We start from the raw sequence: 109,989 nt of genomic DNA, 5'->3' as shown, positions 1-109,989 counted from the left end.
GCCGCCACTTGCGACACACCTGCTCATGCCGGATTTCGCCGAATTCGCGCGCCTGCATCCGGATATCGAGATGGACATCCTGTCGTTCGGCGAACTGGCAAACCTGACCAACCGGGAGGCCGACGTCGCGATCCGCGTCGTCTACGACCGCAAAACCCTGCCGCTCAATCTCCATGGCCAGAAGGGGCCGGAGCTGTTCGGAGCCGTCTACATCTCGCGCGATCGACTGGCCGCGTGGCGCGCGGGCGCGCCCGATCCCGTCAGGTGGATCGTCATCAGCATTCATGGCATTCCGGATTGGGCCGGCGCGGGCGAGGTTCGCACCACGGATGTTCCGTTCAGGGTCACGGACGCCGGTGCGCAGATCGTTGCTGTCAGGCAAGGGCTCGGGATCACGACACTGCCGTGCTTCGTCGGAGATGCCGACCCCCTGCTGGCGAGGGTGCCGGGCACCGAGCTGCACATGTACGGGACGCTCTGGCTTCTCACCCAGGGCGAGACACGCAAGACCAAGCGCGTGCGGCTCTTCACCGAGTTCGTATCCCGCAGGCTCGCCGCCTACGCGCCGCTTCTCGCGGGGCTGTCCGTATCGCGCGACTGATGCGCGGTGGGCGCCGCGATTTCATGTCGCCCACCCCGGCGCGCAATTGTCGCACCCCCGCTGTGAAATCGTTCACATGCACGCTCGCATCAATCATGCGACAAAATACCTGTTGTGATTGTGCGCGGAAAATCCCCACCACATCAGCTTCAAATGAGCTGCACACGCCAGAGCGACATGTTGAAATAGCCATCGACCGGCCTCGCGCCGGCCGGTGAGAGCTATGGAGACACTATGGCTGACAAACACGGACAGAGCATGGTTGGTGCGTGGACCAAGACCACGGCGGCCGCGTGTGCGGACAAATATCCCGCGACCCTCACTTTCTCGACCGGCACCTACCGCGGCGTGCGCGGAGCAGGGCAGGGCATGGTGTGGTGGGACGCGGGCATCTACCGTCTCGAAGACTCCAACACGCTCGTCGTCGGGACGGCGAACGATGAACTTGTGACCTATCGCATTTCACTCGAGGCCGACCGGTTTGAGTTTACGGATTCAGAGGGCTGCCTTGTGACCTATCGGCGCGCGTAGGATCGCAAGGACACCCTGGCCTGCCAGAATAACGCGGCCGTACCCGCGAATGAGCCCGCTGCTCGCGTCGATCGCCTCGCCATTTCAACGAGGAGACAACGACATGTGCAATTGCTCAGAGCATGAGAGTGGAAGCCTATCGAAGATGACCGCGGCATCGGTCGCGCCGGCGATGCAGCCGCTGGTGCCGCTGTCGCGCCAGATCAGCTTCAGCGACGAGGAGTCCGGCGACCAGCCGGCCTCGACCGATCTGCAGCCGATTCCGCCCATTCCGCCGTTCAGGCTGTGCAAGCTCGATTTCCGCGAAGGCTGCTACCAGATCAACTTCAGGCCGACGGCGAGCCTGGTGTCGTTCGAGGGCACGCTGCGCGTCGATCGCTCGGCGCCCGACGGCGGCGCGGACCATCTGATCGTCAGCGGCGATCTCTACTCGAAGCGGCTGGTGATTGGTCCGATACCCCATCCGTTGCCACCCGTGGGCAACAAGGATGAAGATGAGTCCGCAGCGGACACAAGCCTGACGAGCCTTGCCGCTTCGCTCAGCGCGGTCGACGAGCCCGTCATTCCGCATCCGATCCGCAGGCCGGTCATCCCGATCTTCCCCCGCGCGCGCTATCATTCCTATCTCAGGGTGACGAGCGTGTCCGCGCCGGTCGCGGTGCCGTTCCCGAAGAAGTGCGAGCTGACGATCATTGCCGAGCAGTTCAACTACACGCAACCGCCGGCCGGTCAGTTCAAGGGCACGTTCCCGGCGACGCCGTCGCGCACGGTGACGCTGAAGCTTTCAAAGGTGCCGGCGCCGTTTCCGCTCTCGTTGACCGGCGGGCCGTTCTACGAGGGGCGGCTGTTCGACGGCGGCGTCGACAAGGGCAGCGTCACGCTCGCCTGGGTATCAAAATTCTTCCGCCGCGCGACGCTGGAGATCGACACGCTGGTCGGCGCGGTCAGGCCTGCGCCCGTGCCGGATGGCGCCGGCGGCACGGAGTTCTTCGACACGGTCTTTGCGAAGACCGGCTGGCAGCTGAGGGTGGTTCAGGACCAGCTCAATGTCCCGGTCCCCGCAGGCGTCACGTCGACCAATTGCTGGAGCTCGGCGGATCTGCACGCGCTGATGACGGCCGTGCGCAACCCCGCGACCAATCTCGACACCGAATGGCACGTGCACATGATCGTGGTGCCCGCAAAACTCGGCTGCTCGCGCGGCATCATGTACGACCAGATCGGCGTGCCCCGTGAAGGCTGCGCCAGCTTCTCCGATGACGGCTATCCCGTCGGGGATTCCTCGAACTTTGGCCTCGCCGCCAACAAGAAGCAGCGCGACGTGCCGCGTGCGTTCCTGCGTAGCGCGACCCACGAGCTGACGCACACGCTGAACCAGATCCACCAGGAGCAGGAGACGGCGGCCGACAACTCGATCATGACCACGACGCCGAGCGTCGCGGACGTGCTCGGCGGTCCCGCGACCGGCGCTCCCGGTGTGTTCCCGGATCAGATCGCGCTCGCGCACAACACCAATGTGCGTCATCACCTCAACCACATGCCGGATCCGGTCATCCGTCCGGGCGGATGGCCGTTCGCAAGCTGGTTCCCGACCGGCGCGCCGCAGGCCACCGACCGGCACGATTTTGAGCCTTCCGAACTGGCGCTGACGGTGACGGCTGCAACCGACCGCGTCGCGCTCGGCCAGCCGCTGGATCTGACCTGGACGATGACGAACAATAGCGGCGTGTCGCTGCGCGCGCCGAACGACGTCAGCACCGAGGCCCTGTTCGCCTCGATCACCGTCACCGACGGCGAGGGCCACGAGCGACCGGTGCGGCCCTTCGTGATCCTGTGCGAGCACGCCAAGCTCGCCGAGCTCGAGCCCGGCGAAAGCGTCACGGCGTCGGCAAAAGTGTTCTGGAGCACCGCGGGCTTCGCCTTCGAGAAGCCGGGCCGCTACCGCGTCGACGTCGCGGTGTCGTGGTCGGCGCAGGGCGTGATGGTGGGCGTGCAGTCGGGCCTCGACGTCTTCGTCGACTATCCGACCAGCAACGCCGACAATCATTCGGCCAATCTCGTGCTGCATCCCGAGGTCGGCAAATGGGTGGCGCTCGGCGGCGAGGCCTATCACCTCGGCGAAGCCTGCCGCCGCTTGCAGGCGCTCAGCCAGACCGCATCACCCGCAGCAATGGCCCCCGGCGACGGCGCGCCCGCGCCGCGCGTGCTCGACGGCTTTGCCGACCTGATGCCCGACCGCGCCAAGCTCGCAAGATTGCGCCCCGAACTGACCGCCGACCCCGGCAGCCGCACGCCGGCGCGAACGGCAGCGCCGGGACGGAAGCGCGCGGCGAAGGCGAAGAAGCGGACCGGGCGGAAGGGGTGATCGGGCCGTCGACAGCAAGACCGCGGTGACCCTCGCGCGGCAGTCCAGCATATCGACAAGATGTGCGTCGCGCCGCTCCATGCTACGACACGAGCTCCGTCTCCGGAGCTCGTGTCAATGTCCGTCAATGTCGCCACCCAACCACCCGCCACTGAAACCAACCCTGAAACCCTCGGCTGGATGCGCGGCTTCCCGCCGGCGCCGAACCGTACCATCACCTTCCAGGACGGCTCGTTCCGCAGCTTCCCTGAACTCCGCTGGGCCTGGAGCAACGTCCGCCAGCTGGTGCCGACGGTGAACGTCTGGCGCGGGGCAGGGCCTGCATCGGTGTTGCCGCGCGCGGATCATGACATCGGCGCGGTCGCCTCGACCACGATGGACGGCCGGCCCATGACGTTCGCAAACATGCTGGAGGAGACTTACACCGACGGCATCGCGGTGCTGCATCGGGGCAAGCTGATCTACGAGCGCTATTTTGGCGCGCTGAAGCCGCACAAGCCGCATATCGCGATGTCGGTGACGAAGTCGTTCACCGGCACGCTCGCCGGGATTTTGATCGCGGAAGGCAAGATCGATCCGCAGGCGCCAGTTACGGAGTATGTGCCGGAGCTGAAGGCGAGCGCGTTCGGCGATGTGCGCGTGCACGAAGCCATGGATATGACCACGGGCCTCGCATACACCGAGATCTATACCGACAAGAACTCGGCGGTGTGGAGCTTGCGGCGCGCCAACGGTATGGCGCCGATCCCGCCGGACTATGAGGGCGCCACCAACATCTTCGATTTCCTCATTGCGCAGAAGAAGCAGGGCGAGCACGGCAAGGCGTTTGCCTACAAGACCGTCAATTCCGACGTGCTGGCCTGGATCATCAGGCGCGCCAGCGGCATGACGCTGTCCGATCTTCTCTCTGAGCGCATCTGGCAGCCGATGGGCGCGGAAGAGGACGCGCATTATCACGTCGATCGCATCGGCACCGAGAGCGGCGGTGGCGGCCTGTCCACGACGTTGCGCGATCTCGCCCGCTTCGGCGAGATGATCCGCAATCACGGCCGCTGCAACGGCCGCCAGATCGTGCCGTCGTCCGTCATCGACGATATCGCACGCGGCGGCGATCCCAAGAAATTCAAGCCGGCCGGCTACACAACCTTGCCCGGCGCATCCTACCGCAATCAATGGTGGGTCACGCATAATGCGCACGGCGCCTACATGGCGCGCGGCGTTCACGGCCAGGGCATCTATATCGATCCCAAGGCCGAGATGGTGATAGCGCGCTACGCCTCGCATCCCGTGGCAGGCAATGCCGCCAACGATCCCGTAACGCTGCCGGCGTACATGGCGCTGGCGAAGGAGCTGATGGCGGGCGGGTAGGGCGCGCCTTACACTCGCTGTCATCGCCCGATTTAATCGGGCGATCCAGTATTCCAGAGAAGACCGTGATTGAACCGATAGGCCGCGGCGTACTGGGTCGCCCGGTCGAGCCGGGCGACGACAGGGTGCCAAACCGCAAGATCGGTCGAGCACATTGCCGCCGTCATCGCCTAACACTACGCCGCCACGGAGAAAGAACGATGAAGGCGGCGCTGCAAAACTATCAGGACCGGATGCGGCGGGTGCTCGATCATATCGATCGGCATCTCGACGATGATCTCGACCTCGACACGCTGAGCGGCGTTGCGGCCTTCTCGAAATTCCACTTCCACCGGCAGTTTTCGGCGACCTTCGGGCTGTCCGTGCATCGCTATGTCCAGCTGGCCCGTATGAAGCGTGCATCGCATCAGCTGGCCTATGGTGATGCGCAGAGCGTCACGGAGATCGCAATGGATGCCGGCTACGATGCACCCGATGCCTTCGCCCGCGCCTTTCGGCAACGGTTCGGGCAGTCGCCGTCGTCGTTCCGGACATCGCCGGAATGGGAGCCGTGGCTTGTGGCCTTCGGGCCTCTCGAGACCGCGAGGAGCAAGCTGATGCAGACGACCTATACGACGAACGACGTGACGATCCGCAATGTGCCCAGGACGAAGATCGCGATCATGGAGCATCGCGGGAGCCCTGAGACGCTTCGTGCCACCATCCAGCGGTTCATCGCATGGCGCAAGGCTGCGGGCCTGCACCCCAGCACAAGTCCGACCTTCAATGTCTGGCGGTCCGAGCGTCGTCCTGTATCGCCTGCCGATTACAGCGTGGATCTCTGTGTCGGGACCGACCAGCCGATCGCAGCAAACGGCGAGGGGATCAAGGCCGGCGAGATTCCCGGCGGACGCTGCGCCGTGCTGCGCATCGTCGGCTACACCGACAATCTCGAGCCCGCCGCGCTCTATCTCTATCGCGACTGGCTCCCGGCCAGCGGCGAGGAAGCGCGCGACTTCCCGATCTATTGCCAGCGGCTGAGCTTCTTCCCGGAGGTGCCGGAGCATGAGACGGTCGCGGAGTTGTTCTTGCCACTGAAATAGGGGCTCGACAACGGCGGCCTGTCCTTTCCACAGCGGGAGACCGACAGGCCACTATCCATGACCAAGCCACGCCTCACCCGCGTGCCTCCTGCCAATGCGGATAGGTGACGTAGGCGGTGACCGCGCCTTGCTCGTGCGAGCGGATGGTGACCGTCTCCCCCTTCGGCATGTAGACGATCTCGCCGGGCCCCGCGGTGACGGTGCTTCCGTTGCTCGTCACCGAGAGCTTTCCTTCGAGGACCAGCATGACGTCGTCGACGGTGAGCTTTTCGTCGAGGTTCTGGTTCGGCCCATAGCGGCCGAAGCCGATGGTGACAGGTCCGCCGTGGCGCTGGTCGATGACGTTGCCGGCGAAGATCTCGCCGTCCTGACCGGGCGAGCGTTCGAACGAGGCGTCGGCGATGGCGAATTTCTGGACTTTCATGGCAGCTTTCCGTCTTGCGCCAGAGCCTGGCGGAGGGGGAAGCGATAGACGCGCGAGCAGGTGTTTTGTTCACGCCGGCTGCGAGGCGGTTTGACGCAGGAGTGGTTGCAGCGATTCAGCCGCGCTCCGGCCCACGCATGCCGCTGAAAAACTCCACCAGGCTGAACGGCGCGCGCTCGCCGAGGCAGAGCTCCAGGATCTGGTGCGCGCCGATCGCTGCCGATTGGCTGCGCGGGAACAACGCCGCTTCGTAAGCCGCGAGCGCGGCCTCGACGTCGTCGGGGCGGGCAGCGATGGCTTTGCCGAGCTCGGCGCCGTCGAGCATCGCGAGGTTGGCGCCATCGCCGGCCGGCGGCATCAGATGCGCGGCATCGCCGATGAGCGTCACCCCGGGCGCACGATCCCAGCGATGGTCGTTCGGCAGCGTGTGGAGCATGCGCAGCACCGGTGGCGTATCGGCATCGGTGATCAGCGCGGTGAGATCAGGCGCCCAGCCGCCGAACTCGGCCGCAATGCGCGCGACCGCTGCGGGAGCGTCGCTGAAGTCGATCGCGGCAAACCATTCGGCGGAGCGGTTCAGTGCGATGTAGGCGTGAAGCACGCTCTCGGGTTCGCGGTGCGCAAAAATGCCCTTGCCGGGTGCGAGCGCGAACAATGCACCGCTGCCGACCGCTTCGGCTGTCGCTGGGTGCCTGGAGTCGGCGTCGCGCAGGTAAGCCTCGATGAACGACGTGCCGACATAGCGGGGCACAGCATCCGACAGCAGCGGCCGCACCTTCGACCATGCGCCATCAGCACCCACGAGCAGTTTTGTGCTCACGCTCGATCCGTCGGCGAATGTCAGCTCATGCCGGCCGTCGCCTTGCGCCTCGGCGCTCGCGAGCTTCTTGCCCCATTGGATCGTCGCTGGTGGAAGAGAATCCAGCAGGATGCCCCGCAGGGCGCCCCTGTTCACCTCGGGCCGGCCGCCCGTGCCGTCGTCGGGTTCGTCGAGCAGCACTTTGCCGTTCCGGTCGAGCACGCGCGAGGCCTGGCCACCGGTGTGGATGAGTTTGTAAAATTCCTCGAACAGGCCGGCTGCCTTGAGGGCAAGCTGTCCGCTGTCGTCGTGGATATCGAGCATCCCGCCTTGCGTCCGCTCCATCGCCGAAGCTTCGGCCTCGTAGATGTGCACGGGAATGCCATGCAGGTGGAGCACGCGGGCGAGGGTGAGGCCGCCGAGGCCTGCACCGACAATCGTGACCGGTGTCGTCATCGGAAAGCCCTTCACCAAAGATAATGGAACGCTGTTCCATAGTATTGGAGCAGCGTTCCATTCATGTCAAGATGGCGTCCATGGCGAAGAAGACGCACCGGATTGAACGGCGAAGCGACGCGCTCTCGAGGGAGCGGATCATCGCGGCCGCAATCGAGATCCTCGACCGCGGCGGCGAGGGCGCGTTGACCGTCCGTGCGCTCGCGGCGCATCTCGCAACTGGCAGCGGGGCGATCTACTGGCACGTCGCCGATAAGAACGAGCTTCTCGCGACGGCTACCGACGATATTATTGCCCGTGTCGTGTCGGAGGTGGCCGGTGGCGCCAGGCCGCGCGAGGCGATCCGCGCGGTGGCGCTCGGCGTGTTCGACGCGATCGACGCCCACCCCTGGGTCGGTGCGCAGCTGTTCCGCGAGCCATGGCGGCCCGCAACGCTGGAGATCGTCGAGAGCGTTGGCAGCCGCCTCAAGGCGCTTGGCGTGCCCGAGGCCGCACTCTTCGATTCCGCATCAGCGCTCGTGCACTACATCCTCGGCGTCGCCGGACAGAACGCCGCCAATGCCCGCCTTGTTGCACCCGGGACGGACCGGTCGGTTTTTCTCGCCGGTGTCGCGGGCAAGTGGGCCGCACTCGACCCCGCGAAATATCCGTTCGTACGGCAGATGGCGACGCAACTGCGCGACCACGACGACCGCGCGCAGTTCCTCGCCGGTGTCGACTTGATCCTGGCGGGGATTGCGACTGCTCAAGCGTAGGGTAGATGAGCCGCAGTGCCTAATCCGCCATCTTTCATCAAAGCATACTCAGGACGGCGGATTACGAATCCGCGCTACGGTCGCGATATTTTCTCGAACCTCTTCACCAGCCGATCCCGCTTCAGCCGTGACAGCCGCTGGATCCAGAACATCCCGTCGAGCTGGTCGATCTCGTGCTGGTGGCAGACGGCGCGCAAACCGTCGGACTCCTCGCTTTGCATGTTGCCGTCGAGATCCCAATAGCTGATCCGCACGCGAGCGTAGCGCTGCACTTCGTCGTTGACGCCGGGCATCGAGACGCTGCCTTCCTTGTGCAGGATCATCTCGGGCGAGGCCCATTCGAGCTCAGGATTGACGTAGGTCTGCGCACCCGTCTTGGCATCGAGCTCGAGCACGACGACGCGCAGGGGCACGCCGATATGCGGCGCGGTGATGCCGATGCCGGGCGCGGCGCGCATGGTCTCGAGCAGGTCCGTTGCGAGCTCGCGCAAGCCGTCGTCGAAGACGGTGACGGGGCGGGCGGGCGTTGCGAGACGGCGGTCGGGGTAACGGAGGATCGGGCGAATGGTCATGCGGGGGCTCCTACCACTCACGGATCGTTGAAGCATCACATTCTTGACGGCCTACCAACTGGAAGGTAGTTGAGCTCCATGACCAACGCTTCCTCGACCGCCGACGACATCCTGACCTGCGCGCGCAGCCTGATCATCGCGGGCGGCTATAACGGCTTCAGCTACGCTGACGTCGCCGAGGTCGTCGGCATTCGCAAACCGAGCATTCACCACCATTTCGCCAGCAAGGTCGATCTGGTCCGCACGCTCTTGTCGCGCTACCGCGGGGAAGCGGAGGCGGGGCTGGCGGCCCTCGAGCGCAATATCCCTGATCCGCGCGACCAGCTAAAAAGCTACCTCGGGTACTGGGAGGCGTGCATCACCGATGCAACCGCGCCCTTCTGCGTCTGTGCGCTGCTGGCCAGCGAGCTTCCGATCCTGCCCGAGGAAGTCGCGCTCGAAGTCCGTGCGCATTTCCGCTTCCTGGCGTCGTGGCTGACATCGGTGATGGAGCGGGGAAAACGGAAGGGGCGGCTGCATCTCTCCAGCACGGCGAAGGTCGAGGCTGAAGGATTCATGGCGACCATCCACGGCGCGATGCTGTCGGCGCGCGCCTATGGCGATCCAAAGATGTTCGGTGTGATCACCGCACCCCTGCTGGAGCGGCTGTCCAGCAAGCACTGAAACATTTCGGCGAAACGACACGGCATGCCCCGCAGGCACGCCGGGTGAGAGCATCTTGTTGTGTGCGAAACTACCAACTAGTAGGTAAAGGAGAGAGAGTGCAGTGGCCCATCATCAATTAGATCTCGTTCGTGCCGATCGCGAGCGATGGCTGAAGCAATACTATTTCATCCGGGCGGCGTTCTCGGTCGCCTGGGTCGTTGCCGCGTTTGCCGTTGGGTCCTCGTCTCCGGCGATCGCCGGGGCCTTGCTCGTGCTCTATCCGGCATGGGACGCCGCGGCGAACTTTGTGGACGGCTTGCGCAGCGGCGGGCTCAATCAAAACCGCACGCAGGCGCTGAACGTCGTCGTCAGCCTCGCGACCATGATCGCGGTGCTCGTTGCCTTGCAGACGAGCATGAACTGGGTACTCGGCGTGTTCGGCGCCTGGGCGATCCTGTCGGGCCTGCTCCAGCTCGCGACGGCTATCAGGCGCTGGAAGGGCTTTGGCGCGCAATGGGCGATGGTGCTCAGCGGCGGCCAGTCGGCGCTCGCTGGCGGCTTCTTCGTCTTTCAGGCTACAACCCCGATGTCACCCACGATCACGACTGTCGCGGGCTATGCTGCGGTCGGTGCGCTCTACTTCCTGGTCTCGGCAGTGTGGCTCGCCGTCAGCGAATGGCGCCAGCGCGCTCAGCTTGGGTAATGCAAGAGCGGTTTGGGGATGATGTTCGCTGCCATCCCGAGTCATTGATCCCATTGGAGCCGGCACTGCGTATGGGGTTGTTTTCGATATTGTTGTTGGCAACTATGCCGCCAACAACAAGAGTCGGAGGAAACGTCATGCGCAGGATCGCAATCGCACTGGCGGCAACCATCGTAGCCGCAACGCCGGCTGCGGCCGAATACCTGGTCAAGGAGGTCGGCAGCTTCCATGTCGGTGGCCACACCGAAACGTTGAGCGGGCTGCCGTCGAAGGAGATCGTGTTCTCGCCCGGCGCGCCGCCGATCAAGGTCGATCCGAACGGCGAGTTCGAGGTCGAGCAGATGTATGTCCAGTTCGTCAAGCAGGCCGCGCCGAAATCCAAACTGCCGCTGCTGCTCTGGCATGGCGGCGGCCTGTCGGGCGTGACATGGGAGACCAAGCCCGATGGCAAGCCGGGCTGGCAGCAGTTCTTCCTCAATGCCGGCTTCGACGTCTACGTCTCCGATGCGGTCGAGCGCGGTCGCGCCTCCTGGGCGCGCTATCCCGAAATCTTCAAGAGTGAACCGTTCTTCCGGCCGAAGAAGGAGGCTTGGGAGCTGTTCCGGATCGGGCCGAGTTACGAGGTCGGCGGCAAGCGCGAGGCGTTCGAGGGCGAGCAGTTTCCGATCGAGGCGTTCGACCAGTTCGCCAAGCAGGGCATTCCGCGCTGGGCCACGAATGACGCCGCCACGCAAAAGGCCTATGACGCGCTGGTGCAGAAGGTGTGCCCGTGCATCGTCCTGGTCCACAGCCAGGGCGGCAATTTCGGCTTCACCGCCGCGCTCAATGCGCCCGACAAGGTGAAGGCGCTGATCACCATCGAGCCGTCGGGCGCACCGGATCCGGCCAAGGCCGATGCGGCAAAGCTCAAGGGCGTGCCGCATCTGATCGTGTGGGGAGATTTCCTCGACAAGGTCCCGGTGTGGTCGAAGCTCGCAGTCAACCCGACCAAATGGGGGCAGGCGGTCGCGGCCGCCGGCGGCAAGGTTGACACGTTCGAGCTGCCGAAGATGGGCATCAAGGGCAACACCCACATGATGATGATGGACCGCAACTCGGATGACGTCGCAAGGCTCGTCAACGACTGGATCGGGAAGCAGGGCCTGTCGAACTAGGCGTGGCCCGCGGCAGGGTAACGAGGAGTTCCCGTCGGACAGAAAATGGATAAGGGATTGTCGGCCCCCACGGTTCCCATTCGTCTTCCACCCAGACAGACCTGACGGGAGACCAACATGAATGCTTCCTCCTATCGCTGGGTGATCGTCGCCGCCGGCGGCCTGCTCGGCTGCGTCGCGATCGGCGGCATGTTCTCGCTGCCGGTGTTCCTGCAACCGATCGCCAGGGACACCGGATGGTCGGTGACGGGCATTTCCAGCGCGATGACGATCGGCTTTCTGGCAATGGCCTTCACCAGCATGGCCTGGGGCACGCTGACGGATAAGTTCGGACCACTGCCGGTGGTGCTGACGGGATCGACCGTGCTGTCGCTGAGCCTGTTCGCGGCGAGCCATGCGACCTCGCTGCTCGTCTTCCAGTTCGTGTTCGGCCTCTTGGTCGGCGCCTCCTGCGCGGCGATCTTCGCGCCGATGATGGCGACCGTCACCGGCTGGTTCGACACCCATCGCAGCCTCGCGGTGTCGCTGGTGTCGGCCGGCATGGGCATGGCGCCGATGACGATGGCGCCGCTCGCGGCCTGGCTCGTCTCCGGCCACGACTGGCGCACCTCGATGCAGATCGTGGCGCTGGTGGTCGGCGCCATCATGATCCCGGTCTCGTTCCTGGTGCGCCGCCCGCCCGCGCTCGCGCATGCCGTGGCCGCGCCATCCGGCGAAAGCGCGGGGCAGGCTGAGATGTCGATGGGCGAGGCGCTGCGCTCGCCGCAATTCCTGATCCTGCTCGCGACCAATTTCTTCTGCTGCGCCACCCATTCCGGACCGATCATCCACACGGTCAGTTATGCCGTGAGCTGCGGCATTCCGCTGGTCGCGGCGGTGACGATCTACAGCATCGAGGGCTTTGCCGGCATGGGCGGGCGCATCGCCTTCGGCCTGATGGGTGACCGCTTCGGCGCCAAGCGCGTGCTGGTGACGGGCCTGCTGCTACAGGCGTTCGGCGCACTCGCCTATGCCTTCGCGCACCAGCTCGCGACATTCTACGCAGTCGGCGCCGTGTTCGGCTTCATCTATGCCGGCACCATGCCGCTCTACGCGGTGCTGGTGCGTGAAAACTTTCCGCTGCGCATGATGGGTACGGTGATCGGCGGCACCGCGATGGCCGGCAGCCTTGGCATGGCCACCGGCCCGCTCGCCGGCGGCCTGATCTACGACGCCTTCTCCAGTTACGCCTGGCTTTACATCGCTTCCTGGGCGATGGGCCTGGGTGCGTTCCTGATGGCGATGAATTTCCGGCCGTTTGCGAAGCCGCAGGGCGAGGCGGCAGCGCCGGCGACGGCGTGAGCGTCAACGCCGCTCTTGGTCGCGCGTCCGCTGATAATGCCGGTGCGCCTTGGCGCGGTTTCCGCAATCGCCCATCGCGCACCAGCGCCGGTTCTGCGCGCGGCTCTCGTCGACGAAGAGCCAGCCGCATCCGCGGTCGTCCTGGCATTGTTTCACGCGTCGCGCCCGCGGTCCGGTCATCAGCGCGGCGGCCGAAGTGACGATGGGCTTGAGCAAGTCGGGCCCGTCGCCTTCGGACGTCAAACTCCACCCTACGTCGCCGCTGATCCAGTTGAGCGTCGCCGCCGGCATCGACCGCGCAAGCATCTGGTTAAAGGTCTTCAGTGCTGCCTCGGCAGGCGCGTGTTGCTCGATCCGGGCGATGAGGATGCCGTAGATCGCTTCGCGCAGCATGATCGCGTCGCGATATGCGGCCTCGCCGCGCCCGACGTCAGCCTGCCACGCGGACCGAATGCGTTTCAGCTCGCGCGCACTGCCGATGCCGTTCTCTCCGAGCCACGCAAGGAGCTCATCGGCGTCCGCGAGCCGTTCCTCGGACGGATCGCGCAGTCGCCATGCCGCCGTGTTGACGAACCGGATCGCCAACTCTTCACCGTCCGCATTCTCGCGGGAACTGTCGGTTTTTTGGGAACCCAAAGCGCACCCGCACGGTTGGTCAATCTAACCACATAACAGGTTATGAGATCATCATGCGGCTTTCAAGGGTGCATCTGGCGATCATCGCGGCATTTGCCGCCATCTATATCATCTGGGGCTCGACCTATCTCGCTTTGGCGCTGGCGCTGCAATCCCTGCCGCCATTCACGCTGATGGCCGCACGATGCCTGGTCGGCGGGGCCGTCCTGTACGGGGCCGCACGCGCCACTGGTGCTTCCTCGCCGTCGCCGAGAACCTGCATCGTCGCATCGGTTTGCGGCGTCCTCTTCTTCGTCGGATGCCATGGTGTGCTCGCCTATGCGCAGCAGCGGGTGCATTCGGGCCTTGCCGCAGTCTTCCTTGCAACGATTCCACTCTGGATCGTGCTGTTGCAGCTCGTCTTTTCCGGCAGCGAGCGCCCAACGTGGAAGACCGTGACGTTCCTCATTCCCGGTATCGCCGGCGTCGCCCTGATCGCGTCTCACGAGGCGTCTGCGGGCAGCGGCGGGCTGCGCGCAAGCGACGTCCTTCTACTGCTGGGCGCAGCGCTGTCCTGGGCGGCCGGCACCTTCGTATCCGAGCGCCATTCCGGGGCATTCTCGCCTGTCGGGCTGTCTGGGCTGGAGCTGCTTGTCGGCGGGGTGGTGTTGCTGGCGGTCGGCGCAACACGCGGCGAATTCAGCAGTCTGCATCTGTCGAACGTCTCGGTCGCGTCGATCGCAGGCTGGGCCTATCTGACATTGATGGGCACCGTGGTCGCGTTTGCAGCCTATACTTGGCTGCTCAAGCAGGTGCCGACGACGCTGGTCGCCACCTACACCTTCGTCAATCCGATCATCGCGGTGCTGCTCGGCTGGGCCTTTCTCGGCGAGACGCCATCGCTGTGGATGCTTGGAGGTGCAGCACTGGTCATTGCCTCGGTCGCGGGCTTGCTGCTTATGCGAGGCAAATCGCCGGGAACAGCGCGTAAATCATGGTCGGTCCAGCTCTCCGCGCGCTAGAGCTGGGCCTCGATTGCGATCTTGTCGATCACCGACCACACCTGCCGGATTTTTCCGTCGCGGAGTTCGTAAAATACGTTCTCGCAGAAGGAGACCCGCTTGCCGTTCACATCGAGCCCCAGAAATTTCCCGACCGGCGTGCAATCGAATTTCAGCCGGGCCGCGATGCGGGGCGGATCGGAGATCAGCAGATCGATGCTGAAATGCAGATCCGGAATCTGGCGAAAATCCTGTTCCAGCATCGCGCGATAGCCGGGAAGGCCGAAGGGCCGCGCGTTGTGCGCGACGTCATCATGCACGAACTGCCCGAGCGCTGACCAATCCTGCCGGTTCAGGCAGGCGATGTAGTCGCGGTAGAAGTCGGCGAGATCGGCACTTGTCATATCGAAGCTCCCAAGGCTTCGATGATAACGCGGAGGAGAGGAATTGGGCTCAGCTCATAGCCGCTTTTCGAAGAACAGGTCGGGATAGGGATCGTCGTTAAAGCGCGGAATCTCGGTCCACCCGGTGCTGCGGTAGAGCTGGCCGGCTTCCGGCAGCGCGCTGTTGGTGTCGAGCCGCAGCAGCGCGATGCCGAGCCCCCGCGCGGCATCTTCAGTCGCATCCATCAGGCGCCGGCCCAACCGCAATCCGCGCGCGGCGGGGGCGACCCAGAGGCGCTTGATCTCGGCGTAACCGTGATCGGTTCCCTTCAAGCCGACGCAGCCGATCGGCAGCGTGTCCGACATCGCGACGATGAAGGTGCCGCGCGGGGGACGCATGTCCTTGGCATCCGGGTCTCTCGAAAGAGAAACGTCAAACCCCTGTTTGAAACGGCGGCCGAGCTCGGAATAATACTCGCCGAGGCAATAGCGGGCTTCCTCGCTCTGCGGGTCCATCTCGGCGAGCGCGACGCGGTCGCGCGTCAGCGCCGAGGCGATCAGGTCCATCGCCGCCAGCAGCGCATCGCGCTGCGAATGCTGCGCGAGGAAGCCCTCGGCCTGCGCGTTCGACAGCGCCTCATAGGCCGCGAACTCGCGACGGCCCGCACGCGTCAGCTTGGCCACACGGCGGCGCGCATCGTCCTCATGCGCGGTGGTCTCGACCACCCCTTCGTCCTCGAGGCTGCGCAGCAGCCGGCTCATCAGGCCGGAATCGAGCGCGAGATAGTCGCGGATCTCGGCCACGTCCGAGCGCCCGTGCCCGATCGCATTGAGCACCCGTGCAGCGCCCAGCGGCCGCCCGCGCCCGAGAAACGAGGTGTCGAGCGCACCGACGGCGGAGGTGACGGCGCGGTTGAAGCGGCGGACGCGGGAGACGGGGTCGAGCATGATATCTGACTTTAGTCAGATATCATCCCCAGTCAATCCAGGTTCACTTCACAAGCGTCAGCAGCGGCTTGTTCTTCTCGACGACGTAGGTCGCGAGTTCGCTCGCAGGCAGCGTGCCCACGTTCTTCGCCGCATGCACCGTGCCTGCCGGGATGAACAGCACGTCGCCGGCCTTCAGCGTCACCGGCGGCTTCCCCTCGACGTCGTATTCGATAGCGCCGGCCAGCACGTAGATGATCTCTTCGCCGGGATGGGTGTGCCGGCCGAACGCGACGCCGGGGGCGAGGTCGACGCGCACCTGCACGGCCTCACGGCCGGGTGCGCTGAGATCGTGGCGCTGAAGGTCGGTGCGCGTCACGCCGGCCGGCTGGGCGTGCGCTGCCGCCGGCAGGGTGAGGAGATTTGTGGCGAGGATGGCGGCGCTCGCCAGCATGCGGGCGGCTCGCAAGAGGGAATGGCTCATGGTCAACTCCTTGGTGTTCGCTTGATGGCCCACACCGCGCGCCCGGCCGATGCCGGCCGGGCCGCTTCGCGCAGTTTCAGACCAGCGTGGTCGTTACCTCGATGTTGCCGTGCACCGCTTTGGAGTAGGGGCAGATGCCGTGCGCCGCCTCGATCAACTCCTGCGCGACCGCGCGGTCGACGCCGGGCACGCTGACGTCGAGCCGGGCGCGCAGGAAGAAGGCGCCGCCGGCGTTGTTCAGGTCGATCGCGGTGTCGACAGACGGCTCGCTCGGCAGCTTGACCTTGCGCTGAGCGGCGGCGAGGCCGATGGCGCCGAGGTAGCAGGCCGACCAGGCGGCAGCGAACAGGTTTTCGGCGGCCGGGTGCGGCTGGGCCAGCTTGATGTCGAGCGTGCCGTCGCTGGCATGCGCGGCGCCATTGGGGCCGGAGGTGACGTTGGTCTTGCCGGTGAAAAGAACCTTTGCAGTGGCGGTCATGGTCATAATCCTTTGCTTGGTTATTTAGATCGTGTCCGATCTAATCGGGTGCGTTGTGAAATAAACCCGACACCGCACCTGGTCAAGCTCTTCCGATTTAATCGCATGCGATTTATATGGTGGATACGATCACGAATTGCGGAGGTTCCAATGGCCCGTCCCCCCAAATCTGCCGGCAAAGGCCGAAAATTGTCGAACTTTCTGTGCTTTGCGATTTATTCGGCCAATCTGGCGTTTGGCCGCGCCTACAAGCCGCTGCTGGACAAGGTCGGGCTGACCTACACCCAGTACATCGCCATGGTGGCGCTGTCGGACGAGGACGAACTAACCGTCAGCGCGCTCGGCGAAAAGCTGTTCCTGGAATCCAACACGCTGACGCCCATTCTCAAGAAGCTCGAGCAAATGGGCTACATCGACCGCCAGCGTGATCCCGCCGACGAGCGGCAGGTCCGGGTGAGCCTGACAACGGGTGGCAGAAAGCTGATCGAGCAGGGGCTCGGCGATTCCCTGATCGAGGCGACCGGGCTCGGCGGCGAATTTCCGGTGGTGCAGGCGACGGTAAGCCGGCTGCGTGACAACCTGCTGCAGCACACGCAAGCGGGCAACGCGAAAAAGAAGCACTGATCAAGACGCGTGGGGGCGCGTTCGGAGGCAACAATGCCTCCGAGGCGGATATGAAGGACGAGTGTGCGCCGGTCTAGTTGTAGATCGCGCGCGGAATCATCCACGCCGCAAAGGTCTGCCACAGGCCGTCCTCGCGGCGTCGCTGATAAGTAACGAAGTCGGCCTCTTCACCGTGCACCAGTTCGTAGCGATGGGTCTTGGTGGATGCCGTGCGGGACTTGGTCATGGAAAATCTCCATTGGGAATGAACTTTCCATTGAGCTAGTTGCGGTGCAGCATGGTGCCAGTGGGAGGATGAGGATCATCTCATCACGTTGTGGAGAGGGAACCGGCCCTACGCCAGCTCACGCTCACTCCAGCCCCAGCGCCTTGCGCGATTTGCGCGTGAGCTTTGCGACGATCAGGGCATGGGCCTGCGCGAGATAGCCGATCAGCTCCGCATCGCGCAGCGCGTTGTTGCCGACGAGCTGTACCCATTTGGCGCGTGCCAGATAGGGTGCCGGCCGCGCCAGCCCGTGCTCGATCAGCATTCCATAAGCCATGTCCGAGACCTTGAACATGTAGCCGCCGGAGCTTGCGGCAAATCCGCCGCCGAGCGCGAACATCTTGCCGCCGACCTTGAACACGGAGGTGCCTTCCCACTGTACCACCTTGGTGGCGGCGGGCAGGCGCAGGCAGTGCGCTTCGAATGTCTTGGGTGTCATGCGATCGCGACCGAGACGCAAGGCCCGCCTTTATGGCAGCATACGCGTTCCAACCAGGGATGAATTGCCATGTCGCGCATTTCGATCAAGACCAGGGACGACCTGCCGGACGCAATTAAGCCGCTGTGGGACAAGATGACAACCTACGGTGCGTTCGAGAACCAGGCGGGTGTCATGGCGCACCGCCTGCCGATCTTCAAGCACATGTGGTCGCTGCTGGTCGATCTCGCCCAGGAAGGCAATGTGTCGAAGCGCCATCTCGAATTGGCGCTGGTCACGGTCTCGCTGCTCAACAAATGCGACTATTGTGTCTCGCACCACGCGCCAAAGCTGGCAATCCAGGGCGTATCGGAAGAGGGCGCTGCGCGCCTCGTCGACTACAAGGACCATCCCGAGCTCGATGAGCTCGACAAGCTCGTCGTCGAATATTCCGTTGCCGTCACCAACAACTGGAACAAGACCCGCGACGAGATCTTTGTCCGCCTGCGCGCGCATTTCTCGGAAGCGCAGATTGTGGAGCTGACCTGGCGCATCGCACTGTGCGGCGCCTTCAACCGCTTCAACGACATCCTTCAGCTCGAGGTCGAGCACGGCGTTCCCCACAGCGAGGCCGCCGAATAGCGCTGCGCCGCCGATTCCGCCGGGGAATCGGCGCAAAGGTATCCGATCACGGATTTGTTGGTTGCTGGCGCACGTCATGAACGACAACGCCGAGCCCGACTATCTCGATTTCATCCGCGATCCCCAAAACGGCTTCGTCTCGATGACGCTGCCGCTCAAGGGCGGGACGGAGTTGTCGCTGAAGGTGAGGTGAGCCGTCAGGCCGCGTCCTTGGCGCGATAGGCGTCGGGAACCACGAACACCTCGTCGGCGCGGCCATAGCCGCCATCTGGCACTTCCTCGATCAATACCATCGTGTGCGGCCGTGCCGCTTCGCCAAAATAGTGGACGAACAGCGCGGTGAGGTTATGCACGATCTCCGCCTTCTGGCTGCGCGACAGCGCGGCTTGCGGGATCTTGATGTTGGCGAAAGGCATGATGGGTGTCTCCGTGTGAAGTGTCGTGTGATGCGTCAGACCACGCCGCCATTGGCGCGGATGACCTGGCCGTTGATCCAGCCGCTGTCTTGTCCTGCGAGGAAAGCGACGACACCTGCGATGTCGTCGGGCTGGCCGAGGCGGCCGAACGGATTCATGGCGGCGACGGCGCGCACCTGCTGCTCGCTCTTGCCTTCGAGGAACAGCCGGGTCTCGACCGGCCCGGGCGCGACCGCGTTGACGGTGATGCGCCGGTTGCCGAGTTCCTTGGCGAGGATGTGCGTCATGGCTTCGACCGCAGCCTTGGTCGCGGCGTAGACGCCATAGCCGGGCTGATAGAGGCCGATGACACTTGAGGAGAAGCTGACGATGCGGCCGCCGTCGCGGAGCCGCCGCGCGGCTTCGCGCAGGGACCGGAACACGCTGTCGAGGTTGATCGAGGTCTGGCGTGCAAACGCCTCGTCGGTCACCTCGGCAAGGGGCCCGAGCTCCATCACGCCGGCATTGTTGACGAGGATGTCGACGCCGCCGAAGGCGTGCTCGGCCGCATCGAACAGCCGGGCCGGCGTTGCCGGATCGGCAAGATCAGCCTGCACGGCGACGGCGCGTCCACCGGCGGCTTCGATCTCGCCAACGAGCGCCTCGGCAGCGTCGCGGCCCCTGGCATAATTGATAGCAACCGCAATTCCGTCCTGCGCCAGCCGGCGGGCGATCGCAGCACCAATGCCGCGGGAGCCGCCGGTCACGATGGCCGCGCGCTGGGATTGATTGGTCATGGCGGGATTCATGGCGGGATTCATGACAGGTCTCCTCAGGTGTGGTCTGACCGAGAGATACCTGATCGCTGTGGCCGGATAATCGCCTTAGGCTTGCCATGACTTGTCGGCTGTGGTGAACAATCGCCCATGGACCGATTTGACGCCATGCGCCTGTTCGTCCGCCTCGTCGAACGGCAGAGTTTTACGGCCGCCGCGGCCGACCTCGGCATTCCCCGCTCGACGGCGAGCGAGGTGTTGCGCGGTCTCGAGGCGCGTCTCGGTGCGCGCCTGCTCGAGCGGACGACGCGGCATGTCACGCCGACGCTCGACGGCGAGGACTATTACCGCCGCTGCGTCGCCATTTTGGCGGAGGTCGAGGAAGCCGAAACCGCCATGCGCGATGCGCGGCCGCGCGGCCTCTTGCGCATCGACGCGCATCCCTTGCTGACCCGCACCTTCATCCTGCCGCATCTGCCGGAATTTTTGGCGTGCTATCCGCAGCTCGAATTGCAGATCGGGCAGGGTGACCGCCTGGTCGATCTCGTCCGCGAGGGCATCGACTGCGTGATCCGCTCGGGCGAGCCCGAGGACAGCGGGATGATCTTGCGCCGGCTCGGCACCATCGCGGAGATCACGGTGGCGAGCCCGGCCTACATCGCCAGCCACGGCATGCCCGTGACGCCTGATGCGCTCGACGGCCACCAGATGGTGGCCTTCGTCTCCTCGCGCACCGGCGATGTGTTGCCGCTGGAATTTTCCGTCGCGGGCGGGCTTCGGCAGGTCGTGCTGCCGGGCCGGGTTCGCGTCAACAATTCCGACACCATGGCCGATCTCGCACGGCTCGGCTTCGGCCTCGCACAGGCGCCCCGCTATCGTTTCGCTGACGATCTCGCCAGCGGCGCGCTGGTCGAGGTGCTCGCCGACTATCCGCCGTCGCCGACGCCGCTCTCCGCGCTCTATCCGCAGAACCGCCAGCTCGCGCTGCGCCTGCGTGTGTTCCTGGACTGGATTTCGGGCATTTTTGCCGAGGCGAAGCTGTGAGGGGGCGTTGGTTGGCTGCAAAGCTCCGTCCGGGCTACGAGACTTTGTGGTGCCCGTCGGGCAAAACACACAACCAACGGGTCAATCCACCCGCGTGAAAATATTCCACTTTACCGAAATTCGGCTTTGGCGTAGTCATGCGCCACCTCACCCCGGTCAGAGGGGCGTATCGCGATCGTCACGAACGTGGGGTGAGCTGCGGTGGACGCTAGTCACATCGGCGCGACGGGTTTTGCAGGGCGGGCAACCGTGAGCGAAAGACGTCGCGCACACGACCGGTGTGGTCTGCGTACGGCAAAACCGTGTCGTCCTGGCGCCCGGGGTCTGTGCGCCAAGTCTTGCAGTGATGTGGCGGCCCGACCGGGTGCGCACATCAGCCATCTGCAAGGCGACGGGGGCAATAGTGCATCGCTCCCCGGGGAGAACTCGGCATAAGCCGTCAAACCACTGCGCAGGGAAGGCCGGATGTTTTGGCTTCACCTGTATGCCGCTGTGCAGCTCTTCGTAGCGCAACCTTCGCACAGTGGACCGTGGGTGCCGGCCGGCACCCGGCCTTCCCTGCGCCCTCTGACAAGAGGGTGTCGAGATGAAGCAAAGCTCGGGCGAGAAAAGCCGCGAGGATGCGAAGGTGTGCCTGGATGCGTAGGATGGGTAGAGCACTTGCGAAACCCATCATCTTCTCTCCTCGGAGAAACATGATCGGTTTCGCTTCGCTCTACCCATCCTACGAATGACGATGTTGAAATGCTCACCCGCCTCTTTGTGAGTTGTGCTGTCGTCCCGAGCAGCTACGATGCGCCCGCTTCCGGAACACGGGAGCCAGCAGCGACCGGGAGGCGACATGAGCGAACAGGAACGCAAAGTCAAAGGATCGGATCTGTTTGTTGCGGCACTGGAGAATGAAGGTGTCGATCGCATTTTTGGCGTGCCCGGCGAGGAGAACCTCGATCTCGTCGAATCGCTCCGCACCTCCAAGATCGAGCTGGTCCTGACGCGCCACGAGCAGGCCGCGGCCTTCATGGCCGCTACGCACGGCCGTTTGACCGGCAAGCCCGGCGTATGTCTGTCGACACTCGGGCCTGGCGCACTTAACCTCTCCACCGGTGCTGCCTATGCGCATCTCGGCGCGATGCCGATGATCCTGATCACCGGCCAGAAGCCGATCATGAGCAGCCGGCAGGCGCGCTTCCAGATCGTGGACGTGGTCGCGACCATGAAGCCGCTGACAAAGCTGTCGCGGCAGATCATCAGCGCCTCCAGCATTCCGACCGTGGTGCGCGACGCCTTTCGCGTGGCGATGGAGGAGCGGCCCGGGCCGGTGCATCTCGAGCTGCCCGAGGACATCGCCGGCGACGAGGTGCCTGCCGTCCCCGTGATCCCGATTCACCCGATCGAAATCCCTGTCGCCCATCGCGCTGCACTCGATCGTGCGGCCGAGATGATCCTGGCCGCACAGCGTCCGCTGGTGATGATGGGAGCTGCGACCAGCCGGCCGCGCTCGACCCACGGCATTGCGAGCTTCGTGCGGCGGACCGGCATTCCCTTTTTCACCACGCAGATGGGGAAGGGCACCGTGCCCGGCGGCACCAATCTTTACATGGGCACCGCGGCGCTGTCCGAGCGCGACTATGTCCACGATGCGATCGACGCCGCCGACCTGATCGTGGCGATCGGTCACGACCCGATCGAGAAGCCGCCTTTCATCATGGGACCGTCGGGGCCGAAGGTCATTCACGTCAGCTACACCTCGGCCAGCGTCGAGCAGGTCTATTTCCCGGATGCCGAGGTCCTCGGCGACGTCGGCCCGAGCCTCGAGCTGCTCGCCGATCGGCTCGAAGGCAAGCTGCCGCAGGCGGCGGCGCTGCTGCCGCTGCGTGAGAAGATCCTTGGCCACATCGCCGACCGCGCTACCGAACAGCGCTGGCCGCCGACGCCGCAGCGGATCGTCCACGACATCCGCCAGGTGATCCCCGAGAACGGCATCGTCGCGCTCGACAACGGCATGTACAAGATCTGGTTCGCGCGCAACTACCGCACCCGTGTCGCCAACACGCTGTTACTCGACAATGCGCTGGCGACCATGGGCGCAGGGCTGCCGTCGGCGATGATGGCGGCGATGCTCTATCCCGACCGCCGCGTGCTCGCGGTCGCCGGCGACGGCGGCTTCATGATGAACAGCCAGGAGATGGAGACGGCGGTCCGCCTCAAGCTCAACCTCGTCGTGCTGGTGCTCGAGGATAACGCCTACGGCATGATCCGCTGGAAGCAGGCCGTCGATCATTTTGCCGATTATGGCATGACCTTCGGCAATCCGGATTTTGTCCTCTACGCGCAGTCTTATGGCGCCAAGGGCCATCGCATCGCGAGCATCGATAGTTTCGGCCCGACGCTCGATGCCGCCTTCAAGGAAGGTGGCGTGCATCTGGTCGTGATCCCGATCGATTATTCGGAGAACGTGCGGGTGCTCGTGGATGAGCTGCGGGCGCATGAGAAGGCGAAGGTGTGAAAGCCACGGTCTCGTGCCCCGGACGCAGCGCAGCGCCACTTCGGCGGTGCGCTGCAGAGCCGGGGCCCATCTATCTGCGAGCGTTGCGGCTTTCTGGGTCCCGGCTCTGCGCAGCAACGCCATCGGCGCGTTTACGCGCGTCTTCGACGCACTATGGAGCGTTGCAGCGCGTCCGGGGCACGAGAGGAACGACCGCACTTGTGCTGCGCGCCCCGATCTCCGACATTTCCAATCACCCAACCAACCACAGGAATATGAAATGACTCGCGTTCGTTGTGTCACCGAGATGGGCATGGGCGTCGACGTTCACGGCAGGGACGCCACCAAGGCCGCGAAGCGCGCGGTGTCGGATGCGATCAGGCATTCGAGCCTCGGCTTCTTCCGGATGATCGGCAAGACCGCGAACGACATGTTCGTCGACGTCACGATCGCGGTGCCCAATCCTGAAGCCGTCGACAAGGAGGCGGTGGCCAAGGAGCTTCCTTACGGCACCGTGACCGTCAACGCGGTCAAGGGCGGGCTGGAGATTCCTTCGGCAACGGAACAGGCCAACGACCCCATTCTGATCGCCAATGCGGCGGTGATCGTCAGCTTCGAGAAGGATTAGGTCCGGTGTCCGACAGCGATGAGCGGCTTCTGGATCGCCCGATCTGGAGTGCGCTGACGACGAGCCAGAAGCATCTGGCGGAGCGCGGGCCGCGCGCGATGCGCTATCCCGAGGATATGACGCCGTTTGCCGACATGGTCGACATGTCGGCGGCAAGCTTTGCCGCGCTCGGCGATCTCATGTCGGGATCACAGGTGGCCGCGCTGTTCACGCCGGAGCCGGTTGTCGTTCCCGACGGCTTCAAGGTCGTACTGGCCGAGACCGGCGAGCAGATGATCGGCTCGCCGGCCGAAAGCCCGCTTCGCGAGGCCGAGATCGTCACGCTCGGCAAGGCGGACGTTCCCGCCATGATGGCCCTGACTACGCTGACCAAGCCGGGGCCGTTCGCCGCGCGGACGCACGAGCTCGGCACGTTCCTCGGCATCCGCGCTGGCGGCGAGTTGGTCGCGATGACCGGCGAGCGGATGAAGCCGGGCAAGTTCACCGAGATGACGGCGGTCTGTGTGCATCCGGATCATCGCGGCCGCGGTTACGCGCAGGCGCTGCTGTCGGCCGTCGCGCGCCAGATCGAGGCGCGCGGTGAAATTCCGTTCCTGCACGTGTTTTCCAGCAACGCGTCCGCCATTGCACTCTATCAGCGGCAGGGCATGCGGATCCGTCGTCGCCTTCATGTCACGGCGCTGATGAAGCAGGAATGACGGCCCGGTGGTTCGCGCCGGGCCGCAAGCCTCAGGTCTTGTAATCGACGAGCAGCGAACTCGCCGAAGACGAGTTGGAGTTGCCGCTGGAGCTGTAGGAGGTCGACTGGCTGGTCGCGCTCTGAAGCATCGCGATCAGCTCCTTCATCAGCTCCGCAGTGGTAGTGGAAGACGAACTGGACGAGGAATCGGTCGAGGATGTGGAGTCTGTGCTAGTCGTGCTCGATGAGTCACTGCTTCCATCCGGCGGCGGAGGCGGGCCACCGGCGTCGCCGGAGAACGTGTTGGCGAAGACGTTCTTCAATTCGCTGGCCTGGTCGCTGGTCAGCTTGCCGCTCGACACCTCGTTCTGGAGGAGATCCTCGATCTTGGACTGCATCTCGTCGGACGAGGGCGGCGAGGATGAGCTCGAACTGGAGCCGGAGCTGGATGCGCCGCTCTTGAGCGCGGAATCGATGTCGTCGAGCGCGGAGGAGAGCGCCGATTCGTCGCTCGAGCTGATCGTGCCCGCCGAGATTTCCTTGGTGAGCTCGCTCTTAAGGCGGTCGAGCGGGGAGTAAGAATTGGTAGTCGTTGCAGAGATCGAGGTCATTGCTGGTCACCCCTGGTGAAAATGAAGATACGCGGAACATGGGGTGAGGCTAAAGGTCGCGCGATTAATGAGGTCTTTCCGCGGGGATTGCAGTGCTTTTCGTTGTGTTGCTCGCCCCGGGACGAACACGCGGCGAAACAAAAATGTGGGTTTTTCGGCGCGTCCGGAGCCTAGTGCAAACGGACTTCCCCGCAGCCGATTCGTCGTTATATCCATCTCAACCAATTCAGGGAGGCCGAACTTCATGGACGCCAGGGCAACTGATTTTTCCGCCGTGCGGACAGCGATGCAGCGCTATGTCGATCAGGAGATCATCCCCGGCGCGTCCTGGGCGGTGCTGCGCGGGCGCGAGGTGGTCGACCAGCAATGCGTCGGCTTCGCCGACCGCGAGGCGAAGACGGCGCTGCGGCCCGACCACATTTTTCGCGCGTATTCCAACACCAAGATCTTCGTCACATGCTCGATCATGCTGCTGGTCGAGGAGGGCCGCATCGGGCTCGATGACACGGTCGAGAAATTCCTGCCGCAGCTCGGCGATCGCAAGGTCTTGAAGCAGGGCGCTTTGAGCCTTGCCGATGTCGAGCCGGCGAACAGCCCGATCACAATCCGGCAGCTTCTGACCCACACCTCCGGCCTCAGCTACGGCATCTTCGATCCCGGTTCGGTGCTGTTCAAAGGTTACAACGCGGCGGGCGTGCTCAATCCGCTGACGCCGCTGACCGACATGATCGACAAGCTCGCCGATCTGCCGCTGTCCTATCATCCCGGCACGGCCTGGGAGTATTCGGTGGCGACCGACGTGCTCGGCCGCGTCGTGGAGGTCGTCTCGGGAAAATCCCTCGATGCTTTCCTCAAGGCGTGGATATTCGATCCGCTCGGCATGACAGACACCGGATTTTTCGTGCCCGAGGCGCAGCAGGGCAGGCTGGTTGCGCACTACACCGGCGCCGATGTGCTCGATCCCATGAAGCCGGGCCTGACGCGCGCCGACAATCTGCCTTATCCGCAGGCCTATCGGCGGCCGTTCCCGCGGCTGTCGGGTGGTGGCGGTCTGGTCTCGACCTTGCCTGATATGCTCGCGCTGGTGCGCGCGCTGCTACCTGGATCGGATGCGCTGCTGAAGCCCGAGACGTTGCGGCAGATGATGACGAACCAATTGCCCGCGGGGCAGACCATCCGCTTTGCCAATCTCGGCCCGATCCCCGGCAAGGGCTTTGGCCTCGGCGGCGCCGTCACCTTTGCGCCAATGCCGTTCGATCCCGCAAATTCCACCGGGGAATTCCAGTGGGGCGGGCTTGCCGGCACCCATTGGTGGATTTGTCCCGAGGCCAACACCGCCGGCGTTCTGATGGCCCAGCGCCACATGGGCTTCTGGAATCCGTTCTTCTTCGAATTCAAGCGTCTGGCCTATCAGGCCGTCGGAGGCTGACCGCGAAAAATTGTCTGCTGCCGCGAATCCTTTCCGGCCATCGCGCCCTCTTAGTGATCGAGGCAGTGAGCCTCGGCTCATCTCGGAGGATGCGATGGCGTTTTACAGGAAGAACATCGGCGGTCTCCATCAGGCGGTGCGGGTCCTGCTCGGAATTGCAGTTGCAGTGGCCGCCTTCGTCTATTTCACAGGCGCTGTCGCCTGGTTGATTGCGCTCGGTGGTGCCGGGTTCGCTTTGACGGGGCTCGTCGGCTATTGCCCGATGTGCGCGATGGCCGGGATCGGGCGAGGAAGGGTGTCGTGAGCGCGGCTGCGATCTCGCCAAGCCTGTTCGAGGCGGCGCGGCTCGGCGATCCCCAGGCGATCGCGCGCCTGCTCGAGACGGCGCAGCCGGATATCCGCCGCTACGCGCGCGCAACCTGTCGCAGCTCGGCCGATGCCCAGGACGCGACGCAGGAGGCGCTGTGGATTTTGTTTCGCCATGTCGGGACGATCCGTTCGCTGTTGGCGATCTCGGGCTGGCTGTTCCGCGTGGTCCGCCGCGAATGCCTGCGGCTCGCTCGCAAGGCCGGCCTCGCGTCGGCGATCGACGACAGTGAGGCGGAGGCGCTTCTGCTGTCGCGCCCCGAGGCCGACCTGCGGCTCGACGTGGCTGCGGCCTTCGAGGCGCTGTCGCCGCAATATCGCGATGTCGCGCTGATGCGCGACGTCAAGGAAATGACCATCGACGAAATCGCCGTCGCACTCGGCGCGTCCCGGCAAGCCGTCAAGGCACGGCTGCATCGCGCCCGCGCCCTGATGCGCGAATATCTGACGAGGTGAGCCATGGCCGATTATCAAACGCCTGACGATCTGAAATCCATCCCGGCCTTCGTCGCGCTGGCGCCGGTCGAGGCGAATGCGTTCATTGCGTTCAACCATGCGGTCGAGCGTAAGGACGGCTTGATCCCGCCGAAATATCGCGAGCTTATTTCGCTGGCAGTCGCGCTCACCACGCAGTGCGCCTATTGCCTCGACGTGCATACGTCGCAGGCGGCGAAGGCCGGCGCCACACGCGAGGAGGTCGCGGAAGCCGCATTGATCGCGGCGGCCGTGCGCGCCGGCGGCACGCTCGGCCATGCGCTATTGGCGCAACGGCTGTTTGAGCGACATCGCGGCGAAGGTACCGAATGAGCAAACGCTGATAAGCGGGCAGGATCGCACGCGTGCCAAACTATCTTGGACTCGACGGATTTCGTTTCGGCTGGGTTGCTGCGTGGATCGACGAGCATGGCGATCACGGCTTTGATTATTCGCCGGGCCTGACGCGTTTGCTCGCGATGCCGCATGCGCGGGCGATGATCGACATGCCGATCGGATTGAAGCCGAGCGGCTATCGCATCTGCGACCTGCGAGCGCGGGCATTGGTCGGCGCTGCGGTGTTTCTCGGCGCGCGACGTGATCTCTGGAAATTCCCGGACATGGCGACAGCCAATCGCCACTACTGGGAGCACGAAGGCAAAGGTAAGGGCGTGTCGGCGCAACTCTGGAACATCCGGGACAAGATTCGGGACGTCGACGAGATCATGACGCCGGCGCGGCAGGCGAAGATCGGCGAAGCGCATCCGGAATTGATCTTCTGGAATTTGGCAGGGCGCGCTCGGCTTGCGAAGAAGACATCCTCGGAAGGCCGCGAACAACGCATCGCGCTTCTGGAGAGATGCGGTTTCACACGCTTGCCAAAATGGCTGACGCAGCGACACGGCACCGGTATCGGCCGTGACGATCTCATTGACGCTTGTGCTTGTGCGATTGCGGCGCGCGACAGCAAGCAGCGTGTCGGCGGTGAGGAGACGGATCCGCGCGGGCTGCGGATGGAGATCAATTATTGAGGCCGCCGGCCGACGGGATAGGAATCGGGAAAAAGTGGCAATTTATTTGACATGTGCAGGAACTGTCGACGGTCGGTCCGCGTTCCCCGTGCAATCGATTCAGAGAAGCTCGTGCGATGAATGATACCAGTCAGTTCGCGACCGCGATGCTCGCGCTCGTTTTCATCGGAGCGCTGCTCTTCACCGGGCAGCTCTTCATCGAGCAGCGTGCGCAGCGCGATATGACTTACGCCACCAGTCATTTGCCGCGGCCATTGTGACCCGATCCCGTGCGGGAAATGATCTGACCACTCGACCTTGCGTCGTTCGTCAGCTCGCCTAGATTAGGCGGCATTTCGTGAACGAACCTGGGGTCCAGATGTCCGATCTTTCCTCCTTTGCCATCACCAAGCGCTGGCCGGCCAAGCATCCGGAATTGCTTCAGCTCTATTCGCTGCCGACGCCGAACGGCGTCAAGGTCTCGATCATGCTGGAGGAGATAGGGCTTCCCTACGAAGTCCATCTCGTCGACTTCGGCAAGGACGATCAGAAGACGCCGGAATTCCTCTCGCTCAATCCGAACGGCAAGATCCCGGCGATCCTTGATCCCAACGGTCCCGGCGGCAGGCCGTTGCCGCTGTTTGAGTCCGGTGCGATCCTGCAATATCTCGCGGAGAAAACCGGCAAGCTATTGCCGGAAGATGCCGCGCGTCGCTACCAGACGCTCGCGTGGCTGCATTTCCAGATGGGAGGCATCGGGCCGATGTTCGGCCAGGTCGGCTTCTTCCACAAATTCGCCGGCAAGGATTTTGAGGACAAGCGGCCGCTCGAGCGTTACGTCGGCGAGTCCAAGCGCCTGCTCGGCGTGATGGAAACGCATCTCGCGGGCCGGCAATGGTTCATGGATGACGACTACACCATCGCCGACATCTCCATGCTCGGCTGGGTGCGCAATCTCATCGGTTTCTACGGCGCCGGTGATCTCGTCGGGTTCAGCCAGTTCAAGTCGGTTGCCGCGTGGCTCGAGCGGGGGCTGGCGCGGCCGGCCGTGGAGCGCGGGCTGAATATTCCGAAGCGGCCTTGAACCTAGCTCAGCGCCTTGTGGGTCATGTAGAGCGCCATCAGCGAGACCAGGGCGATCATGGCCCGGCGCAGCGCCGATTTGCTGACGCCATTGGCCATGCGTGCGCCGAGATCGGTCCCGATCCAGAGGCCTGCAACGATGCCGGCGATGGCCGGCCAGCCGACCATGAGGCCCTTGCTCCAGTAGATCCAGGCCGCCGGAATGTTGGTCGGGATCACCGAGAAGATGAGACTGACGAGCTGCGCCTGATGTTGGGGCACGCGAAGCCCGGCGGTGAGGCCGACCGTGATCGCGAGACCGCCGCCGATGCCCATGAAGCCGGAAGAAAAGCCGGCCAGCGTGCCGATGAGGAACAGGGGGAGCCAATGCAGTTCGTCGCTGTTGCGGGTCTCGCTGCTCCCGTTCTTGCTCTCACCGCGCAGGATCAGCAGAACGATCAACGCGACGAGATAGACGACATAGGTCCATTGCAGGACCGGGTCGGACACCGCGGCCGCGGCATAGCCGCCGCCCGCACCACCGGCGAGAAATCCGATGCCGATCCAGACGATCCACAGCAAGGGACTGCGATTGCCGTTCTGCCAGTAGCGGCGCACGCCGGCGAGACCCGTCGGAGGGATTTGCGTGATCAGCGACGTGCCCTGGGCGACGTGTTGCCCCGCCCCGAGCAGCAGTACAGAGAAGATCACGAGGCCGCCGCCGGGGCTCGTGCCCGTGAAACCCGATGCCAGCCCTGCGACCAGACCGACACCGCCACCGGCGATGAGTTCGTGAAGCCAGGACATCATTTACGTCCTGGTTCGTCGTTTGATATCGGGCCTACTGCGGAATCCTTCGATCACGCCGGCCACCGCCGTCATGCAGGCCTCGACCTCAAAATCCTCGCCCCAGCATTTTTGCAGCACAAAGCCCTGGAAGATCGCGATCAGCACGCGCGCGATCGCATTGGCATCGAGATCGCGCTTGATCAGGCCGTCGTGCTGGCCGCGCTCGACCAGCGCGACGATCAGCGCGCGCGGCATGTCGATGCCTTCGACGACGCTGGAGCGGACGCGGCGGTTGCGCAGCGCCTCGGCCCAGCCATGGATGCCGACGCGACGGCGCGCTTCGCCCGTGGGATCGGTGAGCCATTGCGCGTAGACGCGCACCAGCGCGAGCAGGCCTTCGATCGGATCGCCCGATCCCTGCGCAACCGAGTTGAGCACGGCCTCGCGGCGATGCCGGTCGTCGGCGAGCGCTTCGATCAGATCGTCCTTGCTCTGGAAGTAGAGATAGACCGCGCCGTGGCTCAAGCCCGACCGTTTGACGATGTCGGCCATGCCGGTCTGGTGAAAGCCGTCCTCGGCGAAGCAGGCAAGCGCTGCTTCGAGGATCTGCTGCCGCCGGCCTTCGCGCTGCTTGGCGCTGATCTTGGGCATTTTGGCCGTCCATAAATAACTGACAGATCGATCGTTTTAGTAATTTACGAGAGGGGTCTCAAAGGTGTCGATCGAAATAAAAAAACGATCGGTCAGTCATTTTTATTAGCAAACGCGATTTTGGTCAAGTCCGGGCCGTCCGGAGTTGGGAAACAGAGGGTAAACCGCTGTTAGAGCGCCGGCAGACGCGGCGCTGCAGCTCGATCGCGCGCGGCTAAAACAGCCGTCCGCCGTTCGGCACGGGCTTGCTTGGCTGCACCAGCACGACCTTGCCATCGGCATCGGGAAAGCCGAGCGTCAGCACCTCCGACACGACAGGTCCGATCTGGCGCGGCGGGAAATTGACGACCGCCGCGACCTGTTGGCCCACCAGCGTCTCGAGCGGGTGGTTTTCGGTGATCTGCGCCGAGCTCTTGCGCACGCCGATCGCGGGGCCGAAGTCGATCCACAGCCGCCAGGCCGGCTTGCGCGCCTCCGGGAACGGCTTTGCATCGACGATGGTGCCGACCCGGATGTCGACCGCAAGGAAGGTGTTGAAATCGATGGTCGGTGATACGGCCGCGGCGGGATCGTGGGTGACGTGCATCATGTGTCCGTTCGGCAGAGGTCGAGAGCTTCGTTCGCAATATTGTCGCGCGAACCGGAGTTTCGTACAACGCCGCAGCCGAAGCACCACGCATGCACGAGGGACTGGTCTTGCCCAACATCATCTACGGCATCAAGAACTGCGACACCATGAAGAAGGCGCGCACCTGGCTCGATAGCCATGGCGTCGCGTATGAATTCCACGACTACAAGGTGGCGGGCGTCGAGAAGGACAAGCTCAAGCAGTGGAGCGACAAGGTCGGCTGGGAAGCGCTGCTCAATCGCGCCGGCACGACCTTCAAGAAGCTTCCCGATGCCGACAAGGAGGGCCTCACCGAGAGGAAGGCGCTGGCCTTGATGCTAGCGCAACCATCGATGATCAAGCGGCCGGTGCTGGAAGTCGGCGGCAAGCTGCTGGTCGGCTTCAAGCCTGATATCTATGCCAAGGACGTCACGGCCAAGTAGGACCAAATCGCGCTGGCGCTAGTTCAGCTCGACAATCTCGGTGGTAACGCCGGGCTGTTCGGCAAACTCGACGACGTCGGCCGCGGCGATGCGGCCGGGCGCGCGATGAAACAGGTCGCGATCGATCATCGCGCGCAATTTCGGCCGCGGCAGCGCGTCATTTCCGCGCATCAGATTCTTGATCTCGAAGCCGCCGTCCTCGCAGAAGGTCTTGAGCGAGGCGATGATGTGGCAGACCTTGCCTTCGGTCTGGAACGGCAGCAGCAGCCGTTCGTAGGCAACCACACGTCCATAGATGTCATCGACGTCGGCAACGCTATAAACCGGCAGCCCGCGCGCCACGCATTCATGATAGATCGGCATCACGAAGGGCACGAGCCGCGGCCCGATATATTCATCCAGCAGAACGCCCTTGCCGGTATGTCCATAGGCGCGCGAGATGCGCGTGCCTTCGCTCTGGATGGTGAGGTGTGGCGTCGGTGTCGAAAGGTCCACCGTATAATAGATGAGATCGGACAGCTCTTCCTCGAGCCGCGCGGGCTGATACTCCCAGATCGCCGGTGCGGTCTGCTCGCGCGCATAAAGTCGCAGCCACGTGTTCAGGAGATCACGCTGCCTGATCGACTTGACGACGGAGGGAGCGGCGCTCGCAAAATCCAAGACAAAATTCCCGACGTATAAAAACCCGCGCATGATGCACCTTGCGGGAAAATTTTCTATGAAGGCTGGCGCGCGGGACGAAAGACCGTTAACGACGGCTTGATGACCGGCGCCTTGTGAACCGGGAGGCCGGGCAGGCGACATCGAAAACACGTCCGACTAAGGGAGCATAAGTCTCTCGGCCGGAGACCTGATCTGCTCAGCTTTCCGCCTTGCCTAACCCCCGTCACCTCCGGCATATTCCGCGCCCGGAGGCGGCGTTCCGGGATAGGCTCCAAGGCCCCCGGTAAGCCGAAGCAACTAAGGACAGCCACGCGTATTACGCGGGCAGGGGGAAATCTGTTTGGCCGATGAGTTCATTCTCGAAACGGAAGGCTTGACCAAGGAGTTCGCGGGCTTCTTCGCCGTCCGCGACGTTGCGCTCAAGGTCCGCCGTGGGAGCATTCACGCGTTGATCGGCCCGAACGGCGCCGGCAAGACGACATGCTTCAATCTTCTGACCAAGTTCCTCAAACCGTCCGCCGGAAAAATCCTGTACAAGGGGCAGGACATTACCGCGATGGCGCCGGCCGACGTGGCTCGCCTGGGACTGGTTCGTTCGTTCCAGATCTCGGCGGTATTTCCGCATCTCACCGCGCTGGAAAACGTCCGTGTCGCGCTTCAGCGCCAGCACGGCTCTTCGTTCGATTTCTGGCGTTCCAAGTCCGTGCTGAACCAGTTCAACGATCGCGCGCGCGAACTGTTGAACGATGTCGGCCTCAGCGAGTTTGCCAACACGCCCGCGGTCGAGATGGCCTATGGCCGCAAGCGCGCACTCGAGATCGCAACCACGCTCGCGCTCGACCCCGAGATGATGCTGCTGGACGAGCCGATGGCCGGCATGGGCCACGAGGACATCGACAAGATCGCAGCGCTGATCAAGCGCATCTCCGCGAAATACACCATCCTGATGGTCGAGCATAACTTAAGCGTCGTCGCCAATCTCTCCGACATCATCACCGTGCTGACGCGCGGGCAGGTGCTTGCGCAGGGCCATTACAGCGAGCTCACCAAGGACGAGCGCGTCAAGGAAGCGTATCTGGGAGCTGGTCATGCCTGAGACTGCAACCGCGGACGCTCCCGCAAAGACTGCTGCCGGCGGCAACATCCTTCAGGTGCGCAACCTGGAAGCCTGGTACGGCGAGTCGCACATCCTGCACGGGATCAATTTCGACGTGAACGCGGGCGAGGTCGTCACCCTGCTCGGGCGCAATGGCGCCGGCAAGACGACCACGCTGAAGTCGATCATGGGTATCATCGGCAAGCGTACCGGCGCGGTGAAGTTCAACAACCAGGACATCATTCGCACGACCTCCGACAAGATCGCGCGGATGGGCATCGCGTTCTGCCCGGAAGAGCGGGGGATATTCTCCAGTCTCGACGTGCGGGAGAATTTGCTGCTGCCGCCGGTGGTCCGCCCGGGCGGATTGCCGCTGGAACAGATCTTCGATCTGTTTCCGAACCTGAAGGAGCGGCTCAACAGCCAGGGCACGAAACTGTCGGGTGGCGAACAGCAGATGCTCGCGATCGCGCGCATCCTGCGCACAGGTGCGAGCTTCCTGATGCTGGACGAGCCGACCGAGGGCCTCGCGCCCGTCATCATCCAGCAGATCGGTCACACCATTGCGCGGCTCAAAAAGGAGGGTTTTACCATCCTCCTGGTCGAGCAGAACTTCCGCTTCGCATCGACCGTCGCCGATCGTTATTACGTGGTCGAACACGGCAAGATCATTGACGGATTTTCCAACGCGGAGCTTGCCGCCAACATGGACAAGCTCCACACCTATCTCGGCGTCTAGAACGGCCAAGAAAAACGGCGAAGAGAAAATTCACGAGGGAAGTCACATGAAAAAGTCGATTGCATCGTTTCTGCTCGGCACGGCGTTGGCCGTGACCACCGCGGGCGCAGCCTTCGCGCAGGACAAGACCGTCAAGATCGGCGCGCTGTCCGATCAGTCCGGCCTCTATGCCGATCTCGGCGGTCCCGGCTCGACGCTCGCAGCCCAAATGGCCGTTGAGGATTCCGGCCTGGCTGCGAAGGGCTGGAAGATCGACATCATTTCGGGTGACCACCAGAACAAGCCCGACATCGGCACCGCGATTGCGCGGCAGTGGTTCGACGTCGACAAGGTCGATGTCATCGTCGACGTGCCGAACTCCGGCGTGGCGCTCGCCGTCAACAATGTCATCAAGGAAAAGAACGGCGTCTACATCAACTCGGGTGCGGCGACCTCGGATCTCACCAACGCGCAGTGCTCGCCCAATACCGTGCACTGGACGTACGATACCTACATGTTGGCCCACACCACGGGCCAGGCGCTGGTGAAGGCCGGCGGCGACAGCTGGTTCTTCCTGACCGCGGACTACGCCTTCGGTGCGGCGCTCGAGCGCGACACCACGGCCGTGGTCACCGCCAACGGCGGCAAGATCGTCGGCGGCGTCAAGCATCCGCTGAATACGCCGGACTTCTCGTCCTTCCTGCTCCAGGCGCAGGCCTCCAAGGCCAAGATCATCGGCCTTGCCAATGCCGGCGGCGACACCACCAACACGATCAAGCAGGCGGCCGAGTTCGGCATCGTCAAGGGCGGCCAGAAGCTCGCGGCGCTGCTGCTGTTCCTCACCGACGTCAAGGCGATCGGTCTGGAGACCGCGCAGGGCCTCAACTTCACCGAGACGTTCTACTGGGACATGAACGACCAGACCCGCGCATTCTCGAAGCGCTTTGCCGCCAAGATGAAGAGCAGCGCGCCCCCGACCATGGTGCAGGCGGGCGTTTATGCCGGCGTGCGCCACTATCTCAAGGCGCTGGAAGCGCTCGGCGGTAATCCGCATGACGGCGTCAAGGTCGTCGAGAAAATGAAGTCGATGCCGACCGAGGACGATCTGTTCGGCAAGGGCGAGATCCAGCCGAACGGCCGCACCATCCACAGCGCCTATCTGTTCGAGGTGAAGACGCCCTCGGAGTCCAAGGGGCCGTGGGACTTCTACAAGCTGGTCGGCACGGTGCCGGGCGACCAGGCCTTCACGCCGCTCTCCGAGAGCAAGTGCGCGCTGCTGAAGAAGTAAGACCAACAGCCCGCCGGCCGTGAGCCGGCGGGCGCCTCTAGGGAACGCCGAAGGGACTGGGTGCTGGATCGATGCAGGCTCTCTACGCACAGCTACTGGTGGGACTGATCAACGGCTCGTTCTACGCGCTGCTCAGTCTCGGGCTTGCCGTGATCTTCGGCATGCTCAACATCATCAATTTCGCCCATGGCGCGCTCTACATGATGGGCGCCTTCGTCGCCTATTTCCTGCTGAGCCTTGGTGGCATCAACTACTGGTGGGCGCTGCTGCTTGCGCCTGTCATTGTCGGCATCTTCGGCATGATCCTGGAACGGACCATGCTGCAATGGCTGACCGGGCTCGATCATCTCTACGGCCTGCTGCTCACCTTCGGCATCGCGCTGATCGTTCAGGGCGTGTTCCAGAACTATTTTGGATCGTCGGGGCTGCCTTACGCCATTCCGGACCAGCTCAAGGGCGGCTTGAACCTCGGCTTCATGTTCCTGCCCGTCTATCGCGCCTGGGTCGTCATCTTCTCGCTGGTCGTGTGTATCGCCACCTGGTTCCTGATCGAGAAGACGCGGCTTGGCGCCTATCTGCGGGCTGCCACTGAAAATCCGACGCTGGTGCGCGCCTTCGGCATCAACGTGCCGCGCATGATCACGCTGACCTACGGTCTCGGCGTCGGCCTTGCCGCGCTGGCCGGCGTGCTCTCGGCGCCGATCAACCAGGTCCGGCCGCTGATGGGCGCCGACCTCATCATCGTCGTGTTCGCGGTGGTGGTGATCGGCGGCATGGGATCGATCATGGGCTCCATCATCACCGGCTTTGCGCTCGGCGTGATCGAGGGCCTGACCAAGTATTTCTACCCCGAGGCCTCCAATACCGTCGTGTTCGTGCTGATGGTGCTGGTGCTCTTGGTGAAGCCAACGGGATTGACGGGGAGGGCGGCCTGATATGACAGCCTTGACGGACGATACGCTGCCGGTAACCCCGCGCGCGATGCGTGACGAGATGGTCGTATTCGTGGTGATGGCGCTGCTGCTGGCGTCGGTGCCTTTTACGGGAGTCTATCCGTTCTTCGTGATGCAGGCACTGTGCTTTGCGCTGCTCGCCTGCGCCTTCAACTTGCTGATCGGCTACGGCGGCTTGCTGTCGTTCGGCCACGCGATGTTCCTCGGTACCGCCGGCTATTGCAGCGCGCATGCGCTGAAAGTGTGGGCGCTGCCGCCGGAGCTCGGCATCCCCGTCGGCATTGCTGCGGCTTTCGTGCTCTCGCTCATCACCGGGTATATCTCGATCCGCCGGCAGGGCATCTATTTCTCGATGATCACGCTGGCGCTGTCGCAGCTGCTGTACTTCATCTACCTCCAGGCGCCGTTCACCCATGGTGAGGACGGCATCCAGGGCATTCCGCAAGGGCGCATGTTCGGCGTCTTCGATCTCTCCAAGCCGACGGTGCTTTATTATGTCGTGCTGGTCGGCTTCCTCGCCGGCTTCCTGCTGATCTACCGCATCATCAACTCGCCGTTCGGCGAGGTGCTGAAGGCGATCCGCGAGAACGAGCCGCGCGCCATCTCGCTTGGCTACCGGACCGACCAGTACAAGTTCCTGGCGTTTGTCCTGTCGGGGACGCTGGCGGGCTTTGCCGGCGCGCTGAAAGTGTTCGTGGCGCAGAATGCCTCGCTCACCGACGTGCACTGGTCGATGTCCGGCGAGGTCGTGCTGATGACGCTGGTCGGCGGTCTCGGCACCATCTTCGGCCCCGTGGTCGGCGCCTTCGCGATCATCGCCATGCAGCAATATCTGGCGAGCTTCGGCCAATGGGTGACGGTGATCCAGGGCTCGATCTTCGTGATCTGCGTGCTCACATTCCGCCGCGGCGTCATCGGCGAAATCGCGCATTACTTCCGTCGTTCGCTCTAAGTCATTGATTTTAATTGAAATTAGCCGCCGCGTGAAAGCGGTGGATGATCCGGCTCCGCGGGCGTGAGGTGACACGCGCGCGGATTGAAAATGGTCTATGACAGTTTTGTGACGGCCCGTTCGGGCCGGGCCATTTCCAACCGGTAGCCACTCCCCATGATGCGATGGTTTCGCGCGTTCCTGCCCAAGGAAGAACGGTTCTTCGACCTGTTCGACCGCCATGCCCAGACCGTAATCCAGGGCTCGATCGCGCTCCAGGGCGTGCTGAACGGCGGCGAGGAGACGCCCGTCTTTTGCCAGCGCGTCAACCAGTTCGAGAACGACGCCGACAACATCACCCGCGAGGTGCTGACGGCGGTGCGCCGCACCTTCATCACCCCGTTCGACCGCGGCGACATCAAGAACCTCATCACCTCGATGGACGATGCCATCGACCAGATGCAGCAGACGGCGAAGGCCGTGATGCTGTTCGAGGTCCGCACCTTCGAGCCACCGATGCGCGAGATCGGCGCGCTGCTGATCGAATGCGCCAATCTGGTGGGACGTGCGCTGCCGCTGATGCAGGAGATCGGCAAGAACGTCGCCATGCTGACCGCGATCACGGAAGAGCTGACCAAGCTGGAGGGCCGCGTCGACGATCTCCAGGATATCGGACTGAAGGAGCTGTTCCTGAAGCACCGTGACGGCAACGCGATGGACTTCATCGTCGGTGCCGAGATCTACGACCACCTCGAAAAGGTGGCCGACCGCTTCGACGACGTGGCGAACGAGATCAACAGCATCGTCATCGAGCAAGTTTAGGGCAGGGCCGCGCCGTGGATGCTGCGTTGGGTCTTCCCGTCCTGGTCGGATTGATTGCCGTCGCGCTGCTGTTCGACTTCCTGAACGGCCTGCACGATGCCGCCAATTCGATCGCGACCATCGTTTCGACCCGCGTGCTGCGGCCGCAATTCGCGGTATTCTGGGCCGCGTTCTTCAATTTCGTTGCCTTCATGGTGTTCGGCCTGCACGTCGCCCAGACCATCGGCACCGGCATCATCGATCCTGCGATTGTCGATGCCCAGGTGATCTTCGCGGCCCTCGTCGGTGCCATCGTCTGGAACCTCGTGACCTGGGCGCTTGGCATTCCGTCCTCGTCGTCGCACGCGCTGATCGGCGGGCTCGTCGGCGGCGGCATGGCCAAGGCGGGCATTTCGGCGGCGGTGTGGAGCGGATTGTCCAAGGCGGTGCTCGCGATCGTGCTGTCGCCGCTGGTTGGCTTCCTGCTTGCGATGATGCTGGTGGCGATCGTGTCCTGGCTCTCGGTGCGTTCGACGCCGTTTGCTGTCGACCGAGCCTTCCGCATCCTGCAATTCGCGTCCGCCTCGCTCTATTCGCTCGGCCATGGCGGCAATGACGCCCAGAAGACCATGGGCATCATCGCCGTACTGCTCTATTCGCAGGGCCATCTCGGCGGCGAATTCTCGGTGCCGTTCTGGGTGGTGCTGTCCTGCCAGGCGGCGATGGCGCTGGGCACGCTGATGGGCGGCTGGCGCATCGTCCGCACCATGGGCCTGCGCATCACAAAACTGACGCCGATGCAGGGTTTTTGCGCCGAGACCGGGGGCGCGGCGACCCTGTTCATGGCGACCTTCCTCGGCGTTCCCGTCTCGACCACCCACACCATCACCGGCGCGATCGTCGGCGTCGGTGCGGCCCGCCGGGTCTCGGCGGTGCGCTGGAACGTGGCAAGCTCGATCGTCTATGCCTGGGTGATCACCATTCCGGCCTCGGCCATCGTCGCGGCCCTGACCTGGTGGGCGGTCAAGATCTTCGTCAGGTAACGAATTTCAGCCCCGCGATGCCGGCGACGATCAGGGCGATGCTGGCGAGGCGGAACGCGGTGGCGGGCTCGCCGAACAGGATGATGCCGAGTGTCGCGGTCCCGACCGCGCCGATGCCGGTCCAGACCGCATAAGCAGTTCCGACGGGCAGCGATTTGAGCGCTATCCCGAGCAGAATGACGCTGCCGGCCATGGCCACGAGCGTGATGATGGACGGAACCAGCCTGGTAAATCCCTCGGTGTATTTCAGGCCGATCGCCCAGGTGATCTCGAGAAGACCGGCGACGAACAGGATGCTCCAGGCCATGAGGACCCTCCATTCAAGGCAGGCTCGTCCCCGCGGCTGATGTGCTGATAAGCAGGAAGGCCGTCCTCCCCCAAGGTCAATATGACCAAGGCCGATATGGGGCCGGTCGAAGGGCCCCGCAATCACCAAATCAGGCTTGATCCGGCCCATTTTCCCTGCCAAACGCTGCCGCCATGTCCGACATTGCCACCACCACAGCCGAATCGCCGGCCCGTTCCCCGCTTGCCGCTGAAGTGGCGCGGCGGCGCACTTTTGCGATCATCTCGCATCCGGACGCCGGCAAGACCACGCTGACCGAAAAACTGCTGCTGTTCGGCGGCGCCATTAATCTCGCCGGTCAGGTCAAGGCCAAGGGCGAGCGGCGCAACACGCGCTCGGACTGGATGAAGATCGAGCGCGAGCGCGGCATCTCGGTCGTGACCTCGGTCATGACCTTCGAGTTCGAGGGCCTCGTCTTCAACCTGCTGGACACGCCGGGCCACGAGGACTTTTCGGAAGACACCTACCGGACTCTCACGGCCGTCGATTCCGCCGTGATGGTGATTGACGCCGCCAAAGGTATCGAGGCGCGCACGCGAAAGCTGTTCGAGGTTTGCCGCCTGCGCGACATCCCGATCATCACGTTCATCAATAAAATGGACCGCGAGAGCCGCGACGTGTTCGAGCTGCTCGACGAGATCGAGAAGACACTGGCGCTGGACACCACGCCGATGACCTGGCCGGTCGGCCGCGGCCGCGACTTCCTCGGCACCTATGACGTCGCCAATGGCGGCGTGCGCCTGCTCGAAGGCGGCGGCGCCAAGACGGGCGCGGCCCAGCAGATCGAGATCGCCGAGCTCGGCAAGCTCAATGCGAACCTCGATGTCTCCGCGGTGAAGGAGGAGCTTGAGCTCGTCACCGAGGCGTCGAAGCCCTTCGAGTTGGAGGCGTTTCGCGAGGGACATCTGACGCCGGTCTATTTCGGCAGCGCGCTGCGCAATTTCGGCGTCGGCGACCTGCTGGAAGGCCTTGGCAAATTCGCGCCCGAGCCGCGCGCGCAGGACAGCGACCAGCGCAAGGTCGAAGCCACCGATCCGCGCATGAGCGCCTTCGTGTTCAAGATCCAGGCGAACATGGACCCGAACCACCGCGACCGCATCGCGTTTGCGCGGCTCTGTTCCGGCAAGCTCAGCCGCGGCATGAAGGCCAAGCTCGTGCGCACCGGCAAGAGCATGCCGCTGTCGAGCCCGCAATTCTTCTTTGCCCAGGATCGCTCGGTGGCGGATGAAGCCTTCGCCGGCGACGTCGTCGGCATTCCCAACCACGGCACCCTGCGGATCGGCGACACGCTGACCGAGGGCGAGGATTTCAACTTCGTCGGCGTGCCGAGTTTTGCGCCGGAAATCGTCCGACGCGTCCGTCTCACCGACGCGATGAAGGCGAAGAAGCTGAAAGAGGCGCTTCAGCAGATGTCGGAAGAGGGCGTTGTGCAGGTGTTCCGCCCGCGCGACGGTGCGCCGGCGCTGGTCGGTGTGGTCGGCGCGCTCCAGCTCGACGTACTCAAGGCGCGGCTGGATGCGGAATATTCGCTGCCGGTCGAGTTCGAGGTCAGCGAGTTCCAGCTCGCCCGCTGGGTCTCCTCGGAGGACCGCAAGAAGCTCGACACCTTCATCGCCGCCAACACGTCGAGCATCGCCGACGACGTCGACGGCGATCCCGTGTATCTGGCGCGGAACGAGTTCTATCTCGGCTACACCAGGGAACGCGCCGAGGGCATCGAGTTCACCAACGTCAAGGACGTCAAGAAGAAGGGGTAGGCGTGCCCCAACTTCGGCTGTCATGCCCCGGCTTGACCGGGGCATCCAGTATGCAGCGCCCCCTCGATTCAATCACAAATGTCACGGAGTACTGGGTCGCCCGTCAAGCCGGGCGACGACAGCGGGGTTGAACGCGAGCATGTGAACAGCCGCAGGGTTGACGGGATCATCTGCAATGCCACGTTCCACCCATATGATCTTGCGAGCTCGCATCATGTGGCGCGGCATTCTCGTTCTCATACTGCTGGCGATCTCGACCGTTGCCGCCGACGCGCAGCGCCGCGAGATCAATCCGATCCCGTTTTCGCACGAGCCGTGCAGCGTGCTCGACGGTCGGCCCTGCACGCCGTCCTATTGCAGCCCGCTCGAGCCCGGCCCCTGCATTCCCGAGATCGATTATCCCTACGGCCAGAATCTCCAGCTCACGGTCGAGAGCGTGCCGGCGGAGGCTGATCGCGCCAAATATCAAAGGCCCGATCATGATCTCGATACGATCGGTGACCTCTTCGCCGAGTTGCGCACCTGCTGGTCGCCGCCGCCGTCAGACAATGCGCGCGCGGGTATGCAGATGTCGGTGCGCTTCAGCTTCAACAAGGCGGGCGGCCTGATCGGCCCGCCGCGGCTCACATATGCGACCGCTGGCGTCCCGGCCGACACGCGGACGACTTATCTCAACGCGATCAATTCGTCGTTGAAGGCCTGTCTGCCGCTGAAATTCACCGGCGGCCTCGGCGGCGCGCTGGCCGGGCGGCCGATCGCGATCCGCTATGTCGATAATCGAGAGCTGGGCAAGTAGCCGCATTAGTTGCGACCGGCGGCCAATCGATGATACCTCAGAGGCTGGGGCTGCTTGAGGGGGAGGATATCGTGGGTCTGCTGGTCATGATCCTGGGGCTGGTGCTGTTTTTCGCGGCCCATATTTTCACAACGAAGCGTGACGCACGTGCGCAGGCGATCGCGAGACTGGGTGACGGGACCTACAAGATCCTTTATTCCGTGGTCTCGCTTGGAGGCCTTGCGCTGATCATCTGGGGCTTTGCGCATTATCGCAGCTCCGGCTGGATCGACGTCTGGTATCCGCCGAAGGCGCTGAAGCACATCACGCTCGCGCTGATGCTGCCCGCGGTGATCCTGGTGGTCGCCTCCTACTTGCGCGGGCGCATCTATGCGACGCTGAAACATCCGATGCTGGCCGGCATCAAGCTGTGGGCAGCGGCGCATCTGCTCGCCAACGGCGATCTCGGCTCCATCATCCTGTTCGGCTCGTTCCTGGGCTGGGCGGTGTATGACCGCATTTCGCTGAAGCATCGCACCGATGGCGGCGGCCCGCCGATTCCGGTGGGCGGCGTGACCAACGATCTGATCGCGGTTGCGGTCGGCGTCGTCGCCTATCTGGCGCTGGCGTTTGCGTTCCATCCCGTCGTGATCGGTGTTCCCGTCGTGGGTGTCTAGCCAATCAGCGCAAAACACGTCCGCACGCGTGCGCGGAAGTGTCAAAGCAACAAGCTCGGAGCATTCCGATGGACTGGTCGCAATCTCAGCTCCCGCCGATGCGGCTCGAGGCGCGCTTTGGCGACCGGGTTGTCCCGGCGTTCTGCGACCGGCCGGCGAGCTTGTGGGCGATGATTGCGGACGCATGCGCCCGCAATGCTGATGGCGAGGCGCTGATCGCAGGCAATGTCCGGCTGAGCTGGCGCCAGGCGGTGGAGCAGGCCGCGCGGCTCGCGGCGGGCTTTCGCAAGCTCGGATTACAGCGCGGCGATCGTGTCGCGATCCTGCTCGGCAACCGCATCGAGTTTCCGTCGCTGCTGTTTGCGGCCGCGCATGAAGGGCTCGTGACGGTGTTGATCAGCACGCGCCAGCAGAAGCCCGAGATCGCCTATGTGCTCGCCGATTGCGGCGCCAAGATCCTGATCCACGAGGCCGCACTCACTGAGCGGCTACCCGATGCGCGCGATGTGCCCGATGTGATCCACCGCATCGCCGTCGACAGTGATCCGGCTTTGTCGCGCTTCGCCATACTCGCCGACAATGCGCCGGCCCACGCGCCGGTCGAGGTCGGTGAGGAGGACACCGCGATGATCCTCTACACCTCGGGCACGACAGGCAAGCCGAAGGGCGCGATGCTCGCCCATTGCAACATCGTCCATTCCTCGATGGTGTTCGTGTCCTGCCTGCAACTAACGGAGGCGGACCGTTCGATCGCAGCGGTGCCGCTCGGTCATGTCACCGGCGTCGTCGCCAATATCACGACCATGATCCGCTGCGGCGGTGCGCTGATCATCATGCCGGAGTTCAAGGCGGCCGATTATCTCAAGCTCGCCGCACGCGAGCGCGTCACCTACACGGTGATGGTGCCGGCGATGTACAATCTGTGCCTGCTTCAGCCTGATTTCGACAGCTATGACCTGTCGAGCTGGCGCATCGGCGGTTTCGGCGGCGCGCCGATGCCGGTCGCGACCATCGAGAAGCTCAAGGCGACGATTCCCGGTCTGAAGCTGATGAACTGCTACGGCGCGACCGAGACGACGTCGCCGTCCACGATCATGCCGGGCGAGCTGACCGCGAGCCATATCGACAGCGTCGGCCTGCCGTGTCCCGGTGCGCGCATCGTCGCGATGGGACCGGATGGGCGCGAGCTGCCGTATGGCGAGATCGGCGAGCTCTGGATCCAGAGCGCCTCCGTCATCAAGGGCTATTGGAACAACCCGAAGGCCACGGCCGAGAGTTTTACCGCCGGCTTCTGGCATTCCGGCGATCTCGGCTCGGTCGATGCGCAGGGGTTTGTCCGCGTGTTCGACCGGCAGAAGGACATGATCAACCGCGGTGGCCTGAAGATCTATTCGGCCGAGGTCGAATCCGTGCTGGCCGGCCATCCCGCGGTGATCGAGAGCGCGATCATCGCCAAGGCTTGCCCGGTGCTGGGCGAGCGCGTCCACGCCGTGGTGGTGACGCGCGCGCCGGTGACCGGCGAGGCGCTGCGGGCCTGGTGCGCCGAACGGCTGTCCGATTACAAGGTCCCGGAGACCATGATGATCACTGCCGAGCCGCTGCCGCGCAATGCCAATGGCAAGGTGCTGAAACGACAGTTCCGGGAGCTCCTGGGAGCCTGAACGGGGCGGGTGGTCCCGGGCTCTTCCGGGTGGTTAACGCCTTGATCGGGCTCGCTTTGCCTTGCCACCGCCATATCGTTAGGGTACCCCGCCGCCATGTGGGGACGGGATTCCTGACGCGAACGCTTTGGCGCGCGCACCCGGACGGGCATGGGATTAGCATAAGTGTCTGAATTATTTGACGAAGTCGACGAGGAAGTACGTCGCGAACAGTTCAAGAAGCTGTGGGACAAGTATTCGATTGTCTTCATCGCCCTGATGGTGCTGATCGTGGCCGCCGCCGCTGGCTGGCAGGGTTATAAATACCTGGAGGCCAAGAAGGCCGCCGAGGCCGGGGCCGCCTTCGAGAAGGCCGTCGAGCTGTCTGAGCAGAACAAGCACGCGGAGGCCGAGACGGCCTTCACCGAGCTCGTCGCCAAGGCTCCGTCGGGCTACCGCACCCTGGCGCGGCTGCGTGCTGCGGCCGAGGCTGCCGCCCGCGATCCCAAGGCCGCCGCCAAGATGTATGACGACATCGCCGCGGACCGCAGCGTTGGTGGCGAGTGGCAGGATCTGGCGAAGATCCGCGCCGCCGGCCTCTTGGTCGACAGCGCGTCCTACGCCGACATGCAGCAGCGGCTGGAGTCTTCCGCTGCACCCAAATCGACCTTCCGCCACAGCGCCCGCGAGATGCTGGCGCTGTCGGCTTGGCGCAACAACGACGCCACTGCGGCCCGCAAATGGCTCGACGCGATCGCCGAGGACGGCGAGACGCCATCCAGCCTGCGCTCGCGCGCCGAGGCGCTCCAGGCCCTGCTGCCGCCCGTCGCCAAAAGCTGACCTGACCTTACGAGATACGACATGCGCCGCACGCCACGCTTGATCGCAGCCGCCGTCCTGATCGCCTTCACCGGCGTCCTGGGCGGCTGCTCCAGCTTCGATCCGAGCGACATGCTCGACTGGCTCGACACCAAGAAGAAGCTACCGGGCGACCGCAAGCCGGTCTTCCCGGAGGGCGTGCCGGGCCTCGAGCAGGGCGTGCCGAAGGACATGTACAAGGGCGCCCAGCAACAACAGCCGGATCCGAACGCGCCTGCCGTTGCCTCTTTGCCCGCGGAGCCGCAGCCGCCCGAGACTGCAAAGTCGGGGAAGGGCGCCAAGGCCAGGAAGACGGGACAGCAGACCAGGCCGCCGGCCGCCGCCGCTGCTCCGGCCGAGGCGCCTGCCGGCGAAGTCGATGGCGAGGCCCAGCCCGAGGCGGCACCGCCCGCGGCCGCTCCGCCGCCCAAGCAGAAGATCGTCCGCAAGCGCACCACCGCGCCGCCGCCGTACCAGTCGGTCCAGCAGGCGCAACCGACCCAGACCACGCAGCAGCAATCGCAAGGGGCCTTCCCGGCGCCGATGCCGAGCGGCAGCTTCTCCCGCTAATAATTTCACTGAATTGACAGGCGCAGCCTCCGCGGCGCACGAATGACCAATGTCCTTTTCGATTGCCATTATCGGCCGACCCAATGTCGGCAAGTCGACGCTGTTCAACCGCCTGGTTGGGCAGAAGCTCGCGCTGGTCGATGACCTGCCCGGCGTCACCCGCGACCGCCGTGAGGGTGAGGCCAGGCTCGGCGATCTCGAATTCACCATCATCGACACCGCCGGCCTGGACGAGGGCGCCAAGGGCTCGCTGACCGCGCGGATGCAGGAGCAGACGGAGGCCGCGATCGCGCAGGCCGACGCGCTGTTCTTCGTGATCGATGCCCGCATCGGTCTCACGCCGACCGACCGCGCCTTCGCCGATTTCGCCCGCAAGGCCAACAAGCCGGTGCTGCTGGTCGCCAACAAGAGCGAGGGCAAGCATGGCGATGCCGGCGCGATGGAGTCCTTCGCGCTCGGCCTCGGTGATCCCATCCAGATCTCGGCCGAGCACGGCGAGGGCATGGGCGAGCTCTACGATGCGCTCGCCAAGCTGATGCCGGAGCCCGTCGAAGACGATGAGGATGAAGGCGAGGACGACGCGCCGCTCACCGAGGAAGAGGCCGCGACGCGTCCGATCCGGGTCGCCATCGTCGGCCGGCCCAATGCCGGCAAGTCGACGATGATCAACCATCTGCTCGGCGAGGAGCGCCTGCTGACCAGCCCCGAGGCCGGCACCACGCGCGATTCCATTGCGGTCGAAATCACCTGGAAGGGCCGCGAATTTCGCGTGTTCGATACCGCTGGTCTCCGCCGACGTTCACGCATCGAAGAGAAGCTGGAAAAGCTCTCGGTTGCGGACGCGCTACGCGCGGTGCGCTTTGCCGAAGTCGTCGTGATGATGATGGATGCGCAGAACCGCTTCGAGGAGCAGGATCTGCGCATCGCCGACCTGATCGAGCGCGAGGGCCGCGCGGTCGTTCTCGCCGTCAACAAATGGGACCTGATGGAGAGCAAGGGCGGCGGCGCCATCTCCGGTCTGCGCCGCGATGCCGACCACTTGCTGCCGCAGGTCAAGGGCGTGCCGATCGTCGCCGTCTCCGGCCTGATGGGCGAAGGCATCGATCGCCTGATGCAGGCGATCCAGGATGCTTACGCGCTCTGGAACAGGCGCGTCTCGACCGCGGCATTGAACCGCTGGTTCGAGGAGGCGGTCCAGGCCAACCCGCCGCCCGCCGTGTCCGGCCGCCGTCTGAAGCTCAACTACATCACGCAGACCAAGGCGCGTCCGCCGAGCTTCGTGCTGTTCTGCTCACGTGCCGACGCGGTGCCGCAGTCCTATTTGCGCTACCTGACCAATTCCATGCGAGAGGCTTTTGAGCTCCCGGGCACGCCGGTGCGCATCACCTTGCGTGAAAAGGCCAACCCCTTCGCCCACAAGCGCAAGCGGCCGTCGTGAGCGGCGATGCCGGCGAGGCGATGGTGCAAAGCGCTGCGCCAGTCCGGCGCGGCGCGGTTGCCTTTATCTTCGTCACCATCCTGCTCGACATGCTCGCGCTCGGCGTGATCATGCCGATCCTGCCGAAGCTCATCGAGAGCTTCACCGGCAACGACACGGCGCATGCGGCTCGCATCTTCGGCCTGTTCGGCACCGCCTGGGCGCTGATGCAGTTCGTGTTCTCGCCGGTGCTCGGCGCGCTGTCGGATCGCTTCGGGCGGCGACCGGTGGTGCTGCTGTCGAATTTCGGGCTCGCGGCCGATTACGTGCTGATGGCGCTGGCGCCGTCGCTTGTCTGGCTGTTCGTCGGTCGCGTGATCTCCGGCATCACCTCGGCAAGCATCTCGACTGCGTTCGCCTATATCGCCGATATCACGCCGCCGGAGCGCCGGGCGGCAATCTTCGGCAAGATCGGCGCCGCGTTCGGTGCCGGTTTCATCCTGGGCCCGGCGCTCGGCGGCCTACTCGGGGATATCGATCCGCGTCTGCCGTTCTGGGCATCGGCCGCTCTCAGCTTTGCCAACGCGCTCTATGGGTTGTTCGTCCTGCCGGAATCGCTGGCGCCCGACAAGCGTGCGCCGTTCCGCTGGACCAGCGCCAATCCGGTTGGCGCGCTGCACCTGCTGCGTTCCAATGGGATGCTGGCCGGGCTGTCGATCGTCAATTTCATCGCGCAGGTCGCGCATGTGGTGCTGCCCTCGACCTTCGTGCTCTATGCGACCTATCGCTACGGCTGGGATTCCAAGACGGTCGGGCTGACGCTCGCGATGGTCGGCGTTTGCGCGATGGTGGTGCAGGGACTCGCGATCGGGCCGATCGTGCGCGTGCTCGGCGAGCGGAATGCGCTGGTGATGGGCCTGTGCTGTGGGGCAATCGGTTTCGTGATCTTCGGCGCTGCGCCGACGGGACCGCTGTTCTGGATCGGCATTCCCGTGATGTCGCTGTGGGGCATCTCGGGCGCCGCCATGCAATCGCTGATGACGCGGCTGGTTGCGCCCGATCAGCAGGGCCAGTTGCAGGGCGCGACCGCGAGCGTGCAGAGCGTGTCGCAGCTCGTCGGCCCGTTCCTGTTCACGCTGACATTTTCATACTTCATCGGCACCAGCGCACCGCTGCATCTGCCCGGCGCGCCGTTCCTGCTCGCGGCGGCGTTGATGGTGGTTTGCGCAACGATTGCGGTGCGGACGGTGGGGACCACGAAGACAATCTCGTAGGGTGGGCAAAGCGAAGCGTGCCCACCGCCTCTTGATGTCGCAGAGAGATGGTGGGCACGGCGCTTTCGCGCCATTGCCCACCCTGTGGCAGCGTTGACTGGTTTACTTCTTCACCAGCGGGCACTCGCTGTCCTTGAGCGGCTTGGCCGCGTCTTCAGCCGGGATGGTGGCGACCAGCTTGTAATAGTCCCACGGTCCCTTCGATTCTTCCGGCTTCTTCACCTCGAACAGGAAGGCGGGAATGATCCGGCGACCGTCCTCGCGCAGCGGGCCCTTGCCGAACAGCGGATCGTCGGTCGGGATTTCCTTCATCTTGGCGACGACCTTGGCGCCGTCATGCGGATTGCCGCCGAGGGCGTCCAGCGCCTTCAGGTAATGCAGCACGGCCGCATAATTGCCGGCCTGCGTCATCGAGGGCATCGCCTTGTTGGCCACCTTGTCCTGGAAGCGCTTTGAGAACGCGCGGGTGCCTTCGTTGAGGTCCCAGTAGAAGGATTCGGTGAAGGTGAGGCCGTGCGCGGTCTTCAGACCGAGCGAGTGGACGTCGTTGATGAACAGCAAAAGCGCGGCGAGCTTCTGGCCGCCTTCGACGATGCCGAACTCGGCCGCTTGCTTGATCGAGTTGGTGGTGTCGCCGCCGGCGTTCGCAAGTCCGACGATCTTCGCCTTCGAGTTCTGCGCCTGCAGCAGGAAGGACGAGAAGTCCGACGTGTTGAGCGGATGCTTGACGCCGCCGAGCACCTTGCCGCCGTTCGCGGTGACGACCGCGCTGGTGTCACGCTCGAGCGCGGCACCGAAGGCGTAGTCGGCGGTCAGGAAGAACCAGCTGTCGCCGCCGGCCTTGGTCAGCGCCTTGCCGGTGCCGTTGGCGAGCATGTAGGTGTCGTAGGTGTAGGAGATGGTGTTGGCGTTGCAGGCCTTGCCGGTAAGGTCAGCGCTGGCGCCGCCATTGTTGAGCAGGACGGCGTTCTTTTCCTTGACGACGTTGCTGACCGCCAGGGCGACGCCCGAGTTCGGCGTATCCGCGATCACGTCGACCTTCTGGGTATCGATCCACTGGCGCGCGATGTTGACGCCGACATCAGGCTTGTTCTGGTGATCGCCGCTGATCACCTCGATCTTCCAGCCCTTGGCGCGGATACCGGAATCTTCCACCGCCATGTTGATGGCCGCCACGGCGCCGGGGCCGCCAATGTCGGCGTAGAGGCTGGACATGTCGTTGAGCACGCCGATCGTGACGGTCTTGTCCTGAGCGGACGCGGATGTGGCAAAACCGAAAGCGGCACAGGCGAGCAGGGCCGCAGAGCGGCGCGCGAACGTCGTCGTCATAAAAGGTTTCCTCCATTGTCAAATATGCGGACGGCTCTCTTGAGGGGCCTTGGTCCGGCTGATGGCTCTACCGTGTCCCGCGGTCTGCTGCAATGCGCCTAAAGCCGGATGACGCCATCGTTGTCGCGTCATCCGTCGGTTAACTTTTGGGCAAAATGCGTTGAGACGCTATTTGAGTGCATCCGATGTCAGCTTGAATTTCTGGATGCGCTTTCCGGTATCGACCTCGGCGGTATAGACGTTACCCTTGGAATCGATCGCCATGGCATGCACCCAGTGGAATTGCCCGGCATTGCGGCCGTTGTGGCCGAAGCTGCCGACCACGCTGCCGTCGTCGCGCTTGATCACCCGGATCTCGTTGTTCTCGCCGTCGGCGCTGAGCAAAAAGGTCTGCTTCGGGTCGGGCCAGATCGCGATGTCCCACACCGCGCCGTTGCCGAGCGTGTTCTTCTCGAAGAAGAACTCTTTCACGAAGGTGCCGTCCTTCCTGAACACCTGGATGCGGTTGTTGATGCGGTCGCAGACATAGACGAGCCCATCATTGGCGAGCTTCACGCAGTGGACGGGATTGCCGAACTGCTGCGACACCGGCGCCTTGGGATCATACGCCGCCTGCTTGCTGTCATCAGGCTTGTTGCCGTAGGCGCCCCAGTGCCGCTTGTAGGCGAGCGTGGTCGCATCGAACACGATGACGCGGCGGTTGCCGTAGCCGTCGGCGACGTAGATCTCGTTCGCTGCCTTGTCGATCGCGGTCTCGGCAGGCTTGCCGAGTTGGGTCGTGTCGTTGCTGCCGAGGCTCGGCGCGATCTTGCCGATCTGCGCCACGAACTTGCCGTCGAGCGTGAACTTCAGGATGGCGTTGTCGTTGTCGGCATTGCCGCCGACCCAGACGAAGCCGCGCTCGTCGACCTCGATGCCGTGCTCGCGGCCGACCCATTCATAGCCTTCGCCCGGTCCGCCCCAGGACCGCAGCAGATTGCCATCCGTGTCGAATTCGAGCACGGGCGGCGCCGATACGCAGCACTTCGAGCGGGGCGGGTTGAGGCTTGCGCCTTTTTCGTCGTCGGTGAGCGAGCGCGGGCGATGGATCACCCAGATATGGCCCTGCCAGTCCACGGTGATGCCGCCGACCTGGCCGAGGATCCAGTTGTTCGGCAGCGGCTTTGGCCAGGAGGCATCGACCGTGAAGGTCGGGACATCGCCGGCGGTTGCCGCGCCCGGAAGCGCAAAGGCGATGGCTGCGATCAGGATAGAGAAAGCATGAGAGACATTTGCGAGCGCACGCGAAAAGCCTGCGCGATCATGCCATGGCGCCATGGCGACCTCCCTTTTTTGGCTCTACGGCTTGCTGCCGCTTGAGCGCGGGCAGTCAATCGCGGGGAGGCGGTCAAGTCAATCAGGCAAGGTAATTACGCCGGTGCGCGGAAGCTCATCAGCGTGCGGGTCTTGTAATCGTAGAACTTGCCGGTCTCTGTCCAGTCGGGCGCGCACATCGGCACGATGAATTCGGCGACCTGATCGGCCGTGTCGAGAGTCGCCGGATCCTCGCCCGGCATCAGCGTGGCGCGCATGCGGGTGCGGACCGGGCCGGGGTTGAACAGGTTGACGCGCAGAGGCGTGTTCGCGGTCTCCTGCGCCCAGGCGCGCGCCAGCGTCTCCAGCGCGGCCTTGGAGGCGGCGTAGGGGCTGACATAGGCGGTCGCCTTGTTGGCCGCGCCCGAGGTGATGAACACGGCACGGCCGGCGTCGGACTGCCTCAGCAGCGGCTCCATGCAGCGGATCAGCTGGAAGTTCGCGGAGACGTTGACGGCCATGACGTCGGTGAAGGCCTTCAGCTCGATATGGCCGATCGGCGAGGAGGGGCCGAGCACGCCGGCATTGCCGACGAGGATGTCGAGCTTGCCGTAGCGCTCGTGCAGGCCCGCGCCGAGCCGTGCGATGCCGTCGGAATCAGTGAGGTTGAGCGGCACCAGCGTGACGCTGCCGCCACCTTTCCGGATCTCGTCGTCGAGCTCTTCCAGCCCGCCTTGGGTCCGCGCCGTGGCAACGATATGCGCGCCGGCCTTCGCCAGGGCGATGGCCGTGGCATAGCCGATGCCGCGCGAGGCGCCGGTGACCAGAGCGATACGGTCGGCGAGGGGTTTTGTCATTGGCGGGGTTTTACAGGCGTGGATGGCCGGGACAAGCCCGGCCATGACGGAATTTTGGCTGTCTTAATCGCGCCAGATGGAGTCGGCATTTTTCCGGAACTATCTCGACCGAAGGCCCTGCTAGCTATCTCCGCCACCGCCGCCATAATTGGTTTGCCCGCTTCGATCCGGGCGATCGTCCGGGGTGACCTTGCTGCCTTGGCGAAAGGCAAACCAGATAAACCCGACCAACAACAGGCCGCCGACGATTGCGATGATGGTCTGCATCGTCGCGCTCTCGCGTTAGCTCGCCTCCGCCAGGAGCGACAGCTGCCGCGGCTGCGGCTCAGTATGGGTCTGGTCGGTGAGGTGGGTCGGATACTCGCCGGTGAAGCAGTGATCCGCAAACTTCGGATTGGCGGGGTCGCGGCCGGGTTCGCCCATCGCACGGTACATGCCGTCGATTGACAGGAAGGCAAGCGAGTCGGCGCCGATGAGCTCGCGCATCTCCTCGAGCGAATGCGTCGCGGCCAGCAGGCCGCCGCGGTCGGGCAGGTCGATGCCGTAATAATCGGGATAGAGGATCGGCGGCGAGGCGAGGCGGAAGTGCACTTCCTTCGCGCCGGCGTCGCGCATCATGCGCACGATCTTCTTGGACGTGGTGCCGCGCACCAGCGAGTCGTCGATCAGGATGATGCGCTTGCCTTCGATCGCTGCGCGGTTGGCCGAATGCTTCATGCGCACGCCGGACTCGCGGATCGCCTGCGTCGGCTGGATGAAGGTGCGGCCGACATAATGATTGCGGATGATGCCGAGTTCGAACGGCACGCCGGAATGCTGGCTGTAGCCGACCGCGGCGGGCACGCCGGAATCCGGCACCGGCACGACGACGTCGACCTCGACATGGCTCTCGCGCGCGAGCTGCGCGCCAAAATTCTTGCGCACCTCGTAGACGGAGCGGCCGTGGACGATGGAGTCTGGACGGGAGAAGTAGATGTATTCGAAGATGCAGGGCCGCGGCGCCATCGGCGGGAACGGCTTGTGGATGTCCTGGCCGTTCTCGTCGAACACGATGACTTCGCCGGGCTCGATGTCGCGGACGAAGCGTGCACCGATGATGTCGAGCGCGCAGGTCTCCGAGGTCAGGATCGGGCAGCCGTCGAGGTCGCCCAGCACCAGCGGGCGGATACCGCGCGGATCGCGCGCGCCGACCAGCTTCTTGTTGGTCAGCGAGACCAGCGCATAGGCACCCTCGATCTCGCGCAGCGCGTCGATATAGCGCTCGATGAAGCGGGCGCGCCTGGAGCGGGCGACGAGGTGCAGGATCACCTCGGTGTCGGACGTCGACTGCATCATCGCGCCGCTCTTGACGAGTTCGCGGCGCAGCGTCAGGCCGTTGGAGAGGTTGCCGTTGTGAGCGACCGCGAGGCCGCCGGCATTGAGTTCGGCGAACAGCGGCTGCACGTTGCGCAGGATGGTGGCGCCGGTCGTGGCGTAGCGGACGTGGCCGACCGCCATGTTGCCGGGCAGGCGGTCGATCACCTCGCGGCGGGAGAAGGTGTCGCCGACGAGGCCCAGGCGGCGTTCGGAGTGAAAGCGGCCGCCGTCGTAGGAGACGATGCCGGCGGCTTCCTGGCCGCGATGCTGAAGGGCGTGAAGGCCGAGCGCCGTGATGGCGGCTGCGTCCGGGTGTCCGTAGATGCCGAAGACGCCGCATTCCTCGCGCAGCGTATCCCCCTCCAGGTCGTCCTGTAGCTCGAGCGCGGTTGGGCCGAGATCAAATTGGGCGTCCTGGTCAGGGTGTCGCATCTCGTCCGAGCCTCTCTTTGGGCTAAAATCAACGCGCCGCAGGTTTCTCGATCAGCTTTTTCAGGCCGTCACGAGCCGGTTTGCTGTAGCCGTCGCCAGTGCCCGAAGGCTGCTGGTCGGTATCAGCTTGATCATCATCTGGTTTGTTTTTCTTGAATCTCTTCAAGATGGTGTTCTCGGGGTCATCAGGCAAGAGGGACATCAGCCAATCCCCGGTTCCCTGGAGCACCACGCGGGATTTGGCTCCCGCGACCCAGTCCGGGCGCTGCTTGTCCGGCACCAGCCAGGTGAAGAACAGGAACGCGACCACGACGATCAAAAGCCCGCGAGCGAGGCCAAACAGGAAGCCCAGGGTGCGATCCAGCGCGCCGATGCGCGAGTCCAGGATCATGTCGGAGATCCGGACCGTGATCACGGAGACCACGACCAGAGTACCGATGAACACGCCGGCCACCACGACCACGCTCGCGACGGTGTCGTTGTTGAAATAGGTTTTTGCGGTCGGCAGCAGCTTCGAGAAGGAATACAGCGTCACAATCGCCGCGGCGCCCCAGGCCGCGATCGACAGGATTTCGCGCATGAAGCCGCGGACCATGGCGAGCAGGCCCGAGATCAGCATCACACCGAGCAGGATCAGGTCGAGGAGTGTTACTGGCATCGGCTGGTTTGGTCCGCTCGTACTTCAAAGGTGCTCAGCGAATCGGTGTTTGGCCGTGGCCCTAAGTGAGGGCCAGACGGGCTTCCCGGCAAGGCCGCAACCACGCAATCCCGCGCTGCTTTTGTGACGGCTGTATAGCGGTGGGGGCCGGAAACGTCACCTCCACCTAACCCTCTCCACGGCGGAATCTTGCCGGTGTGGCATTTTTCTCTGCCGGCGGGGGGGAGTCGCCACGGCGGGAGCCCTTGGCGGCAATTTCGGCGACCAGTGTCGTGAGGCTGTTGACCGAGTTCAGGGACAATCCGGCGTCACTGTTGGCATCGCCGCCCCGCGCCGATTCGGGCAGCACGGCGCGCTTGAAGCCTAGCTTGACCGCTTCCTTGAGCCGAGCCGGGGTCTGCGCCACCGGCCGGATGACGCCGGAGAGCGAAATCTCGCCGAAATAGACCGCATCGGTGGGTAACTGCGCATTAACCAGGGATGATACCAGCGCGGCCGCGGCGGCCATATCGGCCGCCGGCTCGTGGATGCGCAGGCCGCCGGCGACGTTCAGATAGACGTCGTGGCCGGACAGTTTCACCCCGCAATGGGCCTCCAGCACCGCCAGCACCATCGAGAGCCGGCTCTGATCCCAGCCGACCACGGCCCGGCGCGGGGTGCCGAGCGAGGTCGGCGCCACCAGTGCCTGCAATTCGACCAGAACAGGCCGCGTGCCCTCGATCCCTGCGAAGACGGCGGTGCCGGGCGTGCCGAGGTCGCGTTCGGACAGGAACAGTTCGGAGGGATTGGTGACCTCGCGCAAGCCCAGGCCCGTCATCTCGAACACACCGATCTCGTCGGTCGGGCCGAAGCGGTTCTTCACGGCCCGCAGGATGCGGAATTGCTGCGAGCCTTCGCCTTCGAACGACAGGACGGCATCGACCATGTGCTCGACCACGCGGGGGCCGGCGATCTGGCCGTCCTTGGTGACGTGACCGACCAGGATGATGGCGGCGCCGGTCTTCTTGGCGAAACGAATCAGCGCCTGTGCCGAGGCGCGGACCTGTGTGACGGTGCCGGGGGCGGATTCCACCGTGTCGGTCCACATCGTCTGGATCGAATCGATCACGATCAGCCGCGGCACCGCGCCTTCCGACAGCGTCGAGACGATGTCCTCGACCGAGGTCTCGGCAGCCAGCTGCACCGGGGCATCGGACAGCCCGAGCCGCTCGGCGCGCAGGCGCACCTGCGCGATCGCCTCTTCGCCGGAGATATAGACGATGCGGTGGCCGGCACGCGCCATCAGGCTGGTGGCTTGAGTGAGCAGCGTCGATTTGCCGATGCCGGGATCGCCGCCGACCAGCAGCACCGAGCCGCGGACGAAGCCGCCGCCGGTGACGCGGTCGAGCTCGGTCATCCCGGAGGACAGGCGCGGGGCGTCCTGGGTTTTTCCGGCCAGGCTCTCCAGCGCAAACGTGCGGCCCTTGCGCTTGGAGCGGATCGAGACCGGCACGCTGCCGGTCGCGTCCTCTTCGGCGAGCGTATTCCACTCGCCACAGGACTCGCACTTGCCCTGCCAGCGGTTATAGGCCGCGCCGCAGTTCTGGCAGACGAAGGAAAGCGTGTTCTTGGCCATGGGGACGGTTGAGTCGGAGGGTTAGAGATCTGCTGATAGCACGGAATGGCGAGCCGTGAGGCCGATCACCCGCGCGCCCAATATCGCAATTCAACGCAACCGGTACACCCTTTGTTAGCTCTAGGCCGGCGCGCCAGGCCGGACTTTGCCAAATGTTAGCGGACGCGGGTCTAGTTTCGGAGCCAATACGGGGTGGCGAAAACGAATGACGGTTCTCTTGCGCTTCTTGCTCGTTGTGGGCATGGCCTGCGGCGTGTTCACGCTGATCGGCGGCGCCGTCGCGTCCGATGCAAAGCCTCTCAACATCGTTTTCGTCAATCCCGGCAAGACCGGCGAGGTCTATTGGGACATGGTCGCGCAGACCATGCAGGCCGCCGCCCGTGAGCTCGATGCGCATGTCGAGGTGCTGACCAGCGAGCGCAATTACCGCACCATGCAGGAGCTCGGGCTCGGCGTGCTGGCACGTTCCGACAAGCCCGATTTCCTCATTCTCTCGAACGAGGAGGCCGCTGCCGTTCCGATTCTGGAGGCGGCCGAGGCTGCCGGGGTCAAGACGCTGCTGCTGTCGAACACGCTGATTGGCGAGGATGCGGTGCGTCTCGGGCCGCCGCGCCAGAAGCTCAAGACGTGGCTTGGCGACATCACGACCGATCTTCGGACCGCTGGCGCGCGCATGGCCAATGCGCTGATCAGCGTGGCGCGTGCCGAGAAATGGCAGAGCCCGGACGGCAAGATCCACATTCTCGGTATCGGCGGCGACGAGATCACGCCGGCCTCGATCGCCCGCAACGCCGGTCTCAAGCTTGCCGCAGACGCCGCGTCCGATGTGGTGGTGGACCGGATGCTGTTCGCCAACTGGACGCAGTCCGAGGCCGAGCAGGTCACTGCGAATTATCTGAGCTGGGCCTCCCGCAAGGGCATCCGGCCCGCCGGCGTGTGGGCCGGCAACGATCCGATGGCGCTGGGAGCCATCAAGGCCATCTCGACGGCAGGCCTTGTGCCCGGCCAGGACATCCAGGTGGTCGGCCTCAACTGGTCAGAGGATGCGCTGCGCGCGATCAGGGCGGGGCGTCTGCTTCTGACCGACGGCGGCCACTTCCTGCTCGGCGGGTGGTCGATTGTGCTACTCCGCGACTATGCCGATGGCTGCGACTTCGCAACGGTTTCGCCTCGCATCGAGGTCAAGACGGCTGCGATCACCCGCGCAAACCTTGCTTCCGTCAGTGACCTGATCAGGACCCGTGCCTTCGAGCGGATTGACTTCACGCGGTTCAGGGCGAGGGCGGGACGCTGCGGGCAATATGATTTCTCCATCGATGCGCTCATCTCGTCGCTGGCGCCTCTGGAAGGTACCGCTGACTGATGCGAAACGGCGACGACATGAGTAATCCGGACCGCAAGGCGGCGCCTTCACGCGCGCGTTCGGTGGTTCGTGCGATGATCTGGGCCACCGTGCCGGTGCTGCTGGTGGTGCAGCTGCTTGCCTCCGCCGGAGTCGAGGTCTCGAGCTTCTGGTCGCAGATCAAACAGCTCGACGCGCGCATTGCACGCGTTGCCGAGAGCCGTGCCGAGCTGATCGCTGAGCCGCTCTGGAAGATGCGCTACGACCAGGTCACGAGCGTGCTCAACGAGATCATGCACGACGAGACCATCGCCGCCGCGGCTGTCTATGACGACACAGGCGTTGCAATCGCCCGGGTGGTGGCGCGACCTGCGGATCAGGCGGTTTCGGAGGTTTCCCGTCCGATCGGCTACCGCAACGGCAACATCGCCGTTGAGGCCGGCCGCATCGTGATCGCCTATTCCTACGCGACGGTCTATGCCGATACCGGCAGCCAGCTGATGCTGCTTCTCGTCGTCGGCCTGCTCGCAACGCTTGCGACTGTCGTTGCCATGCGGATATCGGCCAACATCTTCATCGGCAGGCCGCTCGCCGCGATCACGTCGGCAATCCAGCGCAGCAAACAGGACGGGCGCGCTTATCCGGCGGACATCAGATCGTCGAACGAATTCGGCCAGCTCGCGCAGGCCTTCAATGCCATGCAGCACACGACGTCGGGTGCGCTCGACCGGCTCGGGCACATGGCCTCGCACGATCCGCTCACGGGCCTGCCCAATCGCCGTTCGCTGTCGGAGCACCTGGTGACCTTGAGCCACGATGCCGGCTCGCCGGACTCGCTGATCGCCTTCTGCTTCATCGATCTCGACGACTTCAAGGGCATCAACGACACGTTTGGCCATGATGCCGGCGACAAGTTCCTGGTGCACATTTCCGAGCGTCTTCGCAACGCGGTCGAGCCGCAGGACTGGGTCGCGCGGCTCGGTGGCGACGAATTCGTCGTCATCCGCCCGGAGGTCAGCAACGAGGCGAGCGCGCAGGCATTCGCGCGCCAGCTGCTGGACGCGATTTCCGAACCGATCCGGCTGCACGACAAGCAGGTCGTGCCGCGCGCCAGCATCGGCCTTGCCGTGCGCCGCGCCGGCGATCCCGAATTGTCGCATCTGCCGGCGCTCGCCGACATCGCGCTCTACCATGCCAAGAGCAAGGCGCCGGGCACCGTCGCGGTGCTGGACGAAGCGCTCCAGCGCGACTATCGCCGCCGCCGGGATTTTGAGCTCGCCATTCCCGCAGGCTTCGCCGAGGGGCAGTTCGAGGTCTGGTATCAGAGCCAGGTCGATCTGGCGAGCCAGGCTGTCGTCGGCCTCGAAGCGCTCATTCGCTGGCGTCACCCCGAGCACGGTGTCATCGGTCCCGGCGAATTCCTGCCGCTGATCGAGCGCAGCGGCAACAATGCGCGGCTGACGCACTATGTGCTCACCGACGCCTGTCGCGCGCTCAAGCGCCTGGCTGCCGCCGGCAGGCCGGATATCCGGATCGCAATCAATCTGCCGCCCTCCGAGCTCGCCGACCATTCGCTCGCCGCCGAGCTGCGCGCGACCTGTGCGCGCTTCGATGTCGCGCCTTCCTCGCTGGAGCTGGAGATCACCGAGGGCTCGCTGATCAACAACATCGCCAGCGCCTCCGAGACGCTGCATCGGCTGCGGCGCCTGGGCGCCACGATCGCGCTCGATGATTTCGGCACGGGCTACAGCTCGCTGGCGCACCTCAGGCATTTCCCGTTGGACACGGTCAAGATCGACAAGGCCTTCATCAGCGAGATCCCAGACAGTGCGGAAGACAAGGCGATCGTCGGCGTCATTGCCTCGCTCGCCGGCACGCTCGGGCTGACGCTTGTCGCGGAAGGCATCGAGCGGGCCGAGCAGGCGCAGGCGATGCGCGAGATGGGCGTGACGCTCGGGCAGGGCTACCTCTATCATCGGCCGCAGCCACTCGATGCTGTCTTGCAATGGCTCGAGGGACAGGCCGAGAGCCGCATCCTCTCCGACAGCCCGTCGATCGCGCCCGAATTCGCCGCCTGAGCGCGATTACGGCTGCGTCGCGTTCCAGAGCATCGAGAGCCCGGCGGCGATCATGATCGCGTCCATCACCAGGCGGAACATGTCCGGCTTCAGGTGCAGCACGAAGCGTTTTGCGATGAACGCGCCCGACATCAGCGAGGCGCCTGCGACCAGCCCCTTGATGAAGACGTCCTGCGTCAGTGCGCCGAAACGTTCGAAGGTCACGGATTTTGCGAAGTAGAGGCCAAGCGAGGAGGCGGCCTCGGTGGCGAGGAAGGCGCCCTTGCTGAGCCCGTAGAACAGGAACAGCGGCACGCTGAGCGGGCCGGTCGAGACCACGATGCCGGTGAGATAGCCAATAACCGCGCCGCCGATCGCGAGATGCCAGAGATTGGCCTTCAGGTCATGCCGCGCCAGCCAGTGCCGGACCGGCACCATCGCGATCAGAAAGATGCCGATGGCGAGATCGACGGCATGCGAGGGCAGCGCCAGCAACGTCCGCGCACCAAGGACTGCAGACGGAATGCCCGTCACCGAATAGGCCGCGCAGGCCCGCCAGTCGACCTCGCGCCACCATGCCAAAATCCGCGAAAAATTCGCCATCACGGAGGCGACCGCCATGATCGGCACGGCTTCCTTCGGCCCGTAGGCGTAGACCAGCACCGGCATCAGCATGATCGACGATCCCGTGCCGACGATGCCTGAGACGGTGCCGGCGATGAGGCCGACGATGAGGACGAAGAGGACGGCCAACGACGGAACCCCGAGAATCGGAGCAGTCTAGCCGGAAGAGGGGGCGTGAGTGAATGGCGGCGCTCCGTGTTCCGCGTCCCGGACGCGCTGCAACGCTCTTCGCGTTGCTGCGCTGCGTCCGGGACACGAGCGGGGTTTTCGCGCGCAACTGCTTCAACTTCGTCATTGCGAGCGCAGCGAAGCAATCCGCACTGTCGCCGCGGAAAGACTCTGGATTGCTTCGCTGCGCTCGCAATGACAGAGGATGAACGGCAGCGCCCCTCAGCCTTGCTCGTCCATGACCCGCAGCTTCTCGACGCGACGGCGGAAATCCTCGTCCGTGGAGAATTCAGCGGAAAGATAGGACGAGACCAGATCCACGGCGAGCCAGGCGCCAACGATCTGCGCACCGATGCACATGACGTTGACGTCGTCATGCTCGACGCTCTGATGGGCGGAATGGATGTCGTGGCAGACCGCGGCGCGGATACCCTTCATCTTGTTGGCCGCGATCGAGGCGCCGACGCCGGTGCCGCAGACCATGATGCCGCGGGCCGCTTCGCCCGAGGTCACCTTCTGCGCCACCGCGCGTGCGATGTCGGGGAAGTCGACCGGCTTGTCGTCATAGGAGCCGACGTCGAGGACGTCGTGGCCGAGGCTGCGGATGTGGTCGATAATTGTCTGTTTGAGCGGCCAGCCGGCGTGGTCGGATCCGATGACGAGACGCATGTGAGTTCCTTCTTGATCTTGCATGGGCCATGACAGCCGGAATGCGGCTGTCATGGTTTTCTCTGGTCTTAGCTACGCATGTCGGCCGGCAGATCGACGCCGTGGAATTTCTTGTAGACCGCGTTGAGCTTGCCGTTCTTGACGTTCTCGACAATCCAGGCGTTGAGCTTGTCCATCAGGCGCTGCTCACCCTTCTTCAGGCCGATGGCGAGGTCGAAGGTCGCGAGCGGAATCTTGGATTCGAAGATGCGCGCGGGATTCTTGACGCCGATCTGGTTGATGATCGTGGCCGAGGTGCCGACGCAATCGACCTGGCCGGAGACGGCCGCCGTCACTTCCGTGGCGTCGTCGTCATAGCGGGCGATCTTGAGATCCTTGTCCTTCATGTTCGACAAGGTGGTGTCCTGCGTGGTGCCGCGCGAGACGCCGATCGTCTTGTCCTTCAGGTCGGACCAGTCCTTGACGTTGAGCGATTTCAAGCAGCCGACGTCGGATTGCAGCGTCGCATAGCGCTTGGTGAAGTCGATCACCTTGGCGCGTTCGGCCGTCACCGACAGCGTCGAGATGATGATATCGGCCTTGCCGGTCAGGACGTTCGGGATGCGCGTTGCGCCGGTGGTCTGGACGAATTCGAGCTCAAGCCCCCAGTCCTTGGCGAGCAGTTGCGCCACTTCGACATCGGAGCCGGTCGGCTTCATGGTGGAATCCATCATGCCCGAGGGCGGAATGGCGAGGTCGGTCGAGATGCGGATCTTCTTGGCCTGATTGATGTCGTCGAGCAGATCAGCCCATGCCGGCGTAGCGGCCATCATGACGAGGCCAAATAGCGCAGCGGCTCTCCCCAGCAGTTTCTTGTTTGTCATCCCTGGTTCTCCTCTCCCTGTTACGATTTTAAGTTTCCTGTGCCGACGAACTGCGTCAGCTCCGGCGTCGTTGGCGACGTCAGGATCGAGGCGGGTCCGGTCTCATGGACCTTGCCGCGATGCATGAAGACGATGCGATCGGCGATGCCCTTGGCAAAACCCATCTCGTGGGTGACCATCACCATGGTCATGCCGTCCGCCGCGAGTTGCTCGATCACCTTGAGCACCTCGGCGGTGAGCTCGGGATCGAGCGCGGAGGTAACCTCGTCGAACAGCATGACTTTCGGCTGCATCGCGAGCGAGCGGGCGATCGCGGCGCGCTGTTGCTGGCCGCCGGAGAGCTGCTCGGGATAGGCGTGCAGCTTCTCCTCGAGTCCGACCTGCGCCAGCACTTTTCGCGCGAGGTCCCTCGCCTGCGACGCGGCGATACCCTTTACCGCGCAGGGCGCGAGCGTGATGTTCTGCTCGATGGTGAGATGCGGAAACAGATTGTAGCTCTGGAACACGATGCCGACGTCCTGGCGTAGCGCGCGCAGATCGACGTCGGGACGGTCGACCCGGTGTCCGCAGACGACGATCTCGCCGCCGTCGACCTTCTCGAAGCGGTCGATGCAGCGCAGCGCCGTGCTTTTGCCGGAACCGGAACGGCCGATCAGCGCCAACACCTCGCCGCGCTCGACGGCAAAGGAGACGCCATCGAGCACCCGAAGCGGGCCAAAGCTCTTCTGCACGTCGCGAAGCGACACGATCGGTTCGGAGGAGGGATTGTTTTGCTGCATGTCAGGCTGGTGCGAGGTTGGATCTGCCACGCCCCATCCACCGCTCCAGCCTCTGGCTGAACAGCGACAGGGGATAGCACATGGCGAAATAGGTGACGGCGATGATGGCGTAGATCGCGAACGGCTCGAACAGCGAGTTGTTGACGATCTGGCCCGAGCGCATCAGCTCGACGAAGCCGACGACGGAGGCGAGCGAGGTGTTCTTGATGATCTGCACCACGAAGCCGACGGTCGGCGGCGTCGCGATGCGGATCGCCTGCGGCAGGATCACCTTCATCATGCGCTGGGTGCGGCTCAGCGCCAGGCCCTCGGCGGCTTCCCATTGCGGTTTCGGCACCGACTGGATGCAGCCGCGCCAGATCTCGCCGAGATAGGCGGCAACATACAGCGTCAGCGAGGCGCCGGCGGCCGCGAGCGGCGAGACCTTGAGCCCGATGGCGGCGAGGCCGAAATAGCCGAGGAACAGGATGACGAGCAGCGGCGTGCCCTGAATGAGCTGGACGTAGACCGCGCTGGCGATGCGTACCGATTTGAGCGGCGAGATCCGCGCCAGCGCGATCACGAAGCCGACGATGCCGCCGCCGATCAGTGCGATCACCGAGAGACCAATGGTCCATAGCGCGCCCTGGCCGAGAAACATCAGATGGTTGATGTTGAGATGTCCGCCCATGGTCATCTCACAAGGGGGTGCCGAGCCGGCGCCGGCGCGGAAACAGCACGAGGCCGAGGCCCCAGAAGCCCGCGCGCATCACCAGCGACAGGATGACGTAGAGCACGGCGACGATGATGTAGGTCTCGAACGCACGATAGGTGTCCGACTGGATGTAGTTGGCGACGGCGGTGAGTTCTTCCGCCGATATCTGCGAGCAGACCGAGGAGGCCAGCATCAGCAGCACGAACTGGCTGGTCAGCGCCGGATAGACCCTCTCGATCGCCGGCAGCAGGATGATGTGCCAGTAGATTTGCAGGCGCGACAGCGCCAGGCCCTCTGCCGCCTCGATCTGTCCGCGCGGGATCGCCTCGAAGCCGGCGCGCATGATCTCGGCGGTGTAGGCACCGACATTGATGGTCAGCGCGGCCACGGCCACGATGAAGGCGGAGAATTTCAGGCCGAGGCTGGCGAGGCCGAAATAAACCAGGAAGATCTGCACCAGCAGCGGCGTGTTGCGGATGGCCTCGACATAGACTTTGCAGGCGCCTGCGATCAGCGAGCTTCGCGAGCCACGGCCGATGGCCGCGAGCGTGCCGAACAGGGCGCCGAACACCGTCGCGAAAGCCGCCAACTCCAGCGTCAGCGCAGCGCCGGCCAGGAAATTTGGCCAACGCTCCAGCACTGCGGGAAAGTCGAGTTGGAGGCTCATCGTATCAGGGGCAGCCGGTCGTCTGGTTGGTCATGCGGTCATAGACGCGGAACAGCGCCTGGTTGCCGTTGTTGCCTTCGCCGTGCGCGCGCGCATCGACATACTGGCTGGTGACGAGCGCGGTGCCGGGCAGGGGCACGCTCAGCGCCTGCGCTTGCTCCTGCACGAGGCGAAGGTCCTTGAGCTGCAGATCGATCCGGAAGCCGGCGGAGGCGTCGCCCGCGATCATCGCGGGGCCGAGCTTGTCGAGCATCCAGGAGGCGGCGGAGCCGCCGAGCAGCACGCGGCGCAGCAGATTGAGATCGAGGCCGGACGCGCGACCGAGCGCGAGCGCTTCACAGATCGCCTGGATGTTGATGCCGCAGATCAGCTGATTGCAGAGCTTGACGGTCTGGCCTGCGCCGGCCGCCCCGACATGCGTGATCGTCGTGCCCAACGCGCGGAAGAACGGCTCGGCCTGCGCGAAGGCGGCCGCATCGCCGCCGGCCATGATCGAGAGCGCGGCGTTCTTGGCGCCAACGGGCCCACCCGAGACCGGCGCGTCGATGAAGCTGACGCCGACTTTTTGCAGGTCGGCATGAATGCGGCGGACGGCGACCGGCGAGATCGTACTCATGTCGACGATGAGCTTGCCTGGGGGCGGGGACTTCAGGAGGCCGTGCTCGCCGTAAATGGTTGCCTCGACATGGGGCGTGTCGGGCAGCATGGTGATGACGATGTCGGCGCCTTGTGCGGCATCGGCAGGGCTCTTGGCGCGTGTCGCGCCTTCCTTGACGACATCAGCAACAGCAGCCTCATTGAGATCGAACGCGCGCACCGCGTGCCCGGCTTTGAGAAGATTGCGCACCATCTCCAGGCCCATCGTGCCGATGCCGATGAAGCCGACATTGCCCTTGTCGTTCCGTCCCATGTTAGTCTTCCGTTTCTTGTTTCGTCTGTCTGTGCTCAGCGCGAGGCGCTGGTCTTGTCCAAGGTCTTGTCCAAGTCGCCGACGACGGCGCGTCGGCGGAATTCGTCGCCAATTGCAAAATGCTTGCGCAGCGTCGCGTCCGCCCGCTCGGGGTCGCGTGCGATCACGGCTTCGAAGATGCGGCGGTGGTCGTCGATCAGATAGGTCTTCATCGACGGGAAGGCCTGCACCAGCTCGCGGCGGTTGCGGTGCGAATGGGTCAGCAGGCCCGCCATCGAGCTATGCAGGACCGTCAACGTCTCCGAATGCGAGGCCACCACAATCGAGCGATGGAATTCGAAGTCGGCCATGCCGCCGGCATCGGCCTCGTCGATCGTCTCGCCGATCTTCGCAAGCGTGCGTTGCAGGCGTTCGAAATCGGCAATGTTGGCGCGTTCGCAGGCGAGACGGATCGCCTGGCATTCGATCGCGACGCGCGCCTGCATGACGTCGTCGAGCATGTCGGCCTGCTGGGCGAGCGCGAAGGTGAAGAAGTCGTTCAGGACCGAGACGTCCGGCCGGGTCACGACGGTGCCGATCCGGTCGCGGATCTCGACGATGCCGAGCACGGTGAGGGCGCGTAGCGCCTCGCGGACAATGGGCCGGCTGACGCCGAGAAGGGTTGCCAGCTCGCGCTCGGAAATCAGGCGGTCGCCGGGCTTGAGCGAGCCAGCAAGCAGGCGCTCGCGCAAGAAGGCGAACACCTTCTCAAACCCTTTTTCGCCTTCGGCGGCTCGCTTGAGCTCCATTCCCTGTCTCTTTTTGGTCTGATCTTGGTCAGACCAGTAAGCTAACCAGAGCAGCCGCGTCAAGGGCCTTGGTAAACGGCCGATGTCGCAGGCGCGCCCAATCCGACCGGTTCCCCGGCCGGATCCTTCAAATTTGAAGCGTATTGATCGGAGCGTTCACTCAAAGAATTTGAGGCCCGCGATGCCCGATCATCATTCCTTCTCCGCCCTCGACCGCCATGCGGTGCTCAGCGGATCCGACAATGGCTTTCCCTGGTACGCTGGCGCGATGCTCGCGTTTGAGGCGAGCGAGGTGGTGCGGCTGCGCTGCGAGAAGCTCAGCCATGGCGACGAGGCCGCGGGGCAGGAAGCGGTGCTGATGGTGAGCGAGAAGATCGCCGCGGCCTTCGAGGCGACCGTGAGCCTGCTGGCTGGCGCAACGCCGGCGGCCGTCGTCCAGCGCTATCGCGAGCATGTCGCGGCGAACGCCAAGCGGCTGTCCGCGAACGAAACTCCCTGACGGAGCTTTCGCTGCTGACAGCATGTTGGCAGCAGGGGCGGGCTACGACCACCTCCTGACAAAACGGGGAGCGGTTCATGCCGATCGAGGCAAGCTGTCATTGCGGTGAGACGGTGTTCGAGGTGACGGAGGCGCCAGCGAACGTGACGCGCTGCACCTGCTCGCTCTGCGCCAAGCGCGGCGCGCTGTGGGCCTATTACACGCCGGCGCAGTTTCGCCTGCTGTCGCCCGCCGACAACGTCGCGACCTATCTCTGGGGCAGCCGCACGGTCAAACATCATTTCTGCGCGAACTGCGGCTGCGGCACCTATTCGGAGTCGCCGGACTGGTCGACCGGCAAACCCGATTTCGATAATCCCAGAGTTGGCGTCAACGCGCGCCTGTTCGACGATTTCGATCTCGAGGCCGTGCCGGTGAACATGATCGACGGCAAGAATTTGTGGTGAGCACTTTGGGGGCACGCATACCTGCTGCACGTCCCTGCTCTTGAGACCGTTTTGAAAAGCTGGTTTGTTCCGCCCCAGAAAAAGGGAGGAAACCATGATGCGTCTTTTTACGCGAGTGATGCTCGCAATGTGTCTGGTCGTTGCAGCCGGCTTCCATGCACAGGCGCAGACCAGGCCGAAAGTTACCTCGCTCGGACCTGACTTTCCTAAAGCCGCGCTGTTCGTCGGCAACAGCTTTTTCTATTACAACAACGGCATGCCCGGGCATCTCTCCTTCATGGAGCGGGCCGCGGATGCTGAGAACAAGGCGGCGTATCGCAACACCATGGCCACGATCGGCGGCTCCGGCCTCGACTGGCACGACATGGACAATCTGCTGCGCCCGGGTGGCCTCGGCGCTTATTCCTTCGACGATCAGAATGTCGTCATCTTCAACAAGCCGGGCAGGCAGTTCGATGCCGTCGTGATGATGGATTGCAGTCAGTGCCCGATCCATCCACAGCTGAAGGACGCATTCACGACCTTCGCCAAGAAGGACAGCGAGATCGTTCGCGCCCACGGCATGCGGCCGGTGCTGTTCATGTCCTGGGCCTATGCCGACAAGCCGGAGATGACGGAGGGGCTCGCTGAGGCCTACACCGTGGCGGGCAATGCCAATGATGCGCTCGTCATTCCCGCAGGTCTCGCCTTCGCGCGCGTGCGCAAGCTGCAACCGGAGCTCAATCTCTATGCGCCGGACAAGCGGCATCCGAGTCCCGCCGGTACGTATCTGGCGACCTGCGTGACGTTTGCCGCGCTGACAGGACGGTCGCCGGTCGGTAACTCCTACACGATGGGCCTGGATGCGCCGGCGGTGGAGCTGCTGCAAAAGGCAGCCTGGGAGACGGTGCAGGACTATTACGGGCGCTGATCTGGCGCGATCTCGTAGGGTGGGCAAAGCGAAGCGTGCCCACCAATTCTGATTTGGTTGAAGGAGATGGTGGGCACGGCGCAAGGCCGCCTTTGCTACGGCGGCGTTGATCTATTTCAACACCACCCACGTCGGCGCGTGATCGCTCGCACCATCCTCGCCGCGAACCGTCTTGTCGACGCCGGCCTTGGCCAGGCGTGAGACGAGGGCAGGGCTCAGCAGCAGATGATCGAGCCGCAGGCCAGCATCGCGCGGCCAGCGGTTTCGCTTGTAATCCCAGAACGTGTAGATGCGCTTCTCCGGATGCAGCTCGCGGATCGCATCGCACCAGCCTTGTTCGACGAGTGATGCAAACGCCGCGCGGCTCTTCGGCTGGATCAAGGCATCCTTGTCCCATGAGCGCGTCGGATAGATGTCGATCTCATCAGGCGCGACGTTGTAGTCGCCGGCGAGCACGACCGGCAGATCCTGCTTGATGAAGGTTTTGGCGTGGCGCTTGAGCCGCGCGAACCAGTCGAGCTTGTAATCAAACTTCGGCCCCGGCTGCGGATTGCCGTTCGGCAGATAGATGCTGGTGACGATGACACCGCGCACGGCGGCTTCGATGTAGCGGGCTTCGAGATCGTCAGGTTTTCCCGGCAAGCGGTCGCGGGTGAGAATGGGGTCAGTGTTGCGGGCGAGGATGGCGACGCCGTTCCAGGTTTTTTGTCCACGCCATACCGCGCCGTAACCGGCCTTTTCGATCGCGGCCGCCGGAAATTCGCCATCACTTGCCTTCAATTCCTGAAGCGCGACGACATCAGGCTTCGCCACTTTCATCCATGCCAACAGATTGGGCAGGCGGCGGTTGATGTTGTTGATGTTGAATGTCGCGATCTTCATGTAGAGCTAGCGGCCTCTCACCTTCCGTCACCGGAGATACAATGTCCAAGTTGAACTTTGCCGCTTTCGTCGTCGTTGTCGCGATCTCCGGAGCGGCGTCGGCACAATCGTCCGATCCGCGCGGCGCCTGCAAGGCCGACTATGACAAATTCTGCGCCGGCATTGCGCCTGGTGGCGGCAAGGTCATCGCCTGCCTCGACGCCAAGCGCGATCAGCTCAGCGCGAGCTGCAAGACCGCGCTCGACGGCCGGAAGAAGAAGTAAGCTTCGTGTCCCGGACGCGGCGCAGCACGAAGTGATGCGACGCAGAGCCGGGACCCCTCTCACCACAAGCGCTGGGCCCCGACTCTGCAGCGCACTACGCCGCGAAGCGCGGCGCATTGCGCTGCGTCCGGGGCACGAAAGTGTTGACTAGGAGGGCAGTGGCGGCGGAGCCGTAGGCTGCTCGATCGGCGGCGGCGCGGGGGGCTGCTCGGCTGCCGGCGCGGGCTCCGGCTTCGTCAGCGGCTCTACCGCATTGCCGCCCTTGTAGACTCGCGCGTACCGGTGGCCGAGGCTGGTCAGCACCTCGTAGCCGATCGTGCCGAAATGATGCGCGAGCTCGTCGACGGTGATGCCTTCGCCGAGCAGCGTCACCATGTGGCCGCGCCGCGCTGCGTTCGGCGGCAAATCGGTGATGTCGATTGCGATCAGGTCCATCGAGACGCGGCCCGCGACCGGGCAGCGCTTGCCGGCGACGATCACTTCGGCGCCGCGGGTGCCGTCGTTGGAGCTGGCGGCGCGGAAATAGCCATCGGCATAGCCGACCGCGATGATCGCGAGCTTGGTCGGCCGCCGCGCGGTCCAGGTGCCGCCATAACCAACGGTCTCGCCGCGCTCGATAGTGCGGGTCTGCACGATGCGCGCCTTGAGGTCGACGACCGGCTGCATCGGATTGTCGGCCTCCGGCGTCGGATTGACGCCATAGAGGGCGGCGCCGGGCCGCACCAGGTCGAACTGGAAGGGAGCGCCGAGGAAGATTCCGGACGAATTGGCGAGCGCTGCCGGCACGCCGGAGAATTCGCTGGCGATGCCGCGGAAGGCTGCGAGCTGTTTTGCGTTGATCTGGCTGTTGAGCTGCTCGGCCGAGACCAGATGGCTCATCACCAGCGTGATGCCGTGGTCGCCGGCATTGATGCGGGGGATGATGGCCTGCGCTTCCGATAACGTCAGCCCGAGCCGGTTCATGCCGGTGTCGATATGGATCGCGGCGCCACCGCTCCAGCCGGTGCGGCGGCAGAACACGTCCCATTCGGCGAGCTCGTTGAGATCGCCGATCACCGGCCGGCAGTTGATCTTGGCGTAGTGCTCGCCGGTGTTCTGGAAATAGCCGCCGAGCACGTAGAGCGCGGCTTCCGGCACGGCACCGCGCACGTTGCGGGCTTCCTCGATGGTGGCGACGAAGAAGGTCTTGCAACCGGCCTTGTTCAGGGCCCGCGCGACCTGTGCGGCGCCGCAGCCATAGGCGTCGGCCTTGATCACCGCCGAGCACTCGGCCGGCACCGCCGTCTTCTCGAGCTTGCGCCAATTGGCGATGATGGCGTCGAGATCGACGGTGAGCACGCCGCCAAAGGCAGCGAGCGCGGCAGCCTGATTGGCCTCCGCGGAGAGGAGGCCGGATTGCGGGGTCATTTTCGTGTCGGACGCCATTGTCATGGCGACGTTTTACGCAAGAGGCGGATACTGTTCAAGGAACTCTGCTGGTTCTAGGAACTCAGTAGTCGTTGCCGCTGCGAGCCGGCATCTGGCTGTCAGGCGCGAGGTCGCCGAACCTGGTGACCGAGGCTTCGAACGCCAAATCGACGGTGCCGGTCGGGCCGTGACGCTGCTTGCCGATGATGACCTCGGCCTTTCCGTGCGCAAGACTCATGTCAAGCTGCCACTTCTCGTGTTCAGGCGTGCCTGGGCGGGGCTCCTTCATCGCGAGGTAATATTCCTCGCGGTAAACGAATAGGACGACGTCGGCGTCCTGCTCGATCGAACCGGATTCACGCAAGTCGGAGAGCTGCGGCCGTTTGTCGTCGCGGGATTCGACCTGGCGTGAGAGCTGGGACAGCGCGATCACGGGAACGTTGAGCTCCTTGGCGAGTGCCTTCAGGCTGGTCGTGATCTCCGTGATTTCTTGCACGCGATTATCGCTCCGCTTGCCCGAACCCGAGAGCAGCTGGATGTAGTCGATCACGAGGAGATCGAGGCCCTTCTGGCGCTTCAGGCGGCGCGCGCGCGCCATCAGCTGCGCGATCGACAGACCGCCGGTCGCGTCGACATAGAAAGGCAGCGATTGCAGCTCGATCGAGACCTCCCGGATCTTCTCGAAATCGGCTTCCGAGATGCCGCCGCGGCGGATGTGGGAGGAGGGAACGCCGGTGCGCTCGGCCACGATGCGCGTGGCGAGCTGGTCGGCCGACATTTCGCAGGAGAAGAAGCCGATCACGCCGCCATTGGCGGCCTTCGTGGTGCCGTCGGCCTGGAGTTCCGGAACGTAGGCTCGTGCGACATTGTAGGCGATGTTGGTCGCAAGCGACGTCTTGCCCATGCCGGGGCGTCCCGCGACGATGATGAGGTCGGAGTGCTGCAACCCGCCCATCTTGGTGTCGAGGTCGCGCATACCCGTCGAGATGCCCGACAGCTTGCCGTCGCGCTGGAACGCCTTTGCCGCGAGATCGACCGCGACCGCCAACGCCTGCGAGAATTTCTGGAAGCCGCCGTCATAGCGGCCGGACTCGGCAAGCTCGTAGAGCCGGCGCTCGGCGTCCTCGATCTGCGCCCGCGGTGCAAAATCGACCGGCGCGTCATAGGCGACATTGACCATGTCCTCGCCGATGCCGATCAGGTCGCGGCGCAGCGCGAGATCGTAGATGGTCCGGCCATAGTCCTGGGCGTTGATGATGGTGGTCGCTTCGGCCGCGAGGCGCGCCAGATATTGCCCGATGGTCATGCCGCCGACGTCGGTGTCGGCGGGGAGGAACGTCTTCAGCGTCACGGGCGTGGCAATCTTGCCCATCCGGATCAGGCTGCTGGCGGTCTCGTAGATGGTCTGGTGCAGCGGTTCGAAATAATGCTTCGGCTCCAGGAAGTCGGAGACACGATAGAAGGCGTCGTTGTTGACCAGGATCGCGCCCAGAAGGCTCTGTTCCGCCTCGATATTATGCGGCGCGCTCCGATAGGCGGGAGTTCCGGCTTCGGGCGCGAGTTTGAGAACGTTCGAATCAGTCAGGGCCATGGTCGGACGTGGTTAGCAATTTTCTGGGGCGGATGCGGGGCCGGGATAAAGCGCCGCCTCAGGGCAAAGCGGAAGCAAAAGCTGACCGCTATCAACCGCTCAGTTAAAATGGTGGATGATTAGCAGCCGCAGCACGCGCCGCGCTTGACGGATTTTTGCGGAACTCGCCCGGCCTGAAACGGGCCGCGACCGTGCCGTGGAAAAATCCTGAAACGGTGAACCTAATGAATTGGCGCGAAGACGTATCGAAGAGCGTGCAAAATGGCACGCGCCGGGAGCTTTCGGCTCGCCTTCAGACCAGCAGGAGGTAGACCAGCGCCACTAGGGCCGCTCCGACGCCGGTGGCGATCAGGGCGTAATCGGTGCGGAGGTCGTCCTGCACGTCGAACGAGGTTTGGGTCTCTTTGCTCATGGCGACGGTCTAAGCCAGCCCCGACCAGACTTATGTGAAGCAGATCACATCTCCCCGGATTCTTTCGGGAGTAGAGCCGGAACAGGCGGGCGGGCAGGGGATTATCCCCGACGACCCGCCAACAGGGAACGAGGCGAGCGATGCGGCCAGAACGGCAGCACCAGAATTGGCGAAGCGAGGCAGGCAGCCGGCTTTGGCTGTCCGGGCTGATCGCGGCCATGCAGCATGCCGAGCAGCCGGAAGTCCGCCGCCAGCCGGTCGCCCCCGAAATCCTTGACGCACTGCGGGCGCAATTGGCGTTAACGGCCTCTTGCCGGCCCTCCCAGATCTCGACCCTGCGTCACTAGGACTTATTCACCAGCCAGCTTCAGCCTGGGCCTGACGCCGCCTTCGATCGCCCGCAGTCGGGTTTCCTCGCGCGCGATGTAGGCGCGCGTGATCGGCACGACGCCCTGACGCCTGGTGAGCTGGATCTGGAAGTTCATCATGGCCTGCTTGCGGAAGGTCATCTCGCAGGCCGCCAGATAGAATTCCCACATCAAGGCGAAGCGCTCGTCGTAGAGCTGCACGGCCTCCTCGCGCCGCGCCATGAAGCGCTCCCGCCAGGCCTTCAGCGTCTCGGCATAATGCAGGCGCAGGATCTCGATGTCGCAGACCAGAAGGCCCGCGCGTTCGATCGCCGGCAGCACCTCGGACAGAGCGGGGATGTAGGCGCCGGGGAAGATGTATTTGGCGATCCAGGGATTGGTGGAATCCGGGCCCTGCGAACGGCCGATCGAGTGCAGCAACATGACACCGTCTTCGCTCAGGAGTTCGGCGCAGCGCTGGAAATAAGCATCGTAGAACCTGGCCCCGACATGCTCGAACATGCCGACCGAGACGATGCGGTCGAATGGGCCGTTAATGTCGCGATAGTCCTGGAGCAGGAATCTCGCCGATCCGGTCAGGCCCTTCTCGGCCGCGCGCGCATTGGCGACCTGTAATTGCTCGGTCGACAGCGTGACGCCGGTGACGTCGGCGCCGGCAATCTCGGCGAGATAGAGGCCGAGCCCGCCCCAACCCGAGCCGATGTCGAGCACGCGCTGGCCGCGCTTGATGCGCAGCTTTGCGGCGACGTGCCGCTTCTTGGCGAGTTGCGCGTCGTCGATCGTCGTGTCCTGCGTCTCGAAATAGGCGCAGCTGTATTGCTTGTCGGCATCGAGGAAGAGCGAATAGAGCCGCGCGTCGAGATCGTAATGATGCGCGACATTTTTGCGCGAGCGCGAGCGCGGATTGAACTGCTTCAAACGCCGCGTCAGGTAGCGCAGGTGCCACCAGGGCTTTGCCCACTGCGGCAATAGGTCGGGTTGATCGAGCAGGATCGCGAGGGCATCAGCTATGCTGCCGCGCTCGACGACGAACTCGCCGTCCATATAGGCCTCGCCAAGTCCGAGCTCGGGATTGACGAGGATCTTTCGTTCTGCATCCGCAGTGACGAAGCGGACTGCGATCGGCTCGCCCGAGCCGTCGCCGACGGTGAACTTCGATCGCTTTGCCGTGGTCACCGTCATCGACCCGCGGCGAATAAATTGAGACAGGAATCTACGCAACAAACGGTCCATCGACATCTTGCCTCTCGGTAACCCGAAAGATGCGACTAACCCGCCTCCATATTGACGCCCGGGCGTCGCAACGGTTCCTATGCGTTTGCATCTAAATGGAGGAAGGATGTCCGGGGCCGCTACCAGGCTGTGTTCATGGCTGATATTCGAAAAGCGCTTAATCACATCCTTGCGCGCGGGGCCTGCTTCCATTCGCGGCTCAATCGGATAAAAGGTGACCCGCCGCCGCGCCGCCTGCCGGCTGCACCTCTCGGAATTCAATGGAGATGATGGGAATGTCGAGCCGAGCGCTCAGCCTCGCGACGGTATTGCTTTTGATCGGCTTCGGCGCGACCGATACCGTTCTTGCGCAGGCAACGAACCTCGAGGCCGGCAAGAGCCCGTCCCAGATTTTCGCGCAGACCTGTAACGCGTGCCACAAGAGCCCGCGCGGTCTGTTGAAGTCCGTGCCGCCGGGGTCGCTGCCGGGATTCCTGCGCCAGCACTACACGACGAGCTCGGACATGGCGGGCATTCTCGCCTCCTACCTCGTCTCCAACGGTGCTGCCGACACCCGCTACCAGGCCAAGGACGGCAAGGACAGGAAGGACGGCGCCAAGGAGAAAGAAGCGAACACCGCGCCTGGCCAGTCGCCCGAGCATCAGGGGCGCCGCCAGCGTTCGCAGGAAACCGCCAAGCCGGACGCCGAAGGCGCAGCTCCGGCCGCCGAAGGCCGCCAGAAGCGCGCGGCGCGGCCGAGCGAGGAGGGCGCCAAGGAAGGCCTGAAGCCTGAAGGTCAGGCAGCGCCAGAAGGACGCAAGGGCAAGCGTCGCGGCAAGCCCGGGACCGAGGAAGCACCGAAGATCGACGCCGCCGCACCGGCAAGTGAAGAGAAGAAGAGCGAGCCGAAGGCCGAGTCCAAGCCCGAGGCCGCCAAGGTCGAGCCCGAGGCCAAGCCTGACAGCGGCAAGCCTGAGAGCGGCAAGCCGGCCGAGAAGCCCGTCGAAACCAGGCCTGACAGCGCCAAGGTCGAGCCGCGCGGGAGCGAGCCGCCGGCGCTGCGGCCAGATCCGGTGCCGCAGGTGACGCCGGCCCCGCCGGGTGCCGCCGCGCCCAAGCCGGTGGAAGAAGCGGCTCCCAAGCCGGTTGCGCCCGCCGCGAGCTCCGAACCGGCGGCCAAGCCGCAGGAGCCGGCTCCGCCCGCGACCGCCGCGGCCCCGCCGCCGGCAGAGTCCTCCGGACCGCCCGCGCCGCCGATCTCGCGGTAACACCCCCATTTTCCGATCGACTTGCGGAGGCCGCGTTCATCGCGGTCTCCGCGTCGTCTTGACCGTGGCTAGAGTAACACTCTAGAGTATTGCTCTAGGAGGCGCCGATGACCGCGAGTGTACGTGACGATTTGTTGGCGGCCGGGCTTGCCGTGTTCGACCGCGTCGGCTTCGAGGCTGCGACGGTGGCGGCGATCCGTACCCGGGCGCGCGCCTCCAACGGCAGCTTCTTTCATGTGTTCGGATCGAAGAAGGAGCTCGCGGGCGCGCTGTTCCTGGAGGTGCTCCGGCACTATCACGCCGCGGTGCTGGCCGCGCTCGATCCGGTGCCCGATGCCGGGCAAGGCATCGATCGCCTGATCCGGGCGCATCTCGACTGGGTGGCCACCAGCCGGCGCGAAGCGCGCTATCTGTTCGAGATCTCGCGCAGCGAATGGGGTGAGGACGTCCGCGACGCCCAGCGTGCGCAGAATGCGCGCCTTGCCGAAGGCATCGAGCGTTGGCGCGTGCCGCTGGTCGCACACGGCGAGCTGCTGCCGATGACGCCGGTGATGTTCGTCAGCCAGCTCATCGGTCCGGCCCAGATTTTTTGCCGCGCCTTCCTGTCGGGACGCGACCGCGCCGATCCGCGCAGCGAGGTCGATTCGCTGGTTGCCTGCGCCATTCGCGCGCTGGTGCCGCCCGATCGCATCAGGAAATAATAAGGAGAGGTCGCATGCGCAACGAAGCAGATCCCGAATTCGCAGCCGTAGCCGAGCGCATTCACGCCAATGTCGGCCGGCAAGGCTTTATGAATCTGGTCGGTGCCGAGCTGTCGGAATTGTCGCGCGGCACCTGCACGATTGCAGTCGAGCGCCGGCCGGAGCTGTTGCAGCAGCACGGCTTCTTCCACGGCGGCGTCACCGCCTTCCTGGTCGACAACGCCACGACGATCGCGGCTGCCACCTCGCGTGGCCAGGCGGCGCTGACGGCGGAATACAAGCTCAATCTGCTCTCGCCCGCGGTCGGCGAGAAACTGATCTGCCGGGCCAGGGTGATCAAGCCGGGCCGTCAGGTCTCGGTGGTTGCGGCCGACGTGTTCTGTGTCAGCGACGGTGTCGAGAAGCACACGGCAACGGCGCTCGCCTCGATCGCGATGCTGAGCGAGGACGTCGCCGCCCAAACGAAAAGCCCGGCCGCCTGAGGCGACCGGGCTTCGCAGCCTGCGTGAATGCGAGGCTTACTTCTCGGTCTCTTCCGCAGCCGGCGCCGGCTCTTCGTCGTGCTGGGCTTCCGGATCGAAGAACTCGCCCGCGGCGGCGATCGCCTCGGCGGCCGCATCGCGGTCCTCGTTGCGGGTCGAGATGTCTTCGCCGCGATTGATGCGCTCGGCCTCGTCCTGGCTGCGTGCAACCGTGACGGTGATCTCGACTTCAACCTCGGGGTGGATAGCAACAGTGATGGAGCGCTTGCCGATGGTCTTGATCGGTGCGTCGAGTTGGACCTGCGGGCGAGCCAGCGAAATGCCGTCGGCTTCGAATGCCACCACGATGTCGCGCACGTTGACCGAGCCGAACAGCTGGCCGGCTTCCGAGGCCTGGCGGATCACGATGATGTTCTTGCCCTGGATCTTCTCGGCGACCTTGGACGCTTCGCCCTTGCTCTCAAGGTTGCGGGCCTCGAGGTCGGCCTTCATCCCGTCGTACTTGGCCTTGTTGTCGGCGGTGGCGCGGAGCGCCTTGCCGCGCTTGAGCAGGAAATTGCGGGCATAGCCGTCGCGAACCTTCACGACTTCGCCCATGTGGCCGAGCTTGTTGACGCGTTCCAGCAAAATGACTTCCATATTCGTTCTCCTTTGAAGTGTTGAGTGAGTTGGATTTTCGGACGTGAACTCAAGGGGCCGGCAGCGGCGGCGGTTGTCGCGTGCGCAGGAAGCGCTCGCGGAAGCCGAACACGGCGTCCGCAAGGCCGAGGATCACCATCGCGATGACGGGCCAGCCGAACACCACGACAACGGCGTAGGTCGAGCCGAGCCAGAAGGTGCGGCTCTTCAGTGCCAGCGTCAGCGTATGCAGCACGGCGAAGCCGGTGAGCGCGTAGCCCATCATCAGCGCCGCCGTGGCGATCTGCGCGACGATCGCGAGCAGCCCACCGGTGAAGCAGAAGGCTAGCGCAATGCAGAGCGCCACCAGCGTCATCGGCGGCAGCTCCGCCGTCATCATGTCGGGCCATGGACGGCGCAGCCGGCCCGACGTCGCCGTCACCTTGGCGCTGAGCCAGAGATTGAGCGTCAGCGTCATCATCGCCACGATGGTGGCGGCGGCCGGTGCGACGCGGACCAGCGCGTCGACGAACTGGTCGGCGTCGCCTGAGGCTTGCGGATCCGTGGCACGAAGGAGCCGCATCAAGCCGCGCCGCAGCGTGCCGATGATGGTCTCGGCGTCGGTGCCGAGCGTGAGCAGGGCAGCGATCGTGGTCAGCGCAGCGAAGCCTGCGATCCACAGCAGGATGCGTCCGACCGGATACCATTCGAGCTCTGGCTCCGCCGTCGGCTCGGTGGCGCCCTCCGGCGTGACGGGTCCGACCCGCCGGCTGAGCAGGACGAGATGGCCGAGCCACCAGGCCGGAAGCGCGACGGTGACGGCAAAGGCGATGCAGTAGGGCAGGCCGAACAGGGCGCCGAGGCCGATCGCAGCAGCGATGCCTCCGAGGCTCGCGCAAAGCGGTCCCCAGCCGATCGCGGCGACCATCAGCGGTAGCGGAGCGAGATAGAACAGGACGAGCGAGATCAGCGCGCCCGATACGATCGAGGCGAACATCAGGGCCGACGCAGCGCCGGCGATCAGGGCTATCAGTCCAAAGACCATCATCAGCTGTCCCGCTCCTTTCGAGCGGTTAGAGGCATTTCGCCCCAACCATCGGCGACCGGACGACCCGGAAGCCTTATGAGAAAACGAAGTAGTGCGACCGGCGGCGATATCGCCGCCGGCCGAATTCGTCTTAGCGAATGACGTAGGGCAAGAGGCCCAGGAACCGCGCGCGCTTGATGGCGCGGGCGAGCTCACGCTGCTTCTTCGCGGACACCGCGGTGATGCGGCTCGGCACGATCTTGCCGCGCTCGGAAACGTAACGCATCAGGAGCTTGGAGTCCTTGTAGTCGATCTTCGGAGCATTCGCGCCCGTGAACGGGCAGCTCTTGCGACGACGGAAAAACGGGCGGCGTGCACCAGCTTCAGCCATTGTTCTTACTCCCCATCCGTCGTGGTGGTAGTGGTTTCAGCGTCTTCGCGCGGACGGCGCGGGCCGCGATCACCGCGGAAGCCGCCACCGTCGCGATCGCCGCCACGGAAACCGCCCTCGCGGTCGCCACGGAAGCCACCGCCTTCACGATCGCCACGGAAGCCGCCGCCACGGTCGTCACGCTCGCGGTCACGGTCGGCCTTGCGCATCATCGCGGACGGGCCTTCCTCGAGCTCCTCGACGCGGACGCTGATATAGCGGATCACGTCTTCGCTGATGCGCTCCTGGCGCTCGATCTCGGCGATCGCCGCGGACGGCGCGTCGATGTTGAGCAGGACGAAGTGCGCCTTGCGGTTCTTGTTCATGCGGTAGGTGAGGGAGCGAACGCCCCAATTCTCGGTCTTGGTGACCTTGCCGCCGAGACCCTCGACGATACCGGTCATCTGCGCAGTCAGCTCTTCAACCTGCTGCGTGCTCGCGTCCTGACGCGCAAGAAAAACATGCTCATAGAGAGCCATGGTGGTCCTTTCCTCATGTTGGCGCATCGCCCGGCGTCAAGCCCTTAAGAGGCCTTCGGAAAGGACTCTGGGATTAAGCTCAGAAGGCGGAAACACGGGACGACGGGCCGACTGGCCCTGCCACATCAAAATCACGAATGATTTGCTGAGACCGTCCGTTCAGCTCCCGGCCGGGGTCTGCGGATGGCGCGCTTATACGGATTTTGGCCGGCTTTGCAAGGTTGGGCGCCGTGTTTTCGGCCGGGAGGGTTCCGGTGCAGGCGGCTGGGACCGGTCCTCACATACCACATCCTGCTTGATTTATTTGTTTGTATATCATACAAATAAGTCGAATGAGAGGGCCTCCATGGCGGAAAAGTCGGTCCATGAGCCGCTAGAGGCGGCGGGCGATCCCAAGCATGCGGCGCGCGCCACGCGCTCGGCCGGCCGCAAAATGCGTTCGCTGCTGCTGGACGCGGCAAGCCCGCTGTTCCGGGAGCGGGGGTTGTCGGGCACGGCGATCACCGACATTGCAGCCGCCGCGGACGCATTCCCGAGCCAGATCACCTATTACTTCCGCACCAAGGAGGCGCTGTTCGTCGAATGCGCCTGCCGCGACCTCCTGTACCTCGCGCGTGCGACCGAGCAGGCGGCGCTGAAGGCGCGCACGCCTGGGGATTACACCCACGCGCTGGCCGAGACGGTGACGGCGAGTGATTCGGTCGCTTTCTTCGCCGAGGCGTTGACGTTGACGCGCCGGCGCCAGGATCTCGCGCCGCTGGTCGAACGCACCATCGAGCGGCTGCACAGCGAGGGCACGCGGGCCTATGCGAGCCAGGTCGCACGGCATGGCTGGCGCTCATTGCGCGCACCTGACGAAAGCTCGCGGCGGTTCTGGGCTGTCGCCATCGGCGTCATCCTCGAAGGTTACGCCATGGGCCGTTCGCCCGAGGCACTGTGTGCCGAGATGCTGCGCGTGCTCGGCGAGCAGGCCAAATCCACCGGCGATGCCGCGCGCCTCCGTCTCGTCGGCGAGAGCGATGCGTCAAATCATTCGAACGAGGAGAGTTAGGCCATGACCGCGCTTCGCATGCGTGCCCGCGATTTCCTGACCGACGATCAACTCGCCGACGTGCGCCAGCGCGTGACGTGGAAAGGCGTTGCGCTGATCGCCCACGCCTGGGCACTCATTATCGGTGCGATCGCGTTGGTCGCGTGGTGGCCCAATCCGATCACCTATGTTCTCGCTGTCGCCATCATCGGCTCGCGCCAGCTGGGCCTGGCGATCCTGATGCATGACGGCGCCCACGGCTGCCTGTCCGCCGACGAAAAAACCAATCTGTCGCTGAGCCAATGGTTCTGCGCCTATCCTCTCTTTGCCGAGACGCGCAGCTATCGGCGCTATCACCTCCAGCATCATGCGCGCACCCAGCAGGAGGACGATCCTGACCTCGTGCTGTCGGCGCCGTTTCCGATCACGAAGCTGAGCTATCGCCGCAAGTTCATTCGCGACATCACCGGGCAGACCGGCTACCAGCAGCGCAAGGCGCAACTGCTCAACGCGCTCGGGCCGAAGGAGTGGCCGTGGCGTCAGCGCGTCGCGCATTTCTGGGAGAAGCTCGGCCCGCAAAGCGTGGTCAATGCGATCATGTTCGCAGCCCTCGCGGCGGCCGGCGTGTGGTGGGCCTATCCGCTGCTATGGCTGGTGCCGCTCGTGACCTGGATGATGGTGATCACCCGCATCCGCAACATCGCCGAGCACGCCGTCGTGCCAGATAGCAGCGATCCCTTGCGCAACACCCGCACCACGCATGCCAATTTTCTCGAGCGCCTGTTCATCGCGCCGTATTACGTGAACTACCACCTCGAGCATCATCTGCTGTTCTACGTGCCCTGCTACAATCTGCCGAAGGTGCATCGCTTGCTGAGTGCGAGCCGGCACGCGGAACGCATGGAGGTGCAGCCGGGCTATGGCGCCGTGCTGCGGCTCGCCACGGCGAAGCCGGACCATGACGACCGGCCGGGCCAACTCGTGAACAGCGCGCGCCGCGCCCAGGCAGGGGCCGCAGTGGATGCCAACCAGACCAATGGTGGGTTTTAGGAGGCCGCATCCCCAGGTGAATGCTGGCCGAAGTTCCTATCTCGGCTTGACATTCCGGCCCCGGACAGTGTCTACGGCCCCCTTTGGAGCATGATCCGGAACCATGGCCCAAGGAACCATGGCTTAAGGCCGTGCGTCATCGGCTGCCGGTTCTCGCAGGGATCACGCCGGACAAGCAGGGAGCGCCGATGACGGCAGCATTCACATTTCCGGGGCAGGGGTCCCAGGCGGTTGGCATGGGCAAGGCCCTGGCCGACGCCTTCCCGGTGGCGCGCGCCGTATTCGACGAGGTCGACGCCGCGCTTGGGGAGAAGCTGACGGCGACCATCTGGGATGGCCCGGCCGAAACCCTCCAGCTCACCGAGAACGCCCAGCCGGCCCTCATGGCGGTGTCCGTTGCGACCCTGCGCGTGCTGGAGGCTGAAGCCGGATTTTCCGTGGGGCGGGATGCGGCTTTCGTCGCCGGCCACTCGCTCGGTGAATATTCGGCACTGGCTGCCGCCGGCAGCCTGACGGTGTCCGATACCGCGCGGCTGCTTCGCATCCGCGGTCTTGCCATGCAAAAGGCGGTCCCGGTTGGGGCCGGTGCGATGGCCGCGCTGCTCGGCCTCGACTACGAGGCGGCCATGGCGGTCGCCCAGGAGGCAGCGCGGGGCCAGGTCTGCCAGGCTGCCAACGACAATGGCGGCGGCCAGGTGGTCGTCTCCGGCGACAAGGCTGCGGTCGATCGCGCCGTCGAGATCGCCAAGACCAAGGGCGCCAAGCGTGCAATGCTGCTGCCGGTGTCCGCGCCGTTCCATTGCAAGCTGATGCAGCCCGCGGCCGATGCCATGGCCGAGGCGCTGGCGAAGGTCACGATCAAGGCGCCGGCGGCGCCGCTGGTGTCGAACGTGCTGGCGAGCGCCATCACCGATCCCGACGAGATTCGCCGTCGCCTGGTCGAGCAGGTCACCGGCACCGTGCGCTGGCGCGAGTCGGTCGCCTATATGGCAGGGCAGGGCGTCACGCGTTTCTTCGAGATCGGCGCGGGCAAGGTGCTGACGGGTCTCGTCAAGCGTATCGCCGACGGTGCCGTCGGTATTGCAGTTGGCGGTCCCAACGACATTGCCGCCGCCAAGGATGCATTGGCCGCTGCGAAGCAGGCCTAGAGGAGTTGTTATCGATGTTCGATCTCACTGGCAAAAAGGCGCTCGTGACAGGCGCGACCGGCGGTATCGGCGGCGCAATCGCGCAGGCGCTGCACGCGCAAGGCGCCACCGTTTCGATTTCTGGAACGCGCAAGGAAGTGCTGGATGAGCTTGCCGGCAAGCTCGGCGAGCGCACTCACGTGTTGCCCTGCAATCTCTCCAAGGCCGACGAGGTCGAGGCGTTGGTGCCTGCCGCGGAAGCGGCGATGGGCCAGGTCGACATCCTCGTCGCCAATGCCGGCATCACCCGCGACAATCTCTTCGTCCAGCTCCGCGACGAGGACTGGGAGGAGGTCATTAACGTCAATCTGACCTCGACCTTCCGCCTGGCGCGCGCTGCGACCAAGCTGATGATGCGCAAGCGCTTCGGCCGCATCATCGCCATCACCTCGGTGGTCGGCGTCACCGGCAATCCCGGGCAGGGCAATTACACCGCGTCGAAGGCGGGCCTGATCGGCATGATCAAGACGCTGGGTGCCGAATACGCCAAGCGCGGCGTGACCGCGAACTGCATCGCGCCCGGCTTCATCAAGACGCCGATGACGGACGCGCTCAACGACAAGCAGCGCGAGACGATTCTGACCAAGGTTCCGGCCAACCGCCTAGGGACGCCGGAGGACATCGCGGCCGCCGCCGTCTACCTGAGTTCGAACGAAGCAGCCTACGTCACGGGGCAAACCATCCATGTCAATGGCGGCATGGCCATGATCTGAAGCCCTCGTTCCGCACTGCCCACATGGGCGGTGCGGGATGCGGCAAACGGCCGTTTCCGGAGCGAAATGAGGCTTGTAGTCAAGGCAGTTGAAGTATGATAACCGGACCTTCAACGGATGGGCAAAGAACGCCATTGCAGGTTTTTGAAACCCTGTATATTGGCGATGCGGTGCCTTGGCCGTCGTTCGCCGGGCCCTGCATCGGTTTGGATGGGGCCAAATCAAAGTTCGTAAGCGAAGGCAGTCACACGACCACGACGGCTCGTATCGTCCCGGGGGGTCGGGTCTACAGGGAACAACACGAGGTTATGCAATGAGTGAGATTGGCGAGCGGGTTAAGAAGATCGTGGTCGAACACCTTGGTGTTGAACCCGAGAAGGTTGTCGACGCAGCGAGCTTCATCGACGACCTCGGCGCCGACAGTCTGGACACCGTCGAGCTGGTGATGGCGTTCGAAGAAGAATTCGGTTGCGAGATTCCGGACGACGCGGCGGAGACGATTCTCACCGTCGGCGACGCCACGAAGTTTCTCGAGAAGAACGCGAAGAGCTAAGGCTCTTCATTTTCGCGGGGACAACATTGAAACCGGACGGGCCGCTTCCCAGCGGTCAGCCGGTTTCTTGTTATTGGCCGTGAAGCTGTCGATGCGGAGTTTTCGGATATGAGGCGGGTTGTCGTCACTGGTCTCGGTATGGTGTCGCCACTCGGCTGCGGCGTCGAGCCGACCTGGAAACGAATCCTCAACGGCGAAAGCGGTGCGCGGAAGATCGAGAGCTTCGATGTCTCCGATCTTCAGACCAAATACGCCTGCACCGTCGTGCGCGGTGACGGCAGCAACGACAGCTTCAATCCCGATATCTGGATGGAGCCGAAGGACCAGCGCAAGGTCGACGACTTCATCATCTTCGGCATGGCCGCAGCGGGCCAGGCGCTCGACGATGCCAACTGGCATCCCGAGACCGAGGAGGACAAATGCGCGACCGGCACCATGATCGGTTCCGGCATCGGCGGCCTCAACGGCATTGCCGACACCGCGGTTCTGTTGAAGGAACGCGGACCGCGCCGGGTGTCGCCGTTCTTCATCCCGGGACGCCTGATAAATCTTGCCTCCGGCTATGTCTCGATCAAACACGGGCTGAAGGGGCCGAACCATTCGGTGGTCACGGCCTGCTCGACCGGCGCGCATGCGGTCGGTGATGCTGCTCGCCTGATCGCGCTCGGCGATGCCGACGTCATGGTTGCCGGCGGCGCGGAATCGCCGATCGGCCGTATCGGCATTGCCGGCTTCAATGCCGCGCGCGCGCTCTCGACCGGCTTCAACGAGATGCCCGAGAAGGCCTCGCGTCCCTACGACCGGGATCGCGACGGCTTCGTGATGGGCGAGGGCGCCGGCGTCCTGGTCCTGGAAGAGCTCGAGCATGCCCAGCGCCGCGGCGCCAGGATCTACGCCGAGGTGGTCGGCTACGGCCTCTCGGGTGACGCCTATCACATTACGTCGCCGTCGCCCGATGGCGATGGCGGTTTCCGCAGCATGTCGGCAGCGCTCAAGCGCGCTGGCCTCACGGCGTCCGATCTCGACTACATCAACGCGCACGGCACCTCGACACCGCTCGGCGATGAGATCGAGCTTGGTGCCGTGGAGCGGCTGCTCGGCAACGCTGCTTCCAAGGTCGCGATGTCCTCGACCAAATCGTCGACCGGGCATCTCCTGGGTGCGGCCGGCGCGATCGAGGCGATCTTCGCCATTCTCGCGATTCGCGATAATGTCGTGCCGCCGACGATCAACCTGGACAATCCGTCGGTCGAGACCGCGATCGATCTCGTGCCTCACAGCGGCAAGAAGCGCGAGGTGAACGTCGCTTTGTCGAATTCTTTTGGTTTTGGCGGTACCAATGCGTCGGTGATCTTCCGGCGGCTGGTCCATTAGTTTGTGGTTGCGACGAATCCACCGTTTTGCCGTATTCGGCGATAGTCATGGGCGTGGGCGCTTGCATTTGGCCGGACAAGCGATTGTCAGGCCGCGATTGAACCGGCAGGATTCAGGTTGTTTTGATGAGTGAGAGGCCGCCCATTTCGCCCCGGAGTCCGCGGGCAGCGCTTGAGCCCGAGCAGGTCCCGCCGCCGCCGAAGCGATCGGACCGCGCGCGCAACCCCTTCGTGATCGTCGGCAACGCCATCATCACCTTGCTGCTGATCTCCATGATCGGCGCCGGCGGCGTCTACTATTACGGCCGGCAGGTGCTCGAGGCGCCGGGGCCGCTGAAGGAGGACAAGATCGTCAACATCCCGCAGCGTGCGGGCAAGCGCGACATCGCCGAGACGCTGAACCGGGAAGGCGTGACCGACGTCAATCCGTGGATTTTCATCGCCAGCGTCGCCGCGCTGAAGGCGAGCTCGGACCTCAAGCCCGGTGAGTATTCGTTCCAGAAGAACGCCTCCTTGCGCGACGTCATCGGCACCATCGTCGAAGGCAAGGTGGTGCAGCATTCCGTCACGATCCCGGAAGGCCTGACCTCCGAGCAGATCGTGGCGCGGCTGTCCGACAACGACATCTTCACCGGCAGCGTGCGCGAACTGCCGCGCGAAGGCACGCTGCTGCCGGAGACCTACAAGTTCCCGCGCGGGACCCCGCGTGATCAGGTAATCCAGCGCATGCAGCAGGCGCACAAGCGCGTGCTCGCGGAGATCTGGGAGCGCCGCAGCCAGGACGTTCCGGTCAAGACGCCGGAGCAATTAGTGACGCTGGCCTCGATCGTCGAGAAGGAAACCGGCAAGCCGGACGAGCGCAGCCGTGTCGCCGCCGTGTTCACCAACCGGTTGAAGCAGAAAATCAAGCTGCAGTCCGATCCCACGATCATCTACGGCCTCGTCGGCGGCAAGGGCACGCTCGGCCGTCCGATCAAGCGCAGCGAGATCACGCAGCCCTCGCCCTACAACACCTATGTGATCGAAGGCCTGCCGCCGGGCCCGATTGCCAACCCCGGCCGCGCCTCGCTCGAGGCCGCCGCCAATCCGGCTCGTACCCGCGACCTGTTCTTCGTTGCCGACGGCAGCGGCGGGCATGCCTTCACCGAGACCTACGACGCGCACCAGAAAAACGTCGCCAAGCTGCGCGCGATGGAGAAGCAGATCCAGAACGACACGGTCGAGCCGGCCGAGGATGCGCCGCCGCCGGCCGCTGCGGCGCCCGCAGCCGCCGACACGCCGACCGCGACGACGCCCAGGCCGAATCAGCAGAAGAAGCCGCCGGCCGCGCGCCCGGCCAATCCCCCGCCGGCCCGCCAGGGCGCGGCGCAGCCGACGCTGCCGGTGATCCAGCGCTAGGCCCCGCGCAGACCTGCCTACGGGACTTTGCGGATTACACTTTCCTGCAAAATAGTCTTAAGATTCGCGTGGCCTGATGGCCTCGCGAATCCTGTGTTTCCGGAGAATCTGACCTGATGGCCTTGTCGTCCATGACCGGCTTTGCCCGAAGCCACGGCGCGAGCGGGCCGTATACGTTTGAATGGGAATTGAAGTCGGTCAACGCCAAGGGCTTTGACCTCAGGGTGCGGCTGCCGCAGGGGTTCGACGAGCTCGAGGCCCACGCCAAGAAGCGCGCCGGCGAGCTGCTTTCGCGCGGCACCGTCTACGCCAATCTCACCGTCAAGCGCGCCAATGCGGCCGCCTCCGTCCGCGTCAACGAGGACGTGCTCAACGCCGTCCTCAAGGCCGCCGCGGTCATCGCCGGCAAGGTCGACGCGGTCGCGCCGAGCGTCGACGGCCTTCTGGCCATCAAGGGTGTCATTGAGGTCGCCGAGCCCGAGGGCGACGAGGAGGAGGACAACGCCGCGCGAGTGGCGGTGGCCGAAGCCTTCGACAAGGCGCTCGACGAACTCGTCGCGATGCGCAAGCGCGAGGGGACTTCGCTGGGGCAGATCCTGACCCAGCGGGTCGACGAGGTCGAGCAGCTGGCCAAAAAGGCGGAAGGCTCGCCGGGCCGCAAGCCCGAGGCGATCAAGGCGAGGCTCGCCGAGCAGATCACCGCGCTGCTGGACACCTCCGACCGTTTCGATTCCGACCGCCTGATGCAGGAAGCGATCCTGATCGCGACCAGGGCCGACATCCGCGAGGAGCTCGACCGTATCGCCTCGCACGTCGCGCAGGCGCGCGAGCTGATCGGCAAGGGCGGCCCGATTGGGCGCAAGCTCGACTTCCTGGCGCAGGAGTTTCACCGTGAGGTCAACACCTGCTGCTCGAAATCGAACGATATCGAATTGACCAATACGGGCCTCGCCATGAAGAACGTGGTCGAGCAGTTCCGCGAGCAGGTCCAGAATCTGGAGTGATCGATGGCGACGGGCGGTCACGTTACTGACGGTGTCGAGCGGCGCGGATTGATGTTCGTGCTGTCCTCGCCATCGGGCGCGGGCAAGACGACGCTGTCGCGGATGCTGCTCGACCGCGAGCCCGGCCTGAAAATGTCGGTGTCGGCGACCACGCGCGCAAAGCGACCCGGTGAGGTCGACGGGCGGGACTATTTCTTCGTGGACAAGCCGCGCTTCGAAGCGATGGTCAAGGACGACGAGCTGCTCGAATGGGCGACCGTGTTCGACAATCTCTACGGCACGCCGCGTGCGCCGGTGGAGGCAGCACTGTCTGCCGGCAAGGACGTGCTGTTCGACATCGATTGGCAGGGCACCCAGCAACTGCACCAGAAAGCCAGCGTTGACGTGGTGCGCGTGTTCATTCTGCCGCCGTCGGCGGCCGATCTCGAGAAGCGGCTGCATTCGCGCGCGCAGGATTCCGACGAGGTGATCCGCAAGCGCATGAGCCGCGCCAGCCACGAGATGAGCCACTGGGCCGAGTACGACTACATCGTGATCAACCACGACGTCGACGAAGCCTTCGCCGAGGTGCAGTCGATCCTCAAGGCCGAACGGCTCAAGCGCGAGCGGCGGACTGGCCTCGTGGGGTTCGTGCGAGGTCTACAAGGGCAGCTCCAGGGCTAGAATCGAGGCTAGGGTCAGGGTCAGGCCGCGACAGCCGCGGCCCTTCCTGCGCCAGCCGTTCCAGCATCGCCGTGATGATGTCGATGTCGACGGCGTCCTCGGTCTGCACGTCTTCGTTGCGATCGACGGGCTTGTCGTCGACGGGCTCCTCGTCCTGCGTGGCGTTGACCGCGAGACGAGGCGCTGACCTCTCGATCTCGAACTCTCCGTCGAATATGGCGGCCTCGTCGAGGTCTACTGCGACCTCATCGCGAGGGGAACGGGATTGTGCCGCGATCCGGCCGATCTCGTTGCTGAACGCGGCGAGTTGCGGGGCCTGCGGCCGCGTCGCCTGCGATCTTACGGCATCGAAGTCGATCGGGTGTGGCCGCTGCGCGCGTGGCGTGACGGCCGGCGTCGCTTCGAGCCAGGGGGCGCGACTGTCGTCGAGATCGTGCGGCTCCCGATCGTCCCAATTCACGCGGCGGTGGTCGCCCGCCTTGGCGCGGACGCGCCCGCCGGCGAAGCGGTAGATGATGCTGGCGAGGAGGCCTGCGAGCGCCAGCGCGCCGCCGATCACGAGCAGCAGCATCTGCAGCGAGCCGGTCGGCTTGTCGGCGGGAATTTCGGCTGCGGCTAGCGCCACAGGAGCTGCTGCGGGCTTTGCCGGCTTCGCGCTCGGCTGCGCCGCAGCGGCCGTTGCGGAGGCATCGGGCCAGCGCGCGGCGACCGCGGGCTGTTCCGCGTTGCTATCGGTGACGGTGCTCGACGGCTGCTGTTCGACCAGCGGTGCACTCGCTGCGGCCAGCGCTGGCGCGGTCACGTTCGGCGCGGTCTGCGGCGCGATGTATTCGGCACGCGCATTCTGCACCGATGGCGATGCGGCAGAATCCGCGTCTGGCGTGTCGGTCGCCTGCGCGCTCTGCGTGACCTTGCCGCCTTCGGCGCGCAGATACCAGCACTGCCGCTTGGTCGCGCGATCGAGGCGATAGTACCAGTGCTGGCCCTGCGGCGCGGTGCCTTTCGCCGAGGCGAGACAGTCGCTCGCGGCACTCGCCGTGCTCGATACGGCCGGTGCGTTTTGCGACACGGCGGCCAGCGGTACGCCGGCAATGATACTGCCAACAAGCGCTGATATGAACTTTGCGGTGCGGTTGCCCATCCTGGTCTCCCGGTTACGCATGACGCAACTCTTTACCGGCCCTTTGTCATCAAAGACTTGGGTGGCAATGAGCCGCAAATCCGGAGAGGATGTGGCCTCAATTGGACCTCGCGCGCGTTCGTTCCGCCGCGAAATCAGGCTTTTTGCTGGCGCCGTTGCTTGCGCGCGCAGCGAACGGCGAGGGGACATGGTTTCGCACTCCCCGGGGCAGGTTCTGCCCGAGCCTTGCTTCGTCACGTTCGCCCGATGGAAGCCAAAGGGCGCAGGGAAGGCCGGGCATTGAGCGCTTGCGAAACCCGTCGCTGTGTTGCGGATCAAGAAAGGTCAACCCGGCCGAGTATGGGCTGGACGACCGGGTGCGCGATTGGCAACTATCCGATGGATTGGGCGGGCGACCAGTCGGGTGATGGCCGTGACTATGGAGAACGGCGATAGGCAGGCGATGGGTTTCGCAAGCGCTCTCCCCATCCTACGAACGACGAATCGCGAGTCTAACGATGAACCGGGTCGCAGCACGTCTGGCAATGGCAGGATTGGCGGTGACCTGCCTCGGTGCCGGCGCAGCACTGGCGGCGACAAACAAGCCGGACCCGAAACTTGTATGGCCAAAGGACAATCGGTTTACTTGCAGCGGCGTCCTGGCCGAAGAACAGGGCATTCTCCTGCTGACGCCGGATCAGAACATGCTGACATGGTGTGATGCCGATATCGATGACAAGTACAGAAGCCGTGTGCTGAATGTCTGCAAATTGGGGGATCGTTGCGAGATCAAGGGCACCATCAGGGGGCATGGGGCCTTTGGCTGGGTCGAGATCAATTCGATTGTCCGGACTGTCTCGCCTAGATAAATGGCTCTACTTCCACACCCGCGCCAGCATGAGCGCCAAGCTGCCTAGCACGACGCTGATCAATCCCACCATCGCATATGACTGCGCAAACACACCGGTCTGAATAAAGACCTGGCACGCGATGGCGATGCAGATGGCGGCGAGCAGCAGGCAGGTACCGCCGACGGCGATTGCAAGATAGCGGATCGCGGTCGCCATCGGCCTTGCCGGTGATCTTGCCGGTGATGCGGGATCGTTCATGCAGGGTACCAACGGCGCAGCCGACGGTGGGTTCCTCCGCCGTTGCGCACGGTGAATGCGTCAATCGCCTGCGCAGCAATCGACGAGCGCGCGCCAGATGCGCTGGACTTCGATCGTCTTCTCGAGCTCCAGCACGTGGTTCGCGCTTGCAGCCGGGGCTGTCGGCCGAAGGCGCGTTTCACGCGGTGCGATCCAGCGCTCGGATATCGGATCGTACCATTTGTCTGTCATGACCAAGCTCGTCTCTCCTCTTCGGTCCCCCGGATGAGTGTCTGGTGTGCCTGACGAGAAGCAAACGCATGGGAGGCGCGTGACGTTCCAATGTCGATGCCGATGTAATCGGTCGTGATCAGGCGCCGAGGGCTATCGCTTCGGCTCATCTCGCGCATCAGGCGGCGATATGTCGGGCTGTTGTCGCGCCTCGCCGGCGCGGACCTCTTCGAGGATCGTCTCCAGCGATCGTTCGCTGGCCTCGGTCCCGGGCGGCGGGCGCGACTTGCAGTACTTCCTGACCAGCCGCTTGATGTCGTCGGCGGCTTGCAGCAGCGGCGGTGTCAGCGAGAACAGCGCGCCCATCGCGATGGCGATGATGGTGTGGCGAAGCGACACCTTGTCGTCTTCGTCGAAAGGGTAGGCGTTGCGAAGGCTTTGCTCCTGTAGCGATCGAGCGGCGCACTAACGCAAGTTGTGCCTGAGGGGCGCAAGCCGATGACGAGCGAAACGCGCCGGAATCGCTATCGAAATTTGGAAAAACCGGGATTGCGACGTCGCCAAATCCATCCTTCGGAATTGGCGCCTCCGGTCACCCGAAGCGTGCTGGCTGCGACGGCCGGCTTTGCGCCGCGTGCGCGCGCCAGGTGTCGATCGCCTTGTTGGCGAGCATCAGCTGCCGGCGTTCGCCGCGCCTGAGCTGCGCTTCGATGGCGTCGAGAAGAACGTTCGCGGTCTCGTCCGGAGGCCCGAGCTCGCCGCTTCCCTCCAGAAAACTCCAGGCGATGAAGAATGCGCTTTCGACGGTGCTGCGAATGGACATGCGCTGCCAACGCGGCGCGCGCGCGGGCGTTCCGCGCGCGGGGAGTGCCGTGAGCGAACGGCGTCGCGCTACTTCAGCGAGGTGCTGATCGAGCCGAACTTCAGCTTCATCGTCGAGCCGAGATTGTTGACCACGGCGATGATCGCAAGCGCGATGCCGGCAGCGATCAGGCCGTACTCGATCGCGGTCGCGCCGGATTCGTCGGCCAGAAATCGGCGGATGGTCTGCATGGTCTCACCAGAATTCCGAATTGCAAGCTGGTGGGGCTTATAGCTCGCCGGTCACCGGTTCCCCTATTTGGAACCGGACCTTGCGTCAATTCCGGGTTAATTGCGCCGGGGAAAGCGTGGCGGCGAGAGGCAAATCCCGTCGCCAAGCCTCTTGAGAGTCAAGCCTCTTCAGAGTCAGGCCTCTTCAGATTTTCTTGCGTCAGTTCTTCAGCACGATGCGGCCGACGACCTTGCCGGCCCGAAGCTCGTCGATCCATTTCTGGACATCACCCATCGGCTCCTCGCGCATCGGCGTCGGCTTGATCTTGCCGGCGCGGGCGAGCGCCATCAACTCCTGCGCTTCCGCTAGCGTGCCGACCATGAAGCCTTCGACGGTGAGGCGCTTGTAGACCCATTGCACCATCGGCAGCGTGAACTGGCCGCCCATCAGGCCGGAGACCACGACCTTGCCGCCGCGCGCGGCGACCGCAACCGCAAACGCCATCGACTTCTCGTTGCCGGCGAAGTCGACGACCTCGTCGAAGCCGCCCTCGGTTTCCTTGAGGATGCGCTTGATCACGTCGGGCTCGGACGGATCGTAGGCGTTGGCTGCACCGTTCTTCAGCGCCGTGTCGCGCGCGGCCGGCGAGAGGTCGGCGACCGTGACCGGCTGCTTGAACATGGCTTGCGCGAACGACATGCCCATCATGCCGACGCCGCCGAGGCCGATCAGCAGGAGGTTACGCTGGCGCGGACGGTCGACGAGGCGCTTGAGCGCGCCATAGGCGGTGACGCCGGAGCACATCAGGGTCGCGGCCTGGTTGACGGGCAGGGGATCATAGTCGAGCAGATATTTTGCGTCGGGCACCAGCACGTGGGTGGCAAAGCCGCCGTCGATGGAGACGCCGAGGAAGCGCTGCTTCGCACAGAGGTTCTCATCGCCATTGGCGCAGTCGCGGCACTGGCCGCAGCCGATCCACGGGAAGACGGCCTTCTTCGCGCCGACGAGGCTCGCCGGCACGTCGGGGCCGACTTCGTCGACGACGCCCGCGATCTCGTGGCCGAGCGTGAAGGGCAGTGTCATGCCGCGCGTGGTGTCGAGCTTCTTGCCGCCGCCGAGATCGGCATAGCCGTCCTGGATGTGCAGGTCGGAATGGCAGAGGCCGCAGCGCTCGATGCGCACCAGCACCTCGCGTCCCTGCGGCTTTGGCGTGTCGACGATGGTCTCGCACAAGGGCGCATCGAACTTGACCAGGGACTGCCGACGCATCAACGCCATATTCCTTCCTCCGAAATTCCTGTTATCCAGCCTTCTTTCGTATATCCGCCAATTCACGCGCCATGGCAACAAAGCCTGATATCGGAATGGTCTCGGCGCGTCGTGTCGCATCGACGCCGGCTGCTTGTGCAAGCCGCGTGGGATCGACGCCCAGTGATTTCAGGCTTTGCCGCAGCATTTTCCGGCGCTGGCCGAAGGCGCTAGCTGCGACCTGTTCGAGCATCTTGCGATCGCAGGGCAGCGGCTCGGCGCGCGGCACGAGGCGCACGACGGAGGAGGTGACCTTCGGCGGCGGCACGAAGGCGGACGGCGCAATGTCGAACAGGATCTTTGTCTCGCAACGCCAGTTGGCGAGCACGCCGAGGCGGCCATAGGCCTCCTCGTCCTCGCGGGCGACGATGCGCTCGCCGACCTCGCGCTGGAACATCAGCACCAACATGTCGTACCAGGGCGGCCAGGGCTCTGTGGTGAGCCAGCCGATCAGCAACTGGGTCGCAATGTTGTAGGGCAAATTGGCGACGATTTTTGCGCGCTCGCCCGCGAGCAGCGGACGCGGATCGAAGGTCATGGCATCGCCATGCACGATCTCGAGCCTGTCAGGGTAGTGCGCGGAAATATCCTCTAACGCCGGGATCGCGCGCTCGTCGTGCTCGATTGCGATGACGCGTTTGGCGCCGAGCGCGAGCAGCGCACGCGTCAGTCCGCCGGGGCCGGGACCGATCTCGACGATGGTGGAGTCTTCAAGGGGAGCCGCCGCACGTGCGATGCGGGCGGTGAGATTGAGGTCGAGCAGAAAATTCTGACCGAGCGATTTGCGGGCCGACAGCGCGTGCTGGCGAATGACCTCGCGCAGCGGCGGGAGGTCGTCGATCGCGCTCATCAGCTTTGCGCAGCCGCCATGCGGCTGGCGAGCTTCAGCGCGGCGATCAGGCTGGCGGGATTGGCCTTGGCCGTGCCGGCGATGTCGAAGGCGGTGCCGTGATCGGGCGAGGTGCGGATGAAGGGCAGGCCGAGCGTGACGTTGACGGCGTCGTCGAAGGCGACCGTCTTGATCGGGATCAGCGCCTGGTCGTGATACATGCAGACCGCGCAGTCATAGGTCGCACGCGCAGCCTCGTGAAACATGGTGTCGGCGGGCAGCGGGCCCCTGGCCTCGATGCCGTCATTGCGCAGGACTTTAAGCGCCGGCGCAATCACGGTCTGCTCCTCATGGCCGAGCGAGCCGTCCTCGCCGGCATGCGGATTGAGGCCGGAGATCGCGATCCGCGGCCTGTCGATGCCGAAGCGGGATTTCAGCTCGCTGGCAGCGATGCGCACGGTCGAGACGATCAGCTCGCTGGTGAGCTGGACCAGCGCATCGCGCAAGGAGACGTGGATGGTCACGGGGACCACGGCGAGCCGCGGCGACCACAGCATCATCACCGGCTGCGGCACGCGGCCGTCGGTCGCGGCGAGCTCGGCGAGGAATTCGGTGTGGCCGGGATGGCGGAAGCCGGCGCGGTAGAGCACGCTCTTGGCGATCGGATTGGTGACGACGGCGCTGGCACGGCCCGCGCGCACATCACCGACCGCCTGGCGGATCGAGGCGAGCGCAGCCTGCGCGCTCGACTCGTCGGGCTTGCCGGGCTCGGCGGTTGCGCGCACGCCGGTTGCCACCACGGGCAGGGCCTCGGTGAAGGTGGCTGCGGCCTCGCTCGGGCTCACAGAGGCGATCCGGATATCGGCGCCGAGCGCCTTCTCCAGGGCCTTGGCGCGGCGGACGATGAAAGCCTCGTCGCCGAGCAGATAGAAGACGGGCAGGTTCAGCTCACGGCGCCGGAGCCAGGCTGCGATCGTGATGTCGGGGCCGATGCCGGCGGGCTCTCCCAGGGTCAGGGCGAGGGGCTTTATCGCGTCGTTGGCCATCAGCGGTTGCGATATTCGATCATCGCCGCCTTGCGGAGCTCTTCGAGATAGGTCTTCTGGGTCTTCTCGTACTTCTCCTGATACATCTTCTCACGGACCTCGCGCTTCTTCGGCGTGTCGATCATGGTCGGCTTGCGCGCGCACAGCACCACCATCTCGATGCCCGCCTTGGTCACCTCCGGTGCGGTCAGATGGCCGATAGGCAAGTCGTCGAGCACCTTGCGGAGCGCCTCGGGCAGCTCCGCGGTGGTCTTGGTGACGCTCTCGCGGATGGTGGCGTTCGGCGTCGAGCGGAACAACGAATTGGCTTCCTCACAGCTTCCGACGCGCGAGCGGTAGGTCTCGGCTTCCTTCATGCGCGTCTCCTGGAAGGCCTGGGAGGAGCCGCGCGGCACGATCAGCACGATCGGCTGCATCTTGTATTCAGTGCCCTCGATCTGGAGCTTGTCGCCGGTCTGGGCCTGCACGGCCTGCGCGACGTCGCGCTCGCCGACCATCAGCTTCTCCTTGTAGCGGCCGCGTACGAGGCTGGTCCAGACCATCTCGGCCTTCATGCGGCCCTTCAGCGTCTCGGGGCGGACGCCTTTCGATTCCAGCGACTTGGTGAGCTGGTCCGGGGTGAGGCGCATGCGCTGTGCCATGCCATCGTAGGACTGGTTGATGTCGGAGATGCCGGGATCGACGCCGTACTTCTTGCCCTCCTTCATCTTCACCTTGTCGTCGATCAGCTCGTTGATGACCTCCTGCCGGGACGGGGTCTTCTGGGTCGTCAGCGTGTCCAGCTTGGAGCGCTGTTCGATGTCGAAATCGGTGATCGGATCGCCGTTGACCATGACGACGATGTTCTGCGCGCGCGACGGCGCGGGCAGACCGGTCATGATCAGTCCGGCACCGAAGGCAAGGAGAAGGCGGAAGACAGGCAATGGGGTCGTCATGATTGTTGTCGCTCACATGTCAGCCGGGACGAACTCGCGATCGGAGCCCCCGGGCCGTCACTTCAAATAGATCACTGAAGGCCGGCGGAACTGCTGCTTCCGCTCGAAGTCGCCAGCGTGCGCAGGCCGATCTGGAACATGAACGCGTGGCTCAGCACGGGCGGCGTCGAGCCGGCCGAGTAGCTATACGAAGTTACATAATTCGCCGCCAGCACGAAGCAATCGTCGACATAGCCGGCACCGACCACATACTGGTTGATCTTGTTGGCCTCGAGATCCCAGCGCGCCGAGCCGCTCACGACCCAGTTGGCGGCGACCTTCAGCGAGCCCGACGTCAGGATGCCCTCGCGGCGGGTCAGATAGCCGAGCTCCGGCTGCGCCGCGTAATTGCCGTACATCATGCTGACGGACCAGCGATTGAAGTTGGCGCGGCCTTCCGCCTCGAAGCGCTGCACGTTCCAGGTCTGCTCGTCCATGCGGGAGCGGACGCTGAACGTATAGGTGCTGTTGGGCGAGTAGGCGGCGCTCGCCACGTAGTCGGAGCGCGGCTTGTCGAGGCCGGAATCCAGCCCCGTGTTGATGGTGTCCTGGACCGCGTAGGAGTTCATGCCGAACAGCTGGTAGGACTGCCCGAACAGCGTCTTGACGGCGCCGCCCCTGTCGAACTGCGTAGTGGCCTGCACGCCGACATTGGCGCGGCCGCCGCCCTCGACGCGGTCGTAACCGGAGAACTTGTCGACGCTGAACAGGTTCGAGGTGTCGAACACCATGCTCTGCGCGTCCTCGTTCGGCAGCTTGCCGGCATAGGTCTCGTTCGGCCGGATGATGATCTGCGCGATCGGCTCGATGGTGGTCGAGCCCCACGGCTGAACGTTGATGAAGGGATAGCGGTATTCGAGACCGACGGTCGGCATCAGGCGGAACGCCTGGGTGTCGCCGGTGGCCAGGTAGTTCGACACGCCCGGCTGATTGGAGACGTCGGCGTTGATCGCGTCGGCGCGGAGACTGGCGAACGGCGTCCAGATCTGGCCGAGCGGATCGGTGAAGGACTTGCGCCACTGCGCTTCCGCCGTCAGGCGGGTGTAGGTGCCGGGGAAGCCGCGCAGGAGGCACTGCGACGGCGTGCGGGCGAGCGGGTCGGCCGACGTCGTCGTGCACAGGCTGTTGGTGTTGGCGAGCGTCGTGATCGGATCGAACACCGCGCTGTCGCGCGACAGGTTGACGAAATTCGTCTTGTAGCTGAACTCGCCGCCGAACACGGGATAGTTGAGCACGTTGGAATAGTCGATCACGGGGTAGACGACCGGAACCTGGTTCTGGAAGCCCGAGAAGCTCAGCCAGTACATCGTGCGCGCATCGAAGAAGCTGCGATTGCCGACGCCGGTCAGATAGAGCTGCGACAGCGCGTCGGTTGGCAGATACAGGAACGATCCGAGCGGATCGCGATACTGTGCCAGGCGGTAGTCCGAGAAAAAGTAATAGTCGGACATCACGACGCCGTCCCAGCCCCAGACCCACTTGTCGTTCAGTGCGAACTGACCCTTGGTGTCGACGGCGCCGCGGAACTGGCGGTCGCCGGGCTGGCCGGCAAGCGCGCTCGGATCGAGCTGGTCGATGCCGTAGACGCGAATCTGGTAGGCGCCGTCCATCAGGCGCTGGCGGAACTCGGTCTGGAACAGCACGCCCTGGCGGCTCGTGATGCGCGGGCTGAAGGTCAGGTCCATGTCGGGCGCAATGGCCCAGTAGAACGGAATATCGACGCCGTAGCCGAATGGCGTGTTCGACGTGAAGGCCGGCACCAGGAAGCCGGTCTTGCGCTTCACGGTCGGGTCGGGCGTCGAGAAATAGGGCAGGTAGGCGAGCGGCACGCCGAAGAATTCGAGCTGCGCCGTCTCGAAATACAGCATCTTCTCCTGCTGGTCGTGGATGATGCGGGCACCCTTGACCTGCCAGAGCGGCGGCTTCTTCGGATCGTCCTTGCACGGCGCGCAGGCCGTGTAGACGCCGTTCTCGAACACCGTGTAGTTGCCGCTGGAGCGGTCGGCGCGGCTCGCGGCCATGCGGGTCTGGTCGGCGGTGTCCACGCGCAGCGAATCGACGAATCCGTCGCGATAGTCGTCGGACAGATCCAGGATCTCGGCATAGGTGATCTTGCCGTCGGCATCCGTCATGCGGATGTTGCCTTCGGCATGCAGCCGCTTGGTCTTCTGGTCGTAGATGACCCGGTCGGCCTCGACGCTGGTGCCGTTGTAGAACAGCTGGACGTTACCGACCGCGGAGACGCGCGAATTGTTGTAGTCGTAATCGACCTCAGTCGCCTGAACCAGCATTTGGTTGTCGTTGGCGGCTCTCGGCGGCTTCGGGCGCGGCGGCAGCGGATTGTAGGTGAAGCTCTGGGCGGAGGCGGGGGCGACGAGGGCTGCGTCCATCAGCCCGCCGAGCGATGCCACAGCGGCAACGGCCAGCAGGAGCCTGCGAACAGACAAGCCGACCCCGTTCGCGCGCATCACGATGCGGCGCGTCAAACGAGACACGTGTCCTCGATGGACGGCAGTCACTAACCGTCCTCCTGGTACAACAAGGCCAAAAAGCCGGTGAGGCCGCCCACCACCACGGGCAACCACGCCGCAGCGATCGGATGCATCAACTCAGCCTTGCTCAAGTCTTCAGTCACTTTCGACAAAACGTAGAGCAGAAAGCCTGCACCCACGCCACTCAAAACCATCTTCTGCACGCCGCCCATCCGGAAGAAGCGCAACGACACAGAAGCCGCAAGCATCACCATGGCGGCAAGCAAAAACGGCTGCGCCAACAGCTTGTGATACTGGAGTCGATAGCCGGCTGTCGCGAAGCCCGAGCTTTCGGACGAACGGATGTAGCTCGGTAGTTGCCAAAAGGACACAGTCTCGGGTGTGGAAAAGCTGTTGCGGACCTGCGCTTCGGTCAGCGTCGTCGGAATCTCCAGGCTGGCCTGGTCGACCGGCGGGGAGTCGAGCGAGAAACGGCGCACGCCCTTGAACAGCCAATGGCCCGATTCCAGTGTCGCCTCGCGCGCCTCGACCCGTTCCTTGAAGTGCTGCTCTGTGTCAAACCGGAACAGCGTCAGCCCCGTCAGCCGCACGCCCTGCTGCTCGCTCCGCGCGGCATTGATGATGACCTGGCCGTCATTGGTGACCTGGTTGAGCCAGAAGCCCGAGGCGTCCTGGATGCCGCCGCCGGGAGCCGAGCCGAACAGCTCGGCTTCCATGCGCTTGGAGAGCTCGCGCAAATTCGCCGACATCGGATTGTAGGCGACGGTGGCGATCACCCCGATCAGAAGCGCGCTGCCGAGCGCCGGCGAGATGAATTGCCAGGCCGAGATGCCGGCGGCACGCGCCACCACCAGCTCGAGCCGGCGGGAGAGGGCGAGATAGCAGGTCATGGCGCCGATCAGCATGCAGAACGGCGTCAACTTCTCCAGCAATTGCGGCACCCGGAACAGCGAGGTCTCGGCCACCATCATCGCGGACGCCGATGCGAGCCCTGAAGTCTTGCGCACCATCTCGATGTAGTCGACCAGCACCAGCAGCAGGAAGATGCTGGCGAAGACGCCGAGTGCGGCGACCACGAAGCGTCCGGCGAAATAGCGCCCGAGTGTGTTGGTGAGCATGCTCATGCGGTGGCCGGCCGTCCGAACAGCCGCGCGATCCGCGCGTTCGATTTGTTGATGGCCTCCATCAGGCCGGCGGGCGGCTCGACCACGATGCCACCGATGATCATCCACAGCCCGATGCCGATGCCACCGAGAACCATCGCGTATTGGACCAGCACCGGGCCCTGCGATTTCACCGCCATCACCGAGCAGGCGAAGCCGGCCATGCGCAGGCCGAACACCGCGATGATTGAGCCGCCGATCGAGAAATTGCGGCTCTGGCGGGTGGTGCGCGGTGCGCCGAGAAAGGCGAAGGTCAGCACGGCAAACGCGAACGGATAGATCGGCGCCAACAGGCTGTCATGCAGGGCCGAGCGGAACTGCCCGGGAATCTGCTTGTAGACCGGGTCGTCCTCGGATGGCGAGAACAGCTCCCAGAGATAGCGCTCGCGGATGCCGAGGGTGACGTCATGGCCCTGGTTGCCGAACTTCGACATGTCGAAGCCGTAGCGGCCGAACGCCACCAGCGCGGGGTCGCGCTTGCCGGCCTCGAAGCGCTGGAGATTGCCGTCCTTCAGCACCAGGAACGAGCCGTTCTCGTTCTTCACGACCTCGCCATGCTCGGCGACGATGGACACGCGCTCGTTGGGATCGCGGCGGTCGTCGATGAAGATGCCGGCGAGGATACCGCCGGGCAGGCGCTCGCGGATCCGGATCGTGAGGTTCTTGTCGAGCTGGGCGAAGCGGCCGGGCTGCAGGATGTTGGTGAGCACGTCGGCGGTGATCTCGGCATCCCACTGCTTGATCCGCCGCATGCCGTCGGGGGCCAGATAGGCCGCGATGAAGGCAACCAGCGCCGCCACCACGCAGGTGGCGTAGAAGAACGGATAGAACAGCCGGAACGGCGAGAAGCCGGCGGCATTCATCACGATGATCTCGGAATCGGTCGCGAGCTTGTTCAGCGTGTGCGAGATCGCGATCATCAGTGCGATCGGCGAGATGATCAGGACCAGCGCCGGGATGACGAGGCTGGTGATGCCGAGGAAGGTGAGGATCGTCTGACCCTGGCTCGTCATCAGGTCGATGCCGCGCAACGCCTGCGTAATCCAGATCACGCCGGTGAGGCTGACCAGGACCAGCGCAAACGACGCCAGCGTCGTGCGGAAGATATACTTATCGATCGACCCCATGCGCTACCGCACGAATTCCCACCAAGACCCCAATACAGGCCGGAAGCCTGGCCGTCCGACCAATCCCCTGATAGGGGATCCCCAAGGTCGGCCAACCACCTCTTCCACCGGCTTACTCTCTCACTACCATCCCTTTGATCCGTCAACAAAATGGCTGCCCCGTGGCACCCTCGCCATATGGTTAATATTTCCCTCGTTGTGGCCTGGCGGCCACGGGGGTGCTTGGCATCTGCCGCGCCGGTGGCCCATAGTGGGGAAAGTCCAGTGAATCGCCATTCAGCTCCGGCCCGTCGCCGGGACCGCCGAACGGCAAAAAGCCTGATGTTTTGAAGGAGTTACCAATGTCCGATGCCATCAAGGTCGGCTTCGTCCAATTGTCATCAGCCGCCCGTGGCATCCTCGTGGTGTTCTGCGACGACGGTTTGAAGCTAGGCCCGGCGACGGCCAAGGCGCTCGGCGGCGCCGCTGATCTGGTGAAGCGGGCGGCGTCCGCCGCCGGCTTCAAGGGCAAAAGCGGCGCGGCCCTCGACATCCTGGCACCGGAGGGGCTGAAGGCCACCCGCCTGGTCGTGATCGGCGCCGGCAAGGCGGCGAGCCTGAAGGGGAACGACTTCCTCAAATTCGGCGGCGTTGCGGCGAGCAAGCTCTCGGCCAGCGCTGCGGCCATGACCATCGTCGCGGAACTGCCAAGCGGCGCCATGACGAGCGAGCAGGCCGTCGCGATTGCCTCGGGCCTTCGCTTACGCGCCTACAAGTTCGACCGCTACAAGACGAAAAAGAAGGACGGCGAGGAGGGCGGCTTGCGTGCTGACGTCTCCCTTGCGGTCGGCGATGCCGCTGCCGCGAAGAAGGCCTTCGTCTCGGCTGGCGCGATCGTCGATGGCGTGATCATCGCGCGCGACCTCGTCAACGAACCGCCGAACGTGCTGTTCCCCGAGGAATTCGCGCGCCGCGCCAGCCAGCTCCGCAAGCTCGGCGTCAAGGTCGAGGTGCTCGACGTCAAGGCGATGGACAAGCTCGGCATGGGCGCGCTGCTCGGCGTCGGCCAGGGCTCGGTGCGGCCGAGCCGCACCGTGATCATGCGCTGGGACGGCGGCAAGAAGGGCGAGGCGCCGGTCGCCTTCGTCGGCAAGGGCGTCTGCTTCGACACCGGCGGCATTTCGATCAAGCCGGCAGGCAGCATGGAGGACATGAAGGGCGACATGGGGGGCGCGGCCTGCGTCGTCGGCCTGATGCATGCGCTGGCGGCGCGCAAGGCCAAGGCCAACGTTGTCGGCGCCATCGGCCTCGTCGAGAACATGCCCGACGGCAATGCGCAGCGGCCGGGCGACATCGTCACCTCGATGTCGGGCCAGACCATCGAGATCATCAACACCGACGCCGAAGGCCGCCTCGTGCTGGCCGATGTGCTCTGGTACGTCGCGAAAAAGACCAAGCCGAAATTCATGGTGGATCTGGCGACGCTGACCGGCGCCATCATGGTCGCTCTCGGCACCGACCATGCCGGCATGTTCTCCAACAATGATGAACTCGCCGACCGCCTGCTGGCGGCCGGCATCGAGAGCGGGGAAAAGGTCTGGCGCATGCCGCTCGGCCCCGAATACGACAAGCTGATCGATTCCCAGTTCGCCGACATGAAGAACACCGGCGGCCGTCACGGCGGTTCGATCACCGCAGCGCAGTTCCTCCAGCGCTTCGTCGACGGCATCCCCTGGGCCCATCTCGACATCGCCGGCACCGCCATGGGCGCGCCGAAGACCGACATCAACCAGAGCTGGGGCAGCGGCTATGGCGTCCGTTTGCTCGACCGTCTGGTCGCCGACCATTACGAGCGCAAATGATCCAAGATGACTGAAGTGCTGTTCTACCATTTGCAAAACATGACGGTAGAGAACGTGTTGCCGCCGCTTCTCGAGAAATCGCTCGAGCGCGGCTGGCGCGTCGTGGTGCAGTCGACGTCGGAGGAGCGCGCCGACGCGCTCGACGCGCATTTATGGACCTATCGCGACGATTCCTTCCTGCCGCACGCGACATGGCGGGTGAACGATGCCGCCGATCAGCCGATCGTGCTGGCGATCGAGGAGGGCAATCCTAACGGCGCCAATGTCCGCTTCCTGGTCGACAGTGCCGCGCTGCCGCAGGACGCGCAGGGCTATGAGCGCATGGTGCTGCTGTTCAACGGCGACGATCCGGACGCGCTCGATTTGGCCCGCAGCGCCTGGACGGATTGCAAGGCGCGGGGATTTGATGTCACCTATTGGCAGGCCGACGAACGGGGCCGGTGGCAGAAGCGGAATTAGCGGCCGTTTGCAATTAATGATAATTTGCACTTTCCGGGCGATCATGGTTTTGGCCACCTTCGTGCCGCAAAGTGATGTTGGGACAAACGCTTAGGGCCGATCCTTCACGCGGGGAATTTAGTTTATCGTGCGACATCAAAAGCTTCCCAGCTCGCTCATAGTTGCGTTGGCTGCCGTAGCACCGCTGGTCGCGGGCTGCTCGGGCGGGACCGATCTGCTGTCCAAGGACGCCCAATGGTTCAACACGCCGAGCCGCCTGTTCATCCGGAACATCTCGATTGAGTCGCCGCCGCTGACCCCCGACAGGGCAGTCGGGGCCGAGGATCTGGTCAGCGCCGACGGCGCCTGTCCCGGCATGGCGCCGCCCCCCGGGCCGGCCGACGCCAACGCCTCGACGACTTCGCCGGCGCCCGCTGGCGGAACGGTCGCGCTCGGTCACACCGAATGCGACGTGGTCCGCGGCATCGGCGCGCCCTCGACCGTCAACCTCTCCGGCGATGCCGCCGGAAGGCGCGTGGCCGTCGTGACCTGGACCACCGGTCCGCGCGCGGGCATCTACACCTTCACCTCGGGCCGCCTGTCCTCGATCGAGGGCAACCCCGAGCCGCAGCCCGTGCCGAAGGCGGCCAAGCCGAAGGCCAAGAAGAAATCGGCGTAAGGCGAGCGCCTCAAGCGGCCTTTCGCCCCTTGATCGCCGTCGACCAGGCGTGAACCGTGATCGCTCCCGTCGCGGTCGCTGGCAGTCTGTCCTGGAGACGGTGTTTCAGCTCCGCGATCTCCGCATCCGACAGCCTCCCGACGATTCCACTCGGGCTGCTCACGACCATGGACAACCAATAGTCGTCGAAGTCAGCGAAGGTGCGTTCAACGACGAGCTCGCGCGTCTCGACGTCGCGGATGCCGAGCTCCGCCCAAAGCGCCTTCAGTGCCGCGAAACGCGATACTTCGGCACTCGGTGGACGTGCAGCCGGTTTGCCGATCGCGTCCAGCTCCTCCCACACATGCTGCGTCGGGGTGCCGCCGCGCATGACATCCCAGGTGTAGGACGCGACAATGCCGCCGGGTTTGGTGACGCGGAGCATTTCCGCGGCGCCCTTACGCGGATCAGGGACAAAGAACAGCACCAGCGCCATCACCGCAATGTCGAAGCGGTTGTCCTCGTACGGAAGGGCCATTGCATCGCCAATCGAAAGCTCGACCTGCTGTGCCGAGAACTTTTGGCGTGCAGTGTCAATCTGTGCGTCTGAGGGATCGATCGCGCAGACGGATGAAGGCTTAGACTTCGCGAGAATGAGCTCAGTGAACGCGCCGTTGCCGGCACCGACATCCACCCAGGCTCGTCCTGCGCCCGGCGTCAGCCAGTCGAGAAAAAGAGAGCCGGCCGAACGGCTCCAGGGTGCCATGAAGCGCTCGTAGGCCGCGCCGTCGGTGAATTTGATCGGTTCGGGTGCCGACATCCGAGATCTCCCTAAAATTGCCTATCCAAATATCGCTGGGGCCGAAAAGGCCGGTCCTTTTTGTAGCATGGTGCCGCGCCGCCCGCGACGGGACACCGCAAGTTTGCGAGCCCGACATTTTCCAACGTGCAACGTAGTTGACGTGCCGCCTGTGCTACTCGCGCGCGTCCATCGCATCATCGAATAGCGGATGCCAGCCCGCGGCCTCGTCAAATCTTGTGCTCGCGTCGAGCCGTTACTTCTTAGCCGGCATCAATGTGTTCGCCGCGTTCTCGCGCGTTGAAAATCACGCTATCGTTACGAGAGATCATGCGGCCCGATGAGAGAGCTCCCGCATCCGCTGTCAAAACCGCCTCCGGAGCAAATCTGGAGGAAATCTCCAGAATAATCACGCGCGTCTCAAGCAGTGGCTCAAGCATGTCATGTTGGCGGCTGCTACGCATCGAGAGGAGGGGCTAGGTCGATCGAAGGATCTTTTGGATGTCCATTACCTCAGTGTTTTCCCCGGTTACGGGGCAGCTCACCATTTTCGGCGACAGTGCCAATAACGGCGTCGTGATCAGCCGCGACAAGGCAGGCCGCATTCTTGTCAATAACGGGCACGTGAAAACGATCGGTGGCGACCCCACAATTACCAACACCAACGAGATCGACATCTTCGGTCAAGGCGGCGACGACACGATCACCGTCAACGAATGCCACGGGCCGATGCCCGCGGTGCACATTTTTGGCGGCGACGGCAACGACAGGATCACCGGTGGCTCGGGCGCCGATCTGCTGTTCGGTCAGGCCGGCGACGATGTGATCAAGGGTGGCGGCGGCAATGATCTGCTGTTCGGCGGCGCGGGGAACGATACGCTGGATGGCGGCAGCGGCGACAATCAGCTGTTCGGCGAGGCCGGCAACGACCTCATGATCTGGAATCCCGGCGGCGGCACCAATCTGTTCGAGGGCGGTGACGGCAACGATACGGCGCAGGTCAACGGCAGCAATGACTCCGAGACGTTCACGATCACGGCGAACGGCACGCGCGTGCGGCTGGACGGCACGGGTGCCGCGCCATTTTCGCTCGACATCGGCACGACGGAGAATCTCGTGCTGCACGCCGGTGGCGGCGACGATGTCATCACCGCGGGCAACGGGCTCGTCAGCCTGATCTCGCTGACGCTCGATGGCGGCGCCGGCAACGACCGGATCACCGGCGGCGATGGCAATGATCTGATCATCGGCGGCAGCGGCGACGACATCGTCAATGGCGGGCGCGGCAACGACGTCGCCCAGCTCGGCACCGGCGACGACACCTTCATCTGGAATCCCGGCGACGGCAGCGACACGGTCGAAGGCGGATCGGGCAACGACAAGCTGTTGTTCAACGGTGCGAACATCAGCGAGACCATCGACATCTCGGCCAATGGCGGACGGGTTCGCTTCACCCGCGACGTCGCCAACATCACGATGGACCTCAACAGCATCGAGCAGATCGAATTCGATGCGCGCGGCGGCGCCGACAACATCACCGTCGGAGATCTCACCGGGACCGGCGTCAAGCAGGTGCTGGTCGATCTCGCAGCCGTTCCCGGCGGCACGCAAGGCGACGGCGCGGCTGATACGGTGACCGTCAACGGCACCGGCGGCAATCAGCACATCGAGGTCACGGCCGTGGGCACGACCGTCACTGTGACGGGCTTGCCGGAGGTCGTGACGATCGCAAATGCGGAGGCCGCCAACGACCGGCTGGTAATCCAGGCGCTCGGCGGCAACGACGTCATCGATGCATCCGCGCTTGCCGCTGTGATCGGCCTGACGATCGACGGCGGTGCAGGGAACGACACCATCACCGGCAGTCAGGGCGCCGACACCCTGATCGGCGGCGACGGCAACGACAAGGTCATCGGCGGCCGCGGCAATGACGTCGCGCTTCTCGGTGCGGGTGACGATCTGTTCACGTGGAATCCCGGTGAGGGCAGCGACGTCGTCGAAGGCGGCACGGGAACGGATACGCTGGTGTTTAACGGCTCCAATGCAGCCGAGAACATGTCGATCTCGGCGAACGGAAGCCGCGCGCTTCTCACCCGCGACGTCGGCACCATCGTGATGGATCTCAACGGCGTCGAGCGCGTGCAGATCGCCACCGCGGGCGGCGCCGACAACATCACTGTCAACGATCTAACGGGCACCGGGGTGACGCAGGTCGCCATCGACCTCAGCGCCAGCCCAGGTAGCCAGAGCGGTGACGGCGCGGCGGACCGTGTGACGGTGAACGGCACGGCCGGTGACGACAACATCTCGGTCGTGACGTCAGGCGGATCGATCGTTGTCAACGGCCTCGCCGCCCAGGTGACGATCGCACATGCAGATGCCGGTGATGTGCTGACCGTCAACGGCGGAGGTGGCAACGACGTCATCAACGCCTCCGCGATCAAGGCTGGGCAGCTGTTCAGCCTCAACATCAACGGTGGCGACGGCAACGACACCATCACCGGCAGCGCCTGCAACGACACCGTGATCGGCGGACGCGGCAACGATGTCGCCAATCTCGGCGCCGGCGACGACACCTTTATATGGAATCCCGGCGACGGCAGCGACATCGTCGAAGGCGGCAAGGGCACCGACGCGCTGCTATTCAACGGCGCCAATATCAGCGAGAACATCAACATCTCGGCCAATGGCGGAAGGGTGCTGTTCACCCGCGATGTCGCCGCCATCGCGATGGACCTCAATGGGGTCGAGCACATCGACTTCAACGCCCTCGGCGGTGCCGACAACATCACAGTCAACGACCTCTCCGGCACCGGCGTCAACCAGGTCAACCTCGACCTCGGCGCCAATGACGGCGCCGCTGACACCGTGACCATCAACGGAACCGGCGGCAGCGACGTCATCATGGTAACCGAGCACGACGGCATCATCACGGTGTCGGGGCTCGGCCAGGACATCAATATCAGCGATGCCGGCGCGGGCGACAGGATCGTCATCAACGGCCTCGATGGCGACGACGTCATCACGGCCTCCGGCCTGCACGGCGGCATCCAGCTCGTGGCCAATGGCGGCAATGGCGACGACATCCTGATCGGCAGCCCCGGCAACGACACGCTGGCCGGTGGCGCGGGGGACGACGTGCTGATCGGCGGTGGCGGTGCCGATATCCTTGATGGCGGCAGCGGCAACAACGTCGTCATCAACGGAGGCGGAGCGTTTGCAGCCGCGATGATGCTCAACCAGGCCATGGCGGCGAGCTTTGTTCCGGCAGGCGACGGTCACGGCGAGATGCCGTTGCCCGATCCGCACGCGGCGCAGACCCAGACGCTCGCTCCGCCGCAGCACGCCTGATACCCGCTGCTCCAGCCTGGAGAACGCTCATGACGACGAACGTGGTCCCGAGTGATACGGGGCTCGACGCGCTGCTCACCCTGCTGCATATGCAGGGTGTTGCCGCCGATCGCGACCAGCTCAGGCACCGGAGCGGAACGGAAAATTTTGGCGCAGCGGACATCATCCGCTGCGCTAGATCTCTCGGACTGAAGGCCCGAACCTATCGCACGCAATGGAGCCGCCTGGCCGGCAGCCCGCTGCCGGCGATCGCGATGCTGCGCGACGGTAGTTTTATGGTCATCGCAAAAGCCTCCGCGGACAAGGTGCTCGTGCAGTCGCCGCAGGCGCAGCGCCCGGTACTGATGGAGCGCGATGAGCTGTGCGCGATCTGGGCCGGCGGGTTGATCCTGATGGCTCGGCGTGCCGGGCTATCCGACCTTGGCCGCCAGTTCGACATCACCTGGTTCATCGGCGCGATCGGCAAATACCGGCGGCTGCTGGGCGAGGTGGTGGCCGCCTCGTTCTTCCTCCAGCTGTTCGCGCTTGTCTCGCCGCTGTTCTTCCAGGTCGTGATCGACAAGGTGCTGGTGCACCGCTCGCTGTCCACGCTCGATGTTCTCGTCATCGGCCTTGTCGTCGTCTCGCTATTCGACACCGTGCTCGGAATCTTGCGCAATTATCTGTTTGCGCACACCACCAACCGCATCGACGTCGAGCTGGGCGCGCGCCTGTTCCATCATCTGCTGGCGCTGCCGATGGCGTGGTTTCAGGCGAGGCGCGTCGGCGATTCCGTGGCGCGCGTGCGCGAGCTCGAGAACATCCGCAATTTTATCACCTCTTCGTCGCTGACGCTTCTGATCGACCTGGTCTTCACCTCGGTGTTTCTGGCGGTGATGTTCGCCTATTCGCCGCTGATGACCTGCATCGTGCTCGGATCGTTTCCGTTCTACATCGCAATCTCGGCGGTGGCGACGCCGCTGTTTCGCCGCAGGCTGGACGAGAAATTCCGCCGCGGCGCTGAGAACCAGGCGTTTCTGGTCGAGAGTGTCAGCGGAATCGAGACGCTGAAGGCGATGGCGGTCGAGCCGCAGATGCAGCGCCGCTGGGAGGAGCAGCTTGCCGGCTACGTCGCCGCGAGCTTTGGCGTCACCAGCCTCGGCAACACCGCGAGCCAGCTTGTGCAGTTCGTCAGCAAGATCGTCACGGCCGCGATTCTCTATGTCGGCGCGCGGCTCGTGATCGGAGACGCCCTGACCGTCGGCGAGCTTGTCGCGTTCAACATTTTTGCAGGGAGGGTTTCGGCCCCGGTGCTACGGCTGGCGCAGGTCTGGCAGGATTTTCATCAGGCGCGGCTCTCGATCGCGCGGCTCGGCGACATCCTCAACAGCGCGGCAGAGCCGGCTTACTCCGCAGGTCGCGCGGGAATGCCGCCGCTCCGGGGCAACATCCGCTTCGAGCACGTGGCATTCCGCTACCGGCTCGACGGGCCGGAAATCCTGCGCGACGTCTCGTTCGATATTCCGGCGGGCCAAACCGTCGGCATCGTGGGGTCCTCGGGCTCGGGCAAGAGCACCTTTGCAAAGCTGGTGCAGCGGCTCTACGTGCCGCAGGGCGGCCGCGTGCTGATTGACGGCATGGATCTGATCATGACCGATCCGGCCTGGCTGCGGCGGCAGATCGGCGTGGTGCTCCAGGACAACATGTTGTTCAACCGTTCGGTGCGCGACAACATCGCACTGGCCGATCCGACCCTGCCGATGGACCGCATCATGGATGCGGCAATGCTTGCGGGCGCGCATGATTTCATTCTGGAGCTCCCTGAGGGCTACGACACGGTCGTCGGCGAGCGTGGCTCGACGCTCTCGGGCGGGCAACGCCAGCGCATCGCGATTGCGCGTGCGCTGGTGAGCAATCCCCGGATCCTGATCTTCGATGAAGCCACCAGCGCGCTCGACTATGAGAGCGAGCGGATCATCCACGACAACATGAAGGAGATCGCGAGGGGCCGCACGGTGCTGATCATCGCGCATCGCCTGTCCACCGTCCGCGGCGCCGATCGCATTTTTACGCTGGAGCGGGGACGTCTGGTCGAGGATGGCACGCATGAGGCGCTGATCAGGAACGGCGGACGTTACGCAGCGCTGCATCGGCTTCAGGGAGGGATCTATGAGGTCGGCTAGCACCGCTTCCGCCCGCGAGGAACCGAGGGTCGTTCCTTTCCGGAACGCAAAGGGCCGCCGCGTCGAAGAGATCGCTTTCCTGCCCGCGGCGCTGGAAATCACCGAGACGCCACCATCGCCAATCGGTCGCGCCATCGCGATGGCCCTGATGGCTCTCGTCTGTGCCGCGCTCGCATGGTCGGCCTGGGGCACGATCGACATCGTGGCGTCCGCAACCGGCAAGGTCGTGTCGAGCGGAAGGAGCAAGGTGGTGCAGCCGTTTGAGACCGGTGTGGTGCGCGCGATCCACGTGCAGGATGGGCAGACGGTCAAATCAGGCGATTTGCTGATCGAGCTCGATCCGACCGTGAACGCGGCAGAGCGCGACCATCTG

Annotated in this window: 120 protein-coding genes (2 of these 120 only partly in view); 65 read left to right on the top strand and 55 right to left on the bottom strand. The window is 64.5% G+C overall.

Annotation, left to right across the window (positions count from 1 at the left end; translation table 11 throughout):
* From B5V03_RS26755 to B5V03_RS26735, 5 genes are all read left to right on the top strand, one after another.
* Positions 1-601, top strand: the 3' portion of a protein-coding gene (locus B5V03_RS26755) for a LysR family transcriptional regulator (RefSeq protein ID WP_129273348.1). Its footprint begins 296 nt before the window's first position; 601 of the gene's 897 nt are visible here — the last part of the coding sequence; its start codon lies beyond the left edge, outside the window; the stop codon is at positions 599-601.
* A gap of 234 nt (positions 602-835) precedes the next feature.
* On the top strand, positions 836-1,132 hold the full coding sequence (locus B5V03_RS26750) for a hypothetical protein (protein ID WP_129273347.1): 297 nt from the start codon (positions 836-838) through the stop codon (positions 1,130-1,132).
* Between the two features lie 145 nt (positions 1,133-1,277).
* Positions 1,278-3,497 carry a hypothetical protein gene (locus B5V03_RS26745; RefSeq protein ID WP_245502347.1) on the top strand — a complete coding sequence of 740 codons (2,220 nt, stop codon included), beginning with the start codon at positions 1,278-1,280 and terminating at the stop codon, positions 3,495-3,497.
* A gap of 117 nt (positions 3,498-3,614) precedes the next feature.
* Positions 3,615-4,865, top strand: a complete 1,251-nt coding sequence (locus B5V03_RS26740; RefSeq protein ID WP_129273346.1) for a serine hydrolase domain-containing protein — start codon at positions 3,615-3,617, stop codon at positions 4,863-4,865.
* Positions 4,866-5,065: 200 nt separating this feature from the next.
* Positions 5,066-5,947: an AraC family transcriptional regulator gene (locus B5V03_RS26735; protein ID WP_129273345.1), complete on the top strand. Its 882-nt coding sequence runs from the start codon at positions 5,066-5,068 to the stop codon at positions 5,945-5,947.
* Between the two features lie 73 nt (positions 5,948-6,020).
* Here B5V03_RS26735 and B5V03_RS26730 read toward each other — a convergent pair whose 3' ends face one another.
* Both B5V03_RS26730 and B5V03_RS26725 read right to left on the bottom strand, forming a co-directional pair.
* Entirely contained in the window at positions 6,021-6,371 is a 351-nt protein-coding gene (locus B5V03_RS26730; protein ID WP_129273344.1) for a cupin domain-containing protein, read from the bottom strand.
* Positions 6,372-6,486: 115 nt separating this feature from the next.
* Complete coding sequence (locus B5V03_RS26725; RefSeq protein WP_129273343.1) at positions 6,487-7,626, bottom strand: FAD-dependent oxidoreductase; 1,140 nt, start codon at positions 7,624-7,626, stop codon at positions 6,487-6,489.
* A gap of 80 nt (positions 7,627-7,706) precedes the next feature.
* Between B5V03_RS26725 and B5V03_RS26720 the strand changes: the two genes are divergently transcribed.
* Positions 7,707-8,381, top strand: a complete 675-nt coding sequence (locus B5V03_RS26720) for a TetR/AcrR family transcriptional regulator (RefSeq protein WP_206736195.1) — start codon at positions 7,707-7,709, stop codon at positions 8,379-8,381.
* Positions 8,382-8,455: 74 nt separating this feature from the next.
* On the opposite strand, the gene B5V03_RS26715 is transcribed toward B5V03_RS26720, so the two are convergent.
* Positions 8,456-8,953: a peptide deformylase gene (locus B5V03_RS26715; RefSeq protein WP_129273342.1), complete on the bottom strand. Its 498-nt coding sequence runs from the start codon at positions 8,951-8,953 to the stop codon at positions 8,456-8,458.
* A gap of 78 nt (positions 8,954-9,031) precedes the next feature.
* On the opposite strand from B5V03_RS26715, the gene B5V03_RS26710 reads away from it, so the two are divergent.
* From B5V03_RS26710 to B5V03_RS26695, 4 genes are all read left to right on the top strand, one after another.
* A complete protein-coding gene (locus B5V03_RS26710; RefSeq protein ID WP_129273341.1) occupies positions 9,032-9,616 on the top strand; it encodes a TetR/AcrR family transcriptional regulator in 585 nt (194 codons plus the stop codon).
* Positions 9,617-9,719: 103 nt separating this feature from the next.
* Positions 9,720-10,301, top strand: coding sequence for a DUF308 domain-containing protein (locus B5V03_RS26705; RefSeq protein WP_129273340.1), 582 nt, complete (start codon positions 9,720-9,722; stop codon positions 10,299-10,301).
* A gap of 137 nt (positions 10,302-10,438) precedes the next feature.
* Positions 10,439-11,455: an esterase gene (locus B5V03_RS26700; RefSeq protein WP_129273339.1), complete on the top strand. Its 1,017-nt coding sequence runs from the start codon at positions 10,439-10,441 to the stop codon at positions 11,453-11,455.
* Between the two features lie 117 nt (positions 11,456-11,572).
* Positions 11,573-12,796 (top strand): MFS transporter, encoded by a 1,224-nt coding sequence (locus B5V03_RS26695; RefSeq protein ID WP_129273338.1) that lies wholly within the window; start codon positions 11,573-11,575, stop codon positions 12,794-12,796.
* 3 nt (positions 12,797-12,799) lie between these two features.
* On the opposite strand, the gene B5V03_RS26690 is transcribed toward B5V03_RS26695, so the two are convergent.
* On the bottom strand, positions 12,800-13,432 hold the full coding sequence (locus B5V03_RS26690) for a CGNR zinc finger domain-containing protein (RefSeq protein ID WP_245502346.1): 633 nt from the start codon (positions 13,430-13,432) through the stop codon (positions 12,800-12,802).
* Between the two features lie 53 nt (positions 13,433-13,485).
* On the opposite strand from B5V03_RS26690, the gene B5V03_RS26685 reads away from it, so the two are divergent.
* Positions 13,486-14,433, top strand: a complete 948-nt coding sequence (locus B5V03_RS26685; protein ID WP_129273337.1) for a DMT family transporter — start codon at positions 13,486-13,488, stop codon at positions 14,431-14,433.
* Here the strand turns inward: B5V03_RS26685 and B5V03_RS26680 are convergent.
* The 4 genes from B5V03_RS26680 to B5V03_RS26665 all read right to left on the bottom strand — a co-directional run bounded on the left by B5V03_RS26680 (position 14,430) and on the right by B5V03_RS26665 (position 16,684).
* A complete protein-coding gene (locus B5V03_RS26680) occupies positions 14,430-14,816 on the bottom strand; it encodes an ester cyclase (protein ID WP_129273336.1) in 387 nt (128 codons plus the stop codon). The genes B5V03_RS26685 and B5V03_RS26680 overlap by 4 nt on opposite strands.
* A 54-nt stretch (positions 14,817-14,870) precedes the next feature.
* Positions 14,871-15,743: a bifunctional helix-turn-helix transcriptional regulator/GNAT family N-acetyltransferase gene (locus B5V03_RS26675; RefSeq protein ID WP_129273335.1), complete on the bottom strand. Its 873-nt coding sequence runs from the start codon at positions 15,741-15,743 to the stop codon at positions 14,871-14,873.
* A gap of 43 nt (positions 15,744-15,786) precedes the next feature.
* A complete protein-coding gene (locus tag B5V03_RS26670; RefSeq protein ID WP_129273334.1) occupies positions 15,787-16,206 on the bottom strand; it encodes a cupin domain-containing protein in 420 nt (139 codons plus the stop codon).
* 76 nt (positions 16,207-16,282) lie between these two features.
* Positions 16,283-16,684 (bottom strand): Ohr family peroxiredoxin, encoded by a 402-nt coding sequence (locus B5V03_RS26665; protein ID WP_164988302.1) that lies wholly within the window; start codon positions 16,682-16,684, stop codon positions 16,283-16,285.
* A gap of 150 nt (positions 16,685-16,834) precedes the next feature.
* Between B5V03_RS26665 and B5V03_RS26660 the strand changes: the two genes are divergently transcribed.
* The gene (locus B5V03_RS26660) at positions 16,835-17,308 is read left to right on the top strand and encodes a MarR family winged helix-turn-helix transcriptional regulator (RefSeq protein ID WP_129273332.1); all 474 of its coding nucleotides are present in this window, start codon (positions 16,835-16,837) and stop codon (positions 17,306-17,308) included.
* Positions 17,309-17,381: 73 nt separating this feature from the next.
* On the opposite strand, the gene B5V03_RS41680 is transcribed toward B5V03_RS26660, so the two are convergent.
* Positions 17,382-17,534, bottom strand: coding sequence for a hypothetical protein (locus tag B5V03_RS41680; RefSeq protein ID WP_164988301.1), 153 nt, complete (start codon positions 17,532-17,534; stop codon positions 17,382-17,384).
* 124 nt (positions 17,535-17,658) lie between these two features.
* A complete protein-coding gene (locus B5V03_RS26655; RefSeq protein ID WP_129273331.1) occupies positions 17,659-18,012 on the bottom strand; it encodes an MmcQ/YjbR family DNA-binding protein in 354 nt (117 codons plus the stop codon).
* A 69-nt stretch (positions 18,013-18,081) separates the two neighbouring features.
* Here B5V03_RS26655 and B5V03_RS26650 point away from each other — a divergent pair, with 69 nt between their 5' ends.
* On the top strand, positions 18,082-18,633 hold the full coding sequence (locus tag B5V03_RS26650; protein ID WP_129273330.1) for a carboxymuconolactone decarboxylase family protein: 552 nt from the start codon (positions 18,082-18,084) through the stop codon (positions 18,631-18,633).
* Positions 18,634-18,830: 197 nt separating this feature from the next.
* Here the strand turns inward: B5V03_RS26650 and B5V03_RS26640 are convergent, their stop codons facing one another.
* Positions 18,831-19,049, bottom strand: coding sequence for a tautomerase family protein (locus tag B5V03_RS26640; RefSeq protein WP_129273329.1), 219 nt, complete (start codon positions 19,047-19,049; stop codon positions 18,831-18,833).
* A gap of 35 nt (positions 19,050-19,084) precedes the next feature.
* A complete protein-coding gene (locus tag B5V03_RS26635; protein ID WP_129273600.1) occupies positions 19,085-19,825 on the bottom strand; it encodes an SDR family oxidoreductase in 741 nt (246 codons plus the stop codon).
* 129 nt (positions 19,826-19,954) lie between these two features.
* Here B5V03_RS26635 and B5V03_RS26630 point away from each other — a divergent pair, with 129 nt between their 5' ends.
* The 4 genes from B5V03_RS26630 (at position 19,955) to B5V03_RS26605 (ending at position 24,659) form a co-directional block, all read left to right on the top strand.
* Positions 19,955-20,848 carry a LysR family transcriptional regulator gene (locus tag B5V03_RS26630; RefSeq protein WP_129273328.1) on the top strand — a complete coding sequence of 298 codons (894 nt, stop codon included), beginning with the start codon at positions 19,955-19,957 and terminating at the stop codon, positions 20,846-20,848.
* Positions 20,849-21,689: 841 nt separating this feature from the next.
* Positions 21,690-23,354 carry an acetolactate synthase large subunit gene (locus tag B5V03_RS26615; protein ID WP_129273327.1) on the top strand — a complete coding sequence of 555 codons (1,665 nt, stop codon included), beginning with the start codon at positions 21,690-21,692 and terminating at the stop codon, positions 23,352-23,354.
* Between the two features lie 259 nt (positions 23,355-23,613).
* Positions 23,614-23,961, top strand: coding sequence for a Lin0512 family protein (locus tag B5V03_RS26610; protein ID WP_129273326.1), 348 nt, complete (start codon positions 23,614-23,616; stop codon positions 23,959-23,961).
* A 5-nt stretch (positions 23,962-23,966) separates the two neighbouring features.
* Positions 23,967-24,659 (top strand): GNAT family N-acetyltransferase, encoded by a 693-nt coding sequence (locus B5V03_RS26605; protein WP_129273325.1) that lies wholly within the window; start codon positions 23,967-23,969, stop codon positions 24,657-24,659.
* A gap of 31 nt (positions 24,660-24,690) precedes the next feature.
* Here B5V03_RS26605 and B5V03_RS26600 read toward each other — a convergent pair whose 3' ends face one another.
* The gene (locus B5V03_RS26600) at positions 24,691-25,251 is read right to left on the bottom strand and encodes a hypothetical protein (protein WP_129273324.1); all 561 of its coding nucleotides are present in this window, start codon (positions 25,249-25,251) and stop codon (positions 24,691-24,693) included.
* A gap of 244 nt (positions 25,252-25,495) precedes the next feature.
* On the opposite strand from B5V03_RS26600, the gene B5V03_RS26595 reads away from it, so the two are divergent.
* The 7 genes from B5V03_RS26595 to B5V03_RS26570 all read left to right on the top strand — a co-directional run bounded on the left by B5V03_RS26595 (position 25,496) and on the right by B5V03_RS26570 (position 29,614).
* The gene (locus B5V03_RS26595) at positions 25,496-26,680 is read left to right on the top strand and encodes a serine hydrolase domain-containing protein (RefSeq protein ID WP_129273323.1); all 1,185 of its coding nucleotides are present in this window, start codon (positions 25,496-25,498) and stop codon (positions 26,678-26,680) included.
* Between the two features lie 94 nt (positions 26,681-26,774).
* On the top strand, positions 26,775-26,984 hold the full coding sequence (locus B5V03_RS26590) for a YgaP family membrane protein (RefSeq protein WP_164988300.1): 210 nt from the start codon (positions 26,775-26,777) through the stop codon (positions 26,982-26,984).
* A complete protein-coding gene (locus B5V03_RS26585; protein WP_129273322.1) occupies positions 26,981-27,502 on the top strand; it encodes an RNA polymerase sigma factor in 522 nt (173 codons plus the stop codon). Before B5V03_RS26590 ends, B5V03_RS26585 begins: the two co-directional genes overlap by 4 nt.
* Positions 27,503-27,505: 3 nt before the next feature.
* Positions 27,506-27,853: a carboxymuconolactone decarboxylase family protein gene (locus B5V03_RS26580; protein WP_129273321.1), complete on the top strand. Its 348-nt coding sequence runs from the start codon at positions 27,506-27,508 to the stop codon at positions 27,851-27,853.
* A 32-nt stretch (positions 27,854-27,885) separates the two neighbouring features.
* Positions 27,886-28,551, top strand: coding sequence for a DUF429 domain-containing protein (locus B5V03_RS26575; protein ID WP_129273320.1), 666 nt, complete (start codon positions 27,886-27,888; stop codon positions 28,549-28,551).
* 116 nt (positions 28,552-28,667) lie between these two features.
* Positions 28,668-28,811, top strand: a complete 144-nt coding sequence (locus tag B5V03_RS41675) for a hypothetical protein (RefSeq protein WP_164988299.1) — start codon at positions 28,668-28,670, stop codon at positions 28,809-28,811.
* 98 nt (positions 28,812-28,909) lie between these two features.
* Positions 28,910-29,614, top strand: coding sequence for a glutathione S-transferase family protein (locus tag B5V03_RS26570; protein ID WP_129273319.1), 705 nt, complete (start codon positions 28,910-28,912; stop codon positions 29,612-29,614).
* Positions 29,615-29,616: 2 nt separating this feature from the next.
* Here B5V03_RS26570 and B5V03_RS26565 read toward each other — a convergent pair whose 3' ends face one another.
* From B5V03_RS26565 to B5V03_RS26555, 3 genes are all read right to left on the bottom strand, one after another.
* Entirely contained in the window at positions 29,617-30,399 is a 783-nt protein-coding gene (locus tag B5V03_RS26565; protein WP_129273318.1) for a sulfite exporter TauE/SafE family protein, read from the bottom strand.
* A gap of 3 nt (positions 30,400-30,402) precedes the next feature.
* Complete coding sequence (locus B5V03_RS26560) at positions 30,403-31,032, bottom strand: TetR/AcrR family transcriptional regulator (RefSeq protein ID WP_129273317.1); 630 nt, start codon at positions 31,030-31,032, stop codon at positions 30,403-30,405.
* Positions 31,033-31,246: 214 nt separating this feature from the next.
* Positions 31,247-31,618, bottom strand: a complete 372-nt coding sequence (locus B5V03_RS26555; protein ID WP_129273598.1) for a tRNA-binding protein — start codon at positions 31,616-31,618, stop codon at positions 31,247-31,249.
* Between the two features lie 110 nt (positions 31,619-31,728).
* Here B5V03_RS26555 and B5V03_RS26550 point away from each other — a divergent pair, with 110 nt between their 5' ends.
* Positions 31,729-32,082, top strand: coding sequence for an ArsC family reductase (locus B5V03_RS26550; RefSeq protein ID WP_129273597.1), 354 nt, complete (start codon positions 31,729-31,731; stop codon positions 32,080-32,082).
* A gap of 18 nt (positions 32,083-32,100) precedes the next feature.
* Here the strand turns inward: B5V03_RS26550 and B5V03_RS26545 are convergent, their stop codons facing one another.
* Positions 32,101-32,775, bottom strand: a complete 675-nt coding sequence (locus B5V03_RS26545; RefSeq protein ID WP_129273316.1) for a hypothetical protein — start codon at positions 32,773-32,775, stop codon at positions 32,101-32,103.
* Positions 32,776-33,085: 310 nt separating this feature from the next.
* Here B5V03_RS26545 and B5V03_RS26540 point away from each other — a divergent pair, with 310 nt between their 5' ends.
* The 7 genes from B5V03_RS26540 to B5V03_RS26510 all read left to right on the top strand — a co-directional run bounded on the left by B5V03_RS26540 (position 33,086) and on the right by B5V03_RS26510 (position 39,575).
* On the top strand, positions 33,086-33,841 hold the full coding sequence (locus B5V03_RS26540; protein ID WP_129273315.1) for an ABC transporter ATP-binding protein: 756 nt from the start codon (positions 33,086-33,088) through the stop codon (positions 33,839-33,841).
* Positions 33,834-34,580 (top strand): ABC transporter ATP-binding protein, encoded by a 747-nt coding sequence (locus B5V03_RS26535; protein ID WP_129273314.1) that lies wholly within the window; start codon positions 33,834-33,836, stop codon positions 34,578-34,580. Before B5V03_RS26540 ends, B5V03_RS26535 begins: the two co-directional genes overlap by 8 nt.
* Before the next feature lie 46 nt (positions 34,581-34,626).
* On the top strand, positions 34,627-35,847 hold the full coding sequence (locus tag B5V03_RS26530) for an ABC transporter substrate-binding protein (protein ID WP_129273313.1): 1,221 nt from the start codon (positions 34,627-34,629) through the stop codon (positions 35,845-35,847).
* Positions 35,848-35,918: 71 nt separating this feature from the next.
* The gene (locus B5V03_RS26525; RefSeq protein WP_129273312.1) at positions 35,919-36,782 is read left to right on the top strand and encodes a branched-chain amino acid ABC transporter permease; all 864 of its coding nucleotides are present in this window, start codon (positions 35,919-35,921) and stop codon (positions 36,780-36,782) included.
* Position 36,783: 1 nt separating this feature from the next.
* A complete protein-coding gene (locus tag B5V03_RS26520; protein WP_129273311.1) occupies positions 36,784-37,752 on the top strand; it encodes a branched-chain amino acid ABC transporter permease in 969 nt (322 codons plus the stop codon).
* Between the two features lie 156 nt (positions 37,753-37,908).
* Positions 37,909-38,553 (top strand): DUF47 domain-containing protein, encoded by a 645-nt coding sequence (locus tag B5V03_RS26515; RefSeq protein WP_129273310.1) that lies wholly within the window; start codon positions 37,909-37,911, stop codon positions 38,551-38,553.
* 14 nt (positions 38,554-38,567) lie between these two features.
* Positions 38,568-39,575, top strand: a complete 1,008-nt coding sequence (locus B5V03_RS26510; protein ID WP_129273309.1) for an inorganic phosphate transporter — start codon at positions 38,568-38,570, stop codon at positions 39,573-39,575.
* Here the strand turns inward: B5V03_RS26510 and sugE are convergent.
* A complete protein-coding gene (gene sugE / locus B5V03_RS26505) occupies positions 39,568-39,882 on the bottom strand; it encodes a quaternary ammonium compound efflux SMR transporter SugE (protein ID WP_129273308.1) in 315 nt (104 codons plus the stop codon). The genes B5V03_RS26510 and sugE overlap by 8 nt on opposite strands.
* Before the next feature lie 173 nt (positions 39,883-40,055).
* Here sugE and B5V03_RS26500 point away from each other — a divergent pair, with 173 nt between their 5' ends.
* The 8 genes from B5V03_RS26500 to B5V03_RS26465 all read left to right on the top strand — a co-directional run bounded on the left by B5V03_RS26500 (position 40,056) and on the right by B5V03_RS26465 (position 48,889).
* Positions 40,056-41,678, top strand: coding sequence for a peptide chain release factor 3 (locus B5V03_RS26500; protein ID WP_129273307.1), 1,623 nt, complete (start codon positions 40,056-40,058; stop codon positions 41,676-41,678).
* A gap of 214 nt (positions 41,679-41,892) precedes the next feature.
* Complete coding sequence (locus B5V03_RS26495; RefSeq protein ID WP_129273596.1) at positions 41,893-42,474, top strand: hypothetical protein; 582 nt, start codon at positions 41,893-41,895, stop codon at positions 42,472-42,474.
* Between the two features lie 71 nt (positions 42,475-42,545).
* Positions 42,546-43,130: an NnrU family protein gene (locus B5V03_RS26490; RefSeq protein WP_129273306.1), complete on the top strand. Its 585-nt coding sequence runs from the start codon at positions 42,546-42,548 to the stop codon at positions 43,128-43,130.
* Between the two features lie 68 nt (positions 43,131-43,198).
* Positions 43,199-44,791 carry a class I adenylate-forming enzyme family protein gene (locus tag B5V03_RS26485; protein WP_129273305.1) on the top strand — a complete coding sequence of 531 codons (1,593 nt, stop codon included), beginning with the start codon at positions 43,199-43,201 and terminating at the stop codon, positions 44,789-44,791.
* Positions 44,792-44,956: 165 nt separating this feature from the next.
* Complete coding sequence (locus B5V03_RS26480) at positions 44,957-45,610, top strand: tetratricopeptide repeat protein (protein ID WP_129273304.1); 654 nt, start codon at positions 44,957-44,959, stop codon at positions 45,608-45,610.
* Between the two features lie 21 nt (positions 45,611-45,631).
* Positions 45,632-46,198: a hypothetical protein gene (locus B5V03_RS26475; RefSeq protein WP_129273303.1), complete on the top strand. Its 567-nt coding sequence runs from the start codon at positions 45,632-45,634 to the stop codon at positions 46,196-46,198.
* Between the two features lie 49 nt (positions 46,199-46,247).
* Positions 46,248-47,636: a ribosome biogenesis GTPase Der gene (gene der, locus B5V03_RS26470; protein ID WP_129273302.1), complete on the top strand. Its 1,389-nt coding sequence runs from the start codon at positions 46,248-46,250 to the stop codon at positions 47,634-47,636.
* Positions 47,633-48,889: a TCR/Tet family MFS transporter gene (locus B5V03_RS26465; RefSeq protein WP_129273301.1), complete on the top strand. Its 1,257-nt coding sequence runs from the start codon at positions 47,633-47,635 to the stop codon at positions 48,887-48,889. Before der ends, B5V03_RS26465 begins: the two co-directional genes overlap by 4 nt.
* Positions 48,890-48,991: 102 nt before the next feature.
* On the opposite strand, the gene B5V03_RS26460 is transcribed toward B5V03_RS26465, so the two are convergent.
* The 7 genes from B5V03_RS26460 to radA all read right to left on the bottom strand — a co-directional run bounded on the left by B5V03_RS26460 (position 48,992) and on the right by radA (position 56,429).
* A complete protein-coding gene (locus tag B5V03_RS26460) occupies positions 48,992-50,218 on the bottom strand; it encodes an ABC transporter substrate-binding protein (protein ID WP_129273300.1) in 1,227 nt (408 codons plus the stop codon).
* Between the two features lie 168 nt (positions 50,219-50,386).
* Positions 50,387-51,535 carry a hypothetical protein gene (locus B5V03_RS26455; RefSeq protein WP_129273299.1) on the bottom strand — a complete coding sequence of 383 codons (1,149 nt, stop codon included), beginning with the start codon at positions 51,533-51,535 and terminating at the stop codon, positions 50,387-50,389.
* Between the two features lie 92 nt (positions 51,536-51,627).
* Positions 51,628-52,368: an SDR family NAD(P)-dependent oxidoreductase gene (locus B5V03_RS26450; protein WP_129273298.1), complete on the bottom strand. Its 741-nt coding sequence runs from the start codon at positions 52,366-52,368 to the stop codon at positions 51,628-51,630.
* A gap of 120 nt (positions 52,369-52,488) precedes the next feature.
* Positions 52,489-52,635, bottom strand: coding sequence for a hypothetical protein (locus tag B5V03_RS41670; RefSeq protein ID WP_164988298.1), 147 nt, complete (start codon positions 52,633-52,635; stop codon positions 52,489-52,491).
* A 15-nt stretch (positions 52,636-52,650) separates the two neighbouring features.
* Positions 52,651-54,156 carry an amidophosphoribosyltransferase gene (gene purF, locus B5V03_RS26445; RefSeq protein ID WP_129273297.1) on the bottom strand — a complete coding sequence of 502 codons (1,506 nt, stop codon included), beginning with the start codon at positions 54,154-54,156 and terminating at the stop codon, positions 52,651-52,653.
* Between the two features lie 28 nt (positions 54,157-54,184).
* Positions 54,185-54,814: a CvpA family protein gene (locus B5V03_RS26440; RefSeq protein WP_129273296.1), complete on the bottom strand. Its 630-nt coding sequence runs from the start codon at positions 54,812-54,814 to the stop codon at positions 54,185-54,187.
* 166 nt (positions 54,815-54,980) lie between these two features.
* Positions 54,981-56,429, bottom strand: a complete 1,449-nt coding sequence (gene radA, locus B5V03_RS26435; RefSeq protein ID WP_129273295.1) for a DNA repair protein RadA — start codon at positions 56,427-56,429, stop codon at positions 54,981-54,983.
* 205 nt (positions 56,430-56,634) lie between these two features.
* Between radA and B5V03_RS26430 the strand changes: the two genes are divergently transcribed.
* Together B5V03_RS26430 and B5V03_RS26425 are read left to right on the top strand one after the other, a co-directional pair.
* Positions 56,635-57,792: an ABC transporter substrate-binding protein gene (locus B5V03_RS26430; protein WP_129273294.1), complete on the top strand. Its 1,158-nt coding sequence runs from the start codon at positions 56,635-56,637 to the stop codon at positions 57,790-57,792.
* Positions 57,792-59,849 (top strand): putative bifunctional diguanylate cyclase/phosphodiesterase, encoded by a 2,058-nt coding sequence (locus B5V03_RS26425; protein ID WP_129273293.1) that lies wholly within the window; start codon positions 57,792-57,794, stop codon positions 59,847-59,849. The genes B5V03_RS26430 and B5V03_RS26425 overlap by 1 nt, the downstream gene beginning before the upstream one ends.
* Before the next feature lie 6 nt (positions 59,850-59,855).
* On the opposite strand, the gene B5V03_RS26420 is transcribed toward B5V03_RS26425, so the two are convergent.
* The 8 genes from B5V03_RS26420 to B5V03_RS26385 all read right to left on the bottom strand — a co-directional run bounded on the left by B5V03_RS26420 (position 59,856) and on the right by B5V03_RS26385 (position 65,990).
* Positions 59,856-60,581: a sulfite exporter TauE/SafE family protein gene (locus tag B5V03_RS26420; protein ID WP_129273292.1), complete on the bottom strand. Its 726-nt coding sequence runs from the start codon at positions 60,579-60,581 to the stop codon at positions 59,856-59,858.
* A 261-nt stretch (positions 60,582-60,842) separates the two neighbouring features.
* Positions 60,843-61,289, bottom strand: a complete 447-nt coding sequence (gene rpiB / locus B5V03_RS26415) for a ribose 5-phosphate isomerase B (protein WP_129273291.1) — start codon at positions 61,287-61,289, stop codon at positions 60,843-60,845.
* Between the two features lie 68 nt (positions 61,290-61,357).
* Positions 61,358-62,152: a transporter substrate-binding domain-containing protein gene (locus B5V03_RS26410; RefSeq protein WP_129273290.1), complete on the bottom strand. Its 795-nt coding sequence runs from the start codon at positions 62,150-62,152 to the stop codon at positions 61,358-61,360.
* Between the two features lie 20 nt (positions 62,153-62,172).
* Complete coding sequence (locus B5V03_RS26405; RefSeq protein ID WP_129273595.1) at positions 62,173-62,931, bottom strand: amino acid ABC transporter ATP-binding protein; 759 nt, start codon at positions 62,929-62,931, stop codon at positions 62,173-62,175.
* A gap of 1 nt (position 62,932) precedes the next feature.
* Complete coding sequence (locus B5V03_RS26400; protein WP_164988297.1) at positions 62,933-63,601, bottom strand: amino acid ABC transporter permease; 669 nt, start codon at positions 63,599-63,601, stop codon at positions 62,933-62,935.
* A gap of 7 nt (positions 63,602-63,608) precedes the next feature.
* Positions 63,609-64,292 carry an amino acid ABC transporter permease gene (locus tag B5V03_RS26395; RefSeq protein ID WP_129273288.1) on the bottom strand — a complete coding sequence of 228 codons (684 nt, stop codon included), beginning with the start codon at positions 64,290-64,292 and terminating at the stop codon, positions 63,609-63,611.
* Positions 64,293-64,296: 4 nt separating this feature from the next.
* Positions 64,297-65,202 carry an NAD(P)-dependent oxidoreductase gene (locus B5V03_RS26390; RefSeq protein WP_129273287.1) on the bottom strand — a complete coding sequence of 302 codons (906 nt, stop codon included), beginning with the start codon at positions 65,200-65,202 and terminating at the stop codon, positions 64,297-64,299.
* Positions 65,203-65,237: 35 nt separating this feature from the next.
* Positions 65,238-65,990 (bottom strand): FadR/GntR family transcriptional regulator, encoded by a 753-nt coding sequence (locus B5V03_RS26385; protein WP_129273286.1) that lies wholly within the window; start codon positions 65,988-65,990, stop codon positions 65,238-65,240.
* Between the two features lie 181 nt (positions 65,991-66,171).
* Here B5V03_RS26385 and B5V03_RS26380 point away from each other — a divergent pair, with 181 nt between their 5' ends.
* The 3 genes from B5V03_RS26380 (at position 66,172) to B5V03_RS26370 (ending at position 67,845) form a co-directional block, all read left to right on the top strand.
* Positions 66,172-66,489 carry a hypothetical protein gene (locus B5V03_RS26380; RefSeq protein WP_129273285.1) on the top strand — a complete coding sequence of 106 codons (318 nt, stop codon included), beginning with the start codon at positions 66,172-66,174 and terminating at the stop codon, positions 66,487-66,489.
* Positions 66,490-66,566: 77 nt separating this feature from the next.
* Positions 66,567-66,935, top strand: a complete 369-nt coding sequence (locus tag B5V03_RS26375) for a GFA family protein (RefSeq protein ID WP_129273284.1) — start codon at positions 66,567-66,569, stop codon at positions 66,933-66,935.
* Positions 66,936-67,029: 94 nt separating this feature from the next.
* Positions 67,030-67,845, top strand: a complete 816-nt coding sequence (locus tag B5V03_RS26370) for a hypothetical protein (RefSeq protein WP_129273283.1) — start codon at positions 67,030-67,032, stop codon at positions 67,843-67,845.
* A gap of 111 nt (positions 67,846-67,956) precedes the next feature.
* Here B5V03_RS26370 and B5V03_RS26365 read toward each other — a convergent pair whose 3' ends face one another.
* Positions 67,957-68,727, bottom strand: coding sequence for an exodeoxyribonuclease III (locus tag B5V03_RS26365; protein ID WP_129273282.1), 771 nt, complete (start codon positions 68,725-68,727; stop codon positions 67,957-67,959).
* Between the two features lie 41 nt (positions 68,728-68,768).
* Here B5V03_RS26365 and B5V03_RS26360 point away from each other — a divergent pair, with 41 nt between their 5' ends.
* Positions 68,769-68,990, top strand: a complete 222-nt coding sequence (locus B5V03_RS26360; protein ID WP_129273281.1) for a cysteine rich repeat-containing protein — start codon at positions 68,769-68,771, stop codon at positions 68,988-68,990.
* A gap of 147 nt (positions 68,991-69,137) precedes the next feature.
* Here B5V03_RS26360 and alr read toward each other — a convergent pair whose 3' ends face one another.
* From alr to B5V03_RS26340, 3 genes are all read right to left on the bottom strand, one after another.
* Positions 69,138-70,415 (bottom strand): alanine racemase, encoded by a 1,278-nt coding sequence (gene alr, locus B5V03_RS26355; protein ID WP_164988336.1) that lies wholly within the window; start codon positions 70,413-70,415, stop codon positions 69,138-69,140.
* Between the two features lie 64 nt (positions 70,416-70,479).
* Entirely contained in the window at positions 70,480-71,988 is a 1,509-nt protein-coding gene (locus B5V03_RS26350) for a replicative DNA helicase (protein WP_129273279.1), read from the bottom strand.
* 762 nt (positions 71,989-72,750) lie between these two features.
* Positions 72,751-74,001 (bottom strand): SAM-dependent methyltransferase, encoded by a 1,251-nt coding sequence (locus B5V03_RS26340; RefSeq protein WP_164988296.1) that lies wholly within the window; start codon positions 73,999-74,001, stop codon positions 72,751-72,753.
* Positions 74,002-74,276: 275 nt separating this feature from the next.
* Between B5V03_RS26340 and B5V03_RS26335 the strand changes: the two genes are divergently transcribed.
* The 3 genes from B5V03_RS26335 (at position 74,277) to B5V03_RS26325 (ending at position 76,431) form a co-directional block, all read left to right on the top strand.
* Entirely contained in the window at positions 74,277-75,248 is a 972-nt protein-coding gene (locus tag B5V03_RS26335) for a hypothetical protein (RefSeq protein ID WP_164988295.1), read from the top strand.
* Positions 75,249-75,355: 107 nt separating this feature from the next.
* Positions 75,356-75,949, top strand: coding sequence for a TetR/AcrR family transcriptional regulator (locus tag B5V03_RS26330; RefSeq protein ID WP_129273275.1), 594 nt, complete (start codon positions 75,356-75,358; stop codon positions 75,947-75,949).
* Positions 75,950-75,963: 14 nt separating this feature from the next.
* A complete protein-coding gene (locus B5V03_RS26325; RefSeq protein ID WP_129273274.1) occupies positions 75,964-76,431 on the top strand; it encodes a PaaI family thioesterase in 468 nt (155 codons plus the stop codon).
* Positions 76,432-76,467: 36 nt separating this feature from the next.
* On the opposite strand, the gene rplI is transcribed toward B5V03_RS26325, so the two are convergent.
* The 4 genes from rplI to rpsF all read right to left on the bottom strand — a co-directional run bounded on the left by rplI (position 76,468) and on the right by rpsF (position 78,985).
* A complete protein-coding gene (gene rplI, locus B5V03_RS26320; RefSeq protein WP_129273273.1) occupies positions 76,468-77,070 on the bottom strand; it encodes a 50S ribosomal protein L9 in 603 nt (200 codons plus the stop codon).
* Between the two features lie 49 nt (positions 77,071-77,119).
* Complete coding sequence (locus tag B5V03_RS26315; protein WP_129273272.1) at positions 77,120-78,097, bottom strand: DUF2232 domain-containing protein; 978 nt, start codon at positions 78,095-78,097, stop codon at positions 77,120-77,122.
* Positions 78,098-78,227: 130 nt separating this feature from the next.
* Positions 78,228-78,467 carry a 30S ribosomal protein S18 gene (gene rpsR / locus B5V03_RS26310; RefSeq protein ID WP_007592020.1) on the bottom strand — a complete coding sequence of 80 codons (240 nt, stop codon included), beginning with the start codon at positions 78,465-78,467 and terminating at the stop codon, positions 78,228-78,230.
* A 5-nt stretch (positions 78,468-78,472) separates the two neighbouring features.
* Positions 78,473-78,985, bottom strand: a complete 513-nt coding sequence (rpsF, locus tag B5V03_RS26305; RefSeq protein WP_129273271.1) for a 30S ribosomal protein S6 — start codon at positions 78,983-78,985, stop codon at positions 78,473-78,475.
* A gap of 346 nt (positions 78,986-79,331) precedes the next feature.
* Between rpsF and B5V03_RS26300 the strand changes: the two genes are divergently transcribed.
* The 9 genes from B5V03_RS26300 (at position 79,332) to gmk (ending at position 87,956) form a co-directional block, all read left to right on the top strand.
* Positions 79,332-80,036 carry a TetR/AcrR family transcriptional regulator C-terminal domain-containing protein gene (locus tag B5V03_RS26300; protein ID WP_129273270.1) on the top strand — a complete coding sequence of 235 codons (705 nt, stop codon included), beginning with the start codon at positions 79,332-79,334 and terminating at the stop codon, positions 80,034-80,036.
* 3 nt (positions 80,037-80,039) lie between these two features.
* The gene (locus B5V03_RS26295) at positions 80,040-81,065 is read left to right on the top strand and encodes a fatty acid desaturase family protein (protein WP_129273269.1); all 1,026 of its coding nucleotides are present in this window, start codon (positions 80,040-80,042) and stop codon (positions 81,063-81,065) included.
* 188 nt (positions 81,066-81,253) lie between these two features.
* Positions 81,254-82,213: an ACP S-malonyltransferase gene (fabD, locus tag B5V03_RS26290; protein ID WP_129273268.1), complete on the top strand. Its 960-nt coding sequence runs from the start codon at positions 81,254-81,256 to the stop codon at positions 82,211-82,213.
* A 14-nt stretch (positions 82,214-82,227) separates the two neighbouring features.
* The gene (gene fabG, locus B5V03_RS26285) at positions 82,228-82,965 is read left to right on the top strand and encodes a 3-oxoacyl-[acyl-carrier-protein] reductase (protein WP_129273267.1); all 738 of its coding nucleotides are present in this window, start codon (positions 82,228-82,230) and stop codon (positions 82,963-82,965) included.
* Between the two features lie 313 nt (positions 82,966-83,278).
* On the top strand, positions 83,279-83,518 hold the full coding sequence (locus B5V03_RS26280; RefSeq protein WP_006020277.1) for an acyl carrier protein: 240 nt from the start codon (positions 83,279-83,281) through the stop codon (positions 83,516-83,518).
* A 108-nt stretch (positions 83,519-83,626) separates the two neighbouring features.
* The gene (fabF, locus tag B5V03_RS26275) at positions 83,627-84,892 is read left to right on the top strand and encodes a beta-ketoacyl-ACP synthase II (RefSeq protein ID WP_129273266.1); all 1,266 of its coding nucleotides are present in this window, start codon (positions 83,627-83,629) and stop codon (positions 84,890-84,892) included.
* 125 nt (positions 84,893-85,017) lie between these two features.
* Positions 85,018-86,289, top strand: a complete 1,272-nt coding sequence (gene mltG / locus B5V03_RS26270; protein WP_129273265.1) for an endolytic transglycosylase MltG — start codon at positions 85,018-85,020, stop codon at positions 86,287-86,289.
* 116 nt (positions 86,290-86,405) lie between these two features.
* Complete coding sequence (locus tag B5V03_RS26265; RefSeq protein WP_129273264.1) at positions 86,406-87,293, top strand: YicC/YloC family endoribonuclease; 888 nt, start codon at positions 86,406-86,408, stop codon at positions 87,291-87,293.
* A gap of 3 nt (positions 87,294-87,296) precedes the next feature.
* Positions 87,297-87,956 carry a guanylate kinase gene (gene gmk / locus B5V03_RS26260; protein ID WP_129273263.1) on the top strand — a complete coding sequence of 220 codons (660 nt, stop codon included), beginning with the start codon at positions 87,297-87,299 and terminating at the stop codon, positions 87,954-87,956.
* Here gmk and B5V03_RS26255 read toward each other — a convergent pair.
* Positions 87,889-89,097 (bottom strand): hypothetical protein, encoded by a 1,209-nt coding sequence (locus tag B5V03_RS26255; RefSeq protein ID WP_164988294.1) that lies wholly within the window; start codon positions 89,095-89,097, stop codon positions 87,889-87,891. The genes gmk and B5V03_RS26255 overlap by 68 nt on opposite strands.
* A gap of 497 nt (positions 89,098-89,594) precedes the next feature.
* On the opposite strand from B5V03_RS26255, the gene B5V03_RS26250 reads away from it, so the two are divergent.
* Positions 89,595-89,945: a hypothetical protein gene (locus B5V03_RS26250; protein ID WP_129273261.1), complete on the top strand. Its 351-nt coding sequence runs from the start codon at positions 89,595-89,597 to the stop codon at positions 89,943-89,945.
* 6 nt (positions 89,946-89,951) lie between these two features.
* Here the strand turns inward: B5V03_RS26250 and B5V03_RS26245 are convergent, their stop codons facing one another.
* From B5V03_RS26245 to lptF, 12 genes are all read right to left on the bottom strand, one after another.
* Positions 89,952-90,185 (bottom strand): hypothetical protein, encoded by a 234-nt coding sequence (locus B5V03_RS26245; RefSeq protein WP_129273260.1) that lies wholly within the window; start codon positions 90,183-90,185, stop codon positions 89,952-89,954.
* A gap of 60 nt (positions 90,186-90,245) precedes the next feature.
* On the bottom strand, positions 90,246-90,416 hold the full coding sequence (locus tag B5V03_RS41665; RefSeq protein ID WP_164988293.1) for a hypothetical protein: 171 nt from the start codon (positions 90,414-90,416) through the stop codon (positions 90,246-90,248).
* A gap of 132 nt (positions 90,417-90,548) precedes the next feature.
* A complete protein-coding gene (locus B5V03_RS26240; RefSeq protein ID WP_206736194.1) occupies positions 90,549-90,794 on the bottom strand; it encodes a hypothetical protein in 246 nt (81 codons plus the stop codon).
* Between the two features lie 193 nt (positions 90,795-90,987).
* Positions 90,988-91,218 carry a hypothetical protein gene (locus B5V03_RS26235; RefSeq protein WP_129273259.1) on the bottom strand — a complete coding sequence of 77 codons (231 nt, stop codon included), beginning with the start codon at positions 91,216-91,218 and terminating at the stop codon, positions 90,988-90,990.
* Positions 91,219-91,286: 68 nt separating this feature from the next.
* Positions 91,287-91,448 (bottom strand): Flp family type IVb pilin, encoded by a 162-nt coding sequence (locus B5V03_RS26230; protein ID WP_129273258.1) that lies wholly within the window; start codon positions 91,446-91,448, stop codon positions 91,287-91,289.
* 199 nt (positions 91,449-91,647) lie between these two features.
* Entirely contained in the window at positions 91,648-92,706 is a 1,059-nt protein-coding gene (locus B5V03_RS26225; protein WP_129273257.1) for an alcohol dehydrogenase, read from the bottom strand.
* A 22-nt stretch (positions 92,707-92,728) separates the two neighbouring features.
* A complete protein-coding gene (gene rsmA / locus B5V03_RS26220) occupies positions 92,729-93,586 on the bottom strand; it encodes a 16S rRNA (adenine(1518)-N(6)/adenine(1519)-N(6))-dimethyltransferase RsmA (RefSeq protein WP_129273256.1) in 858 nt (285 codons plus the stop codon).
* Entirely contained in the window at positions 93,586-94,611 is a 1,026-nt protein-coding gene (gene pdxA, locus B5V03_RS26215; protein WP_129273255.1) for a 4-hydroxythreonine-4-phosphate dehydrogenase PdxA, read from the bottom strand. Before pdxA ends, rsmA begins: the two co-directional genes overlap by 1 nt.
* Positions 94,611-95,546 (bottom strand): peptidylprolyl isomerase, encoded by a 936-nt coding sequence (locus B5V03_RS26210; RefSeq protein ID WP_129273254.1) that lies wholly within the window; start codon positions 95,544-95,546, stop codon positions 94,611-94,613. The genes pdxA and B5V03_RS26210 overlap by 1 nt, the downstream gene beginning before the upstream one ends.
* Positions 95,547-95,617: 71 nt before the next feature.
* Positions 95,618-98,053, bottom strand: coding sequence for an LPS-assembly protein LptD (locus B5V03_RS26205; protein ID WP_245502358.1), 2,436 nt, complete (start codon positions 98,051-98,053; stop codon positions 95,618-95,620).
* Positions 98,054-98,103: 50 nt separating this feature from the next.
* Positions 98,104-99,201, bottom strand: a complete 1,098-nt coding sequence (gene lptG / locus B5V03_RS26200; protein WP_129273252.1) for an LPS export ABC transporter permease LptG — start codon at positions 99,199-99,201, stop codon at positions 98,104-98,106.
* A complete protein-coding gene (gene lptF / locus B5V03_RS26195; protein ID WP_129273251.1) occupies positions 99,198-100,367 on the bottom strand; it encodes an LPS export ABC transporter permease LptF in 1,170 nt (389 codons plus the stop codon). The genes lptG and lptF overlap by 4 nt, the downstream gene beginning before the upstream one ends.
* A 341-nt stretch (positions 100,368-100,708) precedes the next feature.
* On the opposite strand from lptF, the gene B5V03_RS26190 reads away from it, so the two are divergent.
* From B5V03_RS26190 to B5V03_RS26180, 3 genes are all read left to right on the top strand, one after another.
* Entirely contained in the window at positions 100,709-102,208 is a 1,500-nt protein-coding gene (locus B5V03_RS26190) for a leucyl aminopeptidase (protein WP_129273250.1), read from the top strand.
* 6 nt (positions 102,209-102,214) lie between these two features.
* Positions 102,215-102,667, top strand: coding sequence for a DNA polymerase III subunit chi (locus tag B5V03_RS26185; RefSeq protein ID WP_129273249.1), 453 nt, complete (start codon positions 102,215-102,217; stop codon positions 102,665-102,667).
* A 166-nt stretch (positions 102,668-102,833) separates the two neighbouring features.
* Positions 102,834-103,325 (top strand): hypothetical protein, encoded by a 492-nt coding sequence (locus B5V03_RS26180; RefSeq protein WP_206736193.1) that lies wholly within the window; start codon positions 102,834-102,836, stop codon positions 103,323-103,325.
* Between the two features lie 10 nt (positions 103,326-103,335).
* Here B5V03_RS26180 and B5V03_RS26175 read toward each other — a convergent pair whose 3' ends face one another.
* Positions 103,336-104,070: a class I SAM-dependent methyltransferase gene (locus B5V03_RS26175; protein WP_245502345.1), complete on the bottom strand. Its 735-nt coding sequence runs from the start codon at positions 104,068-104,070 to the stop codon at positions 103,336-103,338.
* Positions 104,071-104,604: 534 nt separating this feature from the next.
* On the opposite strand from B5V03_RS26175, the gene B5V03_RS26170 reads away from it, so the two are divergent.
* The 3 genes in view from B5V03_RS26170 to B5V03_RS26160 are tightly spaced (at most 29 nt apart) and all read left to right on the top strand, a layout consistent with a single transcriptional unit that may run on beyond the window.
* Complete coding sequence (locus B5V03_RS26170; RefSeq protein ID WP_129273246.1) at positions 104,605-107,454, top strand: beta strand repeat-containing protein; 2,850 nt, start codon at positions 104,605-104,607, stop codon at positions 107,452-107,454.
* 29 nt (positions 107,455-107,483) lie between these two features.
* Positions 107,484-109,616 carry a type I secretion system permease/ATPase gene (locus B5V03_RS26165; protein WP_129273245.1) on the top strand — a complete coding sequence of 711 codons (2,133 nt, stop codon included), beginning with the start codon at positions 107,484-107,486 and terminating at the stop codon, positions 109,614-109,616.
* Positions 109,603-109,989, top strand: partial view of an HlyD family type I secretion periplasmic adaptor subunit gene (locus tag B5V03_RS26160; protein ID WP_129273244.1) — the beginning only. Its footprint extends 1,062 nt past the window's final position; 387 of the gene's 1,449 nt are visible here — the first part of the coding sequence; the start codon lies at positions 109,603-109,605; its stop codon lies off the right edge, out of view. The genes B5V03_RS26165 and B5V03_RS26160 overlap by 14 nt, the downstream gene beginning before the upstream one ends.

Origin of the sequence: Bradyrhizobium betae (genome assembly GCF_004123905.1) — a bacterium.
GTDB lineage: Bacteria > Pseudomonadota > Alphaproteobacteria > Rhizobiales > Xanthobacteraceae > Bradyrhizobium > Bradyrhizobium betae_A.
Note: the sequence above shows the minus strand (reverse complement) of the source record. Positions and strands in the feature narration are given on the sequence as shown.

Bases quoted from the DNA above. Each gene is read 5' to 3' on its own strand.
- B5V03_RS26475 (WP_129273303.1), top strand. From the start codon at position 45,632: ATGCGCCGCACGCCACGCTTGATCGCAGCCGCCGTCCTGATCGCCTTC.
- B5V03_RS26350 (WP_129273279.1), bottom strand. From the start codon at position 71,988: ATGGCCCTGACTGATTCGAACGTTCTCAAACTCGCGCCCGAAGCCGGA.
- B5V03_RS26580 (WP_129273321.1), top strand. From the start codon at position 27,506: ATGGCCGATTATCAAACGCCTGACGATCTGAAATCCATCCCGGCCTTC.
- B5V03_RS26210 (WP_129273254.1), bottom strand. From the start codon at position 95,546: ATGACGACCCCATTGCCTGTCTTCCGCCTTCTCCTTGCCTTCGGTGCC.
- B5V03_RS26635 (WP_129273600.1), bottom strand. From the start codon at position 19,825: ATGACCAATCAATCCCAGCGCGCGGCCATCGTGACCGGCGGCTCCCGC.
- B5V03_RS26500 (WP_129273307.1), top strand. From the start codon at position 40,056: ATGTCCGACATTGCCACCACCACAGCCGAATCGCCGGCCCGTTCCCCG.
- B5V03_RS26340 (WP_164988296.1), bottom strand. From the start codon at position 74,001: ATGGACCGTTTGTTGCGTAGATTCCTGTCTCAATTTATTCGCCGCGGG.
- B5V03_RS26515 (WP_129273310.1), top strand. From the start codon at position 37,909: ATGATGCGATGGTTTCGCGCGTTCCTGCCCAAGGAAGAACGGTTCTTC.
- B5V03_RS26430 (WP_129273294.1), top strand. From the start codon at position 56,635: ATGACGGTTCTCTTGCGCTTCTTGCTCGTTGTGGGCATGGCCTGCGGC.
- B5V03_RS26710 (WP_129273341.1), top strand. From the start codon at position 9,032: ATGACCAACGCTTCCTCGACCGCCGACGACATCCTGACCTGCGCGCGC.
- B5V03_RS26640 (WP_129273329.1), bottom strand. From the start codon at position 19,049: ATGCCTTTCGCCAACATCAAGATCCCGCAAGCCGCGCTGTCGCGCAGC.
- B5V03_RS26520 (WP_129273311.1), top strand. From the start codon at position 36,784: ATGACAGCCTTGACGGACGATACGCTGCCGGTAACCCCGCGCGCGATG.
- sugE (WP_129273308.1), bottom strand. From the start codon at position 39,882: ATGGCCTGGAGCATCCTGTTCGTCGCCGGTCTTCTCGAGATCACCTGG.
- B5V03_RS26255 (WP_164988294.1), bottom strand. From the start codon at position 89,097: ATGGGCAACCGCACCGCAAAGTTCATATCAGCGCTTGTTGGCAGTATC.
- B5V03_RS26485 (WP_129273305.1), top strand. From the start codon at position 43,199: ATGGACTGGTCGCAATCTCAGCTCCCGCCGATGCGGCTCGAGGCGCGC.
- B5V03_RS26400 (WP_164988297.1), bottom strand. From the start codon at position 63,601: ATGGGCGGACATCTCAACATCAACCATCTGATGTTTCTCGGCCAGGGC.
- rpiB (WP_129273291.1), bottom strand. From the start codon at position 61,289: ATGCGTCTCGTCATCGGATCCGACCACGCCGGCTGGCCGCTCAAACAG.
- B5V03_RS26370 (WP_129273283.1), top strand. From the start codon at position 67,030: ATGATGCGTCTTTTTACGCGAGTGATGCTCGCAATGTGTCTGGTCGTT.
- fabF (WP_129273266.1), top strand. From the start codon at position 83,627: ATGAGGCGGGTTGTCGTCACTGGTCTCGGTATGGTGTCGCCACTCGGC.
- B5V03_RS26655 (WP_129273331.1), bottom strand. From the start codon at position 18,012: ATGACACCCAAGACATTCGAAGCGCACTGCCTGCGCCTGCCCGCCGCC.
- B5V03_RS26495 (WP_129273596.1), top strand. From the start codon at position 41,893: ATGTGGCGCGGCATTCTCGTTCTCATACTGCTGGCGATCTCGACCGTT.
- B5V03_RS26360 (WP_129273281.1), top strand. From the start codon at position 68,769: ATGTCCAAGTTGAACTTTGCCGCTTTCGTCGTCGTTGTCGCGATCTCC.
- B5V03_RS26715 (WP_129273342.1), bottom strand. From the start codon at position 8,953: ATGACCATTCGCCCGATCCTCCGTTACCCCGACCGCCGTCTCGCAACG.
- B5V03_RS41680 (WP_164988301.1), bottom strand. From the start codon at position 17,534: ATGACCAAGTCCCGCACGGCATCCACCAAGACCCATCGCTACGAACTG.
- B5V03_RS26730 (WP_129273344.1), bottom strand. From the start codon at position 6,371: ATGAAAGTCCAGAAATTCGCCATCGCCGACGCCTCGTTCGAACGCTCG.
- rpsR (WP_007592020.1), bottom strand. From the start codon at position 78,467: ATGGCTGAAGCTGGTGCACGCCGCCCGTTTTTCCGTCGTCGCAAGAGC.
- B5V03_RS26675 (WP_129273335.1), bottom strand. From the start codon at position 15,743: ATGCTCGACCCCGTCTCCCGCGTCCGCCGCTTCAACCGCGCCGTCACC.
- B5V03_RS26315 (WP_129273272.1), bottom strand. From the start codon at position 78,097: ATGATGGTCTTTGGACTGATAGCCCTGATCGCCGGCGCTGCGTCGGCC.
- fabD (WP_129273268.1), top strand. From the start codon at position 81,254: ATGACGGCAGCATTCACATTTCCGGGGCAGGGGTCCCAGGCGGTTGGC.
- B5V03_RS26170 (WP_129273246.1), top strand. From the start codon at position 104,605: ATGTCCATTACCTCAGTGTTTTCCCCGGTTACGGGGCAGCTCACCATT.
- lptF (WP_129273251.1), bottom strand. From the start codon at position 100,367: ATGGGGTCGATCGATAAGTATATCTTCCGCACGACGCTGGCGTCGTTT.
- B5V03_RS26175 (WP_245502345.1), bottom strand. From the start codon at position 104,070: ATGGCACCCTGGAGCCGTTCGGCCGGCTCTCTTTTTCTCGACTGGCTG.
- B5V03_RS26695 (WP_129273338.1), top strand. From the start codon at position 11,573: ATGAATGCTTCCTCCTATCGCTGGGTGATCGTCGCCGCCGGCGGCCTG.
- rsmA (WP_129273256.1), bottom strand. From the start codon at position 93,586: ATGAGCGCGATCGACGACCTCCCGCCGCTGCGCGAGGTCATTCGCCAG.
- B5V03_RS26295 (WP_129273269.1), top strand. From the start codon at position 80,040: ATGACCGCGCTTCGCATGCGTGCCCGCGATTTCCTGACCGACGATCAA.
- B5V03_RS26425 (WP_129273293.1), top strand. From the start codon at position 57,792: ATGCGAAACGGCGACGACATGAGTAATCCGGACCGCAAGGCGGCGCCT.
- B5V03_RS26440 (WP_129273296.1), bottom strand. From the start codon at position 54,814: ATGCCAGTAACACTCCTCGACCTGATCCTGCTCGGTGTGATGCTGATC.
- B5V03_RS26375 (WP_129273284.1), top strand. From the start codon at position 66,567: ATGCCGATCGAGGCAAGCTGTCATTGCGGTGAGACGGTGTTCGAGGTG.
- B5V03_RS41670 (WP_164988298.1), bottom strand. From the start codon at position 52,635: ATGCAGACCATCATCGCAATCGTCGGCGGCCTGTTGTTGGTCGGGTTT.
- B5V03_RS26725 (WP_129273343.1), bottom strand. From the start codon at position 7,626: ATGACGACACCGGTCACGATTGTCGGTGCAGGCCTCGGCGGCCTCACC.
- gmk (WP_129273263.1), top strand. From the start codon at position 87,297: ATGGCGACGGGCGGTCACGTTACTGACGGTGTCGAGCGGCGCGGATTG.
- B5V03_RS26385 (WP_129273286.1), bottom strand. From the start codon at position 65,990: ATGGAGCTCAAGCGAGCCGCCGAAGGCGAAAAAGGGTTTGAGAAGGTG.
- B5V03_RS26535 (WP_129273314.1), top strand. From the start codon at position 33,834: ATGCCTGAGACTGCAACCGCGGACGCTCCCGCAAAGACTGCTGCCGGC.
- pdxA (WP_129273255.1), bottom strand. From the start codon at position 94,611: ATGGCCAACGACGCGATAAAGCCCCTCGCCCTGACCCTGGGAGAGCCC.
- B5V03_RS26720 (WP_206736195.1), top strand. From the start codon at position 7,707: ATGGCGAAGAAGACGCACCGGATTGAACGGCGAAGCGACGCGCTCTCG.
- B5V03_RS41675 (WP_164988299.1), top strand. From the start codon at position 28,668: ATGAATGATACCAGTCAGTTCGCGACCGCGATGCTCGCGCTCGTTTTC.
- B5V03_RS26565 (WP_129273318.1), bottom strand. From the start codon at position 30,399: ATGTCCTGGCTTCACGAACTCATCGCCGGTGGCGGTGTCGGTCTGGTC.
- B5V03_RS26660 (WP_129273332.1), top strand. From the start codon at position 16,835: ATGGCCCGTCCCCCCAAATCTGCCGGCAAAGGCCGAAAATTGTCGAAC.
- B5V03_RS26590 (WP_164988300.1), top strand. From the start codon at position 26,775: ATGGCGTTTTACAGGAAGAACATCGGCGGTCTCCATCAGGCGGTGCGG.
- B5V03_RS26600 (WP_129273324.1), bottom strand. From the start codon at position 25,251: ATGACCTCGATCTCTGCAACGACTACCAATTCTTACTCCCCGCTCGAC.
- B5V03_RS26570 (WP_129273319.1), top strand. From the start codon at position 28,910: ATGTCCGATCTTTCCTCCTTTGCCATCACCAAGCGCTGGCCGGCCAAG.
- B5V03_RS26330 (WP_129273275.1), top strand. From the start codon at position 75,356: ATGACCGCGAGTGTACGTGACGATTTGTTGGCGGCCGGGCTTGCCGTG.
- B5V03_RS26685 (WP_129273337.1), top strand. From the start codon at position 13,486: ATGCGGCTTTCAAGGGTGCATCTGGCGATCATCGCGGCATTTGCCGCC.
- B5V03_RS26555 (WP_129273598.1), bottom strand. From the start codon at position 31,618: ATGCACGTCACCCACGATCCCGCCGCGGCCGTATCACCGACCATCGAT.
- purF (WP_129273297.1), bottom strand. From the start codon at position 54,156: ATGCGACACCCTGACCAGGACGCCCAATTTGATCTCGGCCCAACCGCG.
- B5V03_RS26395 (WP_129273288.1), bottom strand. From the start codon at position 64,292: ATGAGCCTCCAACTCGACTTTCCCGCAGTGCTGGAGCGTTGGCCAAAT.
- B5V03_RS26405 (WP_129273595.1), bottom strand. From the start codon at position 62,931: ATGCAGCAAAACAATCCCTCCTCCGAACCGATCGTGTCGCTTCGCGAC.
- B5V03_RS26530 (WP_129273313.1), top strand. From the start codon at position 34,627: ATGAAAAAGTCGATTGCATCGTTTCTGCTCGGCACGGCGTTGGCCGTG.
- B5V03_RS26205 (WP_245502358.1), bottom strand. From the start codon at position 98,053: ATGCGCGCGAACGGGGTCGGCTTGTCTGTTCGCAGGCTCCTGCTGGCC.
- B5V03_RS26235 (WP_129273259.1), bottom strand. From the start codon at position 91,218: ATGTCCATTCGCAGCACCGTCGAAAGCGCATTCTTCATCGCCTGGAGT.
- B5V03_RS26670 (WP_129273334.1), bottom strand. From the start codon at position 16,206: ATGAGCCATTCCCTCTTGCGAGCCGCCCGCATGCTGGCGAGCGCCGCC.
- B5V03_RS26410 (WP_129273290.1), bottom strand. From the start codon at position 62,152: ATGACAAACAAGAAACTGCTGGGGAGAGCCGCTGCGCTATTTGGCCTC.
- B5V03_RS26325 (WP_129273274.1), top strand. From the start codon at position 75,964: ATGCGCAACGAAGCAGATCCCGAATTCGCAGCCGTAGCCGAGCGCATT.
- B5V03_RS26190 (WP_129273250.1), top strand. From the start codon at position 100,709: ATGTCCGATGCCATCAAGGTCGGCTTCGTCCAATTGTCATCAGCCGCC.
- B5V03_RS41665 (WP_164988293.1), bottom strand. From the start codon at position 90,416: ATGACAGACAAATGGTACGATCCGATATCCGAGCGCTGGATCGCACCG.
- B5V03_RS26610 (WP_129273326.1), top strand. From the start codon at position 23,614: ATGACTCGCGTTCGTTGTGTCACCGAGATGGGCATGGGCGTCGACGTT.
- lptG (WP_129273252.1), bottom strand. From the start codon at position 99,201: ATGAGCATGCTCACCAACACACTCGGGCGCTATTTCGCCGGACGCTTC.
- B5V03_RS26700 (WP_129273339.1), top strand. From the start codon at position 10,439: ATGCGCAGGATCGCAATCGCACTGGCGGCAACCATCGTAGCCGCAACG.
- B5V03_RS26250 (WP_129273261.1), top strand. From the start codon at position 89,595: ATGAACCGGGTCGCAGCACGTCTGGCAATGGCAGGATTGGCGGTGACC.
- B5V03_RS26390 (WP_129273287.1), bottom strand. From the start codon at position 65,202: ATGGGACGGAACGACAAGGGCAATGTCGGCTTCATCGGCATCGGCACG.
- B5V03_RS26165 (WP_129273245.1), top strand. From the start codon at position 107,484: ATGACGACGAACGTGGTCCCGAGTGATACGGGGCTCGACGCGCTGCTC.
- B5V03_RS26245 (WP_129273260.1), bottom strand. From the start codon at position 90,185: ATGAACGATCCCGCATCACCGGCAAGATCACCGGCAAGGCCGATGGCG.
- B5V03_RS26265 (WP_129273264.1), top strand. From the start codon at position 86,406: ATGGCCTTGTCGTCCATGACCGGCTTTGCCCGAAGCCACGGCGCGAGC.
- B5V03_RS26615 (WP_129273327.1), top strand. From the start codon at position 21,690: ATGAGCGAACAGGAACGCAAAGTCAAAGGATCGGATCTGTTTGTTGCG.
- alr (WP_164988336.1), bottom strand. From the start codon at position 70,415: ATGGCGTCCGACACGAAAATGACCCCGCAATCCGGCCTCCTCTCCGCG.
- B5V03_RS26650 (WP_129273330.1), top strand. From the start codon at position 18,082: ATGTCGCGCATTTCGATCAAGACCAGGGACGACCTGCCGGACGCAATT.
- B5V03_RS26680 (WP_129273336.1), bottom strand. From the start codon at position 14,816: ATGACAAGTGCCGATCTCGCCGACTTCTACCGCGACTACATCGCCTGC.
- B5V03_RS26280 (WP_006020277.1), top strand. From the start codon at position 83,279: ATGAGTGAGATTGGCGAGCGGGTTAAGAAGATCGTGGTCGAACACCTT.
- B5V03_RS26745 (WP_245502347.1), top strand. From the start codon at position 1,278: ATGACCGCGGCATCGGTCGCGCCGGCGATGCAGCCGCTGGTGCCGCTG.
- B5V03_RS26225 (WP_129273257.1), bottom strand. From the start codon at position 92,706: ATGGCGTTGATGCGTCGGCAGTCCCTGGTCAAGTTCGATGCGCCCTTG.
- radA (WP_129273295.1), bottom strand. From the start codon at position 56,429: ATGGCCAAGAACACGCTTTCCTTCGTCTGCCAGAACTGCGGCGCGGCC.
- rplI (WP_129273273.1), bottom strand. From the start codon at position 77,070: ATGGAAGTCATTTTGCTGGAACGCGTCAACAAGCTCGGCCACATGGGC.
- B5V03_RS26460 (WP_129273300.1), bottom strand. From the start codon at position 50,218: ATGACGACGACGTTCGCGCGCCGCTCTGCGGCCCTGCTCGCCTGTGCC.
- B5V03_RS26525 (WP_129273312.1), top strand. From the start codon at position 35,919: ATGCAGGCTCTCTACGCACAGCTACTGGTGGGACTGATCAACGGCTCG.
- mltG (WP_129273265.1), top strand. From the start codon at position 85,018: ATGAGTGAGAGGCCGCCCATTTCGCCCCGGAGTCCGCGGGCAGCGCTT.
- B5V03_RS26335 (WP_164988295.1), top strand. From the start codon at position 74,277: ATGTCGAGCCGAGCGCTCAGCCTCGCGACGGTATTGCTTTTGATCGGC.
- B5V03_RS26595 (WP_129273323.1), top strand. From the start codon at position 25,496: ATGGACGCCAGGGCAACTGATTTTTCCGCCGTGCGGACAGCGATGCAG.
- fabG (WP_129273267.1), top strand. From the start codon at position 82,228: ATGTTCGATCTCACTGGCAAAAAGGCGCTCGTGACAGGCGCGACCGGC.
- B5V03_RS26450 (WP_129273298.1), bottom strand. From the start codon at position 52,368: ATGACAAAACCCCTCGCCGACCGTATCGCTCTGGTCACCGGCGCCTCG.
- B5V03_RS26545 (WP_129273316.1), bottom strand. From the start codon at position 32,775: ATGCGCGGGTTTTTATACGTCGGGAATTTTGTCTTGGATTTTGCGAGC.
- rpsF (WP_129273271.1), bottom strand. From the start codon at position 78,985: ATGGCTCTCTATGAGCATGTTTTTCTTGCGCGTCAGGACGCGAGCACG.
- B5V03_RS26665 (WP_164988302.1), bottom strand. From the start codon at position 16,684: ATGACCGCCACTGCAAAGGTTCTTTTCACCGGCAAGACCAACGTCACC.
- B5V03_RS26735 (WP_129273345.1), top strand. From the start codon at position 5,066: ATGAAGGCGGCGCTGCAAAACTATCAGGACCGGATGCGGCGGGTGCTC.
- der (WP_129273302.1), top strand. From the start codon at position 46,248: ATGTCCTTTTCGATTGCCATTATCGGCCGACCCAATGTCGGCAAGTCG.
- B5V03_RS26455 (WP_129273299.1), bottom strand. From the start codon at position 51,535: ATGGCGCCATGGCATGATCGCGCAGGCTTTTCGCGTGCGCTCGCAAAT.
- B5V03_RS26300 (WP_129273270.1), top strand. From the start codon at position 79,332: ATGGCGGAAAAGTCGGTCCATGAGCCGCTAGAGGCGGCGGGCGATCCC.
- B5V03_RS26750 (WP_129273347.1), top strand. From the start codon at position 836: ATGGCTGACAAACACGGACAGAGCATGGTTGGTGCGTGGACCAAGACC.
- B5V03_RS26185 (WP_129273249.1), top strand. From the start codon at position 102,215: ATGACTGAAGTGCTGTTCTACCATTTGCAAAACATGACGGTAGAGAAC.
- B5V03_RS26560 (WP_129273317.1), bottom strand. From the start codon at position 31,032: ATGCCCAAGATCAGCGCCAAGCAGCGCGAAGGCCGGCGGCAGCAGATC.
- B5V03_RS26740 (WP_129273346.1), top strand. From the start codon at position 3,615: ATGTCCGTCAATGTCGCCACCCAACCACCCGCCACTGAAACCAACCCT.
- B5V03_RS26230 (WP_129273258.1), bottom strand. From the start codon at position 91,448: ATGCAGACCATCCGCCGATTTCTGGCCGACGAATCCGGCGCGACCGCG.
- B5V03_RS26365 (WP_129273282.1), bottom strand. From the start codon at position 68,727: ATGAAGATCGCGACATTCAACATCAACAACATCAACCGCCGCCTGCCC.
- B5V03_RS26380 (WP_129273285.1), top strand. From the start codon at position 66,172: ATGCCCGATCATCATTCCTTCTCCGCCCTCGACCGCCATGCGGTGCTC.
- B5V03_RS26630 (WP_129273328.1), top strand. From the start codon at position 19,955: ATGGACCGATTTGACGCCATGCGCCTGTTCGTCCGCCTCGTCGAACGG.